Origin of the sequence: Pelagicoccus enzymogenes, assembly GCF_014803405.1 — a bacterium.
GTDB classification, from domain to species: domain Bacteria; phylum Verrucomicrobiota; class Verrucomicrobiia; order Opitutales; family Opitutaceae; genus Pelagicoccus; species Pelagicoccus enzymogenes.
Window position 1 is genome coordinate 519,045 of record NZ_JACYFG010000036.1, and the last position, 81,289, is coordinate 600,333.

65 protein-coding genes, 1 tRNA gene and 1 pseudogene (1 of these 67 running past the window's edge) are annotated in these 81,289 nt (G+C 58.4%); 41 read left to right on the forward strand and 26 right to left on the reverse strand.

Annotated features, from left to right (window positions below; all coding sequences use genetic code 11):
• The 7 genes from IEN85_RS14460 to IEN85_RS14490 form a co-directional block, all read left to right on the forward strand.
• Positions 1–1,941, forward strand: the 3' portion of a protein-coding gene (locus IEN85_RS14460) for a chondroitinase-B domain-containing protein (protein ID WP_191617795.1). The gene continues 351 nt to the left of window position 1, outside the view; the window shows 1,941 of its 2,292 coding nt (coding positions 352–2,292); the start codon falls outside the window, past its left edge; its stop codon occupies positions 1,939–1,941.
• Positions 1,942–2,113: 172 nt separating this feature from the next.
• On the forward strand, positions 2,114–2,485 hold the full coding sequence (locus IEN85_RS14465) for a VOC family protein (RefSeq protein WP_191617796.1): 372 nt from the start codon (positions 2,114–2,116) through the stop codon (positions 2,483–2,485).
• 1 nt (position 2,486) lies between these two features.
• Complete coding sequence (locus IEN85_RS14470) at positions 2,487–2,795, forward strand: putative signal transducing protein (RefSeq protein ID WP_191617797.1); 309 nt, start codon at positions 2,487–2,489, stop codon at positions 2,793–2,795.
• Between the two features lie 63 nt (positions 2,796–2,858).
• Positions 2,859–3,518 (forward strand): HAD family hydrolase, encoded by a 660-nt coding sequence (locus tag IEN85_RS14475; protein ID WP_191617798.1) that lies wholly within the window; start codon positions 2,859–2,861, stop codon positions 3,516–3,518.
• 200 nt (positions 3,519–3,718) lie between these two features.
• Entirely contained in the window at positions 3,719–5,236 is a 1,518-nt protein-coding gene (locus IEN85_RS14480) for a polysaccharide lyase domain-containing protein (RefSeq protein ID WP_191617799.1), read from the forward strand.
• Positions 5,237–5,319: 83 nt separating this feature from the next.
• Complete coding sequence (locus tag IEN85_RS14485; protein ID WP_191617800.1) at positions 5,320–6,867, forward strand: sulfatase; 1,548 nt, start codon at positions 5,320–5,322, stop codon at positions 6,865–6,867.
• Between the two features lie 89 nt (positions 6,868–6,956).
• Complete coding sequence (locus tag IEN85_RS14490) at positions 6,957–8,549, forward strand: sulfatase family protein (RefSeq protein ID WP_191617801.1); 1,593 nt, start codon at positions 6,957–6,959, stop codon at positions 8,547–8,549.
• A 133-nt stretch (positions 8,550–8,682) separates the two neighbouring features.
• Here the strand turns inward: IEN85_RS14490 and IEN85_RS24795 are convergent, their stop codons facing one another.
• Entirely contained in the window at positions 8,683–9,996 is a 1,314-nt protein-coding gene (locus IEN85_RS24795; RefSeq protein ID WP_191617802.1) for an ATP-binding protein, read from the reverse strand.
• A gap of 311 nt (positions 9,997–10,307) precedes the next feature.
• On the opposite strand from IEN85_RS24795, the gene IEN85_RS14500 reads away from it, so the two are divergent.
• The 13 genes from IEN85_RS14500 to IEN85_RS14560 all read left to right on the forward strand — a co-directional run bounded on the left by IEN85_RS14500 (position 10,308) and on the right by IEN85_RS14560 (position 26,951).
• Positions 10,308–11,300, forward strand: coding sequence for an ABC transporter substrate-binding protein (locus IEN85_RS14500; protein ID WP_191617803.1), 993 nt, complete (start codon positions 10,308–10,310; stop codon positions 11,298–11,300).
• Between the two features lie 123 nt (positions 11,301–11,423).
• Positions 11,424–12,815, forward strand: coding sequence for an ABC transporter permease (locus IEN85_RS14505; RefSeq protein ID WP_191617804.1), 1,392 nt, complete (start codon positions 11,424–11,426; stop codon positions 12,813–12,815).
• Positions 12,812–13,714 carry an ABC transporter ATP-binding protein gene (locus IEN85_RS14510; protein ID WP_191617805.1) on the forward strand — a complete coding sequence of 301 codons (903 nt, stop codon included), beginning with the start codon at positions 12,812–12,814 and terminating at the stop codon, positions 13,712–13,714. The genes IEN85_RS14505 and IEN85_RS14510 overlap by 4 nt, the downstream gene beginning before the upstream one ends.
• A 7-nt stretch (positions 13,715–13,721) precedes the next feature.
• On the forward strand, positions 13,722–14,504 hold the full coding sequence (locus IEN85_RS14515) for a creatininase family protein (RefSeq protein ID WP_191617806.1): 783 nt from the start codon (positions 13,722–13,724) through the stop codon (positions 14,502–14,504).
• 23 nt (positions 14,505–14,527) lie between these two features.
• Entirely contained in the window at positions 14,528–15,958 is a 1,431-nt protein-coding gene (glnT, locus tag IEN85_RS14520; RefSeq protein ID WP_191617807.1) for a type III glutamate--ammonia ligase, read from the forward strand.
• 60 nt (positions 15,959–16,018) lie between these two features.
• Positions 16,019–16,462 carry a nickel-responsive transcriptional regulator NikR gene (nikR, locus tag IEN85_RS14525; RefSeq protein ID WP_224772632.1) on the forward strand — a complete coding sequence of 148 codons (444 nt, stop codon included), beginning with the start codon at positions 16,019–16,021 and terminating at the stop codon, positions 16,460–16,462.
• A 42-nt stretch (positions 16,463–16,504) separates the two neighbouring features.
• Positions 16,505–17,221, forward strand: coding sequence for an urea amidolyase associated protein UAAP1 (locus IEN85_RS14530; protein WP_191617808.1), 717 nt, complete (start codon positions 16,505–16,507; stop codon positions 17,219–17,221).
• Positions 17,222–17,292: 71 nt separating this feature from the next.
• Positions 17,293–17,928: an urea amidolyase associated protein UAAP2 gene (locus tag IEN85_RS14535; protein WP_191617809.1), complete on the forward strand. Its 636-nt coding sequence runs from the start codon at positions 17,293–17,295 to the stop codon at positions 17,926–17,928.
• Positions 17,929–18,031: 103 nt separating this feature from the next.
• Positions 18,032–21,649 (forward strand): urea carboxylase, encoded by a 3,618-nt coding sequence (gene uca / locus IEN85_RS14540; RefSeq protein ID WP_191617810.1) that lies wholly within the window; start codon positions 18,032–18,034, stop codon positions 21,647–21,649.
• Positions 21,650–21,723: 74 nt separating this feature from the next.
• Positions 21,724–23,517 (forward strand): allophanate hydrolase, encoded by a 1,794-nt coding sequence (atzF, locus tag IEN85_RS14545; protein ID WP_191617811.1) that lies wholly within the window; start codon positions 21,724–21,726, stop codon positions 23,515–23,517.
• Between the two features lie 343 nt (positions 23,518–23,860).
• The gene (locus IEN85_RS14550; RefSeq protein ID WP_191617812.1) at positions 23,861–25,417 is read left to right on the forward strand and encodes a methyl-accepting chemotaxis protein; all 1,557 of its coding nucleotides are present in this window, start codon (positions 23,861–23,863) and stop codon (positions 25,415–25,417) included.
• Between the two features lie 19 nt (positions 25,418–25,436).
• A complete protein-coding gene (locus IEN85_RS14555; protein WP_191617813.1) occupies positions 25,437–26,093 on the forward strand; it encodes a DUF2490 domain-containing protein in 657 nt (218 codons plus the stop codon).
• Positions 26,094–26,201: 108 nt separating this feature from the next.
• The gene (locus IEN85_RS14560; protein ID WP_191617814.1) at positions 26,202–26,951 is read left to right on the forward strand and encodes a DUF4184 family protein; all 750 of its coding nucleotides are present in this window, start codon (positions 26,202–26,204) and stop codon (positions 26,949–26,951) included.
• Between the two features lie 9 nt (positions 26,952–26,960).
• Here the strand turns inward: IEN85_RS14560 and IEN85_RS14565 are convergent, their stop codons facing one another.
• From IEN85_RS14565 to IEN85_RS14650, 18 genes are all read right to left on the reverse strand, one after another.
• Positions 26,961–28,208: a cell division protein FtsZ gene (locus tag IEN85_RS14565; RefSeq protein ID WP_191617815.1), complete on the reverse strand. Its 1,248-nt coding sequence runs from the start codon at positions 28,206–28,208 to the stop codon at positions 26,961–26,963.
• Between the two features lie 24 nt (positions 28,209–28,232).
• Positions 28,233–29,444, reverse strand: coding sequence for a cell division protein FtsA (ftsA, locus tag IEN85_RS14570; protein WP_191617816.1), 1,212 nt, complete (start codon positions 29,442–29,444; stop codon positions 28,233–28,235).
• Positions 29,445–29,513: 69 nt separating this feature from the next.
• On the reverse strand, positions 29,514–30,410 hold the full coding sequence (locus tag IEN85_RS14575) for a cell division protein FtsQ/DivIB (protein WP_191617817.1): 897 nt from the start codon (positions 30,408–30,410) through the stop codon (positions 29,514–29,516).
• A 2-nt stretch (positions 30,411–30,412) separates the two neighbouring features.
• Positions 30,413–31,345, reverse strand: coding sequence for a D-alanine--D-alanine ligase family protein (locus IEN85_RS14580; RefSeq protein WP_191617818.1), 933 nt, complete (start codon positions 31,343–31,345; stop codon positions 30,413–30,415).
• Positions 31,342–33,621, reverse strand: a complete 2,280-nt coding sequence (murB, locus tag IEN85_RS14585; protein WP_191617819.1) for a UDP-N-acetylmuramate dehydrogenase — start codon at positions 33,619–33,621, stop codon at positions 31,342–31,344. Before murB ends, IEN85_RS14580 begins: the two co-directional genes overlap by 4 nt.
• Positions 33,618–34,748 carry a UDP-N-acetylglucosamine--N-acetylmuramyl-(pentapeptide) pyrophosphoryl-undecaprenol N-acetylglucosamine transferase gene (locus IEN85_RS14590; protein WP_191617820.1) on the reverse strand — a complete coding sequence of 377 codons (1,131 nt, stop codon included), beginning with the start codon at positions 34,746–34,748 and terminating at the stop codon, positions 33,618–33,620. The genes murB and IEN85_RS14590 overlap by 4 nt, the downstream gene beginning before the upstream one ends.
• Positions 34,745–35,911 (reverse strand): FtsW/RodA/SpoVE family cell cycle protein, encoded by a 1,167-nt coding sequence (locus tag IEN85_RS14595; protein ID WP_191617821.1) that lies wholly within the window; start codon positions 35,909–35,911, stop codon positions 34,745–34,747. The genes IEN85_RS14590 and IEN85_RS14595 overlap by 4 nt, the downstream gene beginning before the upstream one ends.
• Positions 35,912–35,941: 30 nt before the next feature.
• Positions 35,942–37,204: a muramidase family protein gene (locus IEN85_RS14600; RefSeq protein WP_191617822.1), complete on the reverse strand. Its 1,263-nt coding sequence runs from the start codon at positions 37,202–37,204 to the stop codon at positions 35,942–35,944.
• Positions 37,201–38,490, reverse strand: a complete 1,290-nt coding sequence (gene murD, locus IEN85_RS14605) for a UDP-N-acetylmuramoyl-L-alanine--D-glutamate ligase (RefSeq protein ID WP_191617823.1) — start codon at positions 38,488–38,490, stop codon at positions 37,201–37,203. The genes IEN85_RS14600 and murD overlap by 4 nt, the downstream gene beginning before the upstream one ends.
• Entirely contained in the window at positions 38,487–39,587 is a 1,101-nt protein-coding gene (gene mraY, locus IEN85_RS14610) for a phospho-N-acetylmuramoyl-pentapeptide-transferase (protein WP_191617824.1), read from the reverse strand. The genes murD and mraY overlap by 4 nt, the downstream gene beginning before the upstream one ends.
• Positions 39,581–40,945: a UDP-N-acetylmuramoyl-tripeptide--D-alanyl-D-alanine ligase gene (locus IEN85_RS14615; RefSeq protein ID WP_191617825.1), complete on the reverse strand. Its 1,365-nt coding sequence runs from the start codon at positions 40,943–40,945 to the stop codon at positions 39,581–39,583. Before IEN85_RS14615 ends, mraY begins: the two co-directional genes overlap by 7 nt.
• Positions 40,946–42,445 (reverse strand): UDP-N-acetylmuramoyl-L-alanyl-D-glutamate--2,6-diaminopimelate ligase, encoded by a 1,500-nt coding sequence (locus IEN85_RS14620; protein ID WP_191617826.1) that lies wholly within the window; start codon positions 42,443–42,445, stop codon positions 40,946–40,948. It lies immediately after the preceding gene.
• Positions 42,446–42,523: 78 nt separating this feature from the next.
• Positions 42,524–44,326: a peptidoglycan D,D-transpeptidase FtsI family protein gene (locus tag IEN85_RS14625; RefSeq protein WP_191617827.1), complete on the reverse strand. Its 1,803-nt coding sequence runs from the start codon at positions 44,324–44,326 to the stop codon at positions 42,524–42,526.
• A gap of 6 nt (positions 44,327–44,332) precedes the next feature.
• Positions 44,333–44,710 (reverse strand): hypothetical protein, encoded by a 378-nt coding sequence (locus IEN85_RS14630; RefSeq protein ID WP_191617828.1) that lies wholly within the window; start codon positions 44,708–44,710, stop codon positions 44,333–44,335.
• On the reverse strand, positions 44,707–44,910 hold the full coding sequence (locus tag IEN85_RS14635; protein ID WP_191617829.1) for a hypothetical protein: 204 nt from the start codon (positions 44,908–44,910) through the stop codon (positions 44,707–44,709). The genes IEN85_RS14630 and IEN85_RS14635 overlap by 4 nt, the downstream gene beginning before the upstream one ends.
• A 40-nt stretch (positions 44,911–44,950) precedes the next feature.
• Positions 44,951–45,910 carry a 16S rRNA (cytosine(1402)-N(4))-methyltransferase RsmH gene (gene rsmH / locus IEN85_RS14640; RefSeq protein WP_318186626.1) on the reverse strand — a complete coding sequence of 320 codons (960 nt, stop codon included), beginning with the start codon at positions 45,908–45,910 and terminating at the stop codon, positions 44,951–44,953.
• Entirely contained in the window at positions 45,891–46,100 is a 210-nt protein-coding gene (locus IEN85_RS14645) for a hypothetical protein (protein WP_191617830.1), read from the reverse strand. Before IEN85_RS14645 ends, rsmH begins: the two co-directional genes overlap by 20 nt.
• A gap of 18 nt (positions 46,101–46,118) precedes the next feature.
• Positions 46,119–46,565, reverse strand: a complete 447-nt coding sequence (locus IEN85_RS14650; RefSeq protein WP_224772633.1) for a division/cell wall cluster transcriptional repressor MraZ — start codon at positions 46,563–46,565, stop codon at positions 46,119–46,121.
• Positions 46,566–46,949: 384 nt separating this feature from the next.
• Here IEN85_RS14650 and IEN85_RS14655 point away from each other — a divergent pair, with 384 nt between their 5' ends.
• The 4 genes from IEN85_RS14655 to IEN85_RS14670 all read left to right on the forward strand — a co-directional run bounded on the left by IEN85_RS14655 (position 46,950) and on the right by IEN85_RS14670 (position 49,523).
• A complete protein-coding gene (locus IEN85_RS14655; protein WP_191617832.1) occupies positions 46,950–47,246 on the forward strand; it encodes a gamma-butyrobetaine hydroxylase-like domain-containing protein in 297 nt (98 codons plus the stop codon).
• A 31-nt stretch (positions 47,247–47,277) separates the two neighbouring features.
• A complete protein-coding gene (locus IEN85_RS14660; RefSeq protein ID WP_191617833.1) occupies positions 47,278–47,973 on the forward strand; it encodes an HAD-IA family hydrolase in 696 nt (231 codons plus the stop codon).
• Between the two features lie 116 nt (positions 47,974–48,089).
• Positions 48,090–48,527 (forward strand): phosphoribosyl-AMP cyclohydrolase, encoded by a 438-nt coding sequence (hisI, locus tag IEN85_RS14665; RefSeq protein WP_191617834.1) that lies wholly within the window; start codon positions 48,090–48,092, stop codon positions 48,525–48,527.
• 105 nt (positions 48,528–48,632) lie between these two features.
• Positions 48,633–49,523 carry a DUF72 domain-containing protein gene (locus IEN85_RS14670; protein WP_191617835.1) on the forward strand — a complete coding sequence of 297 codons (891 nt, stop codon included), beginning with the start codon at positions 48,633–48,635 and terminating at the stop codon, positions 49,521–49,523.
• A gap of 105 nt (positions 49,524–49,628) precedes the next feature.
• Here the strand turns inward: IEN85_RS14670 and lpxA are convergent, their stop codons facing one another.
• The 3 genes from lpxA to IEN85_RS14685 form a co-directional block, all read right to left on the reverse strand.
• Positions 49,629–50,420, reverse strand: a complete 792-nt coding sequence (lpxA, locus tag IEN85_RS14675) for an acyl-ACP--UDP-N-acetylglucosamine O-acyltransferase (protein ID WP_191617836.1) — start codon at positions 50,418–50,420, stop codon at positions 49,629–49,631.
• A 21-nt stretch (positions 50,421–50,441) separates the two neighbouring features.
• A complete protein-coding gene (locus IEN85_RS14680) occupies positions 50,442–51,779 on the reverse strand; it encodes a bifunctional UDP-3-O-[3-hydroxymyristoyl] N-acetylglucosamine deacetylase/3-hydroxyacyl-ACP dehydratase (RefSeq protein WP_191617837.1) in 1,338 nt (445 codons plus the stop codon).
• A 331-nt stretch (positions 51,780–52,110) separates the two neighbouring features.
• Entirely contained in the window at positions 52,111–53,451 is a 1,341-nt protein-coding gene (locus IEN85_RS14685) for a thymidine phosphorylase (RefSeq protein ID WP_191617838.1), read from the reverse strand.
• 331 nt (positions 53,452–53,782) lie between these two features.
• Here IEN85_RS14685 and argS point away from each other — a divergent pair, with 331 nt between their 5' ends.
• The 7 genes from argS (at position 53,783) to IEN85_RS14720 (ending at position 61,684) form a co-directional block, all read left to right on the forward strand.
• A complete protein-coding gene (gene argS / locus IEN85_RS14690) occupies positions 53,783–55,564 on the forward strand; it encodes an arginine--tRNA ligase (protein ID WP_191617839.1) in 1,782 nt (593 codons plus the stop codon).
• Positions 55,565–55,639: 75 nt separating this feature from the next.
• Positions 55,640–56,569, forward strand: a complete 930-nt coding sequence (locus IEN85_RS14695; RefSeq protein ID WP_191617840.1) for a hypothetical protein — start codon at positions 55,640–55,642, stop codon at positions 56,567–56,569.
• A gap of 50 nt (positions 56,570–56,619) precedes the next feature.
• Positions 56,620–58,056 carry a YihY/virulence factor BrkB family protein gene (locus tag IEN85_RS14700; RefSeq protein WP_191617841.1) on the forward strand — a complete coding sequence of 479 codons (1,437 nt, stop codon included), beginning with the start codon at positions 56,620–56,622 and terminating at the stop codon, positions 58,054–58,056.
• A 237-nt stretch (positions 58,057–58,293) separates the two neighbouring features.
• Entirely contained in the window at positions 58,294–59,931 is a 1,638-nt protein-coding gene (locus IEN85_RS14705; RefSeq protein ID WP_191617842.1) for a peptidylprolyl isomerase, read from the forward strand.
• A 64-nt stretch (positions 59,932–59,995) separates the two neighbouring features.
• Positions 59,996–60,244: an FmdB family zinc ribbon protein gene (locus IEN85_RS14710; protein ID WP_191617843.1), complete on the forward strand. Its 249-nt coding sequence runs from the start codon at positions 59,996–59,998 to the stop codon at positions 60,242–60,244.
• Positions 60,241–61,197: a CPBP family intramembrane glutamic endopeptidase gene (locus IEN85_RS14715; protein WP_191617844.1), complete on the forward strand. Its 957-nt coding sequence runs from the start codon at positions 60,241–60,243 to the stop codon at positions 61,195–61,197. The genes IEN85_RS14710 and IEN85_RS14715 overlap by 4 nt, the downstream gene beginning before the upstream one ends.
• A gap of 43 nt (positions 61,198–61,240) precedes the next feature.
• Positions 61,241–61,684 carry a metallophosphoesterase family protein gene (locus IEN85_RS14720; protein ID WP_191617845.1) on the forward strand — a complete coding sequence of 148 codons (444 nt, stop codon included), beginning with the start codon at positions 61,241–61,243 and terminating at the stop codon, positions 61,682–61,684.
• 164 nt (positions 61,685–61,848) lie between these two features.
• On the opposite strand, the gene IEN85_RS14725 is transcribed toward IEN85_RS14720, so the two are convergent.
• Positions 61,849–64,296, reverse strand: a complete 2,448-nt coding sequence (locus IEN85_RS14725; protein WP_191617846.1) for a DEAD/DEAH box helicase — start codon at positions 64,294–64,296, stop codon at positions 61,849–61,851.
• Positions 64,297–64,441: 145 nt separating this feature from the next.
• Between IEN85_RS14725 and IEN85_RS14730 the strand changes: the two genes are divergently transcribed.
• Positions 64,442–65,227 (forward strand): endonuclease/exonuclease/phosphatase family protein, encoded by a 786-nt coding sequence (locus IEN85_RS14730; protein ID WP_191617847.1) that lies wholly within the window; start codon positions 64,442–64,444, stop codon positions 65,225–65,227.
• Positions 65,228–66,135: 908 nt separating this feature from the next.
• Here the strand turns inward: IEN85_RS14730 and IEN85_RS14735 are convergent.
• Both IEN85_RS14735 and IEN85_RS14740 read right to left on the reverse strand, forming a co-directional pair.
• Complete coding sequence (locus tag IEN85_RS14735) at positions 66,136–66,369, reverse strand: SWIB/MDM2 domain-containing protein (protein ID WP_191617848.1); 234 nt, start codon at positions 66,367–66,369, stop codon at positions 66,136–66,138.
• A 136-nt stretch (positions 66,370–66,505) separates the two neighbouring features.
• Positions 66,506–67,669 carry a response regulator gene (locus tag IEN85_RS14740; protein WP_191617849.1) on the reverse strand — a complete coding sequence of 388 codons (1,164 nt, stop codon included), beginning with the start codon at positions 67,667–67,669 and terminating at the stop codon, positions 66,506–66,508.
• A 290-nt stretch (positions 67,670–67,959) separates the two neighbouring features.
• Here IEN85_RS14740 and IEN85_RS14745 point away from each other — a divergent pair, with 290 nt between their 5' ends.
• The 8 genes and pseudogenes from IEN85_RS14745 to IEN85_RS14780 all read left to right on the forward strand — a co-directional run bounded on the left by IEN85_RS14745 (position 67,960) and on the right by IEN85_RS14780 (position 78,074).
• Complete coding sequence (locus IEN85_RS14745; protein ID WP_191617850.1) at positions 67,960–68,658, forward strand: LuxR C-terminal-related transcriptional regulator; 699 nt, start codon at positions 67,960–67,962, stop codon at positions 68,656–68,658.
• Positions 68,659–69,024: 366 nt separating this feature from the next.
• Positions 69,025–69,741 carry a lipid-binding SYLF domain-containing protein gene (locus tag IEN85_RS14750; protein ID WP_191617851.1) on the forward strand — a complete coding sequence of 239 codons (717 nt, stop codon included), beginning with the start codon at positions 69,025–69,027 and terminating at the stop codon, positions 69,739–69,741.
• A 2,354-nt stretch (positions 69,742–72,095) separates the two neighbouring features.
• On the forward strand, positions 72,096–72,704 hold the full coding sequence (locus IEN85_RS14755) for a MotA/TolQ/ExbB proton channel family protein (RefSeq protein WP_191617852.1): 609 nt from the start codon (positions 72,096–72,098) through the stop codon (positions 72,702–72,704).
• Positions 72,705–72,742: 38 nt separating this feature from the next.
• A complete protein-coding gene (locus tag IEN85_RS14760) occupies positions 72,743–73,396 on the forward strand; it encodes an energy transducer TonB (protein WP_191617853.1) in 654 nt (217 codons plus the stop codon).
• A 630-nt stretch (positions 73,397–74,026) separates the two neighbouring features.
• Entirely contained in the window at positions 74,027–74,425 is a 399-nt protein-coding gene (locus IEN85_RS14765; protein WP_191617854.1) for a hypothetical protein, read from the forward strand.
• Positions 74,426–74,458: 33 nt separating this feature from the next.
• Positions 74,459–74,680, forward strand: a pseudogene (locus tag IEN85_RS14770) (energy transducer TonB); the annotation flags it as partial.
• A 280-nt stretch (positions 74,681–74,960) separates the two neighbouring features.
• Complete coding sequence (locus IEN85_RS14775) at positions 74,961–75,419, forward strand: (2Fe-2S)-binding protein (RefSeq protein WP_191617856.1); 459 nt, start codon at positions 74,961–74,963, stop codon at positions 75,417–75,419.
• A gap of 378 nt (positions 75,420–75,797) precedes the next feature.
• Complete coding sequence (locus tag IEN85_RS14780) at positions 75,798–78,074, forward strand: xanthine dehydrogenase family protein molybdopterin-binding subunit (RefSeq protein ID WP_224772635.1); 2,277 nt, start codon at positions 75,798–75,800, stop codon at positions 78,072–78,074.
• A 998-nt stretch (positions 78,075–79,072) separates the two neighbouring features.
• Here the strand turns inward: IEN85_RS14780 and IEN85_RS14785 are convergent.
• A tRNA-Ser gene (locus tag IEN85_RS14785) sits at positions 79,073–79,160 on the reverse strand.
• Positions 79,161–80,135: 975 nt separating this feature from the next.
• On the opposite strand from IEN85_RS14785, the gene IEN85_RS14790 reads away from it, so the two are divergent.
• Positions 80,136–81,278 carry an IS110 family RNA-guided transposase gene (locus IEN85_RS14790; RefSeq protein ID WP_224772532.1) on the forward strand — a complete coding sequence of 381 codons (1,143 nt, stop codon included), beginning with the start codon at positions 80,136–80,138 and terminating at the stop codon, positions 81,276–81,278.
• Positions 81,279–81,289 lie beyond the last annotated feature (11 nt).

Sequence of the window (81,289 nt, forward strand, 5' to 3'; positions counted from 1 at the left end):
ACGAACTACGCCCACCACAGTCGCTTGAGCCACTGCGTCTTCGACGCCTGCAACCCTGCCGATCCCGAACGACGCTACCACTGGATTCGCCTCTATGGCACCCACAACCGAATCGACCATAACCTTTTCCGCGCTCAGGCGCACGAAGGGGTCACCATCCAAGTCCGCCTCCTCACGGCCAACGCCCAACACCGTATCGACCACAACCACTTCATGAACCGGGCAAAAGGCGACGGCAACGGCTTCGAATGCATCCAAATCGGCCAGAGCCAAGACTCCCGCAGCGTCGGAGCCTGTCTCGTCGAGAACAACCTCTTCGAACGCTGCGACGGGGAGACCGAGATCATATCCAGCAAAACGGGCGAAAACGTCATACGCGGAAACCTCTTCTACGAATCCGCCGGTACCCTCACCCTGCGTCACGGAACCAACAATCTCGTCGAGGACAACGTATTCATCGGTAACGGAAAACCGGATACGGGCGGCGTCCGCGTCATCGATTCCGGGCACGTCGTGCGCAACAACACCTTCCACGGGCTAAGCGGATTCACCGGGGGCATCGTCGTTCTCTACTCCGGCATCCCCGATTCGCCCCTCAACGGCTATTTCGCCGCCGACCGAGCCCTCATCGAGGGCAACCGTTTCTACGACTGCCAAGCGCCTCTCCTACAAGAGAGAGGAGGATTCGGCGAACGCGGACGCAGCATTCTCCCGCAGGACTACCGTATCGAAAATAACCATACGCTTGAATCCCCGCCGGACGACGTCAAGTTCCTCCGTCGCACAGAAGTAGGCCCCGCATGGCAAAGTACGCTTCCCCACCTCATGGCCCTCAGCCCTCGTCAAATCGCGCGGCTCGCTCGCGCCACCGACGATGAGCTCCGCCCACTCGTAGGGGAGACGATCGCTCAAGCCGAACAGCTTCTTGCTGCAGGGAAAACCTATAGCGTTACTTCCAACGAACGCCTTCCTCCCAGCGGCGACATGCGTTCCTACTACAGCACCGGCCCTTATTGGTGGCGCAATCCCGACACTCCCGACGGGCTCCCCTACATCCGCCGCGACGGCCAATTCAACCCCGAGCGCGACCTCGTATCCGACCGTCCCCAGCTTCACGCCCTGGTGCAGGACACCTGGACCCTCGCCATCGCCTATACCGCCACCGGCAAGCAAGCTTACGCCCGACACGCCGAGGAAATGCTTCGCGTCTGGTTTATCGACGACGAAACCCGCATGCTTCCCAACCTCAACCATGCCCAAGCCATCCCTGGCGTGACCGACGGGCGCGGTACTGGAATTATCGATACGCTCGTATTCGTCGAGCTCGTCGATGCCCTCAAGCTTCTGGAACTCTCCTACACCTGGAAACCCGCGGAACGCTCCGCCATCAAGTCATGGTTTTCCGAATACCTAGACTGGCTCTCAAGTCACCCCAACGGATTGGACGAACGTGCCGCAAAAAACAACCACGGCACAGCCTACGACCTTCAGCAGCTCGCCATCGCCGACTACCTCGGCGAGATCAAGCTCGCTTTCGAGATTATCGAACGCGTCAAAACCCAGCGTATCGACACGCAAATCACCGGCACAGGCGAGCAGCCGCTGGAGTTCGCCCGCACCCGCTCCTGGTCCTATTGCACGGAAAACCTCGAGCATTTCGCCCGCATTGCAGCCATCGCCCTCGACTACCGCGTCAACCTTTTCGAGTACCAGAATCCCGCAGGCGGCAGCCTGCGCAAAGCGCTCGAGTTCCTGCTTCCCCACGCCTGCGATCCCGCGGCCACTTGGCCCGGCAAGCAAGTAACCGAGTGGCAAAGCGAATACATCTACGCCGCTACCGCGATAGCTGCCAGCATCACCCAGAACGAGAGCTATTTCGAGGCCCTCGACTGCATCCCGCCCGCCCACGACCAACTGCTTTCCCTGCTCATGCGCCACTGAGTAGGAGCGACCTTGGTCGCCATCCCTCGTTCCGTCATCTTCGACCTGAAAGGCTCAAGGGTTGGAAGACAAAACACGCTCGGATAGCATTGACAGCCTCCCGCCAAAGGCGGCTACTCGAAGTAGCAACGAACATCCCTAGCGCTCATCCCCCGCCAACTCCTACTGCATCATGAAACTCGGCGCCTTTTCGATCAGCCTCACCGTCAAGAACATCGAAGCCTCCATAGACTTCTACAAGAAGCTCGACTTCACGCAGATCGCCGGAGATCCCAAGCAAGGTTGGGCGATCCTGAAAAGCGGCGAGCATGTCCTCGGACTCTTCCAAGGCATGTTCGAGAAAAATACGCTCACCTTCAATCCGGGCTGGGACCAGTCCGGAGCGGAGCTCGACAGCTTCGATGACGTGCGACACATCCGCGACCAACTGAGCAAAAGAGGAATTCCTATCCTCAAAGACGACACGGGCAATCCCCAAGGTCCCGGCAGCATCGTGATCGAAGATCCCGACGGAAACCCCATCCTCATCGACCAGCATCGTTGATATGTACGAAGTTTATCGAGACATCGATTCCGCAAAGGTCGGACTGATCAACGAAATGTTGAAGAACGAGGGTATTCAGACTATGCTGCGAAATTGGAACGCCACCAATATAATTTCGATTCCCATCCCCGAGTTCTATCCAAACATCTGCGTATCCAAGGTCGAAGAAGCTCAAAAAGCGAAAGCCCTCATCGACGAGTATCTGGCACCGAGCCGAGAAACCTTCGAGAGCTGGCTTTGCTCGCATTGCGGCGAAAGCGTCGAGGGAAATTTCCAAGAGTGCTGGTCCTGCCAAAGCCCGAAGGCTTGAGCATCTCGATTGGAGAAGGCAAGATCGCGACTCTAAAACAGTATCCGCAATTAGAATACAATATTGCTCGCCATTTTCGATATAGACGGCACCTTGATCGACAGCCAAGTCGTGGAAGGGCAATGCTTCGCCGAGACTATAAGAGAGTTCACCGGCGTTTCGTTGGACACGCTCGACTGGTCACAATATCCCGAAGCGACCAGCAGTGGAATCTTCCGAGGCTGCCTGCAGGACCACAGCAACCTGACCACTCTCGAAAGAGAGTTTAAGGATCGCTTTCTCGAGAGACTGCGCGCTGCACGTCCTCAGCATCCCCACGAATTCTCCCCGCTGAAAGGCGCTCTGGAATTTATCCAAACGCTAGACGAAAACAATGATGTTCAAGTCGCCTTCGCAACAGGAGGCTTTGATACGGAAGCCGCTTTCAAACTCGACTGTTGCGGGATTGACCTCGCCTCCTACCCGCACGCGACCTCCAGCGACTCGCCCCAGCGCCACCAAATCATCGCAATCGCAACCCAACGAGCCGAGAGGCAATTGAGCGAAACAATCTACTTCGGCGACGGAAAATGGGACGTGCTTGCAACGCGGGCCCTGCAAATCCCCTTGATCGGCATCGGGAGAAACATCGAAAAGCTGCAGTCCCTCGGCGTCGTCAACACCTTTGCCGACTACAGCGAGCCTGAAAAACTACGCGCCGCCATGAACGCGCTGCTCCGCTAAACTTGCCATCGACCCGGGCAAGGCGTTGTCGCAACCGCCTGGCAAGCGAAGCGCTACCCCATCTTATTGTTTCATTTATGAAATATGGCTTAACTGTTCGCTTTCTTAATTGCCGCATCGCGGTCCCTCATCTAGCAATATTGCTATCAAAACTGGGAGTTCCCCCGAAACACCACTTCTCCCGGTTCGCCTACCTGCGCATGACAGCCCCCACTCGTACATTCCACCTAGCCCTGAGCTTCCTTTGCTTTGCGGCCCTCGCGAACCTCGGCTTCGCCGCCGTGAAAACGTTTCCGGCCCCCCCGGACAACGAGCACGCTGTGGTACCGCAGTCGCAGCGCTACGCAGTTAGGATCGCCCAAGGCGGAAAGGCTTCGCCATCGTTCGTCTACCAAAGCGACGCCGGCTTGGCGGGGCCCGGTTCCCAGTGGGTGGAGGGACGCTCCGTTTCTTGGACGGACTTCGAGCTGAGCGGTACCGCCACAATCGAGGTCTCCCTTCCCGGAGCGCAGATTTCAGAAAGCGAAGAGATCACCGTCTACCCTCTCCGCCACGGCATCGTACCCACTGTCTCCAACGGCAAGGCGCGTTTCCAGATCCCCGGCGAAGGGCACTACGTTCTGACAGTGGGCGAAAACGGCTTCGACCACGCCCTCTGCCTCTTTGCCAACCCACTCTCGCTCACGCCCCCGAGCTTGGCCGACTCCCCGAAAATTTACTTCCCCGAACCCGGCGACAACCGCGACCTCATAAAACGCATCGGCCAAGCCGAGGAGCTACACTTCGCGCCCGGAGCCTACCAGTTGGGTGGCGGCAAGCTGGTACTTCCCAAGAACATCAAGCGCGTGCATATCGCCGGCGGCGCTGTGGTGTATGGAGCCTTCTTCGTTGGACATGACAATGTGACCATCGACGGCCACGGACTTCTTTCCGGCCGCTACCTCAAGCACCGCGAGGCTCATCTCATCGAAACGCCCTCCAACGTCGGGCACACCATCGTCGATGGCCTCACCGTATCCGATTTCCCCTACTTTGCCGTGCGCCTGCTCGGGCACGATTCCGTGATCAAGAACGTCAAAACTGTTGGCCCCTGGGTCTACAACGCCGACGGCTTCGTCGCCTGGAAACGCTCCACCATCCGCGACTCCTTCATCATGGCCAACGACGATTCCATCAAAGTCTACGACAGCAACGTATCGGTAAGGGATTGCGTCATCTGGAACCTCAACAACGGCGCCTGCCTCCAGCTCGGCTGGTCCTCCCTCGACGCCCACGACATCGTAGTAGACGGCATCGACATTATCCGCACCGAATGGCGCCCCGAGTCCAACGCCGCCAACAACGGCGTCATCAACCTGCGCCTTTCCAGAGGCGGGGAAAACATCCAGTCCAACCTGCTCTTCCAAAACATCCGCGTCGACACCCCGGTGCTCCGCATCTTCGACCTGCGCATGGACGGCATGGGCCCCGAACGCCCCGCCAACAAGCACCGCTTCCACAACGCCACCTTCCGCAACATCGACGCCAAGATGCTCACGCTGGAAGGCAATCCCAACAACCACAACTACATCATCCCCTACGACCAAGACTACGGCTTCAAAAACCTCGTCTTCGAAAACCTCACCATAAACGGCACCCCCATCACTGCTCAAAACGCCGCCACCGCCGGCCGCTTCATCATCGACGAAAAGTCCCTCCCCGAAGTCACCTTCAAATAAGGCCTCCCAGGAAGCGGCCTCGAGCCGCGCTACCCCCAACGTAGGAGCGACCTGCTCGCGAAAAACATTCCGTGCCCAACATCATGATACGCAAAATCTCAACCCTCCTCTTCAGCCTCGTCGCTATCCACTCTTCCCTCTTCGCAGAGAAAGCTCCCAATTTCCTCTTCATCGCCATCGACGACCTCAAGCCAGTGCTCGGCTACCAATCCGAGTTGCCCGGCAACTTCCTGCAGGAGCTCTATCCCGATCCTGCCAAGCGGCGGGCGATCGCCGCAGTCCTATCCCCCAACCTCGATCGCCTCGCCAGCTCCGGCGTCGCCTTCAACCGCGCCTTCTGCGCCTCCTCCGTCTGCCGCCCATCCCGCACCGCCATCATGACCGGCTTCCGCCCCCACGTTTCCGGCATCGTCGGAAACGCCGACGGCTACTTCCGCAAAAAAAGCCACCCCAAGGAACTGCGCGAAGCCATCACCCTGCCCCAGTTCCTGCGCAGCCAAGGCTACTACGCGGCGGGTACCGGCAAGATCCTGCATACCGGGTCTGACCTCGAAGCGGACTTTCCCATCTCCTGGGACCAATGGTTCAACGAAGCCCCCGCTCCCGCCGATCGCGGCCGTCGCGCCCTGAGTCCTTGGTCCACCAACGACAGCAAGAAAAGCAAGATGAAGTTCGGGGCCGACTACGGACCGATCGAGGGCCAGGAGGACTACGGCAACGCCGACCTGATCGCCCGCCTTCTGCTGGAAGGCACCGTATCCGTGGGCGATCGCTCCGCCAGCATCTCTCCCGATCAACCCTTCTTTCTCGCCTGCGGAATCTTCCGTCCCCACCTACCGCTCTTCGCCCCCAAGGAACTGGTCGACTTGTTTCCCACCGAGGACATGGCCCTCAACCACGAGACTCTAGAGTCCTACTACCAAGACCTCGCCGACACGCCCGACGGACTACCAAAGGACAAACTCTCCGGCCCGCTCGGCGACGCTCTCAAAGTCGGCCTCGAGCACGGCAAGGAGAAAGGGATCAAAGACGGCGACCTCATCGCCTACCGCGAGTCCATACGCCACTACCTTGCCAGCGTCGCCCTCGCCGACCGCTGCGTCGGTCGCCTCATCGATGCCCTCGAAGCCAGCCCTTACGCCGACAACACCATCGTCGTGCTCTGGTCCGACCACGGCTGGTACCTCGGCGAAAAGTACCTCTTCCTCAAGACCCGCGTGTGGGACGAAGCGGCCAACAGCGTGCTCATCATCCGCGATCCGCGCGAAGGGCAGCAAGGCCAAGGCCCTTGCTCCAGCCCCGTCAACCTGCAGGACCTCTACCCAACCATCTCCCAACTCGCCGGCCTTACGCCCCCACCGCACGTGGCAGGCGCCAGTATCCAATCTTTGATACAAGCTCCGCAGGCCGACTGGGACATTCCCTCCCTCACCACTTGGCACGGCAACGAATCCATCCGCATCGGCCCCTGGGCCTACCTCCGCTACGACAAGGACCCCGCTCAATCGGAGCTTTACCACATCCCCAGCGATCCGGACGAACGAAACAATCTCGCCAAGGACCCGAAACACCAAGCCAAGCGCCAAGAGCTCGACGCCCTCCTAAACGCCACCCTCGCCTCTAAAAAGTAGAAGCTGGAAGCGGCCTTGCGCCGCGATTCACCACAACCAAATCAAGTAGGAGCGACCTCGGTCGCGAAAATCCCCCCGTAACCACTCCCATGATACGCAATATCTTCCTAACAACCCTCGCCACCGTCACCCTCCTAGCCTCATCGTCCCACCTTCAAGCCGACGACCTCAGCCCCTCCCGCCCCAACATCCTCTTCGCGATCGCCGACGACGCCAGCTGGAAACACTTCGGCGCCTACGGAGCCACCTGGATCGACACGCCTCACTTCGACCAGCTCGCAAGCAACGGCCTGCTCTTCACCAAGGCCTACACTCCCAACGCCAAGTGCGGTCCCTCCCGCACCGCCCTGCTCACCGGACGCAATTCATGGCAACTGGAGGAGCTCGCTAACCACTGGGTCGACTACCCTGTCGGAAAGTACCAAACCTATCACGAGACCCTCGACAAAAACGGCTACCACGTCGGCTACACCGGAAAAGGCTGGTCTCCCGGAGACCCCGGCACCCTGCCCAATGGCAAGAAACGCGCCCTGCTCGCCAAGACCTACAATCAGGCGAAGCTGAATCCACCCGCTGAATACATCTCCAATATCGACTACACGGAAAACTTCCGCAACTTCCTCGCCGACCGCCAAGCGGGCCAACCATTCTGCTTCTGGTACGGCTCCAACGAACCGCATCGGGCCTACGAATACGGAGCCGGCATCAAGTACGGCAACAAGCAACTCAGCGACATCCCCAAGGTTCCCGAGTTCTGGCCAGATACCGAGGAAGTTCGCACCGATATGCTCGACTACGCCTACGAGATCGAATGGTTCGACAAGCACCTCGGTAACATGATCGAGATCCTGCGCGAAACCGGCGAACTGGACAATACCCTCATCATCGTCACCTCCGACAACGGCATGCCCTTCCCCCGAGTCAAAGGCCAAGAGTACGAATACTCCAACCACATGCCCTTCGCCATCATGTGGCCAAACGGCATCACGCGTCCGGGCCGCATCATCGACGACTACGTCAGCTTCATCGACGTTGCCCCCACCATTCTCGAGCTGGCCCAAGTCGACGGCGAGGCTGAAGGCATGGCACCCATCACCGGCAAGAGCCTGACCAGCCTTCTCTATTCCGATCGCTCCGGACGTATCGATCCCGCTCGCAACTATGCGTTAATCGGCAAAGAGCGTCACGACATCGGCCGTCCCAACGATACAGGCTATCCCATTCGCGGCATTTTCAAGGACGACTTCCTGCTCCTGCAGAACTTCAAGACGGAACGCTGGCCTGCTGGACATCCACAAACTGGATACATGAATATCGACAAAAGCCCGACTAAAACCGCGGTGCTCGAAGCACGCTACCAACCCGACCAACGCCTTTACTGGCAGTGGAACGTCGGCAAGCGCCCCGAGCTCGAATTTTACGACGTGGCCAATGACGAAGCCTGTATCCACAACCTGGCCAACAGCCCCGTCTACCAAGAACGGATCAAAGAGATGCACGCCCTCATGCTGGCAGAGCTGGAAAAACAGAACGACCCTCGCCTCGCCGGCAAGGGCGACAGCTTCGACCAATACGAATTCGGGCGGGACGGAATGATCAACTTCTTCAACAAGCTCATGAACGGAACGCAAGAAGACATGGGCTGGTACAACCCTGCCGACGTGCAACCCGAAGAAGACTAGTGCAGTCGCTCGCGCCACGCCGCCTGCACCGAATCGCAGACCGGCTGGTACCGAAGCAACGCGACACATTCACCGGTCCCTCCTGGAGGGACGACTTCCACGTCGTCCGCGCTGCAGGATAACAGCGCCGCCCCTACCCGAGTCGCCCTTCTTTCTCGTACTCTCGAGCGATGGCGAGTTCGATATCCCTCGCCTCCAACACATGGTCGCCGCGTTCCAGCGACTGCAGGCTCGCGTACTGCAGCACGTTGGCGATGTTCGCCCCCGTCAGCTCGTGACGCTGGCAAAGCTGCGTCAGGTTCACTCGCTCCGACAAGCTGGCCTGGCGCGGCAGCATGCGGCTCCAGATGCGCTGACGCTCCTCCGCGTTCGGCTTGGGAAAATGGATGACCGACTGGAATCGCCGGAGAAAGGCCTCGTCGATGTTGGTGCGCAAATTGGAGGCCAGTATGACCAAGCCCCCGAAGGTTTCCACCCGCTGCAATAGATAGGACGTCTCCTGGTTCGCATAGCGATCGTGCGAATCCTTCACCCCGGTGCGTTTTCCGAACAAGGCGTCCGCTTCGTCGAAAAAGAGAATCCAGTTCTTGTCCTCCGCCTTCGCGAAAATGCGCGAAAGGTTTTTCTCCGTCTCCCCGATGTACTTCGACACCACGAGCGACAAATCGATTCGGTAAACGTCGCGTCCGGTCTGCTTGCCTAGCAGAGAGGCGGTCAAAGTCTTTCCCGTGCCCGAAGGACCGTAAAACAGAGCCCGGTAGCCGGGCTTTATGAAGCGCTCCAGCTCCCAGTCCACCAACAAGGTATCGCCATGGCGTATCCAAGATTCAATTTCACGGACTTCGGCAGCAGTTTGCTTCTCCAGCACCAGATCGTCCCAATCCAGCTTGGTGCTCAGGCGCTGGGCCGGAAAGTCCGGCCCCAAGCGCGGGCGGCGCGTCGGCAGCCCCATGATCTGGTCCACCACGTCCTCGCCAAGCTCCAGCCGACCGCTGGCCCATGACTCGTTGCCCCGCGGCTTTTCCAAGCGCAGCACTCCCTTACGAGCAAAGGCATGCTCCTCGTCGAACAGGCTCAGCACCTCCAAACGTTCGTCGATCTCCAACGCCCCCAGCAAAAACATCACGGTCTCCCCCGTCGGCAAGAAAAGGCGCGAATCCTTGCCGCGCACCCCTCCGATCCGCGGATAGTCAGCCGCTTTGGTCAAGGCCCCCGCGATCGCCTCGTCGAATAAATGAGGCTGCAGGTGAGTCGCCAATGCAGCCGCAAAGACCACCCCCTCCGACTCGGTCAACAGGACTCCCGGCAAGGCTGCTCTCACTCCGGCGAAGCTTTTCGCGGGCACGAGTTTACCGAAGGGCTTCGGTTTGGCGCCCGACTCCAATTCCCGGATACGAGCGGCGATCAGTTTGGCGAGGGATGAAAATGCAGTGCGAAGATCTTTCACGACGGTATAAGTTGGATTTCCGTTTTGGGACAGCAAAAGAGTGCTCGTATCTACCGTTTCGGTCAATTTCCGATCACCGTATTGTCTGCAGCTCACTTCTTTTCGTTCCGCCTTCCTCGCCTTCAAACGGGCCAGCCGATTGTTCACTTATGACCGTTTCCAGCAGGCGACACTGCGTAATTTGAGGCGATTTGCCCCGAAACGGGGACATCTTCGGATCTGGCGCAGCCGATGCTCACGGGACACCAGAATCGTAATACGATTACACTAATTCGTATTACCACCTATTGAAACTGAACAGCCATAACTCTATGAAGTTCCTCCGTCTCGCAAAACGCGCCGTCTCCTCCCTCGCCCTCCTCGCCGCCTTGCCGCTCGCGCAGGCTGAACCGCTCAAGATCGGTTACTCCGACTGGCCAGGCTGGGTTGCCTGGGAAATTGGCATCCAAAAAGGCTGGTTCGCCGAAGAAGGCGTGGAAGTCGATTTCCAGTGGATGGACTACGTCGCATCCATGGACGCCTACGCCGCCGGCTTGCTCGACGCGGTTACCATGACCAACGGCGACGCCCTCGTCACCGGCGGCACCGGCAAGCCTTCCGTAGGCATCATCATCAACGACTTCTCCAACGGCAACGACATGATCGTGGCCGCTCCGGGCATCGATTCGCTCGCTGACCTGAAGGGCAAGAAGATCGGCCTCGAAGAAGGATTCGTGATTCATCTTCTCCTTATGAAGGGCGCCGAAGCCGCTGGCATCGATCCTTCCGAATTCACCATCGTCAACACTCCCACCAACGAGACGCCTCAAGTGCTCGCCTCCGGAGCCGTCGACGCCATCGGAGCCTGGCAGCCGAACTCCGGACAAGCCCTCAAGACCGTGGCCAACTCAAAGCCCGTTCTCACTTCGGCCGACGTTCCTGGCGTCATCTACGACCTGCTCTGCGTCGACCCTGAAAGTCTGGAAAAACGCCGCGGCGACTGGATGAAGGTGGTCAAGGTCTGGTACCGCATCGTGGACTTCATCAAGGACGAGGACAACCTCGACGAAGCTTTGGAAATCCTCTCCGCCCGCGTGGCCATCACTCCAGAAGAGTACGAACCGTTTTTCGCCGGAACCTACATCCTTAGCTTGGAAGAAGTCCTCCCCATCTGGAAAAAGGCGAAGGGCCTCAAGTCCGTCTACGGTTCCACGGTCATCTCCGACGAATTCAACGTATCCATGGGAGTATACGACGAGCCGCTCAAAACAGAGCAGTACCTCGATCCTAGCCTTACCAAGGAATACGCCAAGTCAGTCAAGTAAGCTACCGAGCTGGTTCACTTCCTCGATTTCCCCCCAAGGGCGGGCCCTGCCCGGTCCGCCCTTGTTTCCCTCTGCCTCCCGATCCGGCCTGTCCTCCCGCGCGTCCACCCACCTCACGCCTGAATGAAAATTGGAAAAAGAAGCGGCAAGGTGTCTAGTCCTTGGCTCGCTATCCGCAAAGACCTAGACGCGAGACAACGCTTCACCCTGAGCTGTCTCTCCTTCATCCTGCCGCTGGCCGCTTGGGCCTTCGTCAGCTATACGCCCTTCATCTGGCACCCTGACGTCAAGCTGCAGATTTCCGCCGACCGCTCCGACGTCACCACCGTTTACACCGCGGGCGACCACCTCTCCAAAACCTACTTTCCCGAGTTCGTCGCCGCTATCCAAGCCGACAATGCCGCAACCCTCGCCGCCCGCGAAACGGGCGAAGTCGAGGGACGTGGCTCCACCATCCGCCGGGCCAACCTCAAGATCGTCCGCCACATCTCCGACGCCGCCGTGGCAAACGATTGGCTCAGCCGCGAGGAAGCGAAAGAGGACGAGCTGCTCTACGAAGTCTGGCGAGACGTCGCTACCGGCAAGCTCACCGCCAAAACGGTTAAGTTCACCGAGGAGAACCAAGCCATCATCAAGCGTAATTGGGCAATGATGGAAGAGCTCTCTCCCACCTTCAGCTCGCGGACGCTTCCAGAAGAGCCCATGGAAAAGCTGGTTCCGCAAGGCGTATCCGCCAATCCCGTTTACCTGCCCGCTCCACACGAAGTAGTGATAAAGGGGATACAGGACTTCACCATCGAATCCGTCGACGACAAGCCCTCCATGCTCGACCGCTACAAGCACTCGCTCAAGATCGTCTTTTCCGGATTCCTGCTCGCTGCGCTGGTCGGCGTCCCCCTCGGAGTGCTTTGCGGAACCTTCGACTTTTTCTCCAAGCTCTTCGAGCCCTTCATCGACTTTTTCCGCTACATGCCCGCTCCGGCCTTCAGCACCTTGCTGGTCGCCGTCTTCCTCGCCCACGACGCGCCCAAAATCGCCCTGGTGTTCGTAGGCACCTTTTTCCAGCTGGTCCTCGTCGTGGCCAACACCACCCGCCAGCTCGACGCCTCCTTGCTGGAAGCGGCCCAAACGCTCGGCGCCAAAAACCTGACGCTCATCCGACGCGTCATCCTGCCCGGCATCACGCCAAACCTTTACAACGACATGCGCATCCTGCTGGGCTGGGCCTGGACCTGGCTGGTCATTGCCGAGCTCATTGGCGTTAAGAGCGGACTCACCGAGTTCCTCGAAACGCAAGGCCGCTGGCGCAACTTCGACAGCGTGTTCCCCATCATCATTCTCATCGGGATGTCGGGATTCGTCACCGACCAATTCCTCTCTTCCCTGCGAAAGTACCTCTTCCCTTGGACGCCCGAGGCATCGGAGAAAAAACACGGCTTCATCGGCCGCTTCCTTCTCTGGGTGGTCGATCGCAATGCCTACAGCACCCCTCTCAACGGAAAGGCGAAACAATGAGCGACTCCATCCAGCTGCCGAGCTACAAGGACCAGAGCGATGAGGTGCGCGCCCGCTTCGCCGAAATCTACAAGCGCCCCATCAAGCTGCAAGCCAAGGGCATCAGCAAGAGCTTCACCACACCGAAAGGCACCGTAGACGTCCTCAACCCGATCAGCTTCAACGTGCACCGACGGGAGTTCATCTCCGTCATCGGCCCTTCCGGCTGCGGAAAGTCGACCTTGATCCGCATGCTGGCTGGCTTGGAAACCTTGTCCGGCGGGACCTTCCTTCTCGATGGCAAGGAGCCAAGCGGCCCCGGAGCAGATCGCGGCATGGTTTTCCAAGGCTATACCCTCTTCCCCTGGCTCAGCGTGAAGAAAAACGTCATGTTCGGCCTGGAAGTGAACGGACGGTCCGGAGCTGCCGTCGAGCAAGAGGCCATGCAATGGATCGACCTCGTCGGCCTTTCCCACGCGGCCGAAAAATATCCGAGCCAGCTTTCTGGTGGCATGAAACAACGCGTGGCCATCGCCCGCTCGCTCGCCAACCAGCCGCAGATTCTCTTCATGGACGAGCCCTTCGGCGCCCTCGATCCACACACCCGTTGCCAGATGCAGTCGCACCTGCTGGAGATATGGAGGAACGTGGACGTCACCATCATGTTCGTCACCCACGACTTGGACGAAGCCATCTACCTTTCCGATCGCATCCTCGTCCTCAAGGCCAACCCCGGCGAGATCCACGAGTTCATAGAGGTACCTGTGCCACGCCCTCGCACCAGCGAACAGCTACTTAGCCCGGAGTTCCTCGCGACCAAGCAACGACTCGAGGAGCTCATCCACCCCAAGCATGAAGCAACCGAAGCCGGCGACCTCGCCATCGTTCGCATGACTGACGTAAACGATGTCGTTGAGTAACCATAGGATGGATACATTTTCCACACAACAATGGGACGAGCTCACCTGGGAGGAAATCCAATCCCTGGTTTCCTCCGGCATGGACGCAGCCATTCTTCCCATCGGAGCTACCGAGCAACACGGCCCCCAGCTCACCGTGGGCATGGATTCATTGCTGGGGCGCGCCTTGTGTTCCAGCGTTGCAACCCACGCGGGCGTTCCCTGCCTCCCTCTCTTGCCATATGGCTGCTCCCTCGGCCATTCCCACCGCTGGCCAGGTACGCTGGCCCTCAGTCCGCAGACCTTGATCTCCGTCATCACGGACATCGGCGATTGGCTCTATCCGGCAGGCATTCGCAAACTCTTCCTCGTCAATTCGCACGTCACCAACGAAGCGCCGCTTCGCTGCGCCTTAGAAATCCTGCGCTCTCGCTACGACGATTTCTGTATAGCGCTTTTCAATACGGGAAAGCTCAACCCCGAGATCGCTGCCGCATTTTCCCAAGATGCAGACGACTGGCACGCCAACGCGGCGGAGACCAGCCTCGTCATGCACCTCCAACCCGCCGCCACGCGGCCCGAGAAACTGAAATCCTCCGACGACCCGGATCGCACTGCCGGCAAGGTTTTCTCCCATCCCGTCAATCGCACCAGCTTGAACGGTGTCACCGGAGCTCCTAGCCAAGCCACTGCCCAAGCCGGGAAAGTCCTTTTCGAAAAACTGGAGCAAGCCCTCGTCGCACTCATCGAAAGTGGACTCCACGAGTCTCCCCCGCTGCCCCATTCCTATTTCTCCCAAACCGAGGCCTAGAGCCTCCCTTGAACCGATTTTATATGACAGCCGTTTCAGAAATCTACCAATCACACAAAAAGGCTCGTGGCTTCGCCTTCGAGCAAAGCTACCCTTGGAGCGACGAGCAATTGCGTGGCATCCAGGAGTCTCTCAAGAAAGCGGGAGTCAAGTATTGCGTCGGCTCCTACGTCGACCTGCATGGCACTCCCAAGGGCAAGTTCGTCCCTCTTTCCCACTTCGAACACTTCGCCCACGGCTCCGAACTCTACACCGGCTACGCCCTCGACGGCGTGGGACAAGCGCCCAACGACGACGAGATCGCCTCCGTACCCGACCTCGGCATGATCATTCCCCTACCCTGGAATCCAGAGGTCGCCTGGATCCCCGCCGACAACACCTTGCACGGCAAGCCCTACGAAGTCAGCGCTCGCGTAGCGTTGCAGAAAGTTCTGGCCCAAGCGAAAGAAATGGGCTTCGGCATGAACTTGGGCATCGAAGCGGAAGTCTTCGTACTCAAGCAAGACGAGGACGGACGTCTCCAAATCCCCAATACGGACGATAACCTCACCAAGAGCTGCTACGACGTCAAGCGCTTCATGGACCGCTACCAGTGGCTCGACAAAATGGCGACAGCTATCGACGACCTTGGATGGGAGCTCTACTCGCTCGACCACGAAGACGCGAACTCGCAATTCGAGTTCGACTTCAACTATGCCGACGCCCTCACCATGTGCGACCGTTTCACCTTCTTCCGCATGATGGCTAAACATTACGCGGCAGAAGAGGATCTCGTCGCCACCTTCATGCCCAAGCCGTTTGCGGACAAAACCGGCAGCGGCGCTCATTTCAACATGTCTCTCTTCGACCTGGAAACAGGCGAGAACCTTTTCAAGCGCCCACACGCAGAAGACCCGCGCGGACTCGGCATCACCGAGCTCGGTTACCAGTTTATGGCCGGCATCCTCAAGCACGGTCCCGCCCTCTGCGCCACCTTCGCCCCCACCGTAAACAGCTACAAACGACTCGTAAGAAGAGGTCTCATGGCCTACTACTCCTGGGCTCCTGTATTCAATTCCTACGGACGCAACAATCGAACCAACTCCCTGCGCGTGCCCATGTCCGGCGGACGCGTCGAATCCCGCAACGCAGACGCCGCTTGCAACCCTTACCTCGCCGCGACCCTCGCCTTGGCCGCAGGACTTGAGGGCATCCGAGAAAAACTCGATCCCGGCGAGCCCCAAGAAGTCAACCTCTACGAACTCTCTCCCGAGCAAATGAAGGAGCGCGGCATCAGCCAGCTCCCCACGACCCTCGACGAAGCCGTACAAGCCTTCGCCAACGATCCTTTCACCAAGGCCACCCTCGGCGAAACCCTTTATTCCGAGTTCGTTAGCTACAAATCAGAGGAATGGCGACTCTACCACCAGAGCGTCAGCCAATGGGAAATCGATAAGTACGCCCGACTTTACTGATAAAATCCTTGCTCAATAAACGACCAAAGGTATTACGTTTTTATAAATTCGTAATACGTCATGACTTCCGACGACATGACCGACCCCGCAGAACGCGTTAGCATCACCATCCCTCGCTCCGTGCTTGCCAAGTTTGACAGCATGCTGGCCGACCGTGGGTTTGCCAACCGATCGCAAGCGATCACGGAGATCCTGAATCGCGAAATCATCGAGGCCAGTTCCGAGAAGGAGGAGCAGGTCATGGCTGGTACGATAACTCTCTTCTACAGCACCCGGCGCAACAACCTGCAAAGCACCCTCAGCAAGATCCAGCGCAAGCACTTGGCCGAAGTTATCAGCTCGCTCCACGTCCAACTCGAGGACGACCACATCATGGAAGTCCTCGTCGTGCAAGGTCCCGCCGCCAAGCTGCGCTCGATCTCCAACGAGCTCATCACCTGCAAGGGCGTCAAAACCGGCAAGCTCAACCTCTCTTCCATCATCATGCCGCCCCTTCACCAATAGGCGCTCCATTCAATCGTCACCCACTCTCCCTCATCTTCCAAAATGTCACTCATCCACAAAGAAACTCTCACCGGCGCCGGCATGTGGTCAAAGGTCGTCAAACGCGGACGCTCGCTCAAGCTCACCGACCTCGAAGGCGGAGCCAACGTGGGCATGCTGCTCTACAACGCCTACGAGAAGCACGAACGCTACAACATGCCCGACACCCTCAAGGGGCAGTACATCTTCCACCTCAAGGCGCCCTACTGCTTGCACTCCGACATGGGGCGCATCTTCGCGTCCATAACAGCGGAAAGCTCCGGTTGGCACGACACCGTCAGCGGTGCCTCCGACGCCAAAGCCGTCAGGGAGAAGTACGGCCAAGGCGACTACCAAGAGCTGCGCAACGACTTCTACCGCAACGCCCAGGAGTGTTTCCTTATCGAGCTCGCCAAGTGGGGACTAGGCAAACGCGACCTCGTGCCAAACATCAATTGGTTTTCCAAGGTGGTCGCGGACGAAGAAGGAAAGCTCAGCTTCGTCGAAAACCACAGCAAAGCCGGCGACAGCGTCGAGCTCCGCTTCGAGCTGGATACTTTGGTCGTGCTCAACACCTGTCCGCACCCCTTCGATCCAAACCCTGAATACAGGCCCAAGCCCGTCGAGCTAGCCATCTCCGAGGCTGCGCCTGTGGCCGAAGACGATCCCTCCCTCAAAGTCCGCGCCGAAAACCAGCGAGCCTACTACAACACCACCGTCTACAACAAGCTCCGCTTCTAATACAGGTAGGAGCGTGCTCGCCACGCGAAAAAACAACCCGATCACAATCACACCCTCCACTCTCCACCACAATGCTTACCGAATCGACCCTCGATCCCGCCAACGCCGTCTACCGCCAAGTCATAAAAGCCGGAGACCACTGGAGCCACGTCATCAAAAAAGGACAAACCTTCCGCATCCTCGACCTCGAGGGTAACCAAGCTGCGGATACGCTATTCTACAACGCACACGACCCCGTCGACCGCTATTCCGCCAGCGATACCATCCGCTGCCAGCAAGCCCTCTATCTCACCACCGGCAGTAAGCTCATGTCGAGCGGAGGCCATGCCCTCCTCGAAATCACCGCTGACACTTGCGGGCGTCACGACACCCTCGGCGGCGCCTGTTCACGGGAGTCCAATACCATGCGCTACGCCATCGAGAAGGAACCCATGCACGCCTGCCGCGATTCCTTCATCTGCGGCTTGCACGACCACTCCGACGACCTCGGGAAGCGCGACATCACCTGCAACATCAACTTCTTCATGAACGTGCCCGTCACCCCGGAAGGAGGCCTCAGCTTCGAAGACGGCATCAGCGCGCCCGGCCGCTACGTGGAGATGCTCGCCCTCATGGACGTCATCGCGCTCATTTCAAACTGCCCGCAGCTCAACAACCCCTGCAACGCCTACAAACCAACCCCCGTCGAGGCCATCATTTGGGACTAACTTATTTTCCACGAAGCACATTAACACCACTTAGATTTGTCTAGATATTCATTCGTGAAACTTCGTGCCATTCGTGGGCAAAAAAACTTCCTTTAAAGCCACCGTGTTCAAAAAAGTTCTCATCGCTAACCGCGGCGAAATCGCCTGCCGCGTCATTCGAACCCTCCGCAAGATGGGTATCGGCTCCGTCGCCATCTACTCCGACGCCGATCGCTTCGCCCAACACGTCGACCTTGCGGACGAAGCCATCCGCATCGGCCCGGCTCCCGTCAAGCAGAGCTACTTGAACATCGAAGCGATCCTTGAAGCGGCCAAATCGAGCGGAGCGGAAGCCATCCATCCCGGTTACGGTCTGCTCTCCGAAAACGCCGACTTCGCCACTCAAGTGGAAGCTGCCGGAATCGCCTTCATCGGCCCGACTCCCCAGCAAATGATCGAGTTCGGACTCAAGCACACCGCTCGCGAAATCGCCATCGCCAACGAAGCGCCCCTCCTCCCCGGTAGCGATCTGGTGGATACGCTCGACATCGCCTGCTCGGAAGCGAAACGCATCGGCTACCCCGTCATGCTCAAGTCCACCGCGGGCGGCGGCGGCATCGGCATGCGGCTTTGCTGGAACGAGGAGGAACTCAAGGACGCCTACGAATCCGTCAAACGCCTCGGCGAAAACAATTTCGCCAATAGCGGCATTTTCCTCGAAAAGTTCGTACAACGAGCTCGCCACATCGAAGCCCAGATCTTTGGCGACGGGGCCGGCAAAGTCATCGCCCTCGGAGAGCGCGATTGCTCCGTACAGCGCCGCAACCAAAAGGTTATCGAGGAAACGCCCGCTCCCGCGATCTCCGAGGAATTGCGTAACCAACTGCTCGATACAGCCGTTCGCCTCGCCCAAGGCGTCAACTACCGTTCCGCCGGCACCGTCGAATTCGTCTACGACGTAGATGCCTCCGCCTTCTATTTCCTTGAGGTAAATACCCGACTACAAGTCGAACACTGCGTTACGGAAGAAGTCACCGGAGTCGACCTCGTGGAATGGATGGTCAAGCAGGCCGCCGGCGAAATGCCGGACCTTGATTCCATCGAAATAAAACCCAGCGGAGCCGCCATCCAGGCTCGCGTCTACGCGGAGGATCCCAACAAAAACTTCCAGCCCTCTTCCGGCCTACTCACCGAGGTCAGTTTTCCCTCAGACGTGCGCGTCGACTCGTGGATCGAAACCTCCACCGAAGTTTCCGCTTTCTACGATCCGCTCTTGGCCAAAGTCATCGCCAAAGGCAGCGACCGCTTGCAAGCGATCGCTGCCCTGGCAAACGCCCTCTCCAAGTCGCGGGTGGAAGGCATCGAGACCAACTTGGAGTACCTCGAGAACATCCTCGCTACCGAAACCTTCCAAGGCGCCACTCACACAACGAAATTTTGCGACGGACTCGTCTACCACCCCAGCACCATCGACGTGCTCGAGTCAGGCACCCAAACGACGGTGCAGGACTATCCGGGCCGCGTGGGCTACTGGGATATCGGCGTCCCCCCTTCCGGTCCCTTCGACGCCTACGCTTTCCGGCTCGGCAATAAAATCTTGGGCAACGACGAAAAGGCTGCCGGCTTGGAAATCACCGTGACCGGTCCCACGCTCGTCTTCAACCACGCCACCACAATCGCCCTCACCGGAGCCCCCACCAACGCCACGCTCAACGAGCAGCCCATTCCCTTCTGGCGCGCCATTCCCGTAGCCGCTGGCGACACCTTGTCCTGCGGCAAGGTAATCGAAAACGGATGCCGGGCCTACCTCAGCGTACAAGGCGGCCTGGACGTACCCGATTACTTGGGCAGCAAGTCGACCTTCACCCTCGGCCAATTTGGAGGACACTGCGGGCGTACTCTGACGCTGGGGGATGTGCTTCACTTCCACTCCCAATCTACGTCTTCATCTTCTTCCCTACAACCGCTCGAGGAAATCGAAGCGTCTCAGATTCCTGAATACAGCCACCATTGGGACATCCGTGTGCTCTACGGACCCCACGGAGCCCCAGACTTTTTTACCGAAGAAGACATAGCGACCTTCTTCAGCACCGACTGGGAAGTCCACTATAACTCCGCCCGTACCGGCGTGCGCCTGATCGGCCCCAAGCCCAAGTGGGCCCGCACCGACGGCGGCGAAGCGGGCTTGCACCCTTCCAATCTTCACGACAACGCCTACGCCATCGGCACCGTCGATTTTACCGGGGACATGCCCGTCATCCTCGGCCCCGATGGTCCATCGCTAGGCGGCTTCGTTTGTCCCGCTACCATCATCAAGGCTGACCTGTGGATGATGGGACAACTCAAGCCCGGCGACACCATTCGCTTCCAGAAAGTCGACCAGACAACAGCCACCCGTCTGGAGATGGAGCACGAATCATTTCTTTCAAGTAGGAGCGACCTTGGTCCCGAAACACCTCCAAAACCTTCCCGCTACGGAGCGGAAGACGCCATCCTCGAGTCCCTGCCTGAACAGCCGGAGCTCGATCGCCCCTCCGTCTGCTACCGTCGCTCTGGAGACAAGTATCTGCTTGTTGAATACGGAGAAATGAAGCTCGAGTTGAATCTCCGTTTCCGGGCGCACGCCCTTATGGAGGCAGTTAAGGCATCGAGTATCCCCGGTATTCTTGAGCTTACGCCCGGAATCCGCTCCCTGCAGATCCACTACGAAAGCCTTCGCTTACCACTCGACGAGCTAGTCGACAAGCTGAAGCAAATCGAGGAGGAACTCCCCCCCATCACGGAAATGAAGGTGCCGACTCGCACCGTCTACCTCCCACTTTCATGGGACGATGAAGCGACCCAGCTCGCTATCAAAAAGTACGAGTCCGTCCGCAAGAACGCGCCTTGGTGTCCCTCCAACATCGAGTTCATTCGCCGCATCAACGGCCTCGACTCCATCCAGGACGTGAAGGACATCCTCTTTAACGCGAGCTACCTCGTGATGGGCTTGGGCGACGTTTACCTCGGAGCCCCCGTAGCCACGCCAGTCGACCCGCGTCACCGCCTTGTCACTACAAAGTACAACCCTGCCCGCACTTGGACCCCCGAAAACGCGGTCGGAATCGGTGGAGCCTACCTCTGCGTCTACGGCATGGAAGGACCCGGCGGTTACCAATTCGTGGGTCGAACCGTGCAAATGTGGAATCGCTACAAGCAGACGAAAGACTTCAAGGAAGGGAAACCTTGGCTGCTGCGCTTCTTTGACCAGATTCGCTTCTACGAGGTATCCGCGGACGAGCTGCTGCAAATGCGGGAAGACTTTATCCACGGTCGCTTCGAGCTGAAAGTGGAAGAGTCCACCTTTGATCTGGCTGCCTACAATAAATTCTTGGCCGACAACGAAACCGAAATCAAAACCTTCAAGGACAGGCAGCAAGCCTCCTTCGACGCCGAAAGGCAGCGTTGGATCGAGACTGGACAAGCAACATACGTCGCAGACGAAGCCGCCTTCGGTACGATGGAAGAAAGCGAGATTCCGGAAGGCTGCGTTCCTGCTCAAAGCCACGTCCCCGGAAGCGTATGGAAAATTTGCGTACAGGAGGGAGACAAGGTAAAGAAAGGCGACGTACTCTTGATCGTGGAATCGATGAAAATGGAAATCAACATCACCGCTCCCGCAGACGGCACAGTCGAAACCTTGCTTACAAAAGAGGGAAATCCCACCAACAAGGGCCAGAACCTAGTCCTAATCAAAGAATAAGCTTCTTCTGCTTCTCCTTCTTCTGCTCCAAAGAGCATCAAAGAAGTAGAAGTAGATGAAGAAAAAGATTACAAATGAATCTCTCCTTCGACACAACCACGCTCCGCGAGGGTTACCTCTCCGGCAAGTTCACCGTTTCCGATATCATACGCGAGGTCCTGGCTCGCATCGAGGCAGGCGACTCCAAAATTTGGATATGCGTCGACACTGCGGATCGTCTCCTTGCCCAAGCGAAGGAGATCGAAGAGAAGGACCCAAACAGCCTTCCCCTCTATGGCATCCCTTTCGCGGTGAAGGACAACATCGACGTAGCCAAACTTCCTACAACAGCAGCCTGTCCCGACTACCGCTACTTCGCCGACGAAGATGCCACCGTGGTCGCGCAACTGCGAGCTGCCGGAGCAATCCCGATCGGCAAGACCAACCTAGACCAATTCGCAACCGGTCTGGTAGGCGTCCGTTCTCCCTACGGAATTCCCGGTAACGCCTTTGATCCGCAATATATTCCAGGCGGATCCAGCTCTGGATCCGCCGTATCCGTAGCCCTAGGACAAGTGTCCTTCTCACTCGGCACCGATACCGCCGGATCCGGTCGCGTCCCCGCATGCTTCAACAACCTCGTTGGCCTCAAGCCATCCCGAGGATTGCTTAGCTCGACTGGCTTGGTACCCGCCTGCAAGTCGCTGGATTGCATCTCGATCTTCGCCCTCAACGCTTTCGACGCTCAGGCCGCGCTGCGAGTCGCCGCCAGCTACGATCCGAGCGATGCCTATTCGAGACCCAATCCCCTCAGCCTCGAATCGCCCCGCCGCGCCTATCGCGACGGCATGACTTTCGGCGTACCCTCGCCCGAGCAGCTCCAGTTCTTCGGCGACGAGAACTACCTGAACCTGTACCTCCAATCAATCGCTCGTCTCGAGGCGCTGGGCTTCAAGAAGCAAGTCATCGACTTCTCCCCCTTCCTCGCCGCCGCGCGCCTGCTCTACGAGGGCCCTTGGGTCGCGGAACGCTACTGGGCCATCCAAGACCTCATCAAAGACGCGCCCGAAGCCCTGCACCCCGTCACCCGAGCCATTATCGAAAAAGGCATCGACGGAACGGCTGTCGACGCCTTCGACGCGACCTACAAGCTTCAGGCCTTCCGCCAAGAAACCCTTTCGCTTTGGGAAAGCGTCGACTTCCTAGCAACCCCCACGGCCGGTACCCACTACACGATAGAGCAGCTTGAGGCAGACCCCATCCAGCTGAATTCAAACCTTGGATACTACACAAACTTCATGAATCTGCTCGATCTGTCCTCCGTAGCAGTTCCCACCGGTTTCACTCCCAAGAAAATGCCCTTCGGCATTACCCTAATCGCTCCCGCCTTCCACGACGAAAAGTTGCTCTCAATCGCTCACAAACTCCAACTCGCCTCGGAACTGAGGATGGGAGCGACCGAGCACCAACGCTTCGAGCCCGTCCTTCCCGCCCAGTGGGACAGCGCGCCCATCGCCGTATGCGGAGCGCACATGAGTGGACTTCCCCTCAATCATCAGCTCACGGAGCTCGGCGCCACTTTCCAACGATCCACCAGCACCAGCCCCCGCTACCGTCTCTACGCCCTGCCCGGAACGAATCCCCCGAAGCCAGGCATGGTACGCGATGAAAGCAATGGAGCCGCCATCGAGCTCGAGCTATGGAATCTGCCGCAGTCCCAATGGGCCGCTTTCATTTCACAGATTCCCTCGCCTCTCGGCATCGGCAACATCGAGCTATCGGACGGCAGTTTCGTCAAAGGCTTCCTCTGCGAGCAATGGGCAACTTCCCAAGCCGAGGAGGTGAGCGCCCATCGGAGCTGGAGAGAGTACCTCCGGGCCCGTTCCTAGTCGCCTCCGTCCGTCTAGCTAAGAATCGCCCCGCTTGCAGCGAGGCGAGAGCTTGGCTGCGGCAAAACGATCCCTTGCAAGCCCTCGTTGCGTCCTGCTTTGGGTTAAAAAAAACATACGGAGCAACACGTAGCTTGGTATTTATCCTAAGCCCCGGTACAGAAGCTTCCCAAAGGCAGAGGAATACTCCCTAGCCGAGGGGGATCCAATTTTCCTAGCGGTAGTAAAAAGCGCACAAAACGGCTGCGTTTTAGACTCTAGGCTTAAGCGAATCGCATGAAGCAACGATTTTCGAAGGTAGGTAAACCAACCCACGAACAACGACTACACCATTCCTATGAAAATGACCTTCGCAAAACGAACTACCCTCGCGTTCGCCTCGCTGACCCTCTTGGGGCTCATTATCGGAGGCATAGGCATCGCGACCCAGCGATCCATCCTCGTCGACTTGAAACTCTCCTCGGAGAACATTCTCCCTGCGACCGACAACCTCCTGCAACTCGACCGCGACCTGCATCAAGCCTACATCGCTCAGGTCATGTTCAGCAACAGCCCGCGCGAGAAGTACGACTCTCTGGTGGACGACACGAAAACCAACCTCTCGCAAGTGGAGGATCGATGGGAATCCTTCAAGAACGCCGTGGAGCCTTACGCGTCACCTAGGGTACGCGACATCCAATCCAAGTTCGAGACCGACTTCGCCAAATGGAAGCAGTCGTCCTACACCGCCCTCAAGCAACTGACGAGCTCCGACAGCGCCGTGCAAGCCGCCGGCACCGCCTTCGTAAGCGGTCCCGCCCTCAAGGACTTCGACACCGCTCGCGACCAGATCGACATCCTCACCGAAGTCCTCGAGGAGGAGTCAGCCCAAATAAACGCGAACGCGGAAGCGGCTGCCGTGCGCGGACAGTGGACCATTATCGCCGCCATTCTCGTCAGCCTGCTCGCTGGAGCTCACATGACCTGGAGAATTGGATACACGACTTCCAGCAAGCTGAAGAATATCGCCAACCGGATCGCGACGACCGCTTCCGACACCGCGGAGACGACCTCCCAGATTAGCGACAGCAGCCGACGCGTGGCCGAAGGAGCCTCGGAGCAAGCTGCCTCCTTGGAGGAAACAAGCGCTTCTCTGGAGGAGAGCGCCGCGACTATCCAAAGCAGCGCCAACGCTGCCCAGCAGATCAAAGTCGTATCGGAGGAAACGACCGTCGCAGCCCAGCAAGGCAGCTCCGAAATGAAGACGATGATCGAGGCCATGCAACTCATCGCGGAATCGAGTTCAAACATCGCTGAAACCTTGAAGACTATCGACGAAATCGCCTTCCAGACCAACATCCTTGCTCTCAATGCTGCGGTGGAAGCGGCCCGAGCGGGAGAGGCCGGAGCGGGTTTCGCCGTAGTGGCGGACGAAGTACGGGCCCTTGCCCAACGCTGCGCCAAGGCTGCCCGCGAGACTTCAGATCGCATCGAGGAGTCGACGCAACGAAGCGCAGCCGGGCTTCGCACCAGCGAGCGCGTCGCCGAAGTGTTGGAACGCATTTGCAGCAAGGCCTTCGAGATGGACGAGCTCATGCGCAATATGGCGACTTCCTCCCAGGAACAATCTGCTGGCATCACTCAACTCAACCTGGCCCTCACCCAGATGGACCAAGTCACCCAAACCAATGCAGCCTCTGCCGAAGAAACCGCCAGCGCCACGGTGCAGCTCGACCAGCAAGCCATCAAGCTGCACGGCATGGTCGATGAACTTTCTGGCATTTTGGGTATCGATGCGGCAAATACTAAACGGTCCAAAGTCCCTTCCAAGCCTGCGCGGGAGATTCCCGAGAGCGACGATTGGGACTTCGGCGATTCGCAGCGTTCGAACAACACCTTTTCCACCTCTTCTCACAACTAATCAAACCGTAGAAACGATCATGCGAAACGCACTCATACTTCTTACCACCGTCTGCTTGCTCCCGCTGGCAGCCTATTCAGACGATGGACTCGACCTTTGGCTCACCGTCAACGGTCCCGCGCAAGAGATCTGGGAAAATACCAAGACCAAAACGCAAGTCGCCGTCCGATTCCCCGAATTCGACGAGCTCAGCTACTTCTTCGTGTCCCAGAAATTCACCACCAAGCTCAACGAAAAGTGGTCGCTCGGCACTCATCCCGTATTCGAAACTGCCAAGAAGGGAGACGAGTGGTCGAACACCTACCGTCTCGACTTGGAACTCAACCCCTCCAAGTTCAGGCTCGGCCAAAACGGCCCCACCATCAGCATGCGCAACCGTTGGGAACTGCGCTGGAAGGAAGGCAAAGGCAGCGATATCTTCCATCGTATCCGCCACTCCACCAAGGCGACTTGGAAAATCGACCAAGGTCCCTTCACCGCCTTCAGCATCGGTGACGAGGTCTTCTTCGAGGAGGACAAGGGAAAGATCACCAGAAACCGCTTCTATCCCGTGATGCTCGACTCCAAGCTCGGCAAGCACAAGATCAACTACTACCTGCTCTACCAAAGCGATCGAGCCGGGACCTCCGACAACTGGAACGGTCGCTATATCGCAGGATCTTCCCTAAGTTTCTGATAAGAAAAGCCTTGCAAGGAGCGACGAGCAATCGCCCAGCCTTCGCAAAGATTTCACACAGGCTTCATACTGACTTCATGAAAAGGGCGTAATCTACGCCCTTTTCTTATGCCATTTACCCTCACACACACCGCGGCGATTCTGCCCATCGCTCGATTCGCCCCCAAGCTGCCGCTCTCCGCCCTCGCGATCGGAAGCATGCTTCCGGATGCCCCTATCTTCCTGACATTGGGATATGGATACACTTTCCTCCATTCTCTTCCCGGTTTGCTCCTTGCCGCCGTCCCGCTGGGCCTAGCCTTTTATTACGCCTACCACCGGTTCCTCAAACCAGCCCTCATTAACCTTTTACCCGATTTCGCAGCCTGCCGACTGCAAACCTACCTCGAGCCCCCCAGCCCCTCTTTCGTACCGGTAGCGATCGCTCTCTTTTTCGGAGCTGCAACCCATTTCGTTTGGGATCTGTTCACCCATGCAGGCAAAGCGGGGGTCGCCTTAATCCCCCTTCTCCAAAACTCGTACCATATGAGCGGATACAGCATTGCTGGACACGAGATCGCTCAACACGGCAGCTCCGCGATCTTCCTTCCCATCCTCGCTTGCGTGGCGATTCGAAGGCTTGCGCGACTTCCTCCAGCTCCCTTTTACCCGCCCGCATCGTCCCTTCGCCGCTTAACCCAGCTCGCAATTCTGTCCGCGCCTGGTCTTAGCGCTTTCGCTGTTGGGGCGGCCGGAACGAGCTCCATCATGACCTTCCTTTTCGAAACCACCGTGCTTTGCGGCATGCTGCTTCTTCTGGCTGTGGGCGCCTACGGCTTGGCCCTCTCATGGCAAGCTCAACCCGTTCGCCAGCGGTGACGCCTTTTCCTAGAGGACGATCTTAACCCCTCGCCTCAGGTAGGTCGGCGAATCCAAGTCCTGCCCCTCAAAAAGGGTGCCATCCGAATTTTCGAACTCTCCCTTGGGATCGCCTTCGGAGAAAGAAAACTCTTCCTGAGCCGCGCTCTTGTTGCTCTTGTGCGTCGCGGGACGCGAACTAGCGGCCTTGCTGCGCGGCGCCGTTTCCGTCTTCTCCACAGCCGGCTCGTCCTTGACGGCCTTGGAACTGGCAGCTCGCGGCTTCACCACCTTGGTGAATGGCACGCTGCTCACCTCGCTGGTTCCAAGGATGCAGATTTCTACGGAATCTCCGAGATCCTCATCCACCACCGCTCCCATGGTCACGTTAGCATCCGCTCCGAACTCTTCGGAAACCGCTTCCATGATCATCTGCGTATCGGCCATTCCGATACGAGTGCCCCCCACGATATTGACCAGTAGCTGATCCGCTTTCTTGGAAAATTCCGGAGTGTGCAACAAGGGGCATAGCTTCAGGTCAGCAACCGCTTCGACAGCGGCGTTCGGCCCGTCGCCCGCTCCTAGGCCAAACAGCGTCTTGCCTGCCTTCTTGGCCAGCATCTGGCGCAATTGGGCAAAGTCGACGTTGATCATGCCCGTCTTGTTCATCATGCACCAGATTGAACGAATCGCCTTCTCGATCCACGCGTCGGCCTTGGCAAAAGCGTCGAGCAAGGAAGCGTCCGGATCGGACTCCTGGATCAATAAGTCGTTAGGCAACGGCACCACCGCGTTGCAAGTGTCGCGCAGGCGCTTCAAACCTTCTTGGGCCACCTTGGCACGAGCCGCTCGCTCGATAGTGAACGGCAGGGCCACGAATGCGATCACGATTGCTCCGCTCCGCAACGCTTGCTCGGCAATCACTGGGGCCGCCCCCGTTCCGGTACCGCCTCCCAGACCTGCAGCGATAAAAAGCAAGTCCACATCGCTCACCATCTCGTCGATCGCGTCCAGGTGCTTCAATGCCGCTTCGCGACCGACCTCCGCATCGCCCCCCGTCCCCAAACCTCCCGTAACGGATTTTCCGATACAGAGCTTGTTGACGATCGGCGACCCAGCGAGGGCCTGCTGGTCCGTATTGACCGCAACCAACTCTACGCCCGTGACTTGGGAGAGCATCAAGCGATCCACGATGTTCGAGCCTGCCCCGCCCACACCGATCACTTTCATGCGGATTTCGGGTGAGTCGCTTTGCTCGTCGTCGATTGGATCGCTCATAGTTCTGGGGTGTGTATTTGAAAGCTAAGCCTTCTGAAAGAGGCTCTTCAGACGGCCGAATATGCTGCTCTGGCGGTGTTTCGCGTAGCTCTTCTCGCTCTGGTACTGCAAGCCGTAGTGCAAGAGTCCGAGCGCCGTGCTGTATTGGGAATCCTTCAATTCGCCCGACGCCATCGCCGCGTTGTCTCCCACGTGCGCTTGGATTCCGAATACGTTCTCCGCGCACTGGTCAATGTTGGCCAGCTTGCTGGTTCCGCCTGAAATGATGACGCCCGAGGAGATCCGCTCCGGTACGAATTGCGCCCCGAGCTTCTTGCGCACGACCTCGAAGATTTCGCTGACTCGCAGCTCGATAATCTTTTCGATGCTCCAGAGCGGAATAGGACGATCGCCGATCTCGAAGTCGTTGTTGAGCCATACCTTTTCGGTCTTGTCCTTGTGCTCCACGATCGCAGATCCGTAGCGAAGCTTGAGGCTCTCCGCCTGCTTCAGTCGCATGCGTAGACCGATGCTCAAGTCGTTGGAGATATGGTCGCCGCCGATCGGCAAACAGCCCGCCTTGATGCAGCGGCCATCGAGAAACAATGCGTAGTCGGTAGTGCCGCGACCAAGGTCGATCACCAGCACCCCGCTCTTCTTTTGGTCCGCGGTAGCCACCGCCGCGCTGCTGGCCAATCCCGCCAGCACGATGTCGTCCACATGCAAGTTGAAGCCGTTGATGATGTGAATCGCATCCCCGATCTTACGGGAATCTCCATGCATCGTCCAGTAGCCGACCTCCAAACGCTCTCCTTCCATGCCCACCGGCGACTCCACGCTCCTACCGTCGAGCCGGTACGGACGCCGCAAATGGTGGATAGTGGTGCGGTTCTCCGGCAGTTCCCTGCCTTGGGCCAAGGAGCAGGCCTGCTCCACGTCTTCCTGCTGCACCCGGCCATCGGGATCGGTAATGTTGACGGAGGCTTCGCTCGGGAAGCCTTCGATGTGCCCCCCCGTTTGAGCCAGGTAAACGCCATCGATAGAAACGCCTGCCTGGCTTTCCGCAGCGAGGATCGCCGCATGCACACAGTCGCTCGCAAGGTGGTAGTCGACGATTTCACCCTTGAGCAGCCCTTTGGAAGACGACTGACCGAGGCCGATCACATTTAGCTTCCTGCCCTCGTGGATCTCTCCAAGAAGCACAGTCACTTTGCTCGTCCCAATATCTACTCCTGCGATTACTTTAGTCTTATACACCTTGCTTTGACCGTAGGGCTGACTGTTTTTCGAATTATTTCAACCCGATACTGCCACGCCTCGGAGTCCTCAAAGAAATCTTACCGGCACCTGATCTTCCAAGGTCAGGTCGACGCTCTCGATTTCCCCTCTGCGGTTGCTCCGGCAATCATCCAAAATGTAGTCCAAGCGGCCGAGCTGGTTGCGAAAGTCCGCGTAGCGATCGAAGACCACTTGCTTGGCTCCGCGGCCCTTAGTGATGAGCCGGTCGTCACGCTCCAAGGAAACCACTCGCCAAGCCGCGTAGATGTGCGGGGCGATGGCCTGGGCCTCGGACAGGAGCTCCGCCAAGGGAGTGATGTTCTCGATGCGAGAATAACCGTACTCCTCCTTCGAAAGAGCGACTCCATCCAAGAAAGGCAAAGTACGGGCAATCTTCGGATCCATGCGATCCGCCTCGAAAACAACGCCTTGCTCGTCTACGAAAAGCTTGAGGGTTTCCCCATTGGCCCGCTGAGCCAGAATGCGTACGATCGGCTTACGCTCGACGATGGCCACTTCCAAAGCGTCCGGAAAACGGCGGGAAACCACAGCGCTTTCCACCTGCCCGATCGCTTCCAAACGGGCCTTCATCTCGTCAAGGTCCACGCTCAGCAGATTGGCGTCCACCGGCACGTCCAAGGTACCCAGGATGTAGTCGCGCTCCAGGTTTCCATCCGACTCGACCTCGATCACTCGGATCGGCATCGACTCGCCAGCCTTGGTCAAAAGCTCGGGTCCTCCCTCCAAACGCGGCAGGAAATGTAGCGCTCCGGCAAATACGGCCACGAACAGCAGGGCCGCTCCCGTGACCTTCAAACGTCCCATCCAGATACGACGCTCCGAAGCCGAGCTCATAGCCTTTGGCTTAACGCTTTGGTCGATGTCTTTCCACGTATTTGATTTACGCTTACGACGACTGGAGGAAGTGGGAGTTCGGGCAGCCATTTTTAGCTAGAAGAATTGCCGTCTCTATACCTTAACAAGGCCGGTTCTACAAGCTTTTGCAGTAGTTCGTCGAAATTGTATCCAAAAAGTGCCGCAGACATGGGCAAAAGACTGGTTTCCTTGAGTCCCGGAAGGGTGTTTATCTCCAAAAAATAAGGATTTCCTCCCGTATCCACCATGCAATCGATGCGGGCATAGTCCCGACAACCGCAGGCTTCAAAGGCATGTGTAGCCAGTTTTCGGATGCGCTCGCTCAAATCCGCGCTGATTTCTGCCGGAGCGATGTATTCAGTCATTCCCTTCGTGTACTTGCTTTCGTAGTCGAAACGACCGTTAAGAGGACGAATTTCGACCACTCCCAAAGCCTCGCCTTGCACGATCCCAACCGTAACTTCCTTGCCGGCAATGCGCGGCTCGACCAGCCAGCGACCTTCGCGGCATTTCTCAAGGCAGTCCGTGATTTCAGTTTCCCCTTCCGCGAACTGCAGTCCCACGCTGCTGCCTTCCGCCACTGGCTTCAGCACGACCGAAGGTCCCAACACCGAAACGATAGTGGAAGCCAAAGGAAGCTCCCCGTTCTCAAATACGATTTCCGCTGGTACCGGCACGCCAGCCTCCGCCAGCTTAGCCTTGGTCGCGACCTTGTCGAAAGTCAGGGCGCTGGACGCCGCGTCGCAGCCAGCGTAGTAGACCCCCGCTTCGTCCATCAACGCCTGGGCCGTACCGTCCTCGCCGAACGAACCGTGCAATGTCGAAAAAACGACATGCCGGCGGGGATCCAAGCCCCCCGGCAACTCCGCGTAGGACTGCAAGTCGAAGACGTCGACCTCGAAAAATTTCGACAAAGCCGCCGCCGCCGCCTTTCCGGAGCCGAGCGAAACCTCTCGCTCCGCTGAAGTTCCACCGAGCAGTACCGCTATCCTTGGTTCTTTCATTTCAATGCCTCCTCCCAGCTCGACCCAAAGAGCAAGACCTCCGGATGCAGGTCCACGCCTTTGCGCTCGCGAGCCACTTTGCGGGCAAACTTGACCAGCTCGATCACATCCGAGCTGCTCGCCCCCCCGCGGTTAATAATAAAGTTTCCGTGCACAGGGCTGATCTCCGCCCCGCCAACGACCGCGCCCTTGAGCCCGAGCTCGTCGATCAATCGCCCCGCCGAATCTCCGTCTGGATTCTTGAAAATGCATCCCGCGCTCGGCTCCCGCGGCTGCGACTCCTTGCGCTTGTTCTGGTACGTGTCGATCGTTCGCCGGATTTCGGACTGGACGCCGCCGCACCTTTTCGAAACGAAAACCGCATCGATAGCGATCGCCGTCTCCAGTTCCCGACAAAAGCGGTATCCAAATTCCAAATCCCCCTTCTGCGCTTCCAGGATCTGGCCGGCGAGGGTGACATAGCGAACGGATTCCACCACGTCGAAAACCCAACCGCCCATCGCGCCCGCATTCATTCGCAATACGCCGCCAAGGCTCCCGGGAATCCCTTCCAAAAATTCAAAGCCCTCCAGACCTTCCTTAGCCGCTTGACCGCAAAGCGCCTTGATCCTCATGCCGGCTCCCAATCGAGCACGCCCTTCCCCCAACAACTCGAATCGACTCCAGTAAGGGTGGCTCAAACGTATTACCAATCCCGATACGCCATCGTCGGAAACCACTAGGTTGGAGCCTCGTCCTAGCGGACGAACTTCAATTCCTGCCGTATGGCAAGCCTTCAAAACCGCAAGCAGCTGAGCAAGCGACTCCGGCTCGAAGTAGCGCTCCGCCCTCCCGCCTACCCGCATGGTCGTCTTGTTCGCCAGAGGCTCGTCGGCCCTTATCGCGGTCGAGAAACTGGAAACGGTCGCCAGCGCGCGATTCACTTTTCCCCAACGGGGGTCCAGCGAAGCAAGCTCCTCGCTGAGGCGCTTGGCGACACGATCTCCCCTGCCCGCTCCCAAGAATACGATGCGCAGCGGACCTTGCTTCGCCCTCGCCGCCAAAGTCATAACCGGATCCACAACCTCGGAGATGAAGATCACTCGATTGTTGAGGCGGCGACACTCCTCGTAAAGGTCCTGGCCGCTCCCGCCGGCCAGCGGCTCCTCGCTCGCCGCGTAGACATCCAAGAGGACGAGCTCCTCGCAAGAGGCCAAGCTCTTGGCAAACTCCGCCTTCAACTCCCGAGTGCGAGAGTAGCGATGGGCTTGAAAAACGACCACCGTCTGCCAACCGGACTTCTCGCCCAAGCTCTCCAGCACTGCATCGATTTCGCGGGGATGATGGGCATAGTCCTCGAAAACCTGAACCGCCGGGCTGTTGTACCAACACCGCTGGCGGCGCTTGACCGGTGTAAACTCGATCCTAAGCCCTGCTCTCACTGTCGCCCCGATCGCCTCCGCAGCAAGCAAGGCAAAAGCCGCGTCGACTGCGTTCATACGGCCGCTCCGATTAATGGATACGGAAGCAAGCTCGCTGGCACCCCTTAGGCTGAGCTCCGTCCAAGAAGAACCTGAATCCTTGCGAGAGAGTTGCACCTCACCGTCCTCGCCCAAGCCAACAACTGGCACCTTGGCGGAGGCCGCCAGACGAGCACGCAAGCTGTCTTCTACGAAGACCTTTCCTGTGGTGCGTAGAACCAGCCCTTGAAAAGCCGCAAAGTAGTCTTCTTCCGTGGCGTAGCGCGAATGATGGTCGTGGTCTACGTTCAGCACTACCGTCACTTCCGGACAAAACCCTTCGATCGTTCCATCGCTCTCGTCGATCTCCGCGACTAGTATTTCACTGTTCGCGAAACGGCTAGGAGGCAAACCGTCGAACTGGGCCCCCAACAGGTAGGAAAACTCCACACGGCACTGGGCGAGAATATCGATCAACATACCGCAGGTAGTCGTCTTCCCGTGCGATCCCGCGACCGCGATCAAACGTTTCCCTTTGGCGACAAGCGCCAGGCACTCGCCCCGACGCAAGCAAAGGCCACCGCTTGCTTCCACGAAGCGCCGCGCCGCATTGGACGCTGAAATGGCAGAGGAGTAAACGATTCCGACTCCCGCTTCGCTCGCGAAAGCCTCGAGTTTAACGCCGCTCGCTTCCAAAAGAGCTCGTCCTTCCTCGCTCAATGCGTCGTCCTCTGCCGTAACGCGGTGCCCCGCTTCCGACAAATAGATGGCAAGCGGAAGCATGCCAGCGCCGCCTGCACCCAAACAATGAATACGCTCTGGCAATCCCTCTATCATGCCCGCAGCCCCTGTTCCGTCCTAGCAGCCATGCTCAAGCCGTTTCCCGCAACGATCCGCTCCAAATCGTTTGCCATGAATTCGCGAACGTCCTTCCGGTCCGCCAGCTCCAGATTATGTCGAAACTTCTGCATCAACCATTCGTTGAACAAGACATCCTGCACTTCCTTCAGCAAGTCCCCGAGATAGTCCTGCGACATGCGCAAACCGCAGCCCAACATCTCGAAATGCCGAGCGTTCTCCACTTGATGATCGTCCGCAGAATACGGATACGGAATCAGGATTCCCGGAGCGCGGCAACGCATCATCTCCGCGATGCTCCCCGCTCCCGAGCGCGATACAACCAAGTCCGCCGCCGACAACACCGTTGCCATGTCGTCCGAGAAACGGCGAAACAACGAGCGCACTTCCGTGCCCTTGGGCGACTTGAAAGTCATGGACCCGTCCGTATCGGATCCACCCGTCAAGCAAAAGACCTGCACTTCCTTCTGGGCTAGAGCAGGCAAGCTGGCCTTCACCCACTTGTTCAGGGACTCCGCCCCTTGGCTGCCGCCCATGATCACCAGGACCTTGAGTTGCGGATCCAATCCCAGCTTCCGCTTCGCTTCCGTTTTCGACTGGCTCACGATTTCGTTGCGCACCGGCATCCCCACATAACGGATACGGCTGCTGCGCTTCGTGCGGATTTTGACGCCCTTGGGCAAATAGATGCGGCGAGCGAACCAACTGACGATGCGCGTCACACGGCCAGCCACTCGATTGGCTTCGTGCACGACCGTGGGCAAACCAGCGAAGTATCCCGCCAGCATGGCAGGCATCGAGAGAAAGCCTCCAAAGCCAATCACCACGTCCGGATTGCTCGCGTGAACCAGGCGACTGCACTTGAGAGTTCCCCGAACCAAACTGACCAAAAACAGCAGCAAGCGATCTGGCCTCACGGAGAAGGGGCGACCGTCTACCGTTTCGTATTCAAATTGATCGTACTTTCGCACCAAGCGGGAATCGACTTGCTTGTTGCTGATGAGCAGCGTGCATTTCCAGTTGCGCGAGGTGAGTTCCTCCGCAAGAGCGATGCCAGGCGACATATGCCCCCCCGTGCCTCCACATGCTATAAGCGCTCGCTTCATCCTTCGATATCCTTGAGTTTGCGTTTAGACTGCTGCAACACTGGCCCCCGCCAGGCTAAACTCGTGTTGAGAATGATCGCTACGAAAATGCCCATCGTTAGGAAGTTCGACCCCCCGTAACTGATAAAGGGCAGAGGCAATCCGGTCGTAGGCAAGACCCCTGTCACCACGCCCAGGTTGAGGATCGACTGTACCGAAATCATCAATACGCAGCCCGCGGCAAGCAAGTACTGGTAAGTGTTGGGAGCATTTCGGATGTGCATGATTCCCGCCACGAAGAGCACTCCGTAAGTGAGCACCACTGCGAGGGTGGCAATCATACCCAGCTCTTCGCCGATAATGGCGAAGATGAAGTCGTTGTGGGCCTCCGGCAGGAAGCTCTGTTGCTGGCGGCCGTTGCCGAGCCCGACTCCGTCGATTCCCCCTGCCCCAAAGGCCAGCAATGCTTGCCACCCTTGGTAAGCGTCGCCCGCCTTCTCCGCTTCCATGTTCCAGAACGCGGTCAGGCGACTCCAACGCTCCGCATCGTTGTAAATCAAGGCAACCACGCCGGAAAAACCGGCCAATACGGAGGGCACCAGGTAGACCAAGCGTACCCCTGCGAGATAAAGCAGGCTCACCGCCACCATGACGTAAATCAAAGCCGTACCCAAATCCGGCTGTGCAATGACCAGAGCGATGTAAATCCCCATGCCGATCCCCGGATAGATGAAGCCACGCAGAAACTTTGAATTATCGGAGCGAATCGAGCTGAAGTAGTGAGCCACAAAAAAGACGAAGCTGACCTTGGCGATCTCCGCGACCTGGAAACCGATGGGGCCGATGCGCACCCAACTGCGACTTCCGTTAATGGTGGTGCCAATTCCCGGAACGAACACCAGCAAGAGAACCCCAATTCCTATCAGGTAGCCCACCCAGATGAAGCGGCGAATCCAATCGAGATTCACCAACATTAAAAGGAGGCCCACCAATACGGTGACCCCGATCCAAACCGCCTGCTTTTCAATGAAAAAGTAAGGCGAGTTCTTGTTGATGTGCAGACTCGCGCTGAAAAGGATGATGATCCCTAGCACTGTAAGCAGACCGGCACAGACCAAAACGACCAGTGCTGGATTCAGTACACCGTTCGATCCTACATGCTTCTTCTTCGTCTTTTTCGCCATACCGCTGTAGTGGCAGCAATACTACAGGGCTTACTCGGAGATTTGGATCAGCGGCTGATCTTCCAGATCCTCTTCCCCAAACGCTTCATCCAAGGTCGGCAAAGTAGGAGGCGGAGTCCGCGTCTCCCTTTCGCGTGGAAGCTCCTCAAGCGTCGGCAGCGAACGAGCGGGCGGCGTCGAGCGCGGCTGCGTCGTTTGGCTGCGCCTTGGCTGGGGCGTTTCTTGGGTAGCGATACGAGCTTGCCCCTTTTCCGGGATCAAAAGCGTTTGACCGATGCGAATGAGGCGCGGGTTGCTGATGTTGTTTAGCTCCATCAGCTCGGAGACCGATACGCCGTAAATCGCTGCATACTTGTCCAAAGTGTCGCCTGCCTCGATCGTAACCTTGGGTCCGCGATGCTGGTTCGACACCAATTCCGCGCTGTTGGAACGGGTTGGGATAACCAGTTCCTGACCGACGCGAATCATGTCGTTGCTCAAGCCATTGGCCGCCTTCAGCTGGGCAACGGTGACCCCTTGGCGAGAAGCGATCCGAGAAAGCACGTCGCCGGACTTGACGGTGTAAATCGTTCCGTTGACCGGCTTCGACTCTGGTGCAGAGCTGGAGCTGGGAGCTTGGTACCCCACGCTGGCAGACTCCGTCGTACGCGGGATCTTGATGACCTGTCCCGCCCGGATGTTGACAGTGAGCCCTGGATTCACGGCAGTGATGTCCTTTACGTTGATCTTAAAGCGTTGCGAGATGCCCCAAAGGCTGTCGCCGTTCTGCACCTTGTATTCGATTGTCTGCGACAAGCCTGGCGCTGGAGCGCTGCTGCTTCGCACCGGATAGAGATCGTCGTCTGGACGGTTGATCGGCGTGAGAAAATCGTCGTCGCGCGTCACGCGGCTGTTGGAACTGGGCTGGCTCGGAGGATTGTTCAGAGTGCTGGAGGAGCTGGGACGGCGCGGCGCGTAACGGGCACCGGAACTGCTCGATGAGGAGGAATCGTTGCTCGCGAGCAGGACGGATTGCCCCTCACCCGCGTTGTAGCCGCTCAGGTCGCTGGCTCGGGAATCGAAGAGCGTGCTGGATGATGCGTCCACGCTGGGCTGGCTCGCCGTGGCGCTCTGGTTCGACCAAGTTCCCACGCCTGCGAGCGCCACCGAGTCTCCCGCCGGCTGATCGCCGAAATTCGTTACGAGGTAAGTGCCTCCGATAATCACGAGATGGGCTCCCGCAATCAAAATGATGCGGCTCAAAGTCTGGGCGCGCTTGCTCGATTCGAGGGTTTTGTACGCTGATAGTTTCATAGGTCTGACAAATGGCTGATGGCTCTCCTGAAGGCTTCCCCACGCTGCGAGTAGCCGTCGAACATGTCGAGGCTGGCAAAGCCTGGGCTCAATAAAACATTGGATCCGGATTCCGCAACCGCGCTGGCTCCCGCAACTGCGTCGTCCAAATCTTCGTAGACACGCACCGGCACTCCATGCTCCTCAAAAGCGGGGGCCAATTTGACTGAAGTCTCTCCAATGAGGTGGGCTGAGTGGATTCTTGGGGCTAAATTGGCGACGAATCGTGGTAAATCCCCCCCTTTGTTCTTGCCGCCACCGATCCAAACCACCGGATTTTCGAAACGCTTGAGAGCGCCGTAGACTGCGTGGAAATTCGTAGATTTGGAATCGTCCCAGTAGGAAACCCCGTTGCGGTTCTCGATGAGCTCCATGCGGTGCGGGCTCTTCTTGAAATTGTTGGCAGCCTCGATCAGCTCTCCCTCGTCCAAGCCCATGCGCAACCAGAGGGCGCGGGCGATCAGGTAAGTGTTTCGCTCGGGCAAGGTCTCGAAGATGGTGCCGGTCACGCCTAGTGCCGCCGCGTCCAAGCTATGGTCCACCAAACCCTCCTCCGGTACCGGGCAAGCGAATTCCTCCGCGAAGGATTGAACGCTCTGGTCGAAAAGAAAGATATCGCCGCGCTGCAGCTCGACCAAGCTGTATTTGCTTTTGAAATACGCTTCCAAGGATTTGTGTCGGTCGAGATGGTCTTCCGCGAAGTTTGTCCAAAGCAAGGAGTCGGCATGCAGGTGACGCGACAACTCTGCTTGGAAGGAGCTCACCTCGCAAACAGCGATCGCTTCCCTGTTAAAATCGTCAGCGATCAAGCTGGAAACCGGGCGTCCGATATTTCCGCAAGCGTAGGCTTCGATCCCCGCGCTGCTGAAAGCCGAAGTCAAAAACTCAGTGAGAGTGGTCTTCCCGTTAGTCCCGGTGACAACCACGATTGGCCCTTTCCACAGGCAGGCGCCAAGATCGAGCTCAGGAATAACTTCGCAGCCGGCCTCGCGAGCAGCTTGCAACCATTGGTGGTCAGCCGCAAACCCAGGACTGCAAACCACGAGATCGTATTTGCTCGCTTGCTCCGCTCCGAAAGAGCGCATCGCAGCGGACTCCGCGCGCTCGTCAAAGACATGGCACTCGCAGCCCAAGCCTTCCAGCAAGGCGCTAGCCGCTTGACCGCTGGAAGCGCGACCGAAAATTGCGACCGGAGCATCCAGCCGCTTCCTCAACCAAGATGGGAGTGTTGCCGCGTCCGAGTTCACCGCAGTTTGAGGGTCCCCAGTCCCGCAATCGCAAAGATAAGCGAAAGTATCCAAAACCTAACAACAACCTTCGACTCCGCCCAGCCCTTCAACTCGAAATGGTGGTGGATTGGCGCCATGCGGAAGATCCGCTTGCCAGTCATTTTAAAGGATGCGACCTGCAAAATCACCGACATCGCTTCCATGACGAAGATGCCTCCGACGATAACCAAAGTGACAGGCTGGTGTACCATGAAGGCTACGATACCGATCAAACCACCGAGGGCAAGCGATCCGGTATCTCCCATGAACACTTCCGCCGGGTGCGTATTGAACCAAAGAAAAGCCAAGCCCGCTCCCACCAAGGAGCCGCAAATGATCGTCAACTCCCCGACCCCCGGCACGAAGGAGATAAGCAAATAGTCAGCGATGATCGCATTGCCGGCCGCATAGGCCATCACCGCGTAAACCAAGGCGGCCGAGATGGTACAACCGATCGCGAGGCCGTCCACGCCATCAGTCAAGTTGATGGCGTTGCTCGAGCCCACGAGCACGAAGAACAGGAAAATGAAGAGAAACCAAAGCGGCATCGAAGCCCACACCGCATCCTTGAAGAACGGAAGCCAAAGTTCGCGCACATGCGTGCCGCTCTCGGGATGGTTAACGAGTATCAGCAAGGCCACGATAGTGGTCACGCTTTGCCAAACCAGCTTGAATCGCGAGCTCACCCCTTTGCTGTTGCGCTTGGACACTTTGAGAAAGTCGTCCATGAAGCCCAAAGCTGTAAGGCTGACATACACCAACAAGGCGGTCAGCACCCAAACGTTCCACTGGGCCCACAGCAAGCAACTCGAGGTCACGCTGAGACAAATCAGAAGCCCGCCCATAGTCGGCGTGTTCTTCTTTCCTTCGTGCAGCTCAGCGAGCTTACCCACTTCGCTCTTGTCGCGCAGACTTTGCTGAAAGCTGAAAGCCCGCAGCTTGGCGATGACCCAAGGCCCGAGTACGTATCCAATCAACAATGACGTTCCCGAAGCGAAAAGCGTGCGCAAGGTGATGAAGCGCAACAAACGAAACGGACCAAAGACTTCTTCGTATTGGGCGAGGTAGCTTAGCACGAGACGCCTCCTTCCAAGTAAGCCAAAGCGGACTCCAAGCGGTAGCGGCGGCTTCCCTTCAAGAACACGCTTCCCGAGAAGCGGGCAAGGCGGTCCCTCGCCTCTTCGATGGAGTCGATTTCAAAGCAATTTTTCGTGTCGCGTCCCGCGTCCTTCATACCTCGCAACACGCTCTTGGCTTCGCTCCCAATCACAAGCAGGAAATCTTCATTTCGCAGCGGAAAGTCACGGCCGAGCTGCTCGTGCAAGCGGGAAGATTCCCCACCCAGCTCTTCCATGCACCCTAGCAGGTAAAAACGGGGCCTCTGCGAGGGCGTTTCCGAAACGAACGTGGCCAAGGAATCCTTCATGGAAACCGGATTCGCGTTGTAACAATCGAGGAAAACACGGTTCCCGCCGACATCTTTCCATTCGTTGCGCATGGCCTTCGCCTGCCAAGTTCCAAGGGTGGCGCGAATCTCCTCGACAGCGATCCCCATCGAGCTTGCGACAGCGATCGCAAGAGCGACGTTTGAAGCCAAGCCCGCTCCGGCACCAGCGTATTCAAATTCCTGTACATTTCCTTCGACCCGTTGACGCAAGCGGCTGCGCCCTGAATCCGAACCGAAGTCATAGCTCCAAGGGCTTGTTAGCGTTTTGTCCCGCTTGACCACCACCGCACTTGGGCAAGCGATCTCAGCGAGATAGGCGGCCGCGGTTTCGCCCAAGAAAGCCCCCTTGAGCCGACTGCCCTGCAAGAGCTTCCCCTTCTCGCGGGCCACATTTTCTACCGTCTCCAGAGCTTCGAGATGAGCGGGCCCTATCGCTGTCACGATTGCCCAATCCGGCTGAATCGCCTCGGCTAAATGCTGCATTTCGCCGGGCTCCGAGATCCCCGCCTCGAACACCGCATAGTCAGCGGACTGCCCTTCGGGACGCAACATGCTGACCGGCACGCCAATCAAGTTGTTCAAGTTCCCCACCGTGCTGAGGGTCCGATGCCTTGAAAGCAAACAGGCAAGCACCTCCTTGCAGGTGGTCTTTCCACAGCTGCCGGTGATCCCCACGACTTGTGCGTTCCAATTCCGGCGATATTCCCGCGCGGCATCGATCAGCGCGTTCGAGACATCAGCCACCAGCAGCTGCGGCAATTCCACTTGCGCCTGATAGCGATCCACCAAGGCGGAGCTCGCTCCAGCCGCTCGAGCTGCATCCAAAAAGTCATGGCCGTCCCGGGCCGCGGTACGCAGCGCCACGAACATCTCTCCCGACTTCAGCTTTCGCGTGTCGTAGTTGATTGCGGATACAGTCGGGGGAGCCTCTTTCTTCCATTCGCCGGAAGTCCATCGAGCAAGAGCGACTGGGTCGATGCTAGCCACTCAGACTCGACCTCCTAGCTGCATGTTCTGGATCAACTCCAAAGCCACTTTTCTGTCGTCAAACGGGACCACCGTCTCGCCGTATTCCTGGAAGGACTCGTGCCCTTTGCCAGCGATCAGCAAACAATCGCCCGCCTTGGAAGCTTGCAGGGCGAGCTCGATCGCCCGACGGCGATCGCTCACGAAGTGCACTCGCGTGGGATCGACCAAGCCTTGCTTCATGTCGGCAAAGATGTCTTCGATCTTCTCGTTACGCGGATTGTCGGAAGTGGCCCAAGCTTCGTCGGAGAGCGAATTCGCAACCTTGGTCATGATCGGCCGCTTCCCGCGATCCCGATTTCCTCCGCAACCAAAGACGACTCGCAACTTGCCCTCAGTCACCCCACGCAACATGCTCAGAGCGTTTTCCAAGGCATCTTCCGTGTGAGCGTAGTCGACCAATACAGTCGCCGCCTGGCCTGCATCCACCTTTTGCATACGCCCTGGAATACCGGGAAACGAATCCAAATCTCTGATACAATTGTCAACGTTCAGCCCGAGGCCGCTGCATACCGCCAGTGCGGCCAGCGTGTTGCTTACATTGTAGTCGCCCACCAAGGAGGTCTTGACCTCAAACTCTCCGTACGGACTGCTCAAGGTAAACGAAGTGCCTTCCGCGCTGAGTTGCACGCTGCTGGCCCGAAAGTTCGCCTCCTTGCTTTCGCCGAAGGTGATGACGGATACGCCTTCCGGAATTTCCTTCACCAAGCGCGCTCCGTAGGAATCGTCGACGTTTACCACCGCGACCTTGGGCAGCTTGCCATTCTCTCCATTGAACAGTCTCCGCTTCACCGCGTAGTACGACTCCATGTCGTTGTGGTAATCGAGGTGATCGCGCGTCAAGTTCAAGAAAGCGGCCACTTCAAACTTCAAGCCGCTGACCCGGTACTGCGAAAGACCGTGGGAGCTTACCTCCATCACAGCTCCCTTGCATTCAAAGTTTCGAGCCTGGTTCAAGAGGTCGCAGAGATCGAGCGACTCGGGCGTGGTCCGAAAAGACGGCACCGTGCGGCGCACCAAGTCGTAACCAACCGTGCCCAGACAAGCGTAAGGCTGACCCAAATTCGCCAAAATCTGCTTCACGAGGTAGGCGACCGTTGTCTTGCCGTTGGTGCCCGTAATTCCAGCCAGCTTGAGAGCCTTGTCAGGTTTCTTGTAGAAGGCTCGCGATACCGCTGCCAGCACTTGCCGAGGGTTGTCGACCGTGACGTAAGCCACCTTGGCGCTGCGGAAACGACGGGGCTGCGAGGAAACCACCGCCACCGCTCCGCGAGAGATCGCTTCGTCCACGAAGGAGTTTCCGTCGGCCTTCAATCCGGGCAGAGCGAAAAACAAGGAGCCGGGAGTGACGCGGCGGCTATCGATAGCGAGCCGCTCGATTCGCGGATCCGGTTGCCCCTTAAGAGCTTTCGCAAAATCCGAACTCAGCAGCTTGCTTAACTTTTTCGCCTTGGTCTGCATTGATTGAACTACTCTCACTTCCTTCTCTGACCCAAGCGCGGAAATCCGGTTTCGCGGAAGTCAAAGGAAGATTGGAAATCAGTTGTCTCCCGTTTCGCGGTTTAGGGTTTCATGCTGGGCATAACCCGTAGCCTTGGGACTCGGGGTAATCGCGTAATGCGGGATCAGCTTCTTGGCGATTTCGCGGAAGGAAGGAGCCGCCACGATGCCTCCATACCCCAGTCCACCCGTCGCCGGACGCCCGTTGTCCACGATCACCGTGATCACTACCTGCGGGTTGTTGGCCGGGAAGAAACCAGTGAAGGAACCGACGTGCTCGCGACTGGAGTAGCGGCCGTCGATGATCTTCTGGGTGGTTCCCGTCTTGCCGGCCACGCGGTAGCCTTCCACCATGGCGCGACGCGCCGTACCACGCTCCGAAGCCGCTTCCTCGAGAAGCGCCGCAACCGTGCGGGCCGTACCGCGGGAAAAGACCTTTCGCTTGGGAACCGGTCCAAACTCTACCACGGTGTCCCCTTCGTAGTTGGTAATCGCAGCCACCACGCGAGGCGTCATCAATACGCCACCGTTAGCCAAAGTGGAAGTCGCCATGTGGATCTGAATCGGCGTCGCCGCAATGGAGTGTCCCATGGTCATGCGGGAAAGCGTGAGACGGTCCCACTTGTTGGGCGGGTTCAGGATACCTCGCGACTCCACACCCAGATCAAGTCCGCTGTAGTCGCCAAATCCATACCGCTCTACCCAATCATAGAAGTTTTGGCCGCCTAACTTGAAGCCGAGGTGAGCCGCGCCACGGTTGGAAGACTTGGAGATGACCTCGCCTACCGACAAGATTCCCATCGGATGATCGTCCTTCGGCAGCCTTACCCTGTATCCATCTGGCATGACAGCAATCGGCTCCGCGCAGTCGATTTCCGTATCCACGCTGACCACCCGCTCTTCCAGAGCAGCGGTCGCGGCCACGATCTTGAAGGTCGATCCTGGCTCTAAAATATCGGTCAAGGCTCGATTCTTGCGCGACTCGTCATTGGATTGCGAATACGCGTTCGGATCAAAGCTCGGATAGTTGGCAAGCCCCAGCAATTCGCCCGTGTACGGGTCCGAAACGATAATCGTAGCTGCCTTCGGGTCGAAATTCTTTACGATTTCCTTCAGTTCCTTCTGGACCACGTCCTGAACGTAGGAGTCGATCGTGAGCACCACGTTGAGGCCGTCCGTGGAAGTGACCTGGCGACGGCGAAACTGAGCCATCTCGCGGCGGCCTGCCCCGATCTCCGTTTCCGTCCAGCCCTCTTCGCCGCTGAGGTAGTAGTCGAACTCGCGTTCCACGCCCATGGCCGCTTGCCCGTCCTTGCGCACGAATCCAATGACGTGGGAGGCCAAATCGCCTTGCGGGTACTCGCGCTCGTAGCTCTTGGTACTGGTCACGCAGCGAATTCCCATCGCCCTCAAGGGCTCGAAGGAACGTGGCTCGACGCGGCGCTTCAAAAGCTTCCAACGCGGACTGAGCGACTTCACGTCAGCCGGAAGGCGCCCGTTAGAAAGACCAAAAGCCTCTCGTACATGAGAGACCGGAATATCCAAGTTCTTGGCGATGTCGGGGATGCGCGCGAGGTCCGCCTTCTGGATCTCATGTCGATCCACCCCGACTTCCAGGAAAATATGACTGGTGGCCAGTATCTCCCCATTGATGTCAAAAATATCTCCTCGCCGCGGCATGTCCCGCAGGACGCGGAAGCGGCTGTTTTCTAGCTCGTCGACGAACTCCGGACTCTTAAACGCGTGCAACTCGACCAGCCGAAAGCCGATCGCTCCGTATCCGCAGAGAAAGAAGAGAGCGAGTATCCAAAATCTGAATTTAGTTCCAGGGCGGCTTGCCATCAGTCGTTAGAAGCTCGCTGCCGTAAGCATCGTGTTCGATTGCTTTTCGTAGAGACGCTTCGTGGGATCCTCCAAGACGTGAACGATCTGCCGCTCGGTGGGCAGGCGAAGGCCGAGGCCGTACTCCTGATTGAGGGCCTTGAGCTGGTCGCGCGTGGTCTGGCGGGCGATCACTGCACCCAGTTCGGCGATGTGACGCTTCTGCTCGGAGATGTTCGCGTAGAGGGCCTTGTTCTCGTTGGCCAGCACTGCGGCTTCGTGACGCAGGTAGACAGTCCCCAATCCGAACATGCCCACGAACAACGTGAGGGCGAAAGTCAGCCAGATGATGCGGTTGAGGATGGAGGAGGTTTGGGAAGGTTTCTGAGTCTTGCGGTTGCTCATGATGCTTCAAGCGCCAGACCCCGATCGCGGGACGGGATCTTGTAGACGCGTTCGAATGGTTTGAAGGAGATGGTTGGCGAATCGGTGCCGATGCTCGCCTCTTGGCGGCAATCGAAAGAGCCAGCTCCAAAGGAGCTGCCTAGGCTTAGGGTGACAATCTGACGGTTCAACACCGACTTCAGCGTGCTTGAGTTTCTCATTATCCTGCGACTCTCTAAATTGAGCGTATTCATTATCTTGCTACTTTATCTTTCTTAAAACGCGGAGCTTCGCCGAGCGGCTCCGCGGGTTTTGCGCGACTTCCTTGTCACTAGCCGTTATGGGGCGCTTGCCGAGCAGCTCGCAGAGCGTCTCGCGCATGTCCTGTGGGCGGTTGTCCCGCGAACCTTCAGGCCTTCCCGCCCAGCGACGGAAGAGGACTTTAGCCACGCGGTCTTCCAAGGAATGGAAGCTGATCGCGCAGAGGACTCCTCCGATCTTTAGCTGGTTGAAGGCGGCCGGCAGTCCGCGTTCGATTACGCCAATCTCGTCGTTGATCGCGATCCGGATCCCTTGGAAAACCTTGGTGGCCGGATGCAGCTTGGAATTAAAACGAACCCTCGCTGGAGTGCAGGATAGGATAAGGTCAGCGAGCTGTGTGGTGGTGCTCAGTTCGTTTTTCTCCCTGGCCGCGACGATGGCATCGACGATTTTGCGCCAGTTCTTTTCTTCCGCGTAGCCGCGAATCGCCTGTATCAGGTCCGCTCGGGAGGCTGTGGCAAGCCACTGAGCAGCAGATACACCCGACTCCGGGTTCATCCTCATGTCTAGAGGGGCTTCTCCACGGAAAGAGAAGCCTCGATCGATCTCGTCCAGCTGGAAGGAGCTGACTCCAAAGTCGAAGAGGATCCCGTCGAAGGGACCTTCCTCAAGCTGGTCGAGGGTTTCGAAATTCATGCGGTGAAAGCAAAAGCGATCACCATAGCGTTCCTTGATCTGGGCGGCGCGAGCCACCGCTTGGGGATCTTGGTCCAGTCCGACAACCGTGCAGTCCGCAGCATTGAGCACCAACTCGGTGTGCCCTCCCCCGCCGAAGGTGCAGTCCAGGTACACGCCGCCGTCGCGTGGAGCGAGGTGCTCCAGCGTCTCTGCTGCAAGTACTGGTACATGTCCTTCCATTGCGGGGGCGATGCCGATTAGACTATCGATTGCCGAAATCACTGTTTGGTTTGCGGGCCGCCACGCGGGGCAGCTTGTATTCAAAATCCCAAGTCGAGCAGTGGCGGATGTGGGCGCGGCCAAAAGTGCCGCCCATCCCGAGGTAGCGTCCCGCGCTCGGCGCGAGCTTCTTGCGCGGAGAAAGCCCCACTGCATCCATTATATTAGAAAGTATCGATTGGCGGTCCTTCATGGTTCTGCGTCTTCCTTCTTAAATTCCAGCGAGCTTCATGATCTTGCCCATGTCGTCGTTGTTGGCCTTCGGATCCACCGAGTTCCAACGCTCTGGCGACCAAATACGAAAATCCGTCAAACGGCCGACCACCATGGCTTCCTTGGTGATGCCCGCATGCTCCAGCAGCTCCTCGGTGAGGTTGACCCGGCCCTGCTTGTCGCAGCCAAAGGAATGGGCCTGCGAGAAGAGCTTGTCCTGGAGCGTCGCCATCTCCTCGTCGCTCAGGCTTTGCGACTCGATCAGCTCCATCAGTTTTTGCACACGGGACGGCGGCAGGACGTGGATCGAGCGAGTGCCCGGGTCGGGAAAGGCCAGATAGACGTCTTCTGTGTCCCCGTCAAAGCGCCACTTCGAAGGAATCGTGAGACGATTCTTCGAATCTAGGTTTCGTTGGTGTTTGCCAACGAAAATTGGTCTGCCCAAGGCGCTCATTAAACTTCTTTTCCGGAAAAGCTGTGAAAAACTTCCCCAAACCTCCCCACTTTCCCCCACTTTTCAATTAAATTCCTCCACAACGGGCCATTTTTACTATCCACAAGTTATTCACAGCCCATTCCTTGACAGTGGATTTACATTTTCGGGCATTTAGCCCCTGCTCAGAGGGAAAACCGGCGTTCGCGCGCTTCTTGGCCGCCAAAAACCCAAAGGTTATCAACCATGCAAAAAGGCCGCTTTTGCGGCCCGAAAACGCATCTCCGCAAAACCTTGTGAATAACTCGCGAACAAGTGGAACAAGTAGGTTCCAAAGCGCTTCCTCTGAGCTTGCTTGCCGCCCCCTCCCCCTTATCCCATTTTTCCCCACCAAGCATGACGCCACCGAAAAATATCCAGCTCATCGGCAACGAACTCGCCCTCCTCTGGCAGGACGGCAGCGAGTCCTACATCAAAGCTCCCGTCCTGAGAGCCGCTTCCCCCAGCGCCGAAACGGCCGGCGAACGCGATATCCTCGGCGTGCTGCACGGCGGCGAGCGCGGCAAGGACTACTCCCAGGTCACTATCGACAGCTGGCAATTCGTGGGCAACTACGCCATCCGCTTCAAATTCTCCGACGGCCACGCCACCGGCCTCTACAGCTACGAGCTACTGAAAAGCCTGGGCGAGTAGGAGCGACCTTGCTCGCTCCTACCTCAAAAAAATGCCTTTCTCCGAAATCAAAGCCGTCACCTTCGACGCCGCCCATACGATTTACCACCCCCATCCTTCGGTGGGCGCCATCTACCGGGAAGTCATGCAGCGGCACGGGCTCGACTACCCGGCCGAATCCCTCGAGGCCGGATTCCGACGCGCCTTTCGCTGCGTATCCAAGGACAGCGCCATCCTCGACGGCGAAAAGCGGGAGTGGAGCTACTGGCGCTCCGTCGTTACGGAATCGATTTCCCAGCTCTCCCCACCGCCTTCAGACTTCGACGCACTTTTCGACGAGCTTTGGAACGAGTTCGCCCACGGGCACCGTTGGCGTCCCGCTGGCGCCGCCCGCGACACCCTTTCCTCCCTGAAGTCGCAAGGCTACCAAACGGCCCTGCTCACCAATTGGGACAAACGGGTGCGACAAGTGGTCGCCGAAACCGGCTTTTCCGAGCTCTTCGACCACCTCTTCATCTCCAGCGAAATCGGACACGAAAAGCCCGCTCCCGCAATCTTCGCCCATTGCCAAGCCCAACTCCAACTCGCTCCCGAGCAAATCCTGCACGTGGGCGACTCGCTGCAACACGACATCCAAGGAGCCCAAGCCGCCGGCTGGCACGCGATTCGCATCGTCGAGGAAGAAAACCACGAGGAAAACGACTACCGTAGCATCACACAACTGAGTCAGGTTCTCGACTTGCTGTAAGAGCGACATTGCTCGCGAAAGCTTAACCGGATTCGCGACCAAGGTCGCTCCTAGCCGAAACCGGATGACCTGCGAGCTTTACATCCCGCCCCCTCTCGCCTTACCTGCAAGCCGTTATGTCACACACATGCATCCATGAACGCACCTCCAAGGAGGATATCGAAACAGGCAAGAAGCTGCAGCCAAAGTTCGACAGCAACGGCCTGATCCCCTGCATTACGACGGAGGTCCATTCCAACGAGGTGATTATGTTCGCCTGGATGAACGAGGAAGCTCTCAAGCATACCATCGAAACCGGCAAGGCCACCTACTTCAGCCGCTCTCGCGGAAAGCTCTGGGTGAAAGGCGAATCCTCCGGCCAAATTCAATGGGTCAAGGAGCTCCGCACCGACTGCGACCAGGACGTCATCCTCATCAAAGCCGACATCGGCGAGAACGGAGCCGCCTGCCATACCGGCTACAAGTCCTGCTTCTACCGCAAACTAGAAGGCGAAGAGCTTGTCTACGACGGCGGAGAAAGAGTCTTCGATCCAGCCGAAGTATACAAAAAATAACTACTTGAAACAGAGGGTGAGGCTTCCGTGCCTCCCCTCTTTTTTTTTTGTAGCAGCGACCTCGGTCGCGATTCGCCCAAGCCAACCGCCTTTCCCAACCTAGCCATGTCCCAACATCTTCCCTACTACCTCGGCTGTCCCGCATGGTCCAATCGCGAGTGGATCGGCAAGGTTTTCCGCAAAGGCACCGAGTCGAACGAGCTGCTGCGCGAATACGCCCGGGTGTTCAACACCGCCGAAGGCAACACCCTCTTCTACGCCTTGCCCCCCATGGCGACCGTGGAACGCTGGATGGCAGAGACCAGCGACGCCTTCCGCTTCGCCCCCAAATTCCCCAAGTCTATTTCCCACGAGCGACGCCTCTCCGGCGCGGAGGAGGAAAACAAGGCCTTCTTCAAAATCCTCACTGCCCTCGCCCACGGCAACAAGCTCGGCGTCTCCTTCCTCCAGCTTCCACCCTCGTTCAACATCAACAATTTGGATACGCTGCGCGACTACCTGAAATCGCTGCCCAGCGACTTCAGCTACGCGGTCGAACCGCGCCACATCAGCTTCTACGACAAGGGCGACAACGAGAAGCGCCTCGACGACCTCCTCGAGAACCAAGGCATCGACAAGGTCGTCTTCGACACCCGCCCGCTCTGGTCCAGCGAACCCGACGACAAGGAACGGGAAGCTCGCGAGCGGAAACCGCAAATGCCAGTGCGACACGTCGCCTTGGCCAAGCACCCCGTGATTCGCTTCGTCGGCAAGAACGATGTCGAAAAAAACGAGATCTTCGTCAAGGAATGGGCTCCCGTCATCAACAAGTGGATACTCGAAGGCAAACGTCCCTACCTTTTCGCCCACGCCGGCGACGACACCTTCGCTCCCTACGTCGCTCGGAAACTGCACCAGCAGTTGAAGCGCATCAATCCGCTCCTGCCGGACCTACCCGAATTCGAATCCGACCGCATCAAGCCAGACGAGGAAATCGAACAGCTCGACCTGTTTTGAGTAGGGTCGTCGCTTGCGACGCACCGCAGTGCAGAAGCAAGGAGAGACGCGGCATGGCGCAGCGGAAGTCACGGTCCGCTGGGACAGCGGACCCTACCGCATCAATTACTTGCTGCCGCCCGCGATTCCGCGTTCGGACGCCTCCACGAAGGCTATAAAATCCTTCACCTCCGTCGTATCCGCGTACTCACTACTTTTCACCGCATCGATCGCTTGCTGGCGATTCAAGCCTTGGCGGTAGAAAGCCTTGAAGAGAAATTTCACGGCCGCCATTTGCTCAGCAGTAAATCCCGCTCGCTCGAGACCTACCTTGTTGAAGATGCGGATCTTGGCCGGATTCCCGTCGCCTAACATAAAGGGCGGAATATCCTGCTCCACCTTGGAACAGCCGCCGATAAAACTGCGGTAGCCGATGTGGCAGAATTGGTGGATCGCCGTGCCGCCGCCGCCAATTCCGGCGTAGTCATCGACGATTACGTGTCCAGCGAAAGTCGCGCCGTTGCTCGCCACGATGTGGTTGCCCAACTTGCAGCAGTGCCCCACATGGCAGTAGGCGAGCAGGTAGTTGTCGTTCCCGATTTCGGTGAAGTCGCCGTCCTTAGTCGCTGCATTGATGGAGACATATTCGCGGAAAATGTTGCGGTCGCCAATCTTCACGCCCGGACTTCCCCCCTTGTACTTCAGGTCCTGGGTCTGCATCCCGATGCTGGCAAAGGGGTAGACTTGGCAAGAGGCGCCGATCGAAGTGTTCCCCCAAACCGTGGCATGATGCCAAACCTTGGAGCCGGCGCCGATCCGCACGCCCGCGCCGATCACCGCATACGGTCCCACTTCCACATCCGCGGCAAGTTCCGCCTGCGGGTCAACAATCGCGGTGGGGTGTATTTTGTCGCTCATGATTTCGCGTATTGAAATTTCCTATACATCTTCGCCCTCGCCCAAGATCATAAACTTGAGCTCGCCGGAAGAAGCGACTTCGTCCCCCACATAACAAGTGGCGGAAGCCGTGCCGATTTTCGCACGCATGATCTTGAGCAGCTTGATGTCGATGCGCAGCTGATCGCCGGGTATCACCTTGCGGCGCCACTTGACCTTGTCGACGCTCATGAAGACCGCCGTCTTCCCTTCTTGGTTGATCTTGCGCAGCATCAGGATACCGGCCGCTTGGGCCATGGCCTCGATCTGCAGGACTCCTGGCATGATCGGTTGACCGGGATAGTGCCCCTGGAAGAAGGGTTCGTTGATGGTAACGTTCTTGATCGCGGTCAGCTCGTCCTCCCCGCGAAATTCAGTCACCCGATCCACCATCAAGAAGGGATAGCGATGGGGCAGCGTCTCGATGACGCGGCGGATGTCCAATTGAGTCTCCTCCTCGAGGCGAGCGGTCTTGGGCTTGGGCTTGGCCGGCGTGGCCTCCCCTTTGGCCAACTCCTCCATGCGCTCGAAGAGCTTGGCCGTGAGCTCTGCATTGATGGCGTGCCCCGGACGCACCGCCACGATGTGGGCCTTCAGCGGTTTGCCCAGCAAGAGCACGTCGCCAATCACATCGAGAATCTTGTGGCGGACCAGCTCGTCGTCGAAGCGAAGCGGCTCCTTGGACATAATCTTGTCGTCCTTGAGCACGATCGCGTTCTCCAAGCTGCCACCCTTGATCTTGCCGAGCTTGATGAGCTCCTCGATATCTTCGTAAACCGTGAAAGTACGGGCCGCCGCGATCTGCGTGGCAAAGACGTCAGGATCGATCTCGATAGAAAGGTGCTGGGTGTGGATGCCGCGGTCGTCGGCGGAAGTACAAGAAATCTTGAAGCCGTCGTAAGGCAGCGCGATGAGCGAGGAATTCCCCTTGCTCACGGAAATCGGCTGGTCGAGCACGAAGTGCTCGCGCTCCGCGTCTTGCTCGACCGGCTCCGCCTCGAGGATGAGATTGACCCAGCCCTTGGAGGAACCATCTAGGATCGGCGGCTCCGAGGCGTCCATTTCCACTTCCACGTTGTCGATGCCCATGCCGTGCAGGGCCGCCAAAACGTGCTCCACTGTGTGAACCTTCACATGTCCCGAGGCGATGGTCGTCGCTCGCACGAGGTCGGTGACCTGCGAGATGTGCGGCTTGAGAACCGGCTTGTCGTGCAGGTCGACGCGACGAATGGTAATTCCCGCGTTGGCCGGCGCCGGCTTCAGCGTAACTTGGGTTTTGTCACCGGTGTGGAGGGATGGGCCTTTGACAGAGACTTCGCGCAGGATGGAGCGTTGCTTCATGGGGATCGCTTAGTGGCAGCAATAGAGGGGGAGATCAAGGAAAACGTAGGAGAGCCGAAGATAGGTAGGAGCGTGCTTGTCACGCGATCAGTTTCTGTGAATCGCGTGACAAGCGCGCTCAAAAGTGGAATCAAGCACCTCACAGATGGTGGGACGGCCGCTCCGCGGGCGGCGGCTTTTGCAAGTCACCCGCGGAGCGGCTGACCCACCTGAGCAGCCATTCCTTGCAGCTGCCAACCCCACACGCATCCTACTGCTTTCGCGGACAAAAAAAGCCAGCCGCGGAGGCGACTGGCTTGCGAAAGATTTATTGGTTGCTCGCGAAAGATCCTTACGCGACACGCTCCACGATGAGTGGTGGCGGAGTCGGACGCTTGGGAGCGAGGCGGTAGGCGGCCTTGAAGTATTCGAGGGCCTGCTCAAGCTTCGCTTCGTCGTTGTAGTGGATCATCATCAGCGGCTCGCCCTGCTTGACCTGGGTACCGACCTTCTTGATTTCGGAAACGCCCACCGCGTAGTCGATGTTGCCATCTTCGTCCGGACCCGCGCCGAGCAGGTGAACGCCCTTAGCAATCTGAGCCGCGTTGATGGTGTGCACGTAGCCGCGCTTGGGAGCAGGCAGCTTGCGGATGTGCTTGGCGGTCGGGAATTTCTCCGGATCGTCGATGTAGGAAGTGTCGCCGCCTTGGGCGGCCACGATTTCCTTGAGCTTTTCCAGAGCGGTGCCGTCCTCGATGTGACGCTGAACCGTTTGCTTAGCGGAAAGTGTAGATCCCGCAACGCCAGCGAGGCGTACGATTTCCATGCCGAGCTTGAGCACCAGCTCTTGCAGATCCTCCGGCCCTTCGCCCTTGAGAAGCTGGATCGCTTCCTTGAGCTCGAGAGCGGTTCCGACCGTGTCGCCGAGCGGCTGGTTCATGTCCGTAACCAAAGCCACGCAACGGCGCTTCATGGAACGGCCTACGCGGGTCATGCTACGAGCGAGCTGCTTGGCCTGCTCGAGGTCGCGGATGAAGGAGCCGTTGCCCCACTTGACGTCGATCACGAGGCCTTCCGCGCCTTCGGCGAGCTTCTTGGAGAGCACGCTGCCAGTGATGAGCGGGAGGCTTGGGATGGTCGCGGTCTTCTTGCGAAGGTCGTAGAGCTTGGCGTCCGCCGGAGCGAGCTCGGCGCTCTGACGCACCATGGCTCCGCCGATCTTCTCCAGCTGCTCGATGAAAGCGTCGATCCCCATGTCCGCCTTGAAGCCCGGTACCGCGCTCAACTTGTCGAGAGAGCTGATCGCGAAATCTTGGTCGATGCCGCCCATCATAGGAATGACGATGCCGGAGGCGACGGCCAAGGGGACGAGCACCAGAGATGTCTTGTCGCCTACGCCGCCCGTGGAATACTTGTCGATCTTGGGCTTGGCAATGTGAGAGAGGTCGATCACCTCGCCGGAGAGCATCATCTCCTCAGTGAGAATTGCAGTTTCCTGGGCGGACATTCCCTGGAAGAAGATCGCCATGGCCATGGCGGCCATTTGGAAGTCAGGCATTTCTCCGTCCAAGATAGAGTCGATTATATACCGGATCTCCTCCTTGGTGAATTCTTGGCCCTCGCGCTTCTTTTCGATAAGATACGCGTAGCTCGGCTTGATGAAACGACGGCTGCTTAAGGTTTTTCTAACCATATGGATTGTACGGAAACGTATTGTTTGCCGTTTGCGGCCATGGAAGGACGACACCCGCGAACCCATTCGCTAGGAAAGTATCACCCACACCATTGACGCTCTTGGACTTACGAAAGATCCTATCGAAGGAGACAGGTCTCTCGCCCGCCCAAGCGGCAATTTTGAAGAGCGTATTATGCCACACGTGTCAAGCCCCTAACCGAAGCCCCGTCCCTAGGATTTTGCCCAAGGAAAACTAGGGTATCCACTGGCCATTTTCGAACAAGGCAACTGACGGGGGCCACTATTAGAGGCTTGCTCGTTGCCAGAAGGCGGATTTTGTAGCCGCTCTATGCAAGACTGGTTCGACCTCGCAAAAAAGATCGACTCGCTCGTGCTGGAAGCCGCGGCTTCCGCAGGGCTCGAAGACTCCTTCACAGCGGATATCCGATCGGCGGATCCTCGCTTCGGGGATTTGCAGGCCAACGGCGCCCTCCCCTACGCCAAACGCAACAAGAGCAACCCGCGCCAAATCGCCCAGTCCATCGTCGAGAAACTGCAAGCAAACCAGGAACTCGCAGAAGTGGCCGAACTCTCCATCGCCGGCCCTGGCTTCATCAACTTCTCCCTCAAGCCCAGCTTCCTGCAGAAGTGGCTCACCACCTTTTCCGGCTCCGAACAGCTGGGAAAAGCCGCCGCCCACCTACAGGCCGACGAAACCGTAGTGGTCGACTACAGCTCGCCCAACACCGCCAAGCAGATGCACATCGGGCATCTGCGTTCCCTCATCATCGGCGAATCCATCTGCAAACTGCTCGAGTTCTGCGGAGCGAAGGTCATCCGCGACAACCACATCGGAGACTGGGGCACCGCTTACGGGCGCCTCTTCTACGCCTACAAGCGCTTTCTCGACGAAGAAAACCTGCAAGCCAACCCGCTGGGCGAACTGGAGCGGCTCTACAAGCTGGGCAGCAAGCTGGCTGCCGAGGACGAGGCAGTCGTGGCCGAATCGCGCGAGGAGCTGGTCAAGCTGCAGAGCGAGGATCCCGAGAGCATGAAGCTGTGGGAAACCGTCAACGGCCACAGCATCGACGGCATCAAGCAGGTCTACGAACTCTTCGACATCCACTTCGACCACTACCTGGGCGAAAGCTTCTACCGGAACATGGTGGAGCAGGTATATAAAGAGCTCGAGGAATGCGGACTCGGCGAAAAGAGCGAGGGGGCCTGGGTCGTCTTCCATCCCGAGCACAAGCGCTTCGCCACCCAGCCTTTCATGTACCGCAAGTCGGACGGGGCCTCCAACTACGCCACTACCGACCTCGCCACCATGCTCTACCGGGCCGAGCACTTCAAGGCCTCCAGCATCATCATCGAAACCGACTTCCGCCAGAAGGACCATTTCGAGCAACTGGAGCTCACCACCCAAAAGTGGTTCGAGAAAACCGGCCGCAGCTTCCCCAAGTTCAGCCATGTCTTCCACGGCACCATCATGGGCGAAAACGGCAAAGCCATGGCCTCCCGCAGCGGCGATCCCGTGCTGCTTAAGGACCTGATCGCCGAAGCCATCGAGCGAGCGGAAAAGCTGGTACGCGAGAAAAACGAGGAAAAGGTCGCCAAGGGGCAAGCCCCCCTCAGCGAGGAGGAAGTTGCGGCTGCCGCCAAGGTGATCGGGACCGGCTCCATCCGCTACGCCGAACTGTCGCAAAACCGCACCAGCGACTACGTCTTCGCTTGGGACAAGCTGCTCAGCTTCGAGGGTAACACCGCTCCCTACCTCCTCTACGCGGCCACCCGCATCAAGAGCATCTTCCGCAACTTCGAGGCCTCCGAGCTGGAAGCCCTCGCCGGCAAGGCCAGCCAAATCGAGACCCCCGAAGAGCTCGCCCTCGCCCGCAAGATCCTCGGCTTCGTAGGCGTGCTACAGCAGACCATCGAGACCCTGCGTCCGCACCTGCTTTGCACCTACCTCTTCGAACTGGCCGGAGCCTACAGCTCCTTCTACAACGCCAACAAAGTCATCGTATCCGAAGAAGCCATCAAGGCGCGGCGCCTAATGCTCTGCCAACGCACTCTAGACGTCTTGGAGACGGGACTAGGCCTGCTAGGCATTCCTACTTTGGAACGCATGTAATAGCATGTCCAAGGGCCTCCCGCGCCTTGACAAAGCGCCTCCAGCAAGTGTCTCATTGGGCTACTTCCCTAGCCCATGAGAGAATACTATATCCGACGCGAAGGCGATGAAGATGCGAGCGGCCCGTTCGACATCGACCAAATCTCCTCTCTGATCGAGGCAAACAAGCTCGATGCCAACGCCTATTTCTACGACATCGAATCCGAGTCCTGGCTGACCATCTCCTCCAACGAGGAACTGATGGAAACCCTCTTCCCCAAGAAACGGAAGCTCACCCTGCGGACCCAGGAATCCGAGGAGGAGAAAAAGCGCCTCGCAGAGGAGGAAGCTGCCAAGGCTGCTGCGGCCAAGGCAGAAGCAAAAGCCGAGGGGCAAGCCGAATCCGAGACGGAGGGAGCGGAAACCGAACCAGACGATGCCGAAGCGGCCAAAGCCTCGGAAGCGGCCGCCCCCGAAAAACCGGCCGAGGAGTCCAAGAAGGGCAAAAAGAAAAAGGGCGAGCCGAGCGAAGAGCGGCAAAAGCTGGAAGTGACCAAGATGCTCGCCCTCGCCGAGGGACGCGCCGACGACCCCAGCGGAAAGTCGCCGCGGGAAAAGCAAGCCGCCGTCGCCTTCTTCGGCCTGCGCTTCCTCACCCTTTTCTTCATCGCCTCGATCCTAGCCATGGGCTACATCGAGAAAGACTTGGTCATGACCGCCGACGCCATCGCCATGGCGAAAAGCCCCTACATCGTGATCGCCGTCATCGACTTGGTCATCACCTTGACCCTACTGCTCCAAGTCACGGAGGTGTATCCACTTCTTCGATTCAGAGCTGCTGTAGGAGCCGGACTTCTCACCATGCTGTTTTATTCTAGCGGCGACACCCTCCTGCTCTTCAGCAACTTGCTCCTGATGGGCGCCATCTACTTCAGCAGCGCCATCATCAAAATCCGCTTCCTAATCGCTTGCGGAATCACCGGCGTTCTCGGTATCCTCGGCTACGTTTACGCCTTCTTCCTCTAAATGAGGTGGAGCGGCTTATCCGAAGACGCTCAAAGAGTTCCACAAGCCACATGAACCCACGTTTCCAAAAAATCGTATCCAAGGCCAGGATACTGCAAAAGGAAATGTGGCGTCACCATGGAGAGACCTTGTCCAAACGCCGCAGCGTCGCTTTCGCCATTGGCCGGGTCATTGCCATCACCCTTTCGGGCTTGAAAGAGAATCGCCTGCTGGCTCGGGCCGCCGCCTTGAGCTTTAGCTCCCTCTTGGGACTCGGCCCCATGATCGCTCTCGCGGTGCTCTTGTCCGGCTTCGTGCTCAACCAAGCGGAGCCGGGCATGGCCCAGGACACCATCGAGCGCATCGTCTCCTACATCGCTCCCCAAGTAAGCCTGACCGAGGGCGAGGCTACCGCCGATGAGAGCAGCCTGAGCAAACTGATCTCCGACTTCATCACCGCCAGCCAATCCGGAGCGGTCGGCATCGGCGGCGCTCTCGTGCTGGGCGTCATCGTTATCCAACTTTTCATCACCATCGAGGACGCTTTCAACGACATCTGGGGCGTATCCAAAGGCCGCAAGCTGATGACCCGCATCGTGCTTTACTGGACGGTCATCACGCTCGGCACCGTGCTGGTATTTGCCGGCATCGCCCTCGCCGTCACCAAGCTGATCGAGCTCAACAACCAATTCATCGCCTTCACCGAGGGCTTGCCCGGGTCCGAAACCGTCAACAGCTGGCTCTCCGTCTACGGCGCCAAAATCGGGGGCTTCCTCCTGCTCTCCACCCTGCTCGCCGCCTTCTACCGCTTCATTCCCAATACCCAGGTAGAGTGGAAAGCCGCCTTCGTGGGCGGGCTTTTTTCCGTGAGCTGCTTCGCCGCCAACAACGCCTTCGCCTTCCTCTACGTCGAACGCGTCGCCATGCAACGCACCCTCTACGGATCGCTCAGCATCCTGCCCGTGCTCATGATCGGGCTCTTCACCTTTTGGATGTGCCTGCTGCTGGGAGGCCGCCTTTCCTTCGCCGTGCAAAACGCCCGCTTCAAAAGCGGCAAGGTCGCTTGGGACGAGCTCAGCCAAGCCTCCCAAGAAAGCCTCTGCCTGCTTCTCCTAGCCCAGATCAGCCGCCGCTTCCGCGATTGCGGGGAAGCGTACTCCAGCACCGAGCTCGCCCAACACAACAACCTGCCCCGCCCTCTAGCCGGAGCCGCCCTCAACCGCTTGGTCGATCTCGGCCTCGCCTCCACCTTGCCCGCCAAGGAAAAGGACATTTACAACGCCTACCGCTACCAGCCGGCCCGTCCGCTCGAAAAAATCGCCCTGCTCGAGTTCAAGAAGAACTTCGAATCCCACGGTTCCAATCCGGACGACAGCCTTTTCGACGCCCGCGACCCGCTGGTACGCCGTTACCACGAACTCATCGACGAAGCCCGCCGGACCAGCTTCCAGCAGCTCACCCTCGCCGACGCGCTCGATTCGCTCGCCGAGGAATCCCCAACAAAGTAGAGGGCTACCGAGGAGCAACGCTACGACACTCGAGCTCAGCGACGACACATCCTGCTCCCAACAACCCGATCAACACGCTACTATTCCACTCCTGGTATCGGAAACGCAATTTATCCTCCCCACCCGGTTTTCTCCAGAAGGACAGCAACCACACTCCCACTGCTTCAAGGGAGGTTTTGCCCATTGACAGCTTAGGCGCCGAGCCTAGTTTAGCCGCCTTTAATTGCGTATCCCCTTATGATTTCCTGGCTACAAAACAAACTTCAGAAGCACCTGCTCCTCGTATTCATCATCTTCGCCGTCCTCATCATCGCGTTCATCGTGCAGATCGGCAACCAGGGGCCGATCGGCGGCGGAAAGGAAGCAACGGCTGACCTTTTCTTCTACGACACTCCGATGAATACCGAAGCGGCCCGCGTGGAGCTGGTGCGCGACTCCCAGCTCAGCGCCTCCCTCAGCCGCAACCCGCGCCCTAGCCAGAACCTCGCCTTCGAGCGCGCCACCGCCCGCTACATCGCCAACCAAAACTTGATTCCCGAGCCTACCGAGGAACAGCTGCTCGAATACATCAAGACCCTACCCGCTTTCCAAAACCAGCTCGGCGAGTTCGACGCCCAGGCCTACAACATGATCCTCGACAGCATCAGCCTAGGCGGAGCCTTCAGCAAGAACGACCTGCGCCGCGTGCTGATCGACGACTACCGCATCGCCAAAGTCTACACCGCTCTCGAAGGAGCTGGCTTCGTGCACGAATCCGAAATCCTCGACAGCCTCAGCCAGCGCTTGGCCAAATGGTCCGTGCTCGTCGCTGAAAGCGATCTCAACGCCTACACGCCGGAAGTGGAAATCACCGACGAGATGCTGCAGCAGCACTACGAAGAATTCAGCTTCACCTACCAAACGCCCGAGCGTCGCGTCGTAAACTACGTAGAAGTCGAGGCCGCCAACTACGTCGACGAAATCAAGCCGACCGAAGACGAGCTCATCAACTACTTCGAAGCCAATATCGACCGTTACCAGCCCGCCCCTGCCGAAGACCCCGAGGCGGAGCCAGCGGAACCCGTGACCTTCGAGCAAGCTCGCCTCGCCGTACGCGAAGACCTTCGTCTGGAAAAAGCCCGCGAAGTGGCCGCCGAGCGCGCCTACGACCTCGTGGTGCAGATCCACGAAAACGAATTCACCCGCGACTCCCAAGGGCTCAAGGACGCGATCGCCGCCATGAACCTGGAAGTGAAGACCGCCTCCTCCTTCGCCGCCAATGAAACTCCGATTGGCACGACTTGGGGACGCAACATGGTCAGCGAAGCCTTCAAGCTCACCGAAACACGCTTCTACTCAGAGCCGCTCCAACACGGCAACAAGTCCGTCGTGCTCTTCTACGACAAGGTGATCGAGCCAACCGTACCGAGCTTCGAAACCCTGCGTCAGCGCATCGCCGCCGACGTACGGGCCGAAAAGTATCGCGAAGCCCGCGCCGCTTACGCCATCGAACTGCAAGAGAAGCTGGCCGCTGCCGCGGACAGCGAGGACAGCTTCGGCGCCGCCGCCGAAGAAGCGGGCCTCACCGTCAGCTCCTACAGCGACTTCAGCCTCGGCGAGCCCGCCGAAGGCCTCGACCGCCGCGCCCTTTCCGCCCTGCTCGAGCTCAACGAAGGCGAAGTCTCCGATTTCGTTCGCCTCGGCAACAACAACCAAGGCGCCTACCTTTACGTCGTTTCCAAGGAGGCGCCGGAGGTCAGCAAGGACGACCCGCAATACGCCCAAGTCGCCCAGTCGCTGCAAAACCTGTCCAACCAATTCTCTGCTCAGCAGTACATCAGCACCCTCACCGTCCAGGAACAAGTTCGCCTCGGATTCGTCCAGCAGGAGAACTAGCATCCACTCGCTCTTCCTGGAAGCGGAACGGCCGTTGCCCAACGGCTTTAAATAAACCAAGACCATGCCACTGCAGCGCTTCAGACCGATATCCGGCCGCTGCAAGCTCTGTCGCGGCGAAGTGGAAATCCACCTCGCCTCGAACGAAAACGCTCCCGAGGAGTGTCCCAAGTGCGGGCAGGAGATCGAAGCCTGCCCCACGCTCACGGCCCCCCAGATGAAGATCAACGTCAAGCCGTCCGTCAGCAACGCCAAGTCCGCCGGCTTCAAGGTATTCAAGAAGCTCGACGGCGGCGAACTGGAGCAACAATGAAACGCGATCCCAAGCACCTCCTCTACGGACTGAGCCCCGAGCAAAGCTCGCTCAAAGGAATCTGGCTGCTCTGTCTGCTCTACTTCGGCTCCCTCGTCTCTGGGGCGATCCTCAGCTTGATCGCCTTCAAGCTGACCCACCACTTCGATCCCGACGCCAGCGGCTACCTCGCCAACAAGCCGTATCCAAAATTCTTCGACCGGGCCCGCTGGCTCAGCGTTTTGCTCCTGCTTCCCTACTTGTTCGTGCAATGTCGCATCACCAGCTGGAAAGCCATCGGCTTCTCCCGCCCCATGCTGGCCACCTTCGCTCGCTGGTTCCTGAGCGGCATCGCCATGATCTTCATCATCTACGGCTTCAATACCGCAACAGGAGCCTTTTCCTTCACCTGGGAGCCCAGCCAACTCGCCTCCAAGATCGACGACGCCATCCTCGCCTCCCTTCTCATCGGCATCCTCGAAGAAATCGTCTTTCGCGGGCTTGTATTCAGAATGTTCTACACCGCCTTGCAGCCTATCGCAGCCATTTTGCTCTCCTCCTTTTTCTTCGCCGTCCTTCACTTCAAGACCCCCGAGTTTTCGCTCGGCGAAATCGCCCCGTCCGAAGTTGGCATCGCCGAAGCCGCCCAGATCGCAGCCGGCACCGCAGTCGCCGTCTTCACCGAATTCGACCTCAAGTACATACTCGCCATTTTCCTCGTGGGCGTGGTCCTGCACCAAGTCTTTCTGCTCGCCAACAACCTCTGGGCCAGCATCGCCATCCACGCCGGATGGGTATTTACCATCAAGCTCTTCGGCAACGCCTTCGCCACCACCGAACAAGCCAGCTCCTTCAGCGGCACCACCCGAGTCGCCGACGGCTACTGGGTCAGCATCGTGCTCGTCTGCTTTATCGCCCTCTTCGCCTACCTCCTGCACAAAAAAGGTGGCACGGCCGCTCCGAAGACGCTCTAACCAAGGGTGGCACGGCCGCTCCGCGGGCGTGAGAAAAGAATCCATGTCCCGAAAAATAGCAGTCATCTCCGATACCCACGGCAAAGTTCCGGAACGCCTGCTTACCCATCTTTCAAAAGCCGACGAGATCTGGCACCTCGGCGACGTCACCCAACCGCACGTCCTCATCCCCATCCAAAACCTCGGGCGCCCCTTGGTGGTGGTGAAAGGCAATTGCGACCCCTACGGCAGCTGGCCCGAGATCCGCGACCTTGAACGCGAAGGCTTCCGCTTTCGCCTGCAGCACCATCCGCCTTACGCCTTCCTGGAAAACACCACGGCCATTCTCTACGGCCACTTGCACCAACCCTTGGACGACAGCGAGCACGGCCTACGCGCCCTCAATCCCGGAGCCGTCACCGGCCCCCGCCACGGCAGCGCCGCCAGCTTCGCCTGGCTTACGTTTCCAGAAGCGGGAAAGTGGGATTGGCAGGTCGAGCCGCTGTAAGCGAGCCGCTTTGCAAGGTAGGGGCTGCTGTCCCAGCAGCCCGCATTCTCGCTGTTGGCGGTCCGCTGGGACAGCGGACCCTACCTATCCCCCTACTCTCCCCCCTGTAGGAGCGACCTTGGTCGCGAAAGCGGTCCGCCGGGACAGCGGACCCTACCTATCCCCTACCACTTCCGCGGAAAGCGCAGCCGGTGCTCGACCCGACCTATCTGCGACGGCTCCAGCGGCGGCAGGTCATCCACCAACAAACGCTGGTCGTCCACCTCCAAAATCGCCTTGGCGCAGGCCTGCAGCTCCTGCCAGCGGGCAAACTCCAAGGCGGGCGCGTTGACGATGTGACGCAACAAGCTCAACCACTCCTGCCGCGCTCGCTGCACATCGCCAAACTTCAAGTCATCGCCGAGCAAGCGTTTTCCCTTGCCGCCCGATGCCGCCCATTCGGCGATCACCTCCGCCGCCCCATCCCCGTAATGCGGCGGAAGCCCGTGCTTGAGATACCCCTCGTAAGTACGATCTCGATACGCCACCCGACACGCTCGCGAGAGTCGATGGCTGTACTGGGAATAGTCGTCAAAACGGTAGCCGGCTCGCAAATTGGCAATGTCGCGGGCGATGGCGTCGACCGCATAACTTTCATCCTCCAAGGCCGCCGCGATCGCCAAGCCTTCGCCTCCTTGAAAAAGGCTGAAGATCCGCCCTCGCAAGGACGGCTGCCCCTTGGCATCGACCAATCCCAGCTGGCGCCAGGCAAGGGCCGGGCTGCGGGCGGGATTCAGCTCTCCCTCGCAAACCGATCGCTGCAGGCAGTTCTGGCACTCCAGCGGATAAGCCCGTCGCGTTTCCGGCTGAAACAAGATCTCGCCCCAAACGTCACGATCGAAGCTCCCCATCGTTTGCGAATAGTCGAAAATCCCGATCAAGCGAAATCCCTCGCGACGCGTATCCACCAATTCACCACTGCCTAACAACGTGCTCCAAGGAAGCGTCCTCAAAGCATCGAGCTCTTGCCGCTTCTGCAACGCAACCCCCTGATCCGAAAACTCCTTCAGCAACCAACCAGCCAACTGCAGGCGCGTCGGCTTTTTCTTGTCCAGAAAGCCAATCAGGCGCTTCTTGCCGAAGACCTTGCCGATCCGAGCAAGCTTGCCTCCCCCTAGCGATTTGACGACCGCCGCCTGCTCAAGAGCCGGCTTCAAGGTTTCGCCGACCCGCGCTTTGGCCTCTCCCCACCTCGCCTGCACCTGTTCGGAACGAGGCTCCCAAACGCCTTGGGAATTTAAAATCTCCTCGCTGTTCGCGGTGGCATGGCGAGCCCGTTCCGCATCGACCCGCAGCCCGCAGGGCATATCGGGACATTGGATACTGTGCTCCACGCCCACCTTCGCAGGTGTGTCGCCAAACAGTCGCTCGCAGGCTTCGGTCACCTCGGAGAAGGCATCCACGCCCCGCTCCGCCGCGACCTCCAGAATACCGATCAAGCTCGGCCAATCGAGCAACTTGGGGCGCCGCACCGGACGCTGCTTGCCTTCCCGCAACCGCGGGCGGTCCGGCGCGACCAAGGCATAGCCAATGGTATCGAAACCACGGCGCCCCGCTCGCCCAAACATTTGCAACAGTTCGTCTGGCCGGATGAGCTGCTGCACGTTGCCCAGAGTGAACTGCGACTCCGTTACCAAAACCGAACGCATGGAGAAGTTCACCCCGGCGGCAAGTCCCGTAGTGGAAACGACGATACGCAGCTGCCCCGCTTTCGCCAATGGCTCTACCAACCCCGCCCGCTGCTGGTAGCTCAAGCCGCTGTGATGGAAGGCGACTCGCTTGTTGAGCAGCTTTTCCAGATTGCCTCCCGCCAAGCGCTTCTGCACCGGACTGAGAGCCAGCGGATTTTCGACCGGCAAGGCGGCGGCCAGCTGGCGGGCGAGCGACTCCGCTCCCTTGCGCTGCGGGGCGAAAATCAAGATTGGTCCCAAGTCCGCCATGAGAGCTCGAGCCACCAGACGCGGCCAAAATCCGGTAACCGTACGCGGCGGATTGTAGGACAAGGCATCCAAATGGATTTCCTCAAGCGGCACTGGACGCTTTTCCACCGAGATCAAATGAGCCCGGCGGCCCAGCCGCTGCAGCCAATCCACGATGTCTTGCGGATTGGATACGCTCCCGCTCAGCATCAAGAGCTGAGTCTGCGGGGGAGCGAGGGCTACGCACAGCTCGTAGTTCACCCCACGAACCGGATCGCCGATCATCTGGTACTCGTCGATCACGAAAAGCCGCGGCCCCTTACCCCGCAGGAAGCGAGGCTTCTGCGTTTCTAAAGTGGCCACGACCACCGGAGCCTCCGGATCGATGGCAACGTCTCCGGTGACGATTCCCACTCGCCACCCTTTGCCGCGAAACTCCCGCAGCTTGTCGTTGGCCAGGGCCCGCGTGGGCACCGCCAGCACGATCTGACCGTGGCGATAGGATTCCGCGATCAGCTCGACGAGGTAAGTCTTGCCCGCGCCGGTGGGCGCATTCACCACCACGTCCTCCCCAGCCTTGATGCGGTGCAAGGCGTCTTGCTGCCACAGGTCGGGAATCTTGAGGTGTATGTCTAGGTCACCGAAGGCGTTCACGGATGGGAGGGAGTCGCGAGTTGAAGCGCTTCGCTTAAAGTTCCCCATAAAGGGCCGGAAGCGCTTTCGTTGTTCGCGGAATTCGTTAAGTTGCTTGCTGCGTTAAAAAGTACAGATGCGGCTGCGGACACGAGAGATAAAGTTGATGACTTTCAATATCGCCCACGGGCGAGGGCTCTCCCTCTACCAAGGCTTCAGCAGCGCCAAGGGGATTTCCAAGAACCTCGATCGCATCGCTCACGTCATCAACGAACAACAGCCCGATATCGTTGCCCTGCAGGAGATCGACGCCTCCTCCCACTGGAACAAGCATATCAACCTGCTGGACTACCTGCAGTCCGCCACCAACTACCCGCACGCCGTGCACGGCATCCACAACCGTCGCTTCGGCCGCAAGCCCCTCGCCTACGGCAACGCCTTCCTCTCCAAATACCCCGTCAAGAACTGGAAGGTCGAATCCTTCGGCTCCAAGAAACTTGGCGAAAAGGGTTTCCTGGAAGCCTGCTTCCTCATGGACGAGGCGGAAATCGACGTCATCAACCTGCACCTCGACTTCCGCTCCCGCCGCACTCGCCTCCGCCAGGTGGACAAGCTGCTCTCCTCCATCCACGCCCGCAGCGACGCCGATCCCTACCACCTGCCTCCGATTATCTGCGGCGACTTCAATACCAGCTCCCGCTCCTCGCGAGACGCCTTGCACCAGCTCATCGAACGCTCCGCCGGCGAAGAGGACTACCATTACTTTCCGAAAAAAGAGCGGACCTTTCCCGCCCATTTCCCCTCGCGGGGGCTCGACTTCATCCTGCTGGCCGCCCCCTTCGAAGCGGTTGAAACCGCGGTGATTCGCAGCTTCGCCTCCGACCATTTGCCGGTAGTCAGCCGTATCGAGACCCCAGTCGCCACGCCCCTACGGGCCGCTGCAAACTCCTAAGTTTCGCCCATAGCAAAGGAGCGGAAGACGCGGACCGAGTGGCACCGGTCTCCCCAAAACAAAAATCTGGAGGGACGACTGCCACGTCGTCCGCGCTGCAGGAGCAAAAGCCCTAGTCAATCCGTAATCAGTAATCTCGAATGTAGGAAGTGGCCTTGCGCCACGATTAACCAAAGTGGGGGAAGCTTCCAGCTCCCGCATCTCCCCAAGCACGCGACCTAGAAGGTCCCGCCACTATCGATAAGCAATCGCCCAAGCACCTCCGCGTCCTCCGCCTGCCCTGAGTTTATCGAACGGGCGGTTGAAACACTGTCTTGGTAGGGCGGACTGGCCCAGTCCGCCGCGGAGAAATGATCCTGCAACGCGGCTGTCTGGGCCAGACAGCCCTACCCTAGCCAATACAGGTCACAGTTTAAATGGCACCCGTCCAATTGAGCGATCATCGGCGCCAATCAGTGCTATCGGTGCTATCGGTGGTTAAAACAAACCAGTCCCTCGCTCCGCTCGATCACTGATCACTATTCAAAACCCAAGGTCTGAGTAAATCTGGTGTACGATTAGAACACTGTTCTGGTAGGGCGGACTGGCCCAGTCCGCCGCGGAGAAATGATCCTGCAACGCGGCTGTCTGGGCCAGACAGCCCTACCCTAGCCAATACAGGTCACAGTTTAAATGGCACCCGCCCACCTGGGCGACCTGGAAGGTCCCGCCACTTTATCAGCAATCAGCAATCAGCAATTAGCAATTAGCCATCAAATCCACCTCCACGCCCTCCGTCGAAGACCCTGAGCCTTGCCGAAGGGCGGTCAACAAAGCGCTGCAGGATCCCTCCGCGCTTTCCTCCTTCCACGAAAAAGCCCGCAGCTTGCGGCCGCGGGCTTCAACGTAAAAAGTGGTTTCGGGTCGCCTTAGCTGGCAACGTGTCCGGAAACAAGCTTGGTCATTTCGAACATGGTGACCTTGTCGCGTCCGTCGAATACCTTCTTGAGGGCTTCGTCAGCGATGATCTCGCGCTTGTTTTCTGGGTTTTGGAGGTTGTTGGATTTGATGTAGTCCCAAAGCTTCTTGGTGAGCTCGGTGCGTGGAAGCGGGTCAGCGCCGACAACCGCGGCAAGAGCAGCATCAGGAGTTACAGGTTTCATGAAAGCCGCATTGGCTGGTTTAGAAGAAGAAGATTTTGCCATAAGGACCTCTTGGATACGACTGCCCCTCCGCAAATCAACTTAAATAAGCGGCTTAAGGGCCTATTTTGCCGCCGCGAATCCAAGCTGCTGAAAATCAATCAGAATCACGTAGGAGGCCTTGCCCGGCCGCAAATAAGCGAAATCCCTCAATCTCTACCAGCAGCCGGTCCAGACAGGCCAACATGCGACGCGATTGGGGGTCCTGACTCACTTCCAACAATGCCTTGCAGGCCTCCGCCAAGCGATAGGCATGCAATATGTCGCAGCCATTCTTCAGGGAGGTCAGGTCCTTCATGAAATCCACGCTGTCCGGATAGCTCGGGTTCTCGCTCAAGCGGATGGTCAATTCCGTGCCTTGGGCCACCAAGGCCTTGGCCAAGCGTTGCAACAAAGCCTTGTCTTCCTTCCAAATCGACACGTTGAGGACTTCCTTTTCCGGCTCTTCCTTGGCCGCCGAAAGCGCCTGCACGCGAAACTGGCGGGCCAAGCCCACCGTCTTCTTGAGCTCGCCCAAAGCCAGAGGCTTTTCCAGGACATGCGCCGACAACTCCCCCTCGCAGGCGCCTTCGGGCGACATCACTGCCCACATGGGGGGACGCCCCCAGTCCTTGCGGCTCCGTTCGCTGATGATCGAGCCCAGGGCGCTGGCGCCCATCCCGGTGATCCCGCTGTCCACCACCACCAAATCGTAGGGCTGGGCCTTGATGCGGGCCAAGGCCTCGCCCCCCGAACCCGCTCCCGTGGAGCGGCAGCCGAGCTTACGCGATAGCGTGCGGCAATAGGCCACCACCTCTGGGTTTTGATCGACCACCAAAATTCGTACCGGGGCATCCGCCGCATTTCCCGCAGCTAGGCCGAGGGAGCGAATCGTCCAAGAGGCCCAGGCCCAAGCCGCCGGCAAGGAACGCTCCGCCTCCTCGTCCGCCCGGGGACGCAATACCACGCAGCTCACGCCCTTCGACTCGCTGAAGCCGCGGGCTACGATGCTGAAACTCGGATTCCCCAGACGCAGGCGCAACTCGCATTCCGCCGGCATGTCCTCCAGGCAAACCAACAGCTCGCCCACCTCCGCCAAATCCAAACCCTCGTCCGCCAAGAAATCCGCCAAATCCAATCCGCGACGCGGCTGGGCCCCAGCCAAGCCGGGACTTCCCGCGAAGGCGAGCAGCTTCATTCCCTTGTCTATCAACAACAATCGCCAATCAGCTGGCAGCTCGGGCAAGGGTCCCGTGGAGTCTCTGCGTGTGGGTTCGCTCATCTGTAAATTTACAAATCACAAACTAGCGGGATTTTCCGCAAATTTCGACAAGAGCCGCGTTTTTAGCAAAAGACTCGCAAATCGGCCATTTTTAAAAAAAATGTTAAAGCCCTTTGACAATTTCGTCTACACAAGCAGGTTTCCTTAGCATCTAGCCTCAATTACCCGCAAACTTCGCGGCGGATACCCCTCGGGGCTGTCACTGAGTCTGCGCTTCGGATTTTCAGCTCGCTGGTCGACGCCCTTTCCGGAATTGGAGCGAACCATCAAACCAACCAACCACTCCTACCATGACTCAACCAACCAACCAGACAAGTCGCATGGTCGTTTTGGAGGATCAGCTGCTGCTGAGAGACCTCCTGTCATCACTCGCAACCACTGTCCCTGGAATAATGGTCGTCGGCGAAGCAAGCGAAGGACGCCAAGCCCTCGCGCTTTGCGAAGAGGAAAAGCCCGATATCGTGATGTTCGAGATGTACCTTCCCGGACTCAACGGAATCGAAATCCTCCGCCAGTACGGTCCTAAGCACCCGAACACTCGCTTCATCGCGATCTCCTCGAATTTCACGCCCGACGCCATTCGCGAACTGCTCGAACTCGGCTGCCACGGCATCGTCTCCAAGTCCTCCTCCGCCTCCAAGCTCAAGGAAGGCCTGCGCGAGATCAAAAGCGGCAGCGGCTACCTCTGCCCCGTCTGCGCCAGCCTGCTGCGCGAGTCCCATCTCGTCAGCAACTCCGTGGCCAAGAAAAAGAACCGGCTTTCCAACCGCGAACGCGAAGTGCTGCAAGCCGTCGCCGAAGGCTTCAGCACCAAGCAAATCGCCGAAATGCTGGAAGTGAGCGTCAAGACCATCGAAGCCCACCGGGCCAACCTCATGAAGAAGCTCGACGCTCGCAGCGCCGTAGAACTCACCCGCTGCGCCTTCGAAATCGGCATCATCGAGTTGCCAGGACAGAGCAAGCCCGCCGCCTACACCATGCCCGGTTGAGCGCTCCCTTCGGGCTCTCCCCCTCTCCGAAACCCCGTCCCGCGCCCGCGAGACGGGGTTTCCTATTTCAAATTCTGCCTGAAGGGGGGCTTCCGGGGAGCAAAGCGACGACACTCAAGCACAACGCCGACACATCCCGCTCCGCATTTCCCCAACAACGCGACCTGGAAGGTCCCGCCACTTCAAGCACAGTGGGGGAAGCTTCCAGCTTCCGCATCTTCTCAGGCTCGCGACCTAGATGCCCCCGCCCCTTTCCCCAAATCCAATGAAAGCTTGCGGGCATCCCCTAAGTCGGAGACTTGTAGGACAGAGGCGTCCCGCTCGCGTCCGCGCGGCGGAGCACAGCTTGGCGCCGCTCCCTTTCAAATGATCCCGAGCTTCAAACTTCTCAATCGATGCGTCCTGGCAGCCCTTTTGGCCCTCGCCCCTGCGAGCTTCGCCGCCGACGAAGTGGACAAGGACACCAGTCGCCTGATACGGCGTAGCGAAAAGATCGCCAATTCCCTCGTCGACATCCAATCGGAGGAAAGCTCGCTCATCCCCCCTTCCGTCATGCAAGAGGCCAAGGGGCTCATTATTCTCAAGCAATACGAAGCCGGCGTCATTTTCGGGGCCAAGGGCGGATTCGGCATCGCCCTGCGACGCGGACAAGACGGCAATTGGAGCCCGCCAGCTTGGATCAAGACCGGCGAAATCAGCGGCGGCCTGCAGCTTGGCGCACAAAAGCTCAACGTGGTGCTCGTCATCATGAACGACGACGGGCTCAAGATGCTGAACAAGGCTAAATTCCAGATCGGCGTCGACGCCACCGTCACCCGCGGCCCCACCGGCTCCAACTACGAGTCCAATCTCACCAACGCAGCCGACATCTTCGCCTACACCGTCAACGAAGGCTACTACGCCGGGGCCACCTTCGAAGGCGGCGTGCTGTTGCCCGACCGACGGGCCAACGAGACCAGCTACCAGCAACGCCTGGAAGTCTCCGAGATTCTCGCGAGCGATAGCCTGACCGTCCCCAGCTTCTTCGACCGCATCCTACGCCTCCTCCGCGAGATCGAAGCCGGCGAATCCGAGGAATTCTGAGCACAAGCCACGTCGTCCGCGCACTTACCCCAAGTGGAGGGACGACTGAATTTGTCACTTCGTTCGGTACCACGTCGTCCGCCCTGCAGGAGCAGCTGGTCGATCGCGGATCGGTGATCAGTAATCGGTAATCTCGAATGTATGAAGTGGCCTTGTCGAAGACCCCGAGCCGGTCGAAGGTGCGCCACGATATCCATCTGTGAAGAAACGGGTCAGATTGGCTTCGCCGAGAAGGTGCCTGCGGCCGCAGGCTATGCTCGCTACCGCTCAATCAGTCATTCAACCCTCCAGCCTCATGGGCGTTCTTCCACGTTCCACTGTTTCGTCGCTTCACTCCTCCTACCGAAGCCGGAGGCTGACACTTGAGGAGTGCCAACGAGGAAACATGTCGGTTGAGCCGCCCCAACATCCATTGCAAGAGCATCTGTGCAAATCTGTGTCCATCAGTGGTTGAAATGCGCTGTAGGAGAACTCCAATCAGCAATCCGTAATCGGTAATCAATAAGCTCAAGAGGAGCTCCCCCGCGCCCTCTGCGGTTAAGAAAACAACTCAGCGTCATCAGCCCCGCTCCCAACCAGATCCCATCTGAGTCCATCTGGTGTGCGATTAATACACTGTCCCGGTAGGGCGGACTGGCCCAGTCCGCCGCGGAGAAATGATCCTGCAACGCGGCTGTCTGGGCCCTTCGACTTTGCTCAGGCTAGACCAGACAGCCCTACCCTCGCCCATACAGGACACAGCTTTAATCGCAACCGTCCATCTGAACGACCTGGAAGGTCCCGCCACTTTATCAGCAATTAGCAATTAGCCATCAACAATCCACCTCCACGTCCCCCCCGCCCTCTGCGGTTAAGAAAGCAACACAGCGTCATCAGCCCCGCTCCCAACCAGATCCCATCTGAGTCCAACTGGTGTGCGATTTATACAAGGTCCCGATAGGGCGGACTGGCCCAGTCCGCCGCGGAGAAATGATCTTGCAACGCGGCTGTCTGGGCCAGACAGCCCTACCCTCGCCCATACAGGACATAGCTTTAATCGCAACTGTCCATCTGAACGACCTGGAAGGTCCCGCCACTTTATCAGCAATTAGCCATCAACAATCCACCTCCCCGCCCTCTGCGGTTAAGAAAACAACACAGCGCCATCAGCCCCGCTCCCAACTAGATCCCATCTGAGTCCATCTGGTGTGCGATTTTATACAAGGCCCCGGTAGGGCGGACTGGCCCAGTCCGCCTCGGAGAAATGATCTTGCAACGCGGCTGTCTGGGCCAGACAGCCCTACCCTCGCCCATACAGGACACGGCTTTAGTCGCAACTGTCCATCTGAACGACCTGGAAGGTCCCGCCACTTTATCAGCAATTAGCAATTAGCCATCAACAATCCACCTCCGCGCCCTCTGCGATTAAGAAAGCAACACAGCGTCATCAACCCCGCTCCCAACCAGATCAATCTGAGTCGATCTGGTGTGCGGTTGAAACACTGTCCCGGTAGGGCGGACTGGCCCAGTCCGCCGCGGAGAAATGATCTTGCAACGCGGCTGTCTGGGCCAGACAGCCCTACCCTCGCCCATACAGGACACAGCTTTAATCGCAACTGTCCATCTGAACGACCTGGAAGGTCCCGCCACTTTATCAGCAATTAGCAATTAGCCATCAACAATCCTCCTCCGCGTCCCCCGTGCCCTCTGCGGTTAAGAAAACAACACATCGCCATCAACCCCGCTCCCAACCAGATCAATCTGAGTCCAACTGGTGTGCGATTTATACAAGGTCCTGGTAGGGCGGACTGGCCCAGTCCGCCGCGGAGAAATGATCTTGCAACGCGGCTGTCTGGGCCAGACAGCCCTACCCTCGCCCATACAGGACACGGCTTTAATCGCAACCGTCCATCTGAACGACCTGGAAGGTCCCGCCACTTTATCAGCAATTAGCAATTAGCCATCAACAATCCACCTCCGCGCCCTCTGCGTCCTCCGCGGTTACGAAAAACACAATGCAGGAACGCCTCCGCGTCCTTCACTTTCCCGAAAAAAGTCCTCCTTCGAGAGCGATTTTCGCCTCATCGCGTCACCAGCCTTGATTTTTATCTGAAAATCCTTTGACGTACAAATGTAGGAAACAGATTTCGACGTCCCCTGTCACACGTCTAGTACCTCGCCCAACCCCTTTAGCAAAGCCATCTCGAGAGCATCCATCAAAGTTCAGGGATACGCTTGACTCAGTTTCACAACACTATTTCAACCAACACCCGAAAACTAGCGCAGTTCCCCACTCCCCACCCCCTTGACCGACCGGTTCGAGCTCACAGAGGCACGGAGCCAACTGGCGCATCCCGTCAATTTTAAATACCTCAATGGACAACACATTCTCAGCTACGCTCATTGACGCTTGGAACATCATCGTTTCAGGCGGCTGGATCATGATTCCGCTCTTCTTGCTAGGGCTTGTCGCCTTCTACGTCGGCGCTCGCCTGCTCCTCTTCTTTTTCCGAGGAAACCACAAGAAGACTTCCATCGCCACCTGCGAAGAATGGGTACGCGACGCTTCCAAGGCTCAGGGCACGGTGGGCGAGATCATTCGCTACTCCCAAGACGGCGTCTCCTCGGTTGAAGACATCCAAGACCGCTTCTCCGAAATCCGCACCGCGGAAATTCCCCGCCTGCAGCAAAACATCACTTTCCTGCAGATCATGATCAACACCGCCCCTCTGATGGGTCTGCTCGGTACCGTACTCGGCATGTTGACCACCTTCTACGGAATCGCCCTCGGCGGCTCCGAGAGCACCACTTCCATCGTGGCTGGCGGTATCCAAGTCGCCCTCATCACCACCCAGATGGGCCTCTGCCTCGCCATCCCCGGCTACATCTTCGTCTACTTCCTGAAGCAGAAGGTCATCGACTACGAAAGCTTCCTCGTCCGCTTGGAAAGCATCTCGCTCCAGCACTTCGCCAACAAAGCCTAAGCGCCTCAAGCTAAGCCCAACACGAACCTTCAGACGCAATGAGCTCTAACTACACCCCTTCGGACCAACAGGGAAACACCTTCTTCAACGGAACGCTCGCCGTAGTGTTCACCGTCGGCGTATTCGCCATCCTTCCCTTCCTACAATTCCTCGACAGCATGGGCAAGAAGGCCACGCTCGTCGACACCGCGGAAACCTCCGTGCAGCCGCCGCCACCTCCCCCAGAGGACCAGCCGCCTCCACCCGAAGAGGAGAAGGAAGTTCAGGAGCCCGAGATGGAAGAACCTCCCCCTCCCATGACCTTGGCTCAGCTGGAAATGGCCCTCAACCCGGGCTCCGGCGACGCGACAGGCGACTTCGGTTTCGGCGACTACGACAGCGGCATCGACGCCCTCGCCGGCATGCAGATCTTCTCCCTGGCCGACGTTGACAAGAAGCCCAGCGCTTTGGTGATGTCCACGCCGCTCTATCCCTACTCCATGCAGCAGTCCAAGACCAAGGGCCGCGTCATCGTAGAATTCGTCCTGGACGCCAACGGCAAGGTGCACCGCGTTCGCGCCACCAAGTCCACCCACCGCGAGTTCGAAGAGCCCGCCATCCAGTGCGTGCAACGCTCCACTTGGAACCCTGCAGCTAAGGACGGCAAGCCGGTAGCCTGTAAGGTGCGCATCCCTATCGACTTCTCGCCCTAGGGTTTCCCAAAGAAATTTCCCAAGCGACCGCTTCCCGCGGTCGCTTTTTTTGCGCCTCGCATTTTGTGGGAGCGTGCCTGTCACGCGATCGAGGCTTGTGGGAAGCGACCTTGCGTCGCGATCGAGGACAGCAAAGCAAGACCAACCTAACGCCGCAGCCACCACCTCGGCGATCGCCGACCTGACCCTATTTCACTGCATCGATAAAGTGGCGGGACCTTCTAGGTCGCGTGCCTGGGGAGATGCGGGAGCAGGATGTGTCGCCGCATTGCTCGGTAGCCCCCGCTTTTTTTAATCGTGGCGCAAGGCCACTTCCTACATTCGAGACTACTGATCGCGGATTGCTGATTGGAGTTCTCCTGCCAAACGGACGACGTGGCAGTCGTCCCTCCACCTCCCATCTTCTGGAGGGACCGGTGCCACCCGGTCCACGTCGGCCTGAGAAACAGGTTCATTTTGCGGGAGCCCCCTCGTCCCGCGCTGCCCTTACCCACCGCGACCGCCCCCTTGCGAAAGCCGCTCCGAATCCTCCCTAAAAACACAAATACTACAACTGTAGTCTTTACTTTTCTCCACCACTTCCTACATTCGTAGTCATTAACTCGCAATCCACCTCAACCCCGGAAAAACATGAGTCACATATACACCCAAGAACGCACCCCCGCCACCAGCAACCTCAAGGCCCTCTTCCTTGGAATCCTAGGAGTCACCGCCATCTTCGGCATCCTGCCGCTACTCACCGGAATACCCGATCTCCTCAACCGGATCCCCATCACCCCACCCGATGAAATTGCGCTGCAGCGACCGCCTGAGATTCCGGTAGAGCCACCCAAGCCGGAAATCAAAAAGGACAAGATCGAGATCAAGGACCTCGAGGAGCCGCTGCCTCTCATCACGCCCGACCAAATGGCCCTTCTCTTGAACCCCAGCCACAACGGGGCGGGAGTCTATGTCGATACCGGCATGTCCTTTCTCGAAGGCGACGATACATCGATGACCACCTTCATGCAAAGCGAGCTCGACCAGTAACCACGGGCCCTCGTCGCCGCCAAACCGCTCTATCCCTACAGCATGCAGCACACGAAGACGAAGGGGCAAGTCACAGTGGAATTCATCATCGACGAAACCGGTCGCGTCCTACGCCCACGCATCATCTCCGCCAGCCACCGCGACTTCGAACAAGCCGCCCTCGATGCCGTCACCAAGTCAAAGTGGCAGCCAGGACGCAAAAACGGCAAGGACGTACGCACCCTGGTCCGCCTGCCCGTAAACTTTAAGCCGTGAAACGTTACGCCGTGAAACGCTAATTTAGACTAAGAACGAACGACTGATTCGCAGGGCCGTCTCGCGCCGAGACGGCCTTTCGCGTGCAACGACGCAATCAATTACGCATAACGCAAAATCAGAAATGGCATCCATACGTTGTCGTGGCGTGCCCTCAGGTCCTCACGCTCTCTCCTTCCCCGGAATTTCGGGCGATGCCTACCCTGTCGCAGCACTCACCCCATCGCTAACCTACCCGATCCGTCCAGGAAATCTGGAACCCTAGAACTCGAACGAATCTATGAGCCAGTACACGCTTCATATCAACGGAACGACCCGCACGGTAGACGTTGCGGACGACACTCCACTCCTCTGGGTCCTGCGCGACCACCTCGGCCTCGTCGGCACCAAGTTCGGTTGCGGCAAGGGACTCTGCGGAGCCTGCACCGTGCACCTCAACGGGGCAGCCATGCGCTCCTGCCAGCTCCCCGTCGGAGCCGCCGCAAGCGGCAAGATCACCACCATCGAAGGCTTGGCCAAAAACGGAAAGCTCACTCCCGTGCAGGAAGCCTGGATCGAGCACGACGTCCCCCAATGCGGCTACTGCCAAGCCGGACAAATCATGAGCGCCACCGCCCTGCTGGCCAACAACCGAAAGCCCAGCGACTCCGAAATCGATGCCGCCATGTCCGGCAACCTCTGCCGCTGCGCCACCTACACTCGCATCCGCGAAGCCATCCACACCGCCGCCAAAAGCTGAACTCAATTCCGTAGGGTTGGACCTAGGTCCAGACCGCAATGCAGGGCAGGATGCACAACCCTTTCACACAAAAAAAAGCCAGCATCATGAGCCAACGCAACGCCGCCCTGCTCTCCGCGACCCCTGCGTCTTCCACGGCAAAAAAATAACAACCCGTTCACCCAAGATCCGAGTCAATCTGAGACATCTGCCTGTCCTGAGCTTGTCGAACGGGCGGTCAAAAAAACAAACCAGTCCCTCGCTTGGCTCGATCACGAATCGGTAATCAGTGATCTCTGATCAAAATCCAAAATCAGTAATCTCAATAAAAGCCTCCGCGATCTCCACGGACTCCGCGCTTAAGAGTTAACAGCCCCCTCAAACTACAAAAAATTTTCCATGAGCCAACGCCACGCCGCTCCCATCTCAAAGAAGGAAATTCGCATGACCGACACAATCAGCAACTTGCAATCTTCAATCAACAATCGGAAAGCCTCCCGTCGCGACTTCGTCAAGGCCAGCGCCCTCGCTGGCGGCGGACTCCTCCTCAGCGCTCTCTTTCCGACCAGTAGGGCCAGCGCCGCAACCGGAGCTTCCTCGGTTTTCGCCCCCAACTTCTACATCAAGATCGACAGCCAAGGCCTCGTCACCCTCATCTCCAAAAACCCGGAAATCGGCCAAGGCATAAAAACCTCCCTACCCATGATCATCGCCGAGGAACTGGAGGCTCCTTGGGAAAACGTCACCGTCGAGCAAGCCGGCCTCGTACTGGGACTGAAAGGCTGGCAAGGCGCCGGCGGCAGCGGAGCCACCCCGAGCCACTACATGGACTTCCGCAAGGTCGGGGCCGTAGGACGCACCCTGCTCGAGCAAGCCGCAGCCCAGAAGTGGAACGTACCCGTCGAGCAATGCCAAGCCGACCAAGGCTACGTCAAGCACACCGCCTCCAAGAAGAAGCTCGCTTACAAGGACCTCGTCGACATCGCCGCCCAGCTGGAAGTGCCGGATCCCGATTCCGTCACCCTCAAGGACCCAAAGAACTTCAAGCTGCTCGGCCGACGCGTCACCGGAGTGGACAACCACGCGATCGTCACCGGCAAGCCCCTCTTCGGCATCGACCAACAGCACGACGGCCTCCTTTACGCCACCTTCGTGCGTTGCCCCGTCTTCGGCGGCAAGCCACGTACTGCGAACCTGGATACGATCAAAAGCATGAGCGGCATCGTGGACGCCTTCATCGTGGAAGGCACCGACGACGCCTTCGGCCTGCGCCCCGGCATCGCCATCGTTGCCCGCGATACCTGGACCTCCTTCAAGGCCCAACAAAGCCTGCAAGTGCTCTGGAAACAGGAGGACATGTCCGAGCAAAACTCCCTGCTCTACCGCGAAAAGGCCCTGCAGCTCGCTAAGGAGGACGGCAAGCAGCTGCGCTCCGACGGCGATGTCGCCGGCGTCCTCGCTTCCACCGACAAGGTGGTGGAAGCCACCTACGAGTACCCCTTTCTCTCGCACACCAATCTCGAGCCCCAGAACACCACCGCCCTCTACAAGGACGGCCTCATGCAAATCTGGAGCCCCACCCAGAACGCCATCAACGGACACGGCCTCGTCAAAGAGCTCTTCCAACTTTCCGACGACAAGGTGAAGATCGACATGACCCGCATCGGCGGAGGCTTCGGGCGCCGCCTCATGTCCGACTTCATCTGCGAAGCCGCCGCCATCGCCCACAAGCTGGAAGGCACGCCCGTGAAGGTGACTTGGACCCGCGAGCAAGACATGCAGCACGACTACTACCGCGCCGCCGGCTGGCACCACTTCAAGGGAGCCGTGAGCGACGACGGGAAGATCGCCGCCTGGTCCGACCACTTCGTCACCTTCGGGCTTAATTCCGACGAGCAAACCGGGCGCGGAGCCAACATGTCCAGCGACGAATTTCCCATCCGTTTCATCGACAACGCGCAACTCAGCCAAACCATTCTCAATACCAACGTGCCCATGGGCTGGTGGAGAGCTCCCGGCAGCTGCGCCATCGCCTTCGCCACCCAAGGCTTCATCGACGAGCTCGCCGCCCAAGCCGGACGCGATCCCTACCAGTTCCGACTCGACCTGCTCGGTCCCGACCGCGAAGTGGAATCCGGCAACCGACGCGGCCCCGTCTACGATTCGGGACGCATGAAAAACGTCCTCACTCTCGCCGCCCAAAAAGCGGGCTGGGGCAAGAAGCTGCCCAAAGGCAGCGGCCAAGGCATCGCCTTCCACTTCAGCCACCGCGGCTACGTCGCCGTGGTCGCCGAAGTGACCGTCGCCCCCAACGGCTCCCTCACCGTCGACAAGCTTGTAGCCGGCGTGGACGTCGGCCCCCTCATCAACCTCTCGGGAGCCGAAAACCAAGTGCAAGGCTCCATGATCGACGCCCTCAACGCCGCCTGGCAGCAAGAGGTCACCATCGAAGGCGGACGCGTGCGTCAAACCAACTTCGACGACAATCCCATGCTCCGCATCGGCCAGTCGCCCAAGGTGGAAGTCTACTTCGATCAAAGCGACAACCCTCCCACCGGCCTCGGCGAGCCCGCTTTTCCGCCCACCACGCCCGCCATCACCAACGCCATCTACGCGGCCACCGGCAAACGCATCCGCACCCTGCCCCTCAGCAAAACCAACCTCAGCTGGACGTAGGAGCGACCTTGGTCGCGAAAGCCGAGCTATGGTGCACAGACGCTGTGAGAAGTGGCCTTGTCGAAGGTCCAGTCCTCGCCGAAGGTGTGCCACAATATCCATCTGCGAAGAAATGGGTCAGGTCGGATTCCGTCTACACTCGGTTAATTCGCGACACGGTCGCTAAGAAGGTACCTACGGCCTCAGGCTATGCTGCTACCGCTCAATCAGTAATTCAGCCCCCGCCTCATGGGCGTTCTTCCACGTCCACTGTTTCGTCGTTTCACTCCTCCTACCGAAGCCGGAGGCTGAGACTTGAGGAGTGCCAACGAGGAAACATGTCGGTCGAGCCCCCCCCCAACATCCATTGCAAGAGCATCTGTGCAAATCTGTGTCATCAGTGGTTAAGAAGCAGTGCAGGAGCACCTCCTTCAGAACATAGAGTACCGAGAGTAAACGCAGTGACGACACTCGGGAAGCGCCGCGACGAGACAAGGGATGCAATCCCTCGAACAGAGCCATTTTTGCTGAGCAAAAATGGCGGAGAGAGAGGGAATGAACGCTTCGCTAGTGTCGTCGCTATCGCTCCTCGGTACGAACCCAGGGTTCTCATCCCTCTCGCACTAACATAACAAAAAGGCTTCCGTCCCATCGAGGGATTGGAAGCCATTCTATAGTGGCGGAGAGTACCGAGGAACGCAGTGACGACACTCGAGGAGCGCCGCGACGAGACAAGGGATGCAATCCCTCGAACGGAGCCATTTTTGCTGAGCAAAAATGGCGGAGAGAGAGGGAATGAACGCTTCGCTAGTGTCGTCGCTATCGCTCCTCGGTACGAACCCAAGGGTTCTCATCCCTCTCGCACTATCATAACAAAAAGGCTTCCGTCCCATCGAGGGATTGGAAGCCATTCTATAGTGGCGGAGAGTACCGAGGAACGCAGTGACGACACTCGAGGAGCACCGCGACGAGACAAAGGATGCAATCCCTCGAACAGAGCCATTTTTGCTGAGCAAAAATGGCGGAGAGAGAGGGATTCGAACCCCCGGAACCTTTCGGCTCAATGGTTTTCAAGACCACCGCAATCGACCACTCTGCCATCTCTCCGGTCAAAGAAGCAGCGAAAGAATCTCCGCAGCGCACGCATGTCAACCTAAGTTTTCAAGGATCCGCAAAAGCCTTGAGATCGCACCCCCCAGTCCCGCCAAGCCGATGCGGACCGAGTGGCACCGGTCCCTCCAGAACAAAAAATGGAGGGACGACTGCCACGTCGTCCGCGCTGCAGGAAAACTCCAATCCGTAATCAGCAATCAGCAATCAGCAATTAGCCATTAGCCATTAGCCATTAGCCATTAGCCATCAACAATCCACCTCCGCGTCCTCTGCGAACTTCGCGGTTAAGTGAACAACACAGCGCTATCAGACGCGCTCCCAACCAGATCCCATCGGAGTCCATCTCGTGTGCGGTTGAAACACTGTCTTGGTAGGGCGGACTGGCCCAGTCCGCCGCGGAGAAATGGTCCTGCAACGCGGCTGTCTGGGCCAGACAGCCCTACCCTCTTGAACACAGGAAACAGTTTTAATGGCACCCGTCCATCTGGGCGACCTGGAAGGTCCCGCCACTTTATCAGCAATCAGTAACTAGCCATTCGCTATTAGCCATCAACAATCCACCTCCGCGTCCTCTGCGAACTTCGCGGTTAAGCAAACAACACAGCGTCATCAGACGCGCTTCCAACCAGATCCCATCGGAGTCCATCTCGTGTGCGGTTGAAACACTGTCCTGGTAGGGCGGACTGGCCCAGTCCGCCGCGGAGAAATGGTCCTGCAACGCGGCTGTCTGGGCCAGACAGCCCTACCCTCTTGAACACAGGAAACAGTTTTAATGGCACCCGTCCATCTGGGCGACCTGGAAGGTCCCGCCACTTTATCAGCAATCAGTAACTAGCCATTCGCTATTAGCCATCAACAATCCACCTCCGCGTCCTTGTAGGTTCCCCACCATTGATTTCCAGCTTTTTGAGCCCTTCCGAGAATGAGTCCATAACTCGTCGGAGGAAGGGCTCGAAAAGCCCTCTGCAAATGGCATTTTCAGAGGATGCCAGGATCGTTCGAACCGGCGGCCACCGGTCCGAACGCGTTTCGAGTGAGATCAATCTGCGTCCGGAGCCCTCATTGAGCGAGCTCAGCGCTGAGCAGCGATCCCTCGAAGCGACCTGGCTTGGATATCAAACAGTTGAAAGAGCCCGTCATCAAAGACGCGAGCTCACCTCTACAAGACAGATACAAGCCATGAATCCCACCGAATACGACATTATCGCAATCGACATATCGAAAGATACACTTGAAGCGCTCAGCGACAAGCGAAGTTTCAGCGTATCCAACAAAGCAGACGCCCTTAGCGAGCTGACCGACCACATCGCCACCTTCAAGACGCCCTTGGCCGTCTTCGAGGCGACCGGCGGATACGAGCGAATCCTCATGCAGCAACTCCTCGCCAAGGGCCTCCCCTTCGCCAGGGTCAACCCGGCTCGAGTGCGACACTACGCCAAGAGCGAGGGGGTCAAGGCAAAGACCGACCCCATCGACGCGCGCATGATTCGCAACTTCGCGAAAGAGAAGAACATACGACCCCAAACGCCTCCCTGCGAAAAACGCCAGCAGCTCGCCGCCCTGCTCGACCGCAGAAGCCATCTGAGCGAACAGCTAAGCCGCGAGAAAAACCGGCGGCAAAACAGCGATCCTCTCATCCACCCATCCATCGAGCGCATGATCGCGATCGTGCAGAACGAGCTTGAGACGATCGAAGAGGACATCAGGGAGCTCGTCCAAAGCGACGCGAAGATGCGCTCCCAGCAAGGCATCGCCCTCTCGGTCTGCGGCGTGGGCGAAGTCACGGCTTGGACCCTGCTCGCGCACCTCAGCGAGATCGAGTCCCTCAACAGGAACCAGATCGTCGCCTTGGCTGGAATCGCCCCCTTCAACGACGACAGCGGAAAGACCAAGAAGAAAAGACGCATCCAAGAGGGTAGAGCCAAAGTCAGACGGTGCCTCTACATGGCGACCAAAACTGCTGCGGTGCACAACGAAGTGATAAGACCTTACGTCCAGAAGCTCAGGGACAAGGGCAAGCCGTACAAGTGCGCCATCGTCGCTGGAATGAGGAAGATGCTCATACACATACAAAGCCTGTTCAAAAAACTTAACTTACAGCTTGCTCAGTGACACAGTTGCTC

Coding starts and splice junctions, on each gene's coding strand:
- IEN85_RS14730 (WP_191617847.1), top strand. CDS start 64,442: ATGACTTTCAATATCGCCCACGGGCGAGGGCTCTCCCTCTACCAAGGC.
- IEN85_RS14635 (WP_191617829.1), bottom strand. CDS start 44,910: ATGAGAAACTCAAGCACGCTGAAGTCGGTGTTGAACCGTCAGATTGTC.
- IEN85_RS14470 (WP_191617797.1), top strand. CDS start 2,487: ATGTACGAAGTTTATCGAGACATCGATTCCGCAAAGGTCGGACTGATC.
- IEN85_RS14715 (WP_191617844.1), top strand. CDS start 60,241: ATGAAACGCGATCCCAAGCACCTCCTCTACGGACTGAGCCCCGAGCAA.
- IEN85_RS14680 (WP_191617837.1), bottom strand. CDS start 51,779: ATGAAGCAACGCTCCATCCTGCGCGAAGTCTCTGTCAAAGGCCCATCC.
- IEN85_RS14515 (WP_191617806.1), top strand. CDS start 13,722: ATGGATACATTTTCCACACAACAATGGGACGAGCTCACCTGGGAGGAA.
- IEN85_RS14655 (WP_191617832.1), top strand. CDS start 46,950: ATGACGCCACCGAAAAATATCCAGCTCATCGGCAACGAACTCGCCCTC.
- IEN85_RS14575 (WP_191617817.1), bottom strand. CDS start 30,410: ATGGCTGCCCGAACTCCCACTTCCTCCAGTCGTCGTAAGCGTAAATCA.
- IEN85_RS14760 (WP_191617853.1), top strand. CDS start 72,743: ATGAGCTCTAACTACACCCCTTCGGACCAACAGGGAAACACCTTCTTC.
- argS (WP_191617839.1), top strand. CDS start 53,783: ATGCAAGACTGGTTCGACCTCGCAAAAAAGATCGACTCGCTCGTGCTG.
- IEN85_RS14705 (WP_191617842.1), top strand. CDS start 58,294: ATGATTTCCTGGCTACAAAACAAACTTCAGAAGCACCTGCTCCTCGTA.
- IEN85_RS14755 (WP_191617852.1), top strand. CDS start 72,096: ATGGACAACACATTCTCAGCTACGCTCATTGACGCTTGGAACATCATC.
- murB (WP_191617819.1), bottom strand. CDS start 33,621: ATGATAGAGGGATTGCCAGAGCGTATTCATTGTTTGGGTGCAGGCGGC.
- IEN85_RS14580 (WP_191617818.1), bottom strand. CDS start 31,345: ATGAAAGAACCAAGGATAGCGGTACTGCTCGGTGGAACTTCAGCGGAG.
- IEN85_RS14465 (WP_191617796.1), top strand. CDS start 2,114: ATGAAACTCGGCGCCTTTTCGATCAGCCTCACCGTCAAGAACATCGAA.
- glnT (WP_191617807.1), top strand. CDS start 14,528: ATGACAGCCGTTTCAGAAATCTACCAATCACACAAAAAGGCTCGTGGC.
- IEN85_RS14480 (WP_191617799.1), top strand. CDS start 3,719: ATGACAGCCCCCACTCGTACATTCCACCTAGCCCTGAGCTTCCTTTGC.
- IEN85_RS14565 (WP_191617815.1), bottom strand. CDS start 28,208: ATGAGCGATCCAATCGACGACGAGCAAAGCGACTCACCCGAAATCCGC.
- IEN85_RS14700 (WP_191617841.1), top strand. CDS start 56,620: ATGAACCCACGTTTCCAAAAAATCGTATCCAAGGCCAGGATACTGCAA.
- IEN85_RS14710 (WP_191617843.1), top strand. CDS start 59,996: ATGCCACTGCAGCGCTTCAGACCGATATCCGGCCGCTGCAAGCTCTGT.
- IEN85_RS14735 (WP_191617848.1), bottom strand. CDS start 66,369: ATGAAACCTGTAACTCCTGATGCTGCTCTTGCCGCGGTTGTCGGCGCT.
- atzF (WP_191617811.1), top strand. CDS start 21,724: ATGAATCTCTCCTTCGACACAACCACGCTCCGCGAGGGTTACCTCTCC.
- IEN85_RS14625 (WP_191617827.1), bottom strand. CDS start 44,326: ATGGCAAGCCGCCCTGGAACTAAATTCAGATTTTGGATACTCGCTCTC.
- IEN85_RS14695 (WP_191617840.1), top strand. CDS start 55,640: ATGAGAGAATACTATATCCGACGCGAAGGCGATGAAGATGCGAGCGGC.
- IEN85_RS14670 (WP_191617835.1), top strand. CDS start 48,633: ATGTCCCAACATCTTCCCTACTACCTCGGCTGTCCCGCATGGTCCAAT.
- IEN85_RS14505 (WP_191617804.1), top strand. CDS start 11,424: ATGAAAATTGGAAAAAGAAGCGGCAAGGTGTCTAGTCCTTGGCTCGCT.
- IEN85_RS14620 (WP_191617826.1), bottom strand. CDS start 42,445: ATGCAGACCAAGGCGAAAAAGTTAAGCAAGCTGCTGAGTTCGGATTTT.
- IEN85_RS14535 (WP_191617809.1), top strand. CDS start 17,293: ATGCTTACCGAATCGACCCTCGATCCCGCCAACGCCGTCTACCGCCAA.
- IEN85_RS14660 (WP_191617833.1), top strand. CDS start 47,278: ATGCCTTTCTCCGAAATCAAAGCCGTCACCTTCGACGCCGCCCATACG.
- hisI (WP_191617834.1), top strand. CDS start 48,090: ATGTCACACACATGCATCCATGAACGCACCTCCAAGGAGGATATCGAA.
- IEN85_RS14590 (WP_191617820.1), bottom strand. CDS start 34,748: ATGAAGCGAGCGCTTATAGCATGTGGAGGCACGGGGGGGCATATGTCG.
- IEN85_RS14790 (WP_224772532.1), top strand. CDS start 80,136: ATGGCATTTTCAGAGGATGCCAGGATCGTTCGAACCGGCGGCCACCGG.
- IEN85_RS14560 (WP_191617814.1), top strand. CDS start 26,202: ATGCCATTTACCCTCACACACACCGCGGCGATTCTGCCCATCGCTCGA.
- IEN85_RS14630 (WP_191617828.1), bottom strand. CDS start 44,710: ATGAGCAACCGCAAGACTCAGAAACCTTCCCAAACCTCCTCCATCCTC.
- nikR (WP_224772632.1), top strand. CDS start 16,019: ATGACTTCCGACGACATGACCGACCCCGCAGAACGCGTTAGCATCACC.
- IEN85_RS14600 (WP_191617822.1), bottom strand. CDS start 37,204: ATGAAACTATCAGCGTACAAAACCCTCGAATCGAGCAAGCGCGCCCAG.
- IEN85_RS14485 (WP_191617800.1), top strand. CDS start 5,320: ATGATACGCAAAATCTCAACCCTCCTCTTCAGCCTCGTCGCTATCCAC.
- IEN85_RS14645 (WP_191617830.1), bottom strand. CDS start 46,100: ATGAAGGACCGCCAATCGATACTTTCTAATATAATGGATGCAGTGGGG.
- lpxA (WP_191617836.1), bottom strand. CDS start 50,420: ATGAGCGACAAAATACACCCCACCGCGATTGTTGACCCGCAGGCGGAA.
- IEN85_RS14550 (WP_191617812.1), top strand. CDS start 23,861: ATGACCTTCGCAAAACGAACTACCCTCGCGTTCGCCTCGCTGACCCTC.
- IEN85_RS14685 (WP_191617838.1), bottom strand. CDS start 53,451: ATGGTTAGAAAAACCTTAAGCAGCCGTCGTTTCATCAAGCCGAGCTAC.
- IEN85_RS14595 (WP_191617821.1), bottom strand. CDS start 35,911: ATGGCGAAAAAGACGAAGAAGAAGCATGTAGGATCGAACGGTGTACTG.
- IEN85_RS14745 (WP_191617850.1), top strand. CDS start 67,960: ATGACTCAACCAACCAACCAGACAAGTCGCATGGTCGTTTTGGAGGAT.
- IEN85_RS14530 (WP_191617808.1), top strand. CDS start 16,505: ATGTCACTCATCCACAAAGAAACTCTCACCGGCGCCGGCATGTGGTCA.
- IEN85_RS14765 (WP_191617854.1), top strand. CDS start 74,027: ATGAGTCACATATACACCCAAGAACGCACCCCCGCCACCAGCAACCTC.
- IEN85_RS14780 (WP_224772635.1), top strand. CDS start 75,798: ATGAGCCAACGCCACGCCGCTCCCATCTCAAAGAAGGAAATTCGCATG.
- IEN85_RS14490 (WP_191617801.1), top strand. CDS start 6,957: ATGATACGCAATATCTTCCTAACAACCCTCGCCACCGTCACCCTCCTA.
- IEN85_RS14555 (WP_191617813.1), top strand. CDS start 25,437: ATGCGAAACGCACTCATACTTCTTACCACCGTCTGCTTGCTCCCGCTG.
- IEN85_RS14500 (WP_191617803.1), top strand. CDS start 10,308: ATGAAGTTCCTCCGTCTCGCAAAACGCGCCGTCTCCTCCCTCGCCCTC.
- IEN85_RS14510 (WP_191617805.1), top strand. CDS start 12,812: ATGAGCGACTCCATCCAGCTGCCGAGCTACAAGGACCAGAGCGATGAG.
- IEN85_RS14750 (WP_191617851.1), top strand. CDS start 69,025: ATGATCCCGAGCTTCAAACTTCTCAATCGATGCGTCCTGGCAGCCCTT.
- IEN85_RS14775 (WP_191617856.1), top strand. CDS start 74,961: ATGAGCCAGTACACGCTTCATATCAACGGAACGACCCGCACGGTAGAC.
- IEN85_RS14720 (WP_191617845.1), top strand. CDS start 61,241: ATGTCCCGAAAAATAGCAGTCATCTCCGATACCCACGGCAAAGTTCCG.
- IEN85_RS14740 (WP_191617849.1), bottom strand. CDS start 67,669: ATGAGCGAACCCACACGCAGAGACTCCACGGGACCCTTGCCCGAGCTG.